Origin of the sequence: Halomonas sp. PA16-9, assembly GCF_009728585.1 — a bacterium.
In the GTDB taxonomy this organism is placed as follows: domain Bacteria; phylum Pseudomonadota; class Gammaproteobacteria; order Pseudomonadales; family Halomonadaceae; genus Vreelandella; species Vreelandella titanicae.
This window is the reverse complement of sequence record NZ_CP040452.1, coordinates 1,439,349-1,554,052: the sequence shown is the minus strand read 5'-3', so window position 1 is coordinate 1,554,052 and position 114,704 is coordinate 1,439,349. Positions and strand designations below refer to the sequence as shown.

Sequence of the window (114,704 nt, the reverse complement as noted above, 5' to 3'; positions counted from 1 at the left end):
CAGCATGTCTATGCCATCAACCTCGGCGATCGCCTCGACGTTATCTGCCCCTTCAGTATGCTCGATTTGGGTGATCAACAGCAGGTCATCGTTGGCTTGACTGGCGTAATCACTGAAAGCGCCGTAGCCTGAGGCGCGTACGATAGGAGCCGCATAGCCACGCTGTCCATGAGGAGGGTAGCGGCAGGCATCGACGATAGCTTGAGCCTGTGCAGCGCTATTGACCATCGGCACCATGATCGAGCGTACCCCCATATCCAGGATCTTCTTCAGGTAGGTGGGGTCGTTGGCGGGAATGCGTAAAACCGCTTCACCACCTGCTGCTTCGATGGCGCGAACTAGATGCGCGGTATGCTCGAGGCTGGAGACACCGTGCTCGTTGTCGATCAGAATGGTTTTCCAACCGGCCCAAACGGCAATTTCGGCTAGTTCGGGGCTGGCGCTTTCCAACCACAGGGCGCTAATGGCTCGACCCTGCTTAAGGGCAAGTTTGGTACGGTTGCGATGGCTCATGGATAGGTTTCCGTTTCCGCAGAGGGGCTAGGATGGCGACGACGCTGAACACTCTCATAGATACCGCGAGTCAGCAGCAACGCCCAGAGCAGCAGGGTGAGTGTGCCTAGCGCCGCCGCCCAGGGGCGATCGAAGAAGGCCAGCAAGTCGCCTTGGGCCTTCATCATCGATGTCATGAAGTTTTCCTCGACGATCGTGCCGAGAACGATACCCAGTATGGCGGGTGCCAGCGGAAAGCCATTGGCCTCCATGGCGTAACCCAGGACACCCAGCGCCAATACTGTCCAGATGGCAATGACCGAATTGGTAATGGCGTAAGCTCCCACAACGAGAACAGTAGTACACAGGGCATGAGCACCCGACGCGGGATACGTACCACCTGACTGGAAGCCATGATCACCAACAGGCCAGCAGGGATCATCGCGAGATTGCTTAGTGCGAAGGCGCCGTAAAGGGTATGTACCAGTTCTGGTGACTCGGTAAATATCTGCGGCCCAGGTGACATCCCGTTGAGTAGCAGGATGCCGATGGCAATAGCCGTGACGCTATCGCCGGGGATACCGAACACCAATGCTGGCGTCCAGGCGCCACCGATAGCGGCATTGTTGGCGGAGCCACCATCGGTTACGCCCTCAATGTACCCCGTACCGTAGCGTTCGGGATGGCGCGAGAAGCGCCGTGAAATCGCATAACAGATCCAAGCGGCGATATCTGCCCCGGCGCCGGGCAGCGCGCCGATCAGGGTGCCAAGTACGCTGGAGCGGGCGATGTTGCGCTTGAAGCGGCGCAGTACGAGCGCTGCCTCACGCAGCGCTTTGGAAAATGACTCTTGTACTGCATTGGCAGGTTGGTCGCGATGTCCTATCTGTGCACTGCGCAGAATCTCGCTGAGCGCAAACAGGCCGATGATGGCGGGAATAAAGCTAATGCCATCGAACAGTTCGTAATTGCCGAAGGTGAAGCGTGGATGGCCGACGGCGACATCGATGCCGATAGTGGCGATAAATAGGCCGAGGAAGAGGCTGGAAAAGCTCTTGGCGACGCTACCGTTACTAGTTAGTACCGCGCAACTCAGTCCTAGGCAGGCCAGCCAGAAGGTTTCGAAGCTGGAAAACTGCACTGCGACACGGGCCAACTGAGGGGCAATGAGCGCTAGAAGGGCGACACCCACCAGGCCTCCAATGCAGGCGGCGAACAATGACACCATCAGCGTCGAGCGGGAGCGTCCTGCGCGTGACAGGCGGTAAGCGTCCTCGACGTAGGCCGCGGAGGCGGGCGTGCCGGGGATACGCATCAAGGTGCCGGGTACGTCGCCAGCGAAAATCGCTGTGGTAGTTGTGGCGACAATGGCGCTGATGGCGATCAACGGATCCATGAAGTAGGTAAAGGGCACCAGAAGGGCCACCGCCATGGTAGCGGTTAGGCCCGGCATGGCGCCGATGAAAGTGCCATAGAGCGTACAGGCGGCGATGACCGCTAGGGAGGCTGGACTGAATAGGGAGGTGAGGGTCGAGGCGCTCATAGCGTCACCATGCCATTGGTGTCAGCAGGCCCCAGGGGAGCGGGACGCGCAGCAGTGAATAGAACAGCAGATGCACGCCGATCACCAGGGGGAGTGCTAGCAGCACTGCGCCCCCAGCACGCATCCCGAAGATCAGAGCTGTGGCGGAGACTGCCATGAAGGAAGCAATATGAAAGCCCAGGAGATCGAGCAATAGGCCATAGCCGAGTATCACGATCAGCAGGGCCATGGGGCGTGCTGCCATCCTCCAGCCTGTTTGCTGAGGTGGCATCGTCGAAGTGCTCGGCGCCTTCCGCCGCCCCCGCGACCCAAAGCCGATTAGCGCTCCGCAAACTATCAGGCCAATCGCCGCGATAGAGGGAAACAGGCCGGGGCCGTACTCCAGCCCGGCCAGGGACGGGAAGGTTGAGGCGCGCCAGAACACCAGTGCGCCGAAGAGAACCAGTAGGCTCCCCGACAAGCGATCATTGCAGTACATGAACACCTCCTGCTTATCAATCGACCTCGCTTATTTGGCGAGGCCGATCGCTTCGACCACTTCGCCCAATTGACGATCAGCCTCAGCGAGGAGTTGAGCGGTCTCGTGACGATTTTCGAACACTACCTGAGTACCACTGCTACGCTTGAACTCGGCCCAGGCTTCACTGTTGATAGCTGTCTCGATTGCTTGCTCGTAGGTGCAGGCGATCTCGTCCGGTAGACCGTCAGGGCCGCTGACCGTCACAAAGGCACTCAGTGTCCATCCACTCTCCAGTGTGTCAGCTGTCAAAGGGACCTCAGGCATCTGTTCCATCGGAGTATCGCTCATGTAGCCCAGCGCCTTTAGTTCCCCTGTTCGATCAGGTTGCGGGCCTCAGCGAGTGAAGGTGTCGCAACATCAATGCCCCCTGCCATCAGTTCCTTGAGTGCAGGCCCAGCACCTTGGCTGGGGATCCAGCGAATGGCGTCGGGAGCCAGCCCTTCGGCCTTGAGCATACCGGCTAGGGCGAGATGCCAGATGCCGCCCTGGGCGGTTCCCGAAGCGGTCAATTCTCCGGGGTTCTGGCGTGCCTCGTCGAGCAGGGCATCAAGTGTTTCGTAGGGCGAATTATTTTGTACCACTACCCCAGGTGAGCTGCGGTTAATCAATGCGATGGGCGTGATGTCCTGGTAAGTCAGCGGCGTTAGGCCGAGCCAGTGCATGGTGTCGATCTCGACAGTGGCGGCACCAATGGTATAGCCGTCAGGTTTGCCTCGCGCGAGTGAGGTGTGGCCTACAACGCCGTTTCCACCGGTACGGTTGACGACGTTGAAGGGCACGCCCATTTCTTCTTCGAGCAGGCTGGCCAACCGACGTGCATTGGCGTCGGTGCCGCCACCGGTACCCCAGGGAACGATGAAGGTAACGGCTCGTTCGGGCTGCCAGTGACAGGTTTCAGGGTTATCGGCTGAGGCGGAAGTGGCTGCCAACGAGGCCCATAGGGCCAGTGAGATAGTCATTATTGTTGTCGAATTTGTGCTCATCATGCTGCGTGCTCCTGGCAGTGGCGAGGGATCTTGGCGGCGTTTTTGATAGTTGTTGGGATGCCTTCGTTGTCATTTTTTACACAGTTCAATCGATTGAATAAATACAACTTTGGTCGTTATGAAATTGGAATTACGTGCTTATGAGGCTTGCGATATCACTAAAAAATTCGCTATGAGAGTATGTTACTCATAATTCCAAAAAGAGGCTGGCGCACTAGATCGCGTTCCGTCGCCTATAAATCATGGGAGTTGAGATTTTTATATGGCAAGTCGTCCGACACTTAAAACGATCGCCGATCAGGTAGGCGTTACCGTTTCCGCAGTATCATTAGCCCTGCGTAATGATCTGCGAATTTCCCAAGCGACGCGGGAGCGTATCCAACAGGCTGCGAAGGAGCTGGGTTACGTCTATAACCGGCATGCGGCGGGGTTGCGAGAGGCGATAGCGGCACTGTAGCGGTATGCCTTAATGATCTGAGCAACCCCTTTTTCACCGAATTCCTTGGGCATATGGAAGCGCGCTTCCGCGAGGCGGATCGCATGATGCTGTTCTGCCATGCCCATGAAACACCATCGATCCAGGCGCGCTTCATTCGTCAGATGGCCGAGCATGGTGCCGCGGGGCTGATTTTAGTGCCTGTCGCCGGTACCACCCGAGAAGATCTTGATGGGCCGCAGGTAAGGCATCTACAGGATTTTCCGCTGGTGCTGATTTCCCGGGATGTCGCTGATACAAGTTTCGATCGAGTCATCAACGACGATGTGCTAGGCATCCGTCTTTTATTCGAACACTTATATGAAGCAGGGCATAGGCGCTTTGCTTGGTTGGGTGGTGGCGGTGATACGTCCACTGCCCGTGATCGAGAATGCTCCTTCCGACAGCAGATGGATGCTGCCGGTTTGCCTGTCACCAGTGATTCGGTTCACCACGGGCCAACGACACTGGAATTCGGTGACGCCATGCTAAAGCGGCTGCTTGCGATGCCGGAACCACCGACCGCAATTATGTGTTTTTCGGACATTATCGCCTTTGGTGTGCTGGCGGCGTGCTACCGGCATGGGGTGCGCCCAGGTGTGGATATTTCTGTCACCGGTTTCGATGATATGGCTGCGGCCGCCTACTCGGCACCAGCATTGACCAGTGTGCGGGTGCGCACTGACCTAATTGGCCAGTGTGCCAGTGAGTTGCTGCTTTCTCGTATGGCGGGGGAGCAATTTCCGCCGGTTCGGAAGGTAATACCGCCCGAGCTGGTGGTGCGGGCGAGTACCGGGCCGGCAGCATGAGCTTTGCACTCACCTGACCTCCGCTACGGCGAAGATAGCGGTGATGGTAACCGAACGTCCTTAAATGGACGCCTATCGATCCGATCCTGAGCTACCCAACCTACCCAACCTACCTACACCCATGATTGCCCACGTTATCAGCGTTAGGGCGTCACTTTGGATCAGCCTCATGAGTTGAAAAGGCTTGAGTTACTTTGCAGCAAAGAGCCTAAACGGCTAGTTAAGCGTCAACCGTCTATGAATTGACTCAGGTAGCGAGCTAACATTCAGATTGCCCGCTACCTAAGCATCTCCACAATTTTAGCAGTGACTTATTTTAGCCTTTGAATCCGTCGATGGTTTTCCAAAGTCATTACCAACGCTTCAGCCGCTTCCTTGCCTTTGGCACGGAAATGGTCATAGAAAAAATCATGATGTGTGCTGTGTTCATGGAAATGATGCGGCGTCAGCACGACAGAAAGTATGGGAATTTCTGTGTCCAGTTGCACCTGCATCATGCCTTCAACCACTGCCTGAGCAACGAAGTCGTGGCGATAGATGCCTCCATCAATAACAAAGCCCGCACCCACAATGGCGCTGTAACGACCTGTTTTGGCTAGCAACTTAGCTTGAAGAGGCACTTCATAAGCCCCCGCAACTTGGAATATTTCTATTTGATCAGCGGAAAAGCCATGCTCGCTGGCAAGTTGAGCAATAAATGCTTCTCTGGCTTGGGCAACAATATCGTGATGCCAAGACGCTTCGATAAAGGCAACGCGAGGGAATGAAGAAAGTTGGGTCTGATTCATGGTCATCCTATGGGGATTGTTTACCAGAACCAGGGCATGAGGCATCCAATAGCACAGCACCCGCATGCGTTGGAACGCTACGGGTAATTCACTAGAAACCTTCTCTTTTATCCGGACTATTACCGTCGGCTTCGGAATCTCACCGAATCTGCTGTCCTCAACCGTTAGGTGACACCTCTGGTTGAGCGCTCGTGGGCTTATCCGTATCAATAAAGATATGGCATCACCACCGGTGGGGACTTACACCCCGCCCTGAGAAAGTTCGCCATTACTGGCGGAAGACATTATACGCTGGCTGGCCGACAGATACAGATAGCATGACCAAAAAATTAAGATGATGGATGACGTCTTGAAAGGTGAGCTTAGCAACCAAAAGCATACCTCTTCGCCATCATTGAAGCCCAAACCACTGGTTAAGTGCTAGACTACTGGATGTCATTAGCAGGTTAATTATTGCGTCAATAGGGACAGATTTTAAGATTTAGGGAGTCGATGTGAAGGGCGTCGTGTTGAATGCAGGGAGCGCAAAAGCGCTGGCAATATCACTAACCGTTGGCGCCGTTGGCGGTACGCTGTTTCAACTGTCCGGTCTGCCCCTTGCATGGATGCTTGGCCCTCTTATTGCCAACCTCGTGGTCTCTTCACAAGGCGTGAAGGTCGAAGTGCCTGAGCCACTGCGTAACGTATTTCTAGCCGTCATGGGGTTGGTGTTGGGTAGCCAGGTGACGCCGCAGCTGGCTCATCGCGTACTGGATTGGCCGGTTTCTGCTGCTCTCTTGCTGCTGGGAGTAGCCGCCTCCACCGCCGTAGCCGCTGCCTGGTACCGGCGCTGTGGTTTCGACCCCGTCAGTGCCTGGTTTGGTGCCTCGCCCGGCGCGATGACGGCGATGATTCTGTTGGGCGAAAAGTGCGGTGGCGACCCCCAGCGTATTGCAGTCGCGCAGTCGCTGCGCATCATTTTAGTGATTCTTTTTTTGCCGCCGCTATTTTGGGCCTATGAGGGCGGAGGCGAGGGCATCGGCCCTGTTCATAGCAGTTTTGAACACGGCTGGATGCTACTGATGATCCCGCTGCTGTTGCCGCTAGGACGCTGGCTGCGAATTCCCAGCCCTGCACTGCTGGCACCACTGCTAGCCGCTGCTCTATTATCCGGTGTTGATATTGCCAGTTTCGCTCTCCCAGAGTGGGGGATGAACCTGATGCTGTGGGTGCTGGGCAGTGCCATTGGCTCGCGCTTTAAGGGCATGACGCGAAAGCTTTTTGGCCGCTATTTATGGCAGTCTGGTGTGGCGACGCTGTTAGCGTTGCTGGTACTTGCACTATTTGCCGAGCTGATTCATCAACTGCTAGGGGTAGGGCGCGATGTGGCGCTGCTGGCGCTGGCACCGGGGGGCATTGGCGAAATGGCTATTTTGGCCGTCGCGCTCAATATCGACCCGGTGTTTGTTGCCTTTCACCACCTGCTGCGCATGGTAACGCTGATGATCATCGCGCCTTTTTGGGCGCGTTGGCTGCTGCGCCACGCCACTTCTTAAATCTTAAACAATCAAACTGTTACATAAATAAGTTAACGTCTGTCACATCAATCTCAGACACACCAACGCCAGTCACGTAAGGAAGCCTCATGCTATCGCGTGTTTTACAGCCGCTATTTCGTTACTTCGAAACGCGGGTAAACCCTTATCCGGAAGGCGAGGTTAAAACGCCGCCTAAGGGCTTAATGCCGTTTATTGTGCACTTTTCCCGTCCGATGCTGCCGCTGTTGCTGCTAATGACGCTGTTCACGGCGCTGGTCTCGGCGGCTGAAGTGGTTTTCTTTAGCTACATGGGGCAACTGGTCGATTGGCTGGGCAACGTTGAACGTGCAGGCTTTTGGGCTGAAAACGGCCTGTGGCTTGCTGGTCTGGGGCTATTGCTGCTGATCGGTTTGCCGCTATTGGTGCTGATGCAGTCATTGGTCACCCATCAGAGTATTTTCGGTAACTACCCGATGATCGGCCGCTGGCTATCCCACCGCCATATGCTTAGCCGAGCCTGGCATTTTATCAGGACGAATTTGCCGGGCGGGTGTCGCAAAAGGTGATGCAAACGGCGCTGGCGATCCGCGAGACCGTCACCAAGGTGATGGATCTATTGGTCTACGCCATCGTCTATTTCACTGGTGCGGCCTACCTGCTGGGCCGGGCGGATCTTTTGCTGCTGATCCCACTGGGCCTGTGGCTGGTGGGCTACCTGTCGATCATGCGCTACTTCGTACCGCGCCTGCGAGATGTCTCTATGGCGCAGGCAGACGCCCGTGCCCAAATGACCGGGCGCGTGGTGGACAGCTACAGCAATATCCAAACCATCAAGCTGTTTGCCGACACCGAGCGCGAGCAGCGCTACGCCAAAGATGCTATGGAAGGCTTTATGGTCACCGTTCACCGCCAGATGCGCTTGGTGACGATCATGAGCGTGGGTTTGACGCTGCTCAACACGGCGCTGTTGGTGGGCACTGCGGCCATGGCGATCAGCGCCTGGTACACGGAGGCGATTTCCCTGGGCGTTTTGGCGATTGCCATCGCGCTGGTCATGCGTATCCGTTTTATGTCTGACTGGATATTGTGGGAAGTCGCCGGGTTGTTTGAAAATATCGGCACGGTTCAAGATGGCATGAACACCATCGCTCAGAAGCCCACGATCAACGATGCGCCCAATGCTAAAGCGCTTCAGGTTCCCCATGGCGAAATTGTGTTTGATGCGCTGCGCTTTCAATACGCCCAGGCGAAAGGGGAGAGTAAAAACGTCTTTGATGGACTCAGCCTGACCATCAAGCCCGGCGAGAAAATCGGCCTGATCGGCCGTTCCGGGGCGGGTAAATCCACCCTGGCCAATCTGCTGCTGCGTTTTTATGACTTGCAAGGTGGGCAGATATTGATCGATGGGCAAAACATTGCCGAGGTGACTCAAACCTCTTTGCGCCACCAGATTGGCATGGTCACCCAAGACACCTCGCTGCTGCACCGCTCGCTGCGTGACAACATCCGTTACGGCAGTCCCCACGCCAGTGACGAAGATGTTTGGAACGCGGTGTGCCGCGCCCATGCAGATACCTTTATCAATGATCTGGTCGACCCGAAAGGGCGTCGCGGCCTGGATGCCCATGTGGGCGAGCGCGGAGTGAAGCTTTCCGGTGGGCAGCGCCAGCGGATCGCGATCGCCCGGGTGCTGCTCAAAAATGCCCCGATTCTGGTTCTGGACGAGGCCACCTCGGCGCTGGACTCGGAAGTGGAGGCCGCCATTCAAGAGCAGCTGGATACGCTGATGGAAGGCAAAACGGTGATTGCCATCGCGCATCGGCTGTCGACCATTGCCATGCTCGATCGGTTAATTGTGGTGGATGAAGGGCGCATGGTGGAAAGTGGCACGCACCAGGAGCTGCTTGCACGCAACGGCATTTATGCCAGCCTTTGGCAGCGCCAGTCAGGTGGCTTCCTGGGCCTTGATATCGACGGCAACGGCCCCAACCAACAGTAGATACATACATCAATGTACATATTCGAACTGTACATACTGAGGTAACGATGAAAGCGATCAAGCTGAATCAGCCCGGCGGTTTGGACAAGCTGGACGTTGTCGACATGGAAGCGCCTGGGGAGCCGGGCCCTGGTGAAATCCGAGTACGTCTACACGCCAGCTCTCTGAATTTTCACGACTACGCCGTGGTCGCTGGGATGATTCCCACCGACGATGGGCGTATTCCCATGTCAGACGGCGCAGGCGTTGTCGAAGCCGTGGGCGATGGTGTCAGTGAGTTCGCGGTGGGCGACCACGTGGTATCGACCTTCTTTCCCCACTGGTTGGAAGGCCCGGCGCGTGTCGGTGATTTTCGCACCACGCCAGGTGATGGCGTGGATGGCTACGCTCGTGAGCAGGTTGTACGCCCGGCTGAGTGGTTTACCCATCAGCCCAAGGGCTATAGCCATGCGGAATCCGCTACCTTAACCACCGCTGGCTTGACCGCTTGGCGGGCGCTGGTCGTCGATGGTGGCATTAAAGCGGGGGATAGCGTGCTGGTGATGGGCACGGGCGGGGTATCCATTTTTGCCCTGCAGTTTGCCCGATTGATGGGCGCGCGGGTAATTGCTACCTCATCATCTAACGAAAAGCTGGCGCGGCTGCGTGAGATGGGCGCCGAGCACACCATCAACTATAAAGAGACGCCTGATTGGGGTAAGCGCGTGAAAGAGCTGACCAACGGCGAAGGCGTTGATCATATCGTCGAAGTGGGCGGGCCAGGTACGCTGCCGCAATCCTTTGATGCGATCAAAATCGGTGGGCATATCGCTTTGATTGGTATCCTCACTGGGCGTGAGGGTGAAATACCGACGGCTAAATTAATGGCCAAGCAGGCGAGTTTGAAAGGCTTGATTGTGGGCAGTCGTCGCCACCAGATCGAGATGATTCGTGCGCTGGAAACATTCGATATGCACCCGATCATTGACCGCGAATTCCCGCTTGCCGAGATCGCCGACGCTTTCCGCCACCAGGAATCTGGCCAGCACTTCGGCAAGATCTGCCTGACGTTTTAAAACAGTTGGCTTACTTTCGAGGAAGTGAGTCATAGATAAATAGTTTGCACGCCTTGCGCACTTGCCGGGCGTGCAAGTGCAGACTAATCTGGCAAGCGGCTGTAGACCACGCCTTTTACTTCAAGCTCCAATATCTCATCGTAGGGCACCATCACGCCTTCAACGTCACCCGGTGTGCGATGGCTGTTCTTAATCTCGGTTTCAGGTATCACCTTTACGCCCATTAGCCCAACGTGCTGGATTCTGGCGCTAAAGCGATTGCCCTCATGCTCAATCAGTAGCCGCTCACCGGCAATACACTTCTCGAGCTTGGCGTGGAGTTCTGTTTCGCTAACGTGGACAACACTCATTGCTTTCTCCTTTAGCTTTTGCCATTGCTCTCGCAATAAAATAATAATCCGTTATGTGCGCTAACGACTGTCTATAAAGACTTTATTTTAGACCATAAGTTCGTCTATGAGGTTAGAAGCTGCGCGCACCGTGCTAAAGTGAACGCTTATTGCTAACCATAGGGACAAGGTCATGGGGGAGCATTCATCATCAGCCGACACGCCGCTGTGGGCGGTCGTCGAGCTCGATCAGTTTCGTACCCCTGAGCAGACCCAGGCAAGCCAATGGCGACGTTCGTTGCGTTCGATCTCGTCGTGGCTGGGGGGCAAAAACGATGCTGAGCAGCAGGTAAAAGACGAAAGCGAGCTACGTGCGCTACCCGGGGTTAGGCTAGCACATTTAGTGCCGTCTATTGATTGGGCTCCCGCGGCGAGAGCGTTGGGGCAACAGCTAGAAGGCCAGGATGCGCCTGTAACGTTCTTTATTACCACGCCCTACAGTGGTCATGCTTCGGTGGTAACTCATTGGGCTGAAAAGCATCATGTTGCCTGCTTAGCGCCGCCCACGCTTAGCGAAATAGCCGAGGTAGCACTCAGTGGATAGAGCAGTGTGTCAATCAACGAGAATGGGCCATTCCCGCTCTGGAACGTTATTTTTTACGCCACACTCAGGGTATTCAGGGCGTTCGAGAGTTTCTTGAGCGTGCTTTAAGTGGCCGTTTGGGTAAAGGTGTGATTGGTTGCGACAGCTGGACTTACGCTTTCCTTCATCGGGTGATCGGTATCGATGGGGCACCGGTGTTTACCCTTCAATCGATGGAGGGCGAGCAACTGGCACGCTATTTTGCACAAATTGCGGCCCATTCGGGGCAGCCGCCGCCTGTTTACAGCACGCGAACCGGTAAGCAGGTATTGTTCGACTCAGCATCTGAGCAAAAGAGTAAAGCGCCTAATAAAGAACTGCAGCGCTTAGCGGCTCACTGCCGCGGTCATATAGGTCTTGCATGGCACTATTGGCGCGAGCGGTTACGTGAGCCAAAAGCAGACAATGAAGAGGCCCTCTGGCTGGTCGATGCCCTAGCAGAGGCGGAGCTTGCCGTTGATACCGGCGATATCGCCACGCTGGTGATGCATGCGTTATTGGTTCATGGCGGTCTGGATGACGACTCTTTGGGGGAAGTGCTGCCGTTCTCTCACCATGAAGCACTCAATGCCCGTTTAGCCCTGCAGCGCAAAGGCATTGTTTCAAGCTGCGAAGGACGTTGGCAGATCGCACCGTTAAGCTACGCGAGCGTTCGCCAGTTACTAGAGTCGCGTAATTATCTGGTCGATCCTCTGTAAGTAGCACCGGTATCAGCGACAGGCCCGCGGAGGGCAACCCATGGAAGAGCAACAGAAGTATGCGCGGCTTTTTAACGATATCGATAGCCAAGCGCTGATTACGTTGGGCGTAGTGCTGCTATCAACCATTGTGCTGATTATTTTCAGCCAACGGGGGCTGAACTGGATCGGCAACCGAATGCATGGTCAAGTTCGCTTTCGTATTTTTGCTCTGGTGCCGATGACGCGCTTACTGATATTGATTACTGCACTCGCCATCATCGTACCGATTATTATTGAGCCGTCGCTGCGCAATATGGTGACCCTGTTGGGTGCACTGGGCTTAGCCATTGGCTTTGCCATGAAAGATTACGTGAGCAGCTTGATAGCAGGCGTTGTTTCAGCGATAGAGCTGCCTTATCGGCCAGGCGACTGGGTTCAAATTGAAGATACCTACGGCGAGGTCAAACACGTTGGCTTACGCACCGTAGATATCCAAACCCCTGACGATGATTTGGTCTATGTACCGCATTTAAAGCTGTGGGATCACGCCGTCTATAATGCCAACAACGGCGGTACCAGCCTGCAGTGCGTGGCGAGCTTTTATCTTCACCCTGAGCACGAGGCAGGTTGGGTACGGAAAGCGCTGCGTGATGTAGCGCTGACCAGTGCCTACCTGAAATTCGACCAGCCGATCATTGTGGTGGCTGAGGAGAAACCCTGGGGCACCCACTACCGCATACGCGCCTATCCGGTGGATCCCCGTCAGCAGTTTCTGTTTATTACCGACCTCACCGTACGCGGCAAAAAAGTGCTGAGTGCCGCGGGTGTGCAGTCAGCGATGTTGCCACCGGATGCGGCCTTGGATACCCGCAACGCGGTGGGGGCAGCTTACTCAAGAGGTAATGATTAGCTATTACTTTCTGCAGGTAATTCACCGCTGTGATAGACGTTTTGTACATCGTCCAGCTCATTAAGCATGGCGAGAAACTTTTCAAACATTGCCACGTCATCACCTTCAACCGGAGTGGTGGTTTGCGGTAGAAACTGGATCTCGTCAGCCTCAAAGTCAATCTCACCGAACGCGTCCAGTAGCGCCTGCTTGGCTTTGGCATAGTCGGTGTGCGGGGCGAAAACAGTGATGCGATCGCCCTCTTGCTCAATGTCGGTGACATCCACATCGGCTTCCATCAGCGCTTCAAGCACGGCTTCTTCATCGCTTCCGGCGAAGGAGAAGATAGCGCAGTGGTCAAACATATGGCTGACGCTACCGGGAGTGCCGATTTTGCTCTTGGTTTTGGTGAAGCAGCCGCGCACATCGCCAAAGGTGCGGTTGGGGTTGTCGGTAAGGCAGTCGACAATCACCATCACATTGCCAGGGCCGAAGCCTTCGTAGCGTGCGGGCGAGAAATCCTCGCCACCGGCACCGCTGGCTTTGTCGAGCGCTTTATCAATAACGTGAGAGGGCACCTGATCTTTTTTGGCCCGCTCCATTAAGCCGCGCAGCGCCAGATTGCCATTAGGGTCGGTGCCGCCCGCTTTAGCGCAAACGTAAATCTCGCGTCCATATTTGCTGTAGACCTTGGTCTTTGCATCGGCCGTTTTGGCCATGGATTCCTTACGGTTCTGAAAAGCCCTACCCATGTTGCCGTCCTATGTTTTCTAGACCTATGTTTGCTATATGCCCCGCGCAATGAGCGGCGGGGCGGATGTTTTCAAATGAGCGAAAAAAACGCATAGAGCAAAAAGATTAAATTTTACCCAACAGCGTACCATGCTAACAGCGTTATTTAAGAGGCTTACCGAAGTGTTGCTTGGCTTGGCGTATACTGGTCATCATTGCTCATATTTTGATTTTGACCCCTCAAGGAGGAAAAGACATGCCGTTAACACTCTGGCTATCGCTCGCCGCGATTTGTGCCATGGGCGCTATGTCGCCGGGGCCGAGCTTGGCACTGGTACTGCGCCATACGTTAGGCGGCGGGCGTTTTACTGGGGTGACTGCCGCAATCTTCCATGCCTTTGGGTAGGCTTTTATGCGCTACTGACCGTTTGGGGGCTAGGCGCGATAATCGCCGGTTTTCCGCTGCTGTTCCAGCTGATTACTTGGTTCGGCGCGGCTTATTTGGCGTGGCTAGGGGTTAAAGCGTTGCGTGCCGGGAAAGCCGGTGCCTTAGAGCCTAATGCGATTGTCACTAGCCGAGGGCAAGCAGCTAAAGAAGGCGTGCTGGTGGCATTAGGCAACCCGAAGCTGATTCTGTTTTTTGTTGCGCTACTGAGCCAGTTTGTGACCCCGGAAATGAGTGGGGTAGCTAAAGCTATCATTGTGTTAACGGCGATGATTATTGATGGCGGTTGGTACGTGTTGGTGGCGGTGGTGCTTTCCCACTCGCAGATTTTGCCCTGGCTACAGCGGCGTGCCCATTGGATTAACCGCATCACGGGCATACTGTTAATCGCGCTGGCGCTACGAGTGGTCGCCGGACCGCTGGTGTAAAAAGCATAGCCGTGGCATGGTGATACCCATGCCGTTTGGGGTTTTGTGGGGCTGATTGATGCAAATATACGACCAAGACTGCTATACCCACCAAGGGCTGCCGTTCAATTTACGTGCGCTACGCGGCCAAGTGCTGCTGGTGGTTAACGTTGCCAGCCAGTGTGGCTTTACCCCGCAGCTAAGCGAACTCGAAACCCTTTTTCAGCGCTACCGGGATCGTGGCTTCACTGTGCTCGGTTTCCCGTGTAATCAGTTTGGCCGCCAGTCGCCGGAAAGTGCTCAAGCGTTTTGCCAGTTTGGCGAGCAGCAGTTTGGAGTCAGTTTTCCGCTACTGGAAAAGGTCAATGTCAATGGGAGTGAGGCTCATCCACTGTTTGTGCTGCTCAAGCGCGAGGCGCCAGGAGTCCTAGGCACACAGCTGATCAAATGGAATTTTACCAAGTTCCTGGTGGGCCGTGATGGCAAGGTGATAGCCCGATTTGGGCCGCGCTATCACGGGCGCCCGCTACGCTTGGCATTAGAAGAAGCCTTGGATCAAACATACCCATAGCCCCACAGGGCACTATCCCTCTATACCTGCTCGCCCCGCGCGACTGCTACACGATTCATGAGTGCGTTCCAGCGGTGACGCACCATCATGGTCGTTAAGCCTGAAAACAGCGCCCAGCTTTTGCGGCGCCAGCCCTTCAAGCGCATATTGTGATTGACCAACTGCTTCATCAGCTTATAGTCGTCAAATTGTCGCCACTCGCTGGCGATTGAAAGCTGATGGCGAGACATCACCGGTGCCATTTCCAGGCGAAACATCCATTCGAGCTCGTTAAGCGTCATATCATAACGCTCTATGACTTCGACCATACGCGCGTAATCGCGTTCGCTGGGTTCACGATCCAGCCACAGCGGGGCTAGCGCTAGCCATAGATCGCCGCGTTCATCTACTAGCTGCTGTGCATTCATGATCGCCTCGTGGGAAGTCGTTGCTGATATAAGTACTTTGGCAGCTATCGTGACGCGAATGCGCCCCGAGCTCAAGGGCGGGCAGGAGCTCAAGGATGGAGAGTCGCTCATGGGAGGACGATAGCTCAGGAGCGGACAGAGCGCACGGAGGCAGCTAGAATAGCCTCTATGAGTCATGACACTGCTATGCCACAAACTATGCCAAAAGCTATGGCAAAACGGTGTCGCTAGTTATGATGTTGCCAGTTACGATATTAAAAGCTAAATCAATCCGATAAAGAGGTTCTCTGTGATTATTAAACCCAAAGTACGCGGCTTTATTTGTACCACTACTCATCCCATCGGCTGCGAGCAGAACGTTCGCGAACAGATTGAAGCGACCCGTGCTCGCGGTTTGGATAAGCAGGCTGGCCCAAAAAAAGTACTCGTCATTGGGGCTTCAAGTGGCTATGGGTTGGCAGCCCGTATTACCGCAGCTTTTGGCTACGGCGCCGATACCCTGGGCGTTTTCTTTGAAAAGCCTGCCACCGATAAGAAACCCGGCACCGCAGGCTGGTACAACAGTGCCGCCTTCGATAAGTTTGCCAAGCAGGAAGGGCTGTACAGCAAATCGATTAACGGCGATGCGTTCTCCCATGAAGCGCGGGAAAAAGCCATTGAACTGATCAAGCAGGACATGGGCGAGATCGATCTGGTGGTGTACTCGCTGGCATCACCCGTTCGCAAGCTGCCTGATAGCGGCGAACTTAAGCGCTCGAGCCTAAAGCCAATTGGCGAAACCTACCGCGCCACTGCTATCGATACCAATAAAGACGCGATTATCGAAGCAGAAGTAGAGCCAGCCACCCAGCAGGAAATCGACGACACCATTACGGTAATGGGGGGCGAAGATTGGGAACTGTGGATGGAAGCGCTTGACCAAGCTGGTGTGCTGGCAAAAGGTGCGCGTAGCGTGGCGTTTAGCTATATCGGTACTGAAATCACTTGGCCGATCTACTGGCACGGTGCGCTGGGTAAAGCCAAGGAAGACCTTGACCGCGCTGCAGCGGCTATCGACGCCAAGCTGAAAGAGAGCGGTGGCGGTGCCAATGTGGCGGTACTCAAGTCGGTGGTCACCCAGGCGAGCGCGGCCATTCCGGTAATGCCGCTTTATATCGCCATGGTCTACCGCATCATGAAAGAGCAGGGTCTGCACGAAGGCACGATCGATCAATTGAACCGTCTATTCGGCGAGCAGCTCTACTCAGCCCAAGGCAAGCGCGGTGAAATGGTCACTGATGAGGTAGGGCGCCTGCGTTTGGATGACTGGGAACTGCGCGATGACGTTCAGCAAGCGTGTCAGGATCTTTGGCCTGAAGTGACGACTGAAAACTTATTCGAGATTACCGACTATGCTGGTTATAAGCACGAATTCTTGAAGCTGTTTGGCTTTGAGCGTGACGATGTCGATTACGATGCCGACGTCAATCCAGAGGTTACGTTTGATGTCGTGAATCTGTAAGCCATTCACAGAGGCGGTAGCGCCGCCCAATTCGACCGGAACGCTGGAGGTGTTTATGGACACTAGGGAAAGCAAAACCCCGGAAGAAGAGAAGCAGCATATTATCAATGAGCGGATACCTGAGGATTATGAAACCTCAAAACCTCATCTACAGCCTGAAGCCAAGAAGCGGCCAGGCGGGCTGTATAAGCTACTCCCGATAGTGGTGATCATTGTCGGCGTGATTGTGGTTAGTATCGTCGTGTTAGGCATTATTAACCGCGGTAATTAGTACTTAACCATTCTCTCTTTTTTGCCGGGCCTTGCGCCCGGCAATTTGCATTCATGCGTCACGTTTTTGTTGCAGTGGTCATAACGCTGCCATCCTCTACGCAATTGGGTAAGATGATCGTTTATCTATGTCGATGGCGGTCTTTCATGCATCTTTTCATGCAACTCAATCAGTTATCATGCAGCCCAACCCGTTAGCCTCACAGGCAGCGCTACCGCGTCGGCGGGTGGCCTTTTTGCTGCTGCCAGGTTTTTCGTTATTGACCCACGCCAGCGCACTGGAACCGCTACAAATGGCTAACCAGCTGAGTGGGCAGATGCTTTACCACACCGTCACATTAAGTCTCAATGACGAGCCCGTGCGCAGTGGTGCTCAGCTTTCGCTCATTGCTCAGCACGCACTAAGTACCGCATTAGGCCCGCTTGACCTGCTGTTGATATGCGCACCAACACCGCTGCCCTATACGCTTCCTGCAAAGTTGAATGAGTGGCTCCGTGGGCACCAGGGGCGTGGTGTGGCACTGGGTGGGTTGGCAGGGGGCACTGAAGTGTTGGCACGCTGTGGGTTGCTTGAAGGCTATCGTGCGACGCTGCCCTGGCAGCGTTTTGAGGCCTTTGCTCAAGCCTATCCGCAAGTGACGCTTTCTCAACAGCTGTTTGAAATTGATCGCGACAGGCTGACCTGCGCGGGGGGAACCGCGGCCATGGATTTGATGCTCACGCTGATTGGCCAGCATCACGGTGCGCGCTTGGCGGAGCAGGTGTCTGAGCAGTTTGTCTGCGACCGCATCCGCTTGGCAGATGAGCGCCAGCATGTGCCGCTGCGTAGCCGCCTGGGGCATGCGCCGCAAAGTCTGGTGGAGGCTGTCACGCTTATGGAAGCCAATATTGAGGAGCCGCTCTCGACCCTGGAACTGGCCGAACATCTGGGTATCTCTCGGCGTCAGTTGGAGCGGCTATTTAAGAAGTATCTGCAGGCGGTCCCTAGTCGCTACTACCTGGATTTACGCTTACAAGAGGCGCGCAAACAGCTTCGCGATAGTGACCGGCCGGTAGGCGATATTGCGTTTGCCACGGGATTTTCCTCAGGCGCGCACTTTTCTACGCCTACCGTCACCATTTCGGCATGACGCCGAGAGAAGAGCGCCTGGGTTAGAAAGATTCAGGTTAATGTATCCACAATGCCACCTTCCACACGCAGTGCCGCCCCGCTGGTTGCACTGGCTTGGGGAGAAGCGGCGTAGACGCTCATACTCGCGACTTCTTCGGGTGTTGCTAAGCGCTGGATAATTGAAGAGGGGCGGTTCTCTTTAACAAAGCGTTCTTCCATCTCTTGCTGAGAGATGCCCTCTTTTTCCGCCATTTCCCCCATCATCTTGATCACGCCTTCTGAACGGGTCGGCCCAGGTAGAATGGCATTCACGGTGACCTGGGTGCCGCTGAGCACTTTGGCCAGCCCGCGAGAGACGGAGAGCAGCGCCGATTTGGTCATGCCGTAATGCACCATTTCACTAGGGATGTTGATCCCCGACTCGCTGGAGATAAACTGTATGCGGCCCCAGTCGCGCTCGCGCATGCCCTGGGCGTAGTGACGGGAAAGCCTCACCGCGCTCATGATATTAATATCGAAAAATTGCTGCCACGTAGCGTCATCTACATCGAAAAAGTCCTGCGGGGCGAAAATGCCTACGTTATTGATCAGGATATCCGCGCTGGGCTGCTGTTTAATAAGCGTTTGGCAACCTTCAGCGGTGCCGAGATCAGCCGCCACGCCTTCTACCTTGGCATTGGGAGTGTCTTTTTTAAGTGCGCTGATGGCACCATCAACACGTGCTTGGGTACGCCCTGTTATAACCACGTCAGCGCCTGCCTTGGCGAGCCCTTGAGCAATTGCAAAACCGATGCCCGCTGTAGAACCCGTGATAATGGCGTGTTTGCCGCTTAGATCAATCTGCATATGCTGGTCTCCTCTCATCCTGAGTGTCGGTGCTCATCACTATGCAACGCAGCTCAGCGAATAACCGCATAGCTTGCTAATAAGTATGGGCTCTTTTAGAGTTCTTCAAGGCGGTTCAGTGATACGCCGAGACGCCGCTATTCATAATTTGCCGTCCCATTGCTGAAAGCGCTTGGACTCTTTACCACCTTATACTGTTGTTACTACTTTCCTCCACTGGAGCTAGCGACCCATGAGCCATACCCCAAGCCGTCAAGATTACGACCACTACATGACGCCCAACTACTCACCACAGCAGGTCATTCCCGTGCGTGGTGAAGGTAGCCGCTTGTGGGATCAACAGGGCCGTGAATATATCGACTTTGCCGGGGGGATCGCGGTTAACTCCCTTGGTCATTGCCATCCAGTACTGGTCAATGCGCTCAAAGAGCAGGGCGAGAAGCTGTGGCACCTTTCCAACGTATATACCAACGAGCCAGCGCTGAACTTGGCCAAGACGCTGGTCGAGCGCACCTTCGCCGATAAGGTGTTCTTATGCTCCTCCGGCGGTGAAGCCAACGAAGCTGCGCTTAAGCTGGCACGCCGCTGGGCGGTGGATAATCACGGTGAGCAGAAAGATAAAATCATCTCGTTCTACCAATCTTTTCATGGCCGCACCTTCTTTACCGTCAGCGTGGGTGGCCAGCCCAAATACTCCCAGGGCTTTGGGCCGGTGCCGGGCGGAATTCTGCACGCTAATTACAATGACCTGGATAGCGTTCGCGAGCTGGTGGGCGACGACACCTGCGCGATTATGGTGGAACCCATGCAGGGCGAGGGCGGTATCGTGCCCGGCACGCAGGAATTCCTCCAAGGGCTGCGCGATCTCTGCGACGAGCACAATGCGCTGCTGATTTTTGATGAGGTGCAAACCGGCGTTGGTCGTAGCGGCGAACTCTACGCTTATAAGAACTACGGCATTACGCCGGATATTCTTACCAGTGCCAAATCCTTGGGCGGCGGTTTCCCCATTGGCGCCATGCTGGCTATCGACTCGGTGGCTAAATCGCTGGTTGTTGGCACTCATGGTTCTACTTACGGCGGCAATGCGCTGGCATCTGCCGTTGCCTTGGCGGCGGTGGAGCTTATCGATACACCAGAGGTGCTCGAAGGAGTTAAGCATCGCCACGATCTGTTCCGCGAGCATTTAGAAACTATCAACCGCAAGCATGGCGTGTTTAAAGAGATTCGCGGTATGGGCTTATTAATAGGTGCCCAGATGTCGGATGCCTATGAAGGGCGTGCCAAAGATATACTGCCGCTGGCGATTGAAGAGGGCTTGATGGCGCTGATCGCCGGGCCGAACGTACTGCGCATGGCGCCTTCTCTGGTCATTCCTGAAGCGGATATCGCCGAGGGCATGGCCCGCTTAGAGCGCGCGATTGAGCGATTAGTTGCGGCAGCATGAGTGAACAACAGGCTGCGTCAATCGTGTTAACTGAAGGGGAGGCATCGAGGATGCTGGTAGTTCGACCCGTTAAAGCGTCTGATCTCACGGCGCTTGAGCAATTAGCCGAGCATGCAGTACCTAAGCTTACTAACTTGCCTGCTAACCGTGAGCGGCTTCAGGAGCGCATTGCGCGCTCTCAAGACGCCTTTAATGGTGACGTCGAGTTTCCAGAAAACGAGCACTATACGTTTGTTCTCGCCGATGACACACGCGAGGAAGTGCTCGGTACCGCCACCATACGTGCCCAGGCGGGTGCCAATGAGGCCTACTACACCTACCGCCAGGAAACGCTGATTCACGCCTCCCAGCAGTTGAACGTACGTCGTGAAGTGCAGACGCTAGCGCTCTCCCATGAAGTTTCTGACGCTACCCTGCTGTGCGCCTTTTCGCTTAACCCGCGTTATAAAGGCACCAGCGCGGAGAGCCTGCTGCGCCGGGCGCGGTTGATGTTTATCGCCCAATACCCAGAGCGGTTTTCGCGTATTCTGGCGGTGGCGTTTCCCGGCTACTTGGATACGCGCAGTGAATCGCCGTTCTGGGAAAGCGTGGGGCGGCACTTTTTCGCCCGCAGTTTCCAGGATATTAACCACATTGCCGGGGTGCGCTCGAAAAGCTTTATCGCCGAAGTAATGCCCCAGTTCCCGCTCTATTTGCCGCTGCTAACACCCCAGGCGCGGCGGCGATAGGTCGTGAGCACCCTGCTCATGAAGAGGCGTTGGAGGAGATGCTGGCGGAGGGCTTCGTGCGTTCGCGCCATGTGGATATTTTCGACGCCGGGCCGATTGTCAAAGCCGAGCGCGAGCGGTTGGAAACCTTCCGCAGTGCTGCCTGGCACCCGGTGCGCATTCGCCCTGAACACGCTTTGCCGGATGCTGAACCCGCGCTGGTTGCCAATCAAAAGCTGGGCGAGTTTCGCTGCATCGTCGCCCGCTACGCGCTGTCACCCACGGGCCAGTTGATGCTCTCAGCGGAGCATGCTGAGCGGCTGGGTGTCACGGAAGGGCGAGCGGTGCTTGCTGCGCCGCTGACGCTACCCACCGTGGTAGACGCGCTCGATGAAGGAGAAATGTAATGCGCATTCGACCCATTGCCCGTGATGATCTGGATGGGCTTCAGGCGCTTGCGCAGCAGGCGGGCGTTGGCTTTACCTCGCTGCCGGATAATCGCGAGTTTCTAGCCGGTAAGATTGAAGCGGCTGCCAGTGCCTTTGAAGAGCGCACTCCGGTGGATGATCGGCTTTATTTCTTTGTGCTAGAGGATGAAGTAAGCGGCGAGTTGGCGGGCTGCTGTGCCATTGAGGGCCAAGTCGGGCGCGAAGTGCCGTTCTACAATTACCGGCTGGGCACTTTGGCCCACTCCTCGGTTCAGCTGGATCTGCACCGCACCATCGATACGCTGTTTTTAAGCTCCGACCATACCGGTGACGCCGAAGTGTGCTCGCTGTTTCTACGACCAGAATACCGCGGCGAAGCCAACAAACATTTGCGCAATGGCGCGCTGCTCTCCAAAGCACGCTGGCTATTTATTGCCCAGTTTCGTGACCGTTTCCCCGACAAAGTATTAGCCGAAATGCGCGGTGTGTTCGATGAAAACAACACCAGTCCTTTCTGGGAGAGCCTGGGCAAACACTTCTTCCCTATGGATTTCAGCGAGGCTGACCGCCTAACCGGCCTGGGGCAGAAGAGCTTTATTGGCGAGCTGATGCCCAAGTTCCCCATTTACACCACCTTTATGGCCGAAGAGGCGCGGGCTTGTATTGGTCAGGTGCATCGCCACACCCGACCGGCGCTGGAGATGCTTAAGAAAGAGGGGCTGCGCTGGGAAGGCTATATCGATATTTTCGACGGTGGCCCGACGGTGGAAGCTTACATTGACGATGTGCGCGCCATCCGTAACTCACGGCTCTGCCAAGTGGAAGTATCCAATAGCGCAGCAGAAGAGAGTGTCAGCCGCTGGCTGGCCGCCACCACCCAGATGCTGCACTTTACCGCCAGTTGGGTAGGCCGCGCGCCTGCTGATGACAACACCATCGTGCTTAGCGAACAAGAAGCGAAGCGCTTAGGCGTTGCCACCGGCGATACCCTACGGCTACTCGAGACCTAGGCGACGTTTACAGGAGAGTTTTATGCACGCCCAACAGCAGCAACTGATCAATGGCGCCTGGGTCGCAGGCGACGCCGAGCCGTTGAGCAAGCACGATCCCGTTTCCGGACAGCCGTTATGGCAAGCAGCGACGGCCAGTACTAAGCAGGTCGCAGCCGCTGTAGAGGCCGCCCGCGGTGCCTTCCCCGGCTGGGCGCGCACACCTTTTGCCGAGCGCCAGGCGCTTGTCGAGCGATTTGCCGAGGTGCTAAAAACACGTGGTGAAGACCTGGCCGTGGCGATTGCCTCTGAAACCGGTAAGCCGCTCTGGGAGGCGCGCACCGAAGCGGGAGCCATGGTGGGCAAGGTGGCGCTGTCGGTTAAGGCGTATAACGAGCGCACCGGTGAACGGGAAAAAGCGGTGGGTAGTGCAAGCGCTGTGCTGCGCCATCGTCCTCATGGTGTGATGGCGGTGTTTGGCCCTTACAATTTCCCTGGCCACCTGCCCAACGGCCATATGGTGCCTGCGCTATTGGCGGGTAACTGTGTGGTCTTCAAGCCCAGCGACCAAACCCCGCTTACTGCGGATTTGACCCTACAGTGCTGGCTAGAGGCCGGGCTTCCGGCAGGCGTCATTAACCTGGTGCAGGGCGGTGTGCCGGTAGGCCAGGCACTGGCAGGTAACCCAGATATTGATGGCCTGCTGTTTACCGGTAGCGCCAAAGTGGGCGGTATGCTGCACCAGCAGTTTGCCGGACAACTGGATAAAATTCTGGCGCTGGAACTAGGCGGCAATAACCCCCTGGTAGTGAAGGATGTCGACGACGAGCGTGCCGCGGTATTGACCATTCTGCAGTCGGCGTACCTCTCCGGCGGCCAGCGCTGCACCTGCGCGCGGCGCTTAATGGTGCCGGAGGGTGCAGTAGGCGATCGATTGATCGATGCGCTTTCTGAGGCGATCGCCAAGTTACACGTGGCGGGCCAGTTCGAAGAAAATCCTGCGCCGTTCTATGGCGGTTTGGTCAGCGTAGCGGCGGCGGACGGCCTGCTCAAGGCTCAAGATGAGCTGGAGGCCATGGGGGGCATAGTGATCAATCGCATGCAGCGCCTGAAAGAGAACACCAGCCTGTTAAGTCCCGCGCTGATTGATGTGACCGGTCTTGATGTGCCAGACGAGGAGCACTTCGGCCCGCTGCTGAAAATCCACCGCTATCGCGATTGGGATGAAGCGCTACAGCTTGCCAATAACACCCGCTACGGGCTCTCCGCCGGTTTAATTGGCGGTGATCGAGCCGATTGGGATGACTTCCTGCTGCGTATTCGTGCTGGAATCGTCAACTGGAACCGCCAAACCACCGGTGCATCCGGCGATGCACCTTTTGGTGGTGTGGGTGACAGCGGCAACCACCGTCCCAGCGCGTTTTACGCGGCGGATTACTGCGCCTACCCAGTCGCCTCCATGGAAGCTGACAGCCTGGAGATTCCCGAGACCCTGCCGCCGGGAGTGAGCCTGTGAGTGCCGCCGATCTCAGCAGCGTTAGGGAAGTCAATTTTGACGGCCTAGTCGGCCCAACCCATAACTACTCTGGGTTGGCCGTGGGCAATGTCGCGTCCATGAGTCACGGCGGCTTAGTCTCCAATCCCAAGGAGGGCGCGCTGCAGGGGCTGCTTAAGATGAAGTCGCTGATGGACGCGGGCTATGCCCAGGGCGTTCTGCCACCCCAACAGCGCCCCGATATTGGCGCACTGCGCGATTTAGGTTTTAGCGGTAGTAATGGTGAGGTGCTGGCTCGTGCTTCTAAAGAAGCGCCGCAACTGCTTCGGGCGGTGTGCTCGGCGTCCAGTATGTGGACGGCTAACGCGGGCACTATTACTCCCAGCATTGATGCACCCGATAGTCGGGTACACTTCACACCAGCGAATCTACAGTCCAGCTTTCACCGCTACCTGGAGCCGCAAACCACGGGACGTGTGCTGAAAGCGATCTTTCGTGACGAACAGCACTTCTGCCACCACCCGGTGCTGCCCGCTACTCCAGCCTTTTCCGATGAGGGTGCGGCCAATCACACCCGTCTATGCGGTGAGCACGGCGAACCCGGTGTTCACCTATTTGTCTATGGCCGTCAGGCGTTTGATGACGTGCGTAGCGGTGAGCGCGAACCCAAGCGTTACCCTGCCCGACAGACCTTGGAGGCCAGCCAAGCGGTGGCGCGCCAACACGGGCTAACGGACGCACAAACGGTGTTTGCCCAGCAACACCCGGACGCCATCGACGCGGGCGTATTCCACAACGACGTCATTGCAGTGGGCAATGGCCCCGTGCTGCTCTACCACGAAATGGCCTTTCTGGATGAAGAAGGCACGCTCGATGAGCTGCGCACCAAAATGGCCAGCCCGCTGATTCCCGTGCGCGTGCCCTTGGAAGCGGTAAGCATGGAGGATGCGGTAGCCTCGTATCTATTTAATTCGCAGCTGCTCTCCAACCCGGATGGCACCATGACGCTGGTAGTGCCCGGCGAATGCCAGGAGCGCGAGGCGGTATGGCGCACCATTCAGGATTATCTGCTGGCGGGCAATAATCCGATCAGTGAAGTGGTCGTTAAAGACGTCAAACAAAGCATGCGCAACGGTGGTGGCCCCGCTTGCCTGCGCCTGCGCGTGGTGCTAACGGAGGCCGAACGTGCAGCGCTCTCTGGCCGCGTGCTGCTCACCAATGCACTGTACACTGACCTGACCGCGTGGGTGGAGCGCCACTATCGCGTTCGCCTCGCCCCGGACGATTTGGCCGATCCACAGCTGGCGGAAGAGTCGCTTGTTGCACTGGATGAACTGACGCAGTTACTGCAGATTGGTTCGGTCTACCCGTTTCAGTTGGGGTAGGGGATTGATTAAACAGAGTAAAGAGAGAATCAAAAGAGCCATCAGACTTGGTGGCTTACCTCTATTGGTTTTATAAGGCGGAGGCTGTGACAACTGATGAAGGCGTCCTTCGGTAGGTACACGTCCTCATTAAGTCTGCAATAAGCAGTAAAAAGCGTTAGCTAGCAACACAAGTGCCCGCCCGTAGTTTAAGAATATCTAGTGCATCCTCTAGACGGCCGATACCACTGATGCCTCCGCTTTCAGCGAAATTGCACGCGGCGTCCATTTTTGGCCCCATAGAACCAGCCGGCAGGTCCAGCTTGCGAGCTTCATCCAGCGTTAATTTATGGATAGGTGCAGCGGTGTCCTTACCGAAGTCACGGTAGATGGCGTCCACGTCAGTGAGAAGGAGCAAGGCATCTGCGCCCAGCTGGCTGGCCAGAAGTGCGCTGGCGGCGTCTTTATCGATCACGGCTTCGATGCCGATCATGCTGCCGTTCTCTCGGCGAAGAATGGGGATGCCACCGCCTCCGGCGCAGATCACCACAACGCCCTGTTCCAGCAGCAGCTGGAGCACCCTCATGTCGGGTATCTCCAAGGGCTTGGGCGAAGGCACTACCCGCCGCCACTTGTCACCATCCTGAGCGATGTGCCAACCGGCGGCTTCGGCTTTGGTCTCGGCTTCTTCCCTTTCGTAAACTGGCCCGACAAACTTGGTGGGATTGCTGAAGGCGGGGTCATTCTTGTCGACCAGAACCTGGGTAAGTAGGGTGGCCACAGGTCTGTTATGGTCCAGGGCGTTTTCCAGTTCCTGCTCGATGATGTAGCCGATCATACCTTCTGTTTCAGCGCCCAGTACATCCAGCGGATAAGCTTCGTCCGGCTTATAGGCAGCGCCCTGAAGCGCCAGTAAGCCTACCTGGGGGCCATTGCCGTGAGTGACTACCAGCTGGTGGCCGGCGCGGATGATTTCGGCCAATGATTCGGCGGCAATTTTCACGTTGGCGCGCTGGGCCTCGGCGGTCAGGGGCTCCCCTCGCCGCAACAGGGCATTGCCTCCCAGAGCTGCTACTACAAGCATGTCATGCTCCTCGAATCAGTTTCCAAGAGTGGCGACGAGCACCGCCTTAATGGTGTGCATTCGGTTCTCCGCCTGATCAAATACGATAGAGGCGGGACTTTCAAAGACATCGTCGGTGACTTCCATGGCATCGATGCCGAACTCGGCCTGTATTTCCTTGCCTATGGTGGTCTCGGTGTTATGGAAGGCCGGCAGACAATGCATGAACCTTACGCGGGGGTTGCCGGTTTTCTCCATCAGGGCAGCATTGACCTGGTAGGGCTGCAACAGTTTGATTCGCTCTGCCCACTTTTCCTTCGGCTCACCCATGGACACCCACACATCGGTGTAGACAAAATCCACGCCTGCCACCGCAGCATCGATGTCTTCCGTGATCATGATTCGTGCGCCGGTCTCACTGGCAATGGTCTGTGCTTCATTCTGAATAGCCTCGCTGGGCCAACAGGCCTTGGGCGCACACAAGCGCACATCCATTCCCATCATGGCGCCGCCGATCAGCAGGCTGTCGCCCATGTTATTCGCAGCGTCCCCGATAAATACAAAGGCAACATCCCGCAGCGGCTTTTCCACATTTTCCTGCATGGTCAGGAAGTCTGCGAGGATCTGTGTAGGGTGGAATTCATTGGTCAGCCCATTGTAAACCGGCACGCCGGCATATTGTGCCAGCTCCTCAACCACCGTCTGGCCGAACCCCCGGTATTCGATGGCATCGTAAACGCGGCCGAGCACACGGGCGGTATCCTTGACGGATTCCTTGTGGCCGATATGGGTGCCCGTCGGGCCCAGATAGGTTACTCGGGCGCACTGATCAAACGCTGCAACCTCAAAGCCTACCCGGGTTCGGGTGGAGTTCTTTTCAAAGATTAGCGCTATGTCCTTGCCCTGCAACTGCGGTACTTCGGTGCCAGCGTACTTGGCTGTTTTCAGGTCGGTGGAAAGCTTGAGCAAAAACTGATCTCTCGGGCGTAAAGTCCCTCAGGGTCAGGAAGTGCCGGTTCTTGAGATTGAAAGCCATGGTTCTGCTCCTTCCTTGTCAGACTGTATCTCGTATTGTCGGGCAGCTCATGCAACGCCCGCCGCCCCGGCCCCGGCCCAACTCCGCTCCGGGTATGGCCAGTACCTCTATGCCGGCTGCCTCCAGCGCAGCATTGGTATCGTCGTTGCGGTCATAACCGATGACGACCCCCGGACTCAGTGCTAGCACGTTATTGCCATCGTTCCATTGTTCTCGCTCCCGTTCGGCAGGGGTATCGCCACCCGTGGCGACCACTTCCAGGGACGGGTAACCAAGTACATCGGCAACAACATCAAACAGCGGGCGGCTGTCCTGGAAGAACGACAGGTGCTTGCTGCCTTCCCCCGGACGCAGGTCGTAGCAAACCATTTCATCTGCGACTTCCTTGAAAGTGGTCACTACATTGCCGCCACAGAAGGTAAACACGGTATCCAGGTGCATGGCAGAACGGGTCTTGGGAATCTGGCAGGCAATTATCCGTTCTGCAGTGCCGTTAGCAAAAAGCGTCTTGGCCAGCTGGCCAATGGCTTGCGGGGAGGATCGTTCCCCCATCCCCACCAGCACGACACCATTACCCACCGGCATGATGTCCCCTCCTTCCAGGGTCGCCAGCGCATGATCTTCAAGCGGGTCGCCCCAATGCACGTTCACCTTGCCGGCAAACTTCGGATGGAAACGGTAGATCGCGCTCATTAGCAGCGTCTCTGGTTTGCGCGCAGCCCAGTACATAGGGTTCAGGGTGACACCGTCATAAATCCAGGCGCTGTTATCCCGGGTGAACAGTAAGTTGGGCAGTGGCGGCAGCACAAAGCCGTGAGGCCCCAGATGGTTACCGAACAGCCCTGAAGGGTCGAAAGGCAGGTCTCCTACTTCCAAACCACCAATGAGAAATTTCGCCAGCGTATTACCCGGCAGTTCGTTCATCCATGCGCGAAGGTCGGATACCATGCCTACCCCGATATGATTCCAGGTAATACGGTGGTCTAGAACCCAGGTACGTGCTTCGGGAATATCAAGCGTTGTCGCCAGCAGGTCGTTAACGTCCAGAACCTCCACACCCCGTTCACGCATTACCTCGGCGAATACGTCATGGTCTTTCTGTGCCTGCTTGACCCAGAAGACATCGTCGAACAATAACGCATCGCAGTTGGAGGGAGTCAGTCTTCTATGGGCTAGCCCAGGGCGGCAGACGATAACTTGCCGTAAAGTCCCAGTTTCCGAGTGAACGCCCAAAGTGTGTTCTGACATGTCGCATACTCCTTTGCCCTGGTTATAGAAATGCACCAATGCTAATAACTGCACTGATAAAAACAGTCAAAATAAGAAGGAGAGGCCAGATAAATACTAGCCAACGGTCATAAGAGATACGGCCTATCGCTAGGCCACCGACCACTACGGCAAAGGTCGGGTTTATCAGATTAACCAGGCCGTTGGCTGATTGGTAAGCAGTTACCACCAAGTCACGTCCCACGTCAGCAAAGTCGCCCAAGGGCGCTAAAATAGGCATGGATAGTACGGCAAGTCCGGATGAGGAGGGTACGAAGAAACTCATTCCTACCTCGATCCAGAACATCAAATTGATAAAGGTTAGTTCAGGCAATCCACCTAATGTACTTTCGGCGCTATGCAAGATGGTATCGGCAATCATGCCTTGTTCCATGATCACCACGATGCCGCGTGCCAGACCAACGACCAGGGCTACGCCGAGCAGATCGCGGGCGCCGTCGACAAAACTACTGGTCAGCTTTTTCTCGCCCAGCCGAGCGATGATGCCGATCACAATGGCGGAACCAAAGAAAAGTGCGCCCATCCTAGCCATCCACCAGCCTTGGGACGAGACGCCCCAAATCATCGCAATGAAGGTCAGAGCAAAAATAACAAGGGTAATTTTCTGAGTGCCTGAAAGATCAAAATTTTCCAGCTCGTCGTGTCCCTGTAGAAAGAGTTTGCGGTGTGCATTCTGTTGTCTGGCCACAACGGAGCGAGCAGGATCCAACTTAATGCGTTTGGCGTAGCGCATCACGTAGACTGAACAAATCACCAGCCCGCCAATCAGCAGCACCAGCCGAAGTACAATTCCATCTGTAAAAGGAATATCCGCTGCGTTAGAGGCAATGACAGTAGCGAAGGGGTTGATGGTGGAGCCCAGCACACCAATACCAGCGCCGATCAGAATCACGGCGACTCCTGTGATCGCATCATAGCCAGCAGCGATGATGATGGGGATTAGAATGGCATAGAAGGCCAGAGTCTCTTCTGCCATGCCGTAGGTGGTGCCTCCAAGGGCAAACAGCGTCATCAGGATGGGGATCATCCAGATCTCTCGGCCTTCCAGCCGATGCATCACGTTACGTATCCCCGTGTCGATTGCGCCGGTAGCATTGATAACGCCTAAGAAGCCACCCAAAAACAGCACAAATAAGGCAACGTCGATGGCATTGGCGGCATAGCTGTCGGGATCATAGAAACCCGCCGTGGGGGCCAGCATGATGTCCACAAAACCTTGAGGGTTTGAATCAACCGTTACATAGGTGCCAGGTACTGCAATTTCGCGTCCGACCTCTTCGTTCATCGTACGTTCGTATTGCCCGGCAGGAATGATCCAGGTCAGCGCCGCTACAAGAATAATTAGCAGGAAGAGAATTGAGTAGGCTGTAGGGAACCGTGTCGCTAGATCCTCTTCAGGCTTTGATGGAGTGAGCTTTTCATCTGACATGCGTTGTCTCCGACCTATGGTTAAGGAGCAATCAACTATATTCAGTGTAGTCCCATTACAATGGCTTGAATTGATTTAGATCAATCACGCAAAAGTGCATGCAGATACAGCTAATAAATGGCGAAAAATTTAATTGGTCGAGCCGTGCTTGCTGCTGTAACTGGTAATGCAGATTTTGAGCTTTGGTATGTTCTGAAGACGAGCTGGTAAGTTTTTCGTAGCTTTAACTATTATTATCTTTTACGTTTTTACTTCCTGGCTAGGCGATTCACGGGATTGAACGATACGACAATCGCGCTTTCACGCAGCGGGAAAGTGCTGTACGCGACTGACCGAGCGCTAAGGGGTCTTCGTCATCGATGCCCCCGCTTGCTGGACAGTCAGAATGGTAGGTTGGATCTCGGCCAAGACGGCATCAGGATGACCTCAGTGAGTTTCACTGAATTCATCGAAAAAGTGATTCCCGGCGTGCGCTGTGAGCCAGTGATGGAGCAGAAGCTGATCGGCTAATTCTCATTCTGCCCAATGCCTCTCCAGCGGCGCCTGCCAAGAGGTTGATCCAGCCGCAACGGAGCATCGGTTTCGAAGATATCATCGGCGAAAGTCACATCATGCTGGAAACTTGTGTGACCGCACGAAAGATGGCGCAGAGTGGTGCCCCCCATCCTGATCGAGGGCGAGACGCGGGTAGGCAAGGAGCTGTTCGCGCGTGCTATCCACAACGAATTGCCACGCTCGGGTTCGTTCGTCCCGATTAACTGTGGCGCGATGTCCCGTGAATTGATGGCCAGTGAGCTGTTCGGTTATGAAAAGGGGGCTTTTACCGGTGCGGATCGCTCGTCTGCCGGCAAGATCGAGGTGGCAGATTGTGGCACTCTATGCCTTGACGAAATCGGCGAATTGCCGCCCGGTATGCAGCCGTATCTGTTACGGGTACTGGACGACGGTATCGTCTACCGTATCGGCAGCCATCAGGAAAAGCGGGTAGCCATCGGTCTGGTATCGATGACCAACCGCAACCTGGCCAATGAAGTGGAAAAGGGCACCTTTCGTCAGGATCTGTTTTATCGCATTGCTACGCTGCGCTTGAGGGTTCCGCCTCTGCGCGAGCGGGGAGACGACGTGCTGTTGATCGCCGAGCAGCTGTGCAGAACGCTTGCCATGCAACGGGGAACAACCCCCGTTTCACTGTCGAGCGAGGCCCAGGACTGCTTGAGTCATTACCATTGGCCCGGAAACGTGCGCGAGCTGCGCAATGTTCTGGAAATGTCGATGCTAATGGCTTCGGGGAAATGCATTGAATGGCACGACTTACCCGAGGAGGTTCGTATGAACCAAGAGGCCCCTTCAGCGACGAATAGGCTATATACGTCGACTTCTGATCTCAGGACAACGGAAGAGCTTCTCATCAAAGAAACAATAGCGCGCCAAGGAGGTAACTTGACCCAAGCGGCAAAGCAACTCGGCATTGCCCGATCCACGCTCTACAGCCGGTTGGCTAAAGAGGCGAAACGGTAGCGGTAGTAGCCCTGATTTGACGAAGCCACATTACCAGATTCGTTTGATAATAGACGCTCTTTATCTTCCCGGTGTGAACTCGTTCTAACCGCCAGCTTGCTTTGTTTTATGCGCCCAGAAGAGAGCAATGCAACAATATATGTTGACTTTTAGTGAATGAAGAAGGCATTGCAATGGTGCGTCATTGGCGGCAAACGCGATAAGTCCAAAGCATTAAACGCTACCGCTGCGATCTCTTGGATGTTCGACAATCACAATACCATCGAGATTATGCCGATATGCCCTTAATCGACATCCGCACTGCACTCGTAACCGATTTGACAGACATTCAGTCCTGCGCTCGTTTGGCCTATTCAAAGTACATCAGTCGCATTGGTCGTGAACCTGCGCCCATGCATGCAGACTACGCAAGCCTAGTCGGCTACGGCTACATAGATGTTGCTATCCTTGATTCACATTTTGTGGGCTATGTTGTGTTCTACCCCGAAGGCGATCATTTTCACCTCGAAAACGTTGCCATACTACCCGAGTATGGTGGCCTCGGCATTGGGAAGCGATTGATCGATCACGTGGAATGTTCAGCCGAGGAAAAGGGATACGAAGCCGTGGAACTTTATACGAATGAAGCCATGATAGAAAATCTCGCCATGTACCCCAAACTAGGATACGTCAGGGGCGAGTGTCGGCATGAAGCGGGGTTTAATCGAGTGTATTTCCGAAAGCAGCTAAAGTTAAATGGCTGACAAGAAGAGCTTTCCTAGTTGGGTCGATTCAGTTAAAACGTCACTCTTGAGTTCATCACCGTATTGGAGATTGGAGATTGGAGATTGGAGATTGGTGATTTGAGAAAAGTATTAATGAGCGCCTGTCTCTTGGGTAAAAAGGTTCGCTATGATGGTGGCGCCCTTTCCGTGGATGATCAGATCGTTGAGCAGTGGCGTTCTGAAGGCCGAATCGTTTCTGTTTGCCCCGAAGTTGAGGCGGGGATGAGTATTCCCAGGCCGCCCGCGGAGATTTTCCAAGGCAGTGGTAAGGGCGTTTTAAACGGTGAGGTCGATGTTATCGAAAACGATGGAGGCAAGGTGACCAATGAATTTTTAGCAGGTGCCTCTATCGCTTTGAACCTGTGCCGTAAATTCGATATCGATATCGCAGTGCTTGCTGAGTTCAGTCCTTCATGCGGAAGCACCGCTATTTATGACGGCAGTTTCTCTGGTAAAAAAAGTACCGGGTATGGGAGTAACAGCCGCACTGCTTCGGGAACATGGTGTGCACGTGTTTAGTCAGTATGAAATAGCCCAAGCTAACACTGCACTTCTTGCTACAAGTTCGTGAAAGCAGCATTAGGATATCGAGATATGACGCCTATTATTCGGTCTACTAACGACAAGGCGTTCGCGGAAAAATTAATTCGCCAAAATATGTCTGCTTACTACGAACAGTTGGATATGCGCTGGAATACAGCCCTGTTTGATAAACAATGGGATGAGTTAGACAGTTACGAATTAGTTATTAACGCTAGCCCAGTAGGGTTGTTATGCATAAATCACGATGAAGCCGCTTACTATATTCGAGAGCTACAAATTGATCAGAAGTGGCAGCGCCAAGGCTTAGGTACAGCGGCAATCCGCCACACGAAGGAAATCGCCCAACAGTCGGGCATCCGCTTACTTCGGCTGCGTGTGTTTTGTATCAACCCAGCAATAGCGCTATACGAGCGTATGGGGTTTCGCGTGCGTAAAACAGAGGGTGGGACTCACTATATGGAGCGGAGCATACTCTAACCCGTTAAATTAATGGGGCTTTACTGTTAAGTACTACAAGAGATTGCGCCGGTGCTGCTGCTGGAACCTACCGACGCTCGCTTTACTTTTTTAGGTTGGATGACGGGGTAGTTTGCCGATTTTTGTATTAATAACCTACCGTAAAGGCTTTCTGAATATGCTGGGGCGTCTCTGCTTCATCAAGCATCGCTACCGCGAAATCCTCCATTGAAATGCGAGATTCTCCGTTATTGTCCACGACGAGGGTATCGGTGCCAAGACGATATCGTCCCGTACGCTCTCCAGGCATGAGCATGGCGGCAGGGGAGAAGTAAGTCCACGCTGTGCTGGTTTCACCCAAGCAGAGTTCATACTGAGCTTGGCATGCCTTGGCAATTTCTAGCGCAGAGGCAGGAAGGAAATCGGGGGCTGTTAAGACCGTATCACCGGCGCGCCCGGGGATTAGCAATCGTGCGGCTCCGCCTACCAAGAGCACTCGCTGACCCGGAAGGGCACTCGCCATTAGAGAACGGGTTAGCGCCACCAGCGTCGCTTCTTTTCCATCGGGTGGGCGAACGGCGCTGATCAGCACGTCTTGTCCTTGAATAACATGAGCTAGCTGGTGTGAGTCCGCTATATCCGCGACACAGCGGCTGGCTTCAGCGGGCAGTTTGTTAAGCTGACTCTCTGTTCTCACCACGCCGGTTACGTTATGACCACGTGCTAATGCTTCATTCATAATGCGTTTGCCAACGTCGCCAGCGGCACCAAATATTGCAATTTTCATGATATATCTCTCTTGGGTTCATTAGTTAAGTTGTTTGGCTTTGCCAATGTTGAGCAGGGTAATTCCGGCTCCAATTAATAGGGTGCCAAGCAGTAAGCCTTCGGGAGCGGTTTCTCCTTGTAGCAATATGGCGACCGGAACGCCCACCACGGCGCCGACGGAACCCAATAGGCTCAGAAACACCGGGCCGCCGCTTTTCTGTAGCAGGAAGAGCAGTAAGAACTGGCCTGCGAAGACCATCGCCTGGAGTGCCATCAGCAAGAACGGCAGGGGACGTTCTGTCGGAACGTTCAGTGAGAAGCCAGGCAGAAACCCCACGCTGAGGAGAATGATGGCCGCTGCGATAAGCATCCCCGGCGCCAACGCATCGCTGGATACGCCTTCTGGCCAGCGTAAGGTTCGGTAGATGTTGCCGATAGCCAGCAGAACGGGACCAATTAAAGCGAGGAGAATCCAGAGGTAATTGGCATCCGGCGCCGAAAGCTTATGGAAGGCCAGGGTGACGGCCCCCGCGAGGGCTGATATAACCCCCGCCGCACGCAACACCTGAAACCGCTCCATTTTTAACGCTAATGCGCCGATGTAGGTGAGTAGCGGTGGCAGAGTGATGATTAATGCCACGAACCCCGCACCCACATGGGGGATAGCTGAGAAAAAAAGCAGGTTGGCACCCGCTACGCCCAGCAGACCTGAAATAGCGTAATACTCAACGGTGCGAACGTTAACCGGCGGCAGATTGCCGCGGAAGGCCGCGAGAACCAATAGAATAAGCGCCGCTCCTGAAATTGACCAAAACAGAAAAGCGAGTGCCGGTAGCTGAATGTCACCGGCAAGTTTTGCCAAATTAGTCGATAGACCCAGCAAGGCGCCGCCGGATAACAGATACACCAGTGGGGCAAGCCAAGCTCTTTTGCGTGAGTGTGTGCGGGTAGTGCTTAATGATGTCATTCGCGTAGTTCTCATTGGTACCGTTTCGAAGTGTCTTGATATCAAGATATGTGTGATTAATCTTGACGTCAAGATAATTAAGCGCAAAATACACTCATGGATCATGTAGACAACATTCTCAAACAGTGGCGGCAGGAGCGGCCTGACCTCGATGTAGCGCCGATGGCTACCATCGGGCGGGTCAAACGGCTGAATCACACCTTAATGCGCGCAATGGAGAAGACCTGGGCGAAATACGGTCTGACTGACGCGAGCTTTGACGTTCTGGCAACTCTTCGCCGTGAGGGGGCGCCCTACGCGCTATCACCGGGGATTTGATGGCATCCACCATGGTGACTTCAGGCACCATGACTCACCGCATCAATCAACTGGAAAAGGCGGGTTTGATCAAGCGGGTCAAAACCCCGACGATGGTCGTGGTTTTCTCATCTCTCTTTCCCAGCGTGGATTCGAGTTAATCGATGAAGCCGTTGCTGCTCATGTGGAAACCCAGGCGCAGCTGGTGAGCGGCCTAACTGAAGAGCAACGAGCGCAACTCGATGAGCTGCTTAAACAGTTCTTGGCGGGATTGGAGCAGGAGTGATGTGTGTCGTAGCGGCAACTTAGCCACTATTGAAAAGAGTCACGCCTAGACTTTGTTCCATCTCGCTTAAACACTTGAATACGTTGGCATGGCTGATACACAGCGCTCGGCTGGCGCCGGATAGCGACCCGCCTCTGCAATCGCTAGCTCGTCCCACCTTATTTGCTGTTCATTCATGCAAACTGAGTTGTCATTTTCCGCGAATGTTTGAGCGTATTTGAACAGGTTAGTCTGTCGTTGAACCAATCAATAGGGGAAGCGCAGAATGAATGTGTTGATCGTCTTGGCTCATCCTGAACGCAAGTCGTTTAATGGCGGCCTAGTGGATGAGGCGGTAGAACAGCTGGTGGGCGAGGGACATACAGTGGAAGTGGATGATCTCTATGCTGAGCAGTTTGATCCGGTGGAGCGCCCTGAGCAATATCCGCATAGCACCGTGGCGTCGGACTACTTCTATCCCCTCAATGAGCAGCGGGCTCACTACGAGAAAAACACATTACCGCAGGATATCCAGCGGGAGTTGGCGCGGTTGGAGTGGGCTGACTTGGTGATCTTCCAGTTTCCCTTATGGTGGCACGCCCAGCCTGCCATTTTGAAAGGCTGGTTTGATCGGGTGTTGGTGTATGGCGGGCGCTATACAAGCCGCATGCGTTACGACAGAGGCTACTATCGCGGTAGGAAGGCGATGCTATCAGTCACCACGGGCTCACCGGAGAAAGCATTTCAGCCTTTTGGCCGAGCTGGCAATATGGTGCACTGGCTGTGGCCCATACACGCATCGTTGTACTACGTTGGCTTTGACGTGCTGGCGCCTCAGGTGAGCTACGGCATTCAGGGCGGCGGTATTCGTTACCAAGAGGAAGCTGACATCATTGGTCACCTAGAGGTCTGCAAAGCGGCTTGGGTAGATCGTCTGAGAAACTTGGACAGCGAACTGCCCATCCCCTTTACCGGATGGGATGACTGGGACGAAGATGGCGTTTTACGCCAAACAAACCCGCTGAGATGGCGGCTAGGCTGAGCTCGTGTAGACTCTTACTGTCTATAAAACAGATCAGCAAAAGGCCCAATCAGCGCCATGACCACCTCGAACCACCGTTTTTCCGATGCTGAGCGCCGTGGGCTCTACCGCGCCATACACGAGCGGCGCGATGTGCGCTCGCAATTTCTGCCCGACAGAATACCTCCTGATGTACTGGCCCGCCTTTTGGAGGCCGCGCATCATGCGCCTTCAGTGGGATTTATGCAGCCCTGGGATTTCATCGTGATTGAAAGTCGCAGCGTCAGAGAAGCAGTGCTGGCGATGTTCGAGCAGGAGAATCAGAAGGCCGCCGAACGCTTTGAAGGCGAGCGTCAAGCGCATTATCGCAGCCTTAAGCTGCAAGGTATTATGGAGAGCCCGCTTAATCTCTGTATTACCTGTGACCGAAGCCGGGGCGGGCCTCACGTGCTGGGGCGCAATAGTATGGTGGATACCGATCTTTTCAGCACTTGTCTCGCTGTACAGAATCTCTGGTTGGCTGCGCGGGTAGAAGGTATTGGCGTTGGTTGGGTGAGCATTCTCGACCAAGAGCAGCTGAGCAAGGCGCTGAATCTGCCTGACCACGTTTACCCCTTGGCGTATCTCTGCCTTGGCTATGTTAGCGAGTTTTTAGACCAACCAGAGCTTGAAGCCAAAGGCTGGCGCTCTCGCTTGCCATTAAGTGAACTAGTACATGGCGATCAGTGGGGGCAGCCGCTTGCCAGTGGTTTGTGAGGAAGTTTTTATAAGGGGGGCCAGCTCGCTGTGCCCAAGTCATCTACTCTTTGCTTGCGGCGCTGGTTCTTGTCTTCGTACATGCGCTGGTCTGCCAGAGCAAATACCTGTATGGCAGGCACTTCGCTGGAGCTGGCGAATCCCAAGCTCAAATGAAGCGTCAGTTCTTCACGTTCACCGCTAGCGGTGTCGATAATGCAACGCTGTTCAGGCAAATTGTCTCTGATCAAGTTGGCCATACGCTTGGCTGCCGTCAAGTCGGCAGAAGGAAATAGAATGACGAATTCATCGCCACCGCAGCGTGCAAGTATGTCGCTGTCCCTGCAGTGAAGTTGCAGGTACTTGGCAACGCTGGAAATCAGTTGATCGCCTGCAACATGACCATAATGGTCGTTCACTTCCTTAAGCTTGTCGACGTCCATCATCAATACAGCAAAATCCAGGCTCGGCGTCTGCGCCTTGCCTTGAATGCTCATTTGCAGCGCGGCTTCCAAGAAACCGCGGTTATAAAGGCCGGTGAGTCCGTCACGCTCAGCCGTTTTCTTCAATTCCAAATGTAGCAATTTATTTTCGGTAGCGGCCGCTAGTTGGTCGGCAAAGAGGGAAAGTATTTGCTCCAAGCCGTCTTCTCGGCTGGGAGCTTTCATGATCAGCCAGCCTTCGTACAAGCTTAGACGGCCTTCCATGGACATGACATATAGGTTCTCGCCTTCGTCTGTTTGTGGCCGTGTGTCCGGCTGTACTCTTTGCCTACGAACGCTGGCCAATAGATGCTTTAGACGCTGTTCATCCTTTGGGCTTAGTCCCGCAACAGCCGCGTAGCGTGTCACTTCACAACGTTGTCGTTCTTGTACAAAAACAGCAAAACCGTAGTCGGGGAAATGGGAGTGTAGGTGGTTTAATGAGTCATCTAGCAGGGTATGGATATTGGTCGCACGATTTGCCACCGTCCCGAGATCAAGCAGCGCGTGAAAGACTCGGTTCTGAAACTGAATCTCGCCAATGCTGCGGCCGATCTGACGATTCTGACTGTACGTTATGCGGCCTATGGTTAGAAAATAGATGACTGCCCCCGTCCATTGGTAGATGTCTAAATTGTTGCTCACATAGGGGCGAAACTTGAATCCCGTTAAGGCGCTTCCAATCAAGGCTGCGGTTGTGAAAAGTACGGCTGAAATAAGCATCTTCCGTACTCCGCCGACCACTAAATTGTTCATCAAACAGGCAAGCCCAATGGTGATGGTGGCTAAAACGTAAAAATCCAGCACGCTGCACCAAAAACCAAATAGCAGGCTGTCATAGAGGAGATTTCTGAACTCGGCACGCTTGGAGTTCTGGGCGCTTACAGCAAGCGCATAGGCAACACCGGGCCATAGCAGCAGCAAAATCCCGGGCAGAATAAGTGTCCAGCCGCTACCTTCTACCACGGCAATCCATACGGTGAGTCCGAAGGTATGGCAAAAGGCAAAAATTCGCGGGGCAATTGTCGCCAATGCAAGACGGTGTGTACGCCTTGATGAATGTTGCATTTGTGAGTCTGTATTCAAAGTTATTTGATTAACAGACTAGCACTTAAGAGGCTAAGAAGCCTTATCCTTAAAATCAGGCGAATAGCGCCTTCATTATCTCCCAGGTTTTAGACTGTTTCAGGGCGTATCTGTTGAATATGGTGAAGCGCTCTCACAACTTGCTAGTAAATGGTTGGCGTGTTCGCGAAGCGCCTCTTTGAGGCCGTCTGGTTTGAGGATGGTAAATTGAAATGGGAGCTGTGCCAGCCAATAGGCAAACCACTCGAAACTATCCGTGCGTGTATGGAGCAGTAGTCCACCTTCAACCTGTTCGAACTGACCTGTACAGAAAAATTGGTTCTCAAAGCCAGCGGACGCGGCATGATCAATGTGTAGCACCAGTGATACTTCATGAGTGGGGCCCCAGGACATGAGGCTTTCGCTCAAAAAATCGGCTGCATCAAAGCGGGTGGGGCGTATGAAGGTACCTGAGAGTAGGTGCACGCCGCTGATGCGATCTAACCGAAATGAGCGCATGGCTCCCCGCAGATGGCAAAAACCGACGGCATACCACCTACCTTGTTGGAAAACTAGCCCGTAAGGGTCGATCTGACGCTTAACTGGATCATGCTGCGGGGAGTGGTAGGTAAGCCCCACGGTTCGCATGGTCTCTGTGGCTTTAGTCAGCGTCTCAAGGGCGCGGTCATCACGGCTGGGTTCGCGCCGGGGTAAGATCACCTGAGTGGTCTCACTGATACCGCGAACACGGCTTTTTAAATTAGCTGGCATCACTCGCTCGAGCTTCGCTTGTACGCTGGCAATGGCGGGCGCTGCGTTTGTTAGTCCCAGCTGGCTAGCGGCCAATAAGCCTAACGAAACCGCGAATGTCTCTTCGTCGGTAAACATCATGGGGGGCAGCTTGAAGCCAGCCACCAATCGGTAGCCACCGTAGCGCCCTTGCTCGGTCACTATCGGCACGCCTATATCTTCTAGCGTTGTAATGTATCGCCGTATAGTGCGTCGATCCACGCCCAGGAGTTCGGCCAACTCTGCTCCGCCCATCTGGCCATTAGCCTGCAGCAACTCAAGCACCGTAAGTATGCGTGTTGTGGGGCCTGCCATTACCGTCTTCCTCTTGAAGCCGTTTTAAAATCTTGCAGAAAAATGCATTGTTGCTTTTATTTAGGACGGATTCTCACCTATTAACAAACTAATCTGATCTGGCAGTACCTTATGTCACTGAAAAATTGACTGAAAAAGGAGCCTAATATGTCAGAGCTAACGTTTTACACTCACCCTATGTCTCGCGGGCGTGTTGTGCGCTGGATGCTGGAAGAGGTAGGCATAGCCTACTCGGTAAAGGCGATGGAGTATGGCTTAGAGATGAAAGCCGAGGACTACTTGGCCATCAACCCCATGGGCAAGGTGCCTGCCATCAAACATGGCAACACTGTGGTGACGGAAGTAGCTGCTATCTGCGCGTACCTGGCAGATCAGTTTCCAGATAAAAAACTGTCACCGCCCCCGCAATCTCCCGACCGGGGTGTTTATTATCGCTGGCTGTTTTTTATGGCAGGCCCGTTCGAAATGGCCACCAGCGCCATGACTTATGATTGGAAAATCGACAGCAGCAACGCACAGGCCGTCGGCTGTGGCCAAGTGGAAGACAGTATCAATACGCTTGAAAAAGCACTCAGTGAAAACGCTTATATCTGCGGCGATCAGTTTACTGCCGCAGATATATTGGTTAGTAGTTATCTCTGGTGGGAAACGATGCAGAAGAACATCCCGCCCAACGAGGTGTTCAAGCAGTACATTGAGCGTATGGAAAGCAGGCCAGCAGCCAAGCGGGCCAATGAGCTGGACGATGAACTGGCTAAGCAAATGAAGCCTTTGTCCGTTTAATGGCTTAAGTGCATTGCCGCTTTTGTATTAAGTTGGCAATTGCTTTCAAGGTAGATGAACTCTATCTGGTTGCAGTTTTTCGACAGATAATAGTGGTAAAGCCTCTGGCTGGCGGCGTGTGCGGAAGGTATCGGCGCTGGCCAGCCTACCCATATATCGCTACTGTATTCGCTTGTGCTAAATAAGATAAGGCGCCATTTATGCGAAGCGATATCACCCTCCAGCGGTTAAGAGCTGAAGACCCTAATGCTGAAGTCGTCGCAGGTTGGACATTCTCCGCCTGGGGCCATTTGCATCCTGGGCTCACACTAGAACAAGCCATTGAGCGCACTAAAGCCAAATGTGGCCAGGCTGGCGTGCCTTCCATTTTTGTGGCGATACAAAACGAAACCCCTGTTGGTACCGCCAGCCTCATTGCCGATGACATGAGCATACGCCGCGAACTTACCCCCTGGCTTGCCTCCGTATTTGTCGTACCCGAATGGCGGGGGCAGGGCATTGCCTCTGCCTTGGTACGCCGAGTGGAAGCCGAAGCAACTGCGGGTGGTTTTGGTCGCTTCTATCTCTATACCCCTGATCAGCAGGCGCTCTATAAGCGCTTGGGTTGGCAAGAGGTAGAAAGCCTTGAGTACCGAGGTGAAAACGTAACAGTGATGTCACGGCAGATGGAGCTTTAAGGGGCGCTTATGATCAGTGGCCGTGCGTTACGCTACTTTGATACTGTGGCCCGGTGCCGTTCGCTGCGGCAAGCCGCCGCCCAACTGCATATTGCCCCCACGGCGATTAGTCGCCAGATCGATTTACTGGAACATCAACTTGGCGCACCGCTTATCGAACGCGGTCCCAATGGCATTAGCCTAACGGCGGCGGGGGAGCTATTGGCCGCCCAGGCACAGCGTACTCTCCGTGACCTAGAGCGGGTGCAGGAACATATTGCCGATTTGAAGGGCTTGCGAACTGGGCGGGTCAGTTTGCAGGTGGCGGAAGGCGTTGTCGCTGGCTTGCTAGCGCCTACGTTAGCCAAGATGGGGCAGCGCTATCCCCATTTGAGTTTTGATATCGGGATCGTCAGCGCTAGCCAAATGGTGGAGGCGCTGCGCCGAGGTGATGCCGATATTGGCTTGTCCTTCTTTATGCCCCGCCATGATGACATTGTGCCCTTTGCTAGCGCCGAGTTGCACCACCATGCAGTGATGGCTCCAGGCCATCCATTGGCCGCGGCTTCTGAGGTGAGTCTTCACACCTTGGCAGAGCACCGGTTGATCTTACCTGATGAATCCTATGGTGCTCGCCAAGCGCTGGAGCGTGCAGCACACCGGGCAGGCGTTACCCTAATACCTACCTTTAAGACCGCCTCGCTGGAAACTCAAAAAGCACTTGCCCTTAACGGCGCAGGCGTTCTGGTATTGCCACCGATGGCGGTAGCTCGGGAGTGCCAATTAGGTCAACTCATTAGCATCCCCTTGGCTCCTTCAGAGCTTGAGGCCGCGCGAATTGATCTCTGCGTTTATCGCCATCGCCAGCGCAGCTTTGCCACTGAAGCTTGCCTTTCGCTGCTGGCAAGTGCCCTACAGACACTGCCAGTCTAATCATCCGGAAAGATTTTAAAAGCGAAGAGTGCACACAAAAAGTGGACACGCTGAGGTCAAGATTGAAATAGCAGAAGACACGGTGTGGGTTCATGCTGAGCTTGTTAATAACGTCAGCCTGATAACAACAGCAAAAGGTAATGTGATGCCTGCACTACACCAACTCACCGCCACTCAATTAATTGATGGCTACCGAGCTTATAGGTTCTCGCCAACTGAAGTAGCCAGCGCCCTGGTTGAGCATATCGACGCCTGGGAGCCGCACATCAATGCGCTGTATGCCTATCAGCCTGATGCGTTCATTAAAGCAGCCGAAGCCTCCACCCAGCGCTGGGCTAGGGGGCAACCTAGCGGCGCGCTAGATGGCGTGCCAATAACCCTTAAAGAGTTGATTGCCACCAAAGGGATGCCAGTGCCGGGGGGAACCGGGCTTGGCGAGCAGCCTGTTGCCACCGAAGACGCTCCCCCCGCTGCTCGATTAGCGGAAGATAACGCTCTGCTGCTGGCGAAAACTACCTGCCCCGACTTTGGCATGCTCTCATCCGGGCTCTCGTCGTTTCATGGTTTGACCCGCAATCCATGGGATTTAGCTTGTAATACCGGCGGTTCAAGCGCGGGCGCGGGCGCTGCCGCCGCTGCTGGGCTTGGGCCACTGCATGTGGGCACCGATATTGGTGGCTCGATACGCCTTCCTGCGGCGTGGTGTGGTGTCGTCGGCTTTAAGCCCACTTTGGGCCGGGTACCGATAGACCCTTATTATGTAGGCCGCTGTGCCGGGCCAATGACCCGAAGCGTAGCGGATGCCGCGCTGATGATGACGGCGCTTGCCCGCACAGATCGACGCGATGCGATGCGTCTGCCGCCGGAAACGATTGACTGGATGGATCTGGAACTCGACGTTAAAGGTTTGCGAGTGGGTGTGATGATGGAGGCGGGCTGCGGGTTACCTTTGGATGATGAGATTCGCCACCACGTGGAACAGGCTGCAAAGCAGTTGGAAGCCGCTGGGGCAACGCTGGTGCCGATGGCGCCAGTGCTGACCCGCGAAATGTTAGAGGGACTGGATCACTTCTGGCAGGCCCGTCAGTGGGGCGAGCTGTTAAAGCTTTCGGCTAACGAGCGTGAGCAAGTGTTGCCTGCCATTTTAGCCTGGGCCGATGGTGGTGCACACTTAAGTGGCGTAGAAGCAGTGCACGGTTTTCAGCAAACCATGGCGATGCGACGCGCCACCGAAGCCGTATTTGATGAGGTCGATGCGGTGATTTCACCCACCACACCCAATATCGCCTTCCCAGCTGAGTGGCCATCGCCTACCAATGATCCGCGTCGGCCCTTTGAGCACATTGCTTACACCGTGCCGTGGAATATGGGCGAGCAGCCTGCGATCTCGCTTAATGCTGGGTTTAGCCGTTCCGCTAGTTCCGTCAATATGCCGATAGGTGTGCAGTTGGTTGGCCCGCGCTTTGGAGATCACTTTGTGCTGAAACTGGCAAGGCTGCTAGAAACGCGTTTGGCGTTGCCCACGCGCTGGCCGATGCTGCCAGTGATTAACTCTGCAGTTAAATAAGAGGAACACTCATGGAACGTTTATTAGTACTGCCTACCTCCCGGGCGGGCTGGGGGCTGTTAATTGCGTTTGTGGTGCTGGTGCTGGCGGGAACGTGGCCGGTGATTGGTTGGGTAAACAGAGCCACCTTAGTGATGGGCTTGCCTCTGTTAGTAGTGTGGAGCTACCTGGTGATTTTTGCCTGCGTAGTGGTGATGCTGATCGGCAATCGTATTGTGGAGCGAGACGACCATGAATAGCCCTTGGCCACTATTGATTACCTTGACCTATGTCGCTATTGCCATGGTGATTGGCCTACGCGCCAGAGCAGGGCGTTCCATGAATAGCTTGGAGGAGTGGGGCGTAGCGGGCCGCAGCATGGGGCCGGTGACGCTCTACCTGCTGATTGCCGCCGGTAGTGTGAGTGCTTACACCTTTATGGGAGCGCCCGGGTGGGCTTATTCCAGAGGGGTGGCGGTGTTTTATGTGGCGATTTACCTTTCGTATCTAGCGCTGGTTGCTTGGTATTTCGGCCCTAAAGTGTGGCAGTTCGGCGAGCAGTTTGGTCACGTGACCCAGGCAAGTGCCATATCCGACCGCTACCAGAGCCCCGCGCTAGGCGCACTGGCGGCGCTTGTTATGGCGATCGGCTCTATTGCTTATGCGGTGCTGCAGACCATAGGTTCGGCTTATATTCTGTTTGTGATGAGCGGCGGTTTGATTCCGATTTGGTTGGGGGTCGTGCTGGTACTGGCCTGCATTGCCGTTTACCTCTATGCCAGCCAGTGGTCAGCGGGCGATTGGTCGCACCAATGCCTTTCAAGGCGTGTTGATGCTGATTGTGGCTTGGGCCGTTGGCCTCTGGGCCGTTCATAGCGCCACCGGCGGGTTGAGCTTTGCGGGCGTGTTCGAGCGTATCCAAGCCGAGCATAGCGAGTTTCTCACTCTGCCCGGCGCAGGCGGCGATATGAGCTTTAGTTTCTGGACAACCTCGATCATCGTTTCCATGTTCTCGTTTATGCCGCCGGTGTGGACGCAGTGGATGAGCGCCTCCTCGGCACGAACTATTCGCCGCAGCGCGACGTGGCTACCCACGTATTACGTGGTTATTCTGCCTATGGTCGTTGTCGGCTTTATTGGCATTTTTTCGCTACCTGAATTGGCCCGGGCCGATACCGTGGTACTTGAGTACGCCATGCAGCACTTGCCGGTAGTATTGGTTGGATTACTTGGCGCGGGTACTTTGGCAGCCTCAATGTCTTCCAGCGAGCCGTTTATTCATTCGGTATCGTTGTCACTCAGCAAGGATGTACTACAGCCGGTGCTAAAACTCTCGGATGGCGTTACCGGAAAACTTGCACGGCTGCTGATCCTGCCCATTATGTTCTTCGTGGTCGCGCCGCTCGCAATTGCCGAGCCCGGCAGTTTGGTAATGATTCTGTTAGTGGGGCTCGGGTTTGCCTCCCAGGTGCTGCCTGCCTTTATCGGCATGTTCTTCTGGCCGCGGGCTTCTCGCTTGGGCGTAATGGCGGGGATCGTGGTGGGCTTTCTGATTACCGTGGCGTTTACTACCTTTTGGCCACACCCAATGGGTATTCACGCGGGCTTCTGGGGGCTGATGCTCAATCTGCCGGTATTTGTCGCCGTCTCTTTGATGACGCCTGCTACCCACGCTGAGGTGGTGGAGCGCTTCTTTCGTATTGCCGCTCCACGAGGTTTTACCCAACGGGGACGTCGAGCTGCGGTGTGAGTGCTGACTTAATCTATTCATGGTTATCGACTACCTTTGTACTAAAGTGTTTTTTGCATAACAAAGGTAATTCGATGAGTCATGCATTGACTGGACATAACCGCCCTCAGCAGGTGATTGAGGCCACCCACCAGGCGAATAACGCCTTACCAACGGCCATCCGCCAAGCCAAGTACGCCAAAATGGCTGCGTCGCCCTACCGCTTTTATCGCGGCAGTAATCATTTGTACTGGAATGATGTATGGCACGATTGGCGTTTTTCCCTGTTTGGTGGCTGGCCGGAGACCCAAACCTGGTTGCAGGGCGACGCCCACGTCTATAACTTTGGCGCTTATGGTCACCACGATGACCAAGTGCGCTACGGCATGGATGACTTCGATGATGCGCTGATTGGCGACTACCAATATGACCTGTGGCGGCTGGCTATCAGCGTCGTATTAGATGCTCGTGAAAATGCTGAGCTGGATCCAAAAGCGATTGATAAAGCGCTTAAAAAGTTAATAGAGGGCTATTACCAAACGCTGGTCGATCACGTTGATAGTCAGCCCGTGCAGGCCGTGACCCTTGATAGTGCAAAGGGACTGCTTAAGCCCTTTATGAGTAAAGTCGCCGATAAGCAGAGCCGTGCGCGGATGCTCGAAAAGTGGACGACCCTAGATGGGCAGAAAGGCCGCCAGTTCGCCGAACGGCCTGGCAAGCTCGCTAACCTGCCTGCGGATGTGGCCAGCCAACTACGCCGCTTAATTGAGCAGGAGTATCAGCAAACGCTACAACACGCTATTAAAGAGAGTGATCCCCACCATTTTCGCGTCAAAGATACGGCACGGCGTTTGGATGCAGGCACCGGTTCGTTGGGTGTCGAACGCTATTACGTCTTGATTGAAGGCGGTGTCGAGCACGAGCACGATGACATCATCCTGGATGTTAAAGAGCAGGTACCTCCAGAAGCATTTCGATTAATGGATAAAAAACAGCAGCAGGCGTGGCGTAAGCTGTTTCCTAACGAAGCCATCCGTCATGCAGCTGCCTTCCACGCCATTGCTGAGCACCCAGATGCCTATCTCGGCTGGCTAACCATGAACGGAAAGGTGTTTTCGGTGCGTGAGCGCTCGCCGTTCAAGAAAGACTTTCCGACCCATAAGCTTTCTGGCGGTAAGTCATATCGAAAACTGGCAAAGCAGTGGGGAGAAATTCTCGCCCGTGAACACCTGCGCGGTGCCCAGGCGCTTAACCAGGGTGACTCAACACGCTTTGCCAAAGCCGTTTGCCAACGATTAAAAGGGCGTGAAGACCTGTTTATTGAGGTGGTTACAACACTGGCGGTGGCTTACGCCGACTGCACAGAGCAGGATTACGCTGTGTTTATTGATCACTTCCTGGCGTCGGGGGCTGCTTAATTAACCAATACCATGAGTGGTTATTGCGGCTGTTGCCTACCGAGCATAAATCCCTGCTCTTCAAGTGTCTCTTCCCATACTACACAGCGGTTACGGCCGCTGTGCTTGGCTTGATAAAGCGCTTCATCGGCAAGGCGCAGCAATTTCTTAGGGTCTTGAGTGTGATCAGGATATGTTGCGACACCGCAGGAAAGCGTGATTTTCCGCAGAGAAGAGCCTTGATGAATAAATGCCTGATGAGCAATGGATGTTAACAGCGCCTTTGCGCGCGTCTCGGCAGCGATTCGGGAGGTAGCAGGTAGCAAGGCAACAAATTCTTCGCCCCCAAAGCGACAGATCACATCCAAATCTCTTAAGTGGTGCCGCAATAACAGGGCGATTTCGACCAGCACGGCATCTCCTGCGTCATGACCAAAATCATCGTTAATCTGTTTGAAGTGATCCACATCCAGCATTAGCACGGAGAGTTGACTGTCATGCTGCTTAGCTCGCTGGCAATGGTGCTCGAATGCCGTGTCGAAATGGCGACGGTTGTGCAAGCCTGTTAATGGGTCTTTGCGTGAGAGCCCTTCCAGTTCTTGAACTAACCGGTCGAGGTCGGCGGTTCGCGCCGCCACCTGCTGCTCTAGAGTCTCATTGGCCATGGCAAGTTGTTGCTGTGTATGCCGATAGTGCCACAGAAAAATAGCCGCGTTCGCTAAAGAAAAAGCCAGTGTGCCGTAGCTCAAGGGCACACTGCGCCAGCCCACAAAGCCGTGGGCGACCACCATATCGGCGAGTAGCAGCGGGGCAAAAAAGTAAAACTCACTACCAGAAGCCGTTGTTCAAGGGTGAGCTTTTGAAAGCGCATGAGCGCAAGTGCCAGCATTATGGGGAGCGTTAAGGCCAGCATGACATCAAAGATGGGGAAGGTTAATGAAAGGCTCAACACGCCCAATTGAACCAAACCAATCGCCAGCACCAGATACACCAAGTGAATAACCCAAAGGAGAGTTATCCAGCGCTTAGCTGTGCCCTCCAACCAATAGCTGAGTAACAACCCCAGTGCCACCGGCAGGGTGTAGTAACTGGCTGCTCGGAGTGTGTCCCAGGTCAATGGCTCATCGGCAATGAGTTGACGGGCTGGGGTCTCCGCAAGCAGCATTAGCCCTGAAGCATAAGCAAACAACGCAATAGACCCAAAACCACGGCGTTCGGGACCTATTAACGCGAAAATGGTGGCCAGGATAGCGAGCACCAATACCAAAGCACTCACACCGAGATCCTGAGCAGATTCATGGATAATTTGCTTTAAAACCTCAATGCGTTCCATTACCTGGACTTGGCCCCATAAGCCAATACTGGTGTAGTAAGAGTAAAAGCGAAAGGTAAGCGTCTGACCGGCGGCATTTTCTGGTAGGTCTATCATGTGCCAGGGCCAGCCCGCAAAATCGCCTTTTCCCTGTTCGTCAAATTCACCATATTGATAGATCAGTTCATCGTCTAGATAAACTTGCCCAATCAAATTGATACTGGTGATAAAAAGTACTGGATCGTTCCAATCACCGGCGGGCACTGTCGTACGTAACCAGAGGTGTTCGTGCCCGTTGCGGCCAGGTGGGTTCGAAGGGGAGTCAATCGACTGCCACTCTGTTGAGTCGCTTTGCAGCCATTGAGGATGGCTATCGGCATCGTAAGGAGAGTCGCCCCAGCGATACTCCCAATTATGGAGCGGTTTGGGAGAGGTATCAGCTAGTAGGTAGCTTGAATATGCCAACAGTAACGCAAGCGTTAAGAGCAGTAGAGTGCTTCGGCGAATGGCGAACCCACTAGGCGGCATGGTGAACGTCCTAATCTCTTGGTCGCGATCTTGCTATTAATAAGTGCTACATAGGGGCCATCATTAACGACGCTACGTGCACAATAAAAGTGAGGCTGAGCATTAAGCGTAGAGTTTAACGAATATGAACCTTACGCAGGTGATGTTTTCTTCAACGGTTGCTAGCGGTTAGCTTCTTGTACTTAACCCAAAAGCCTGGCTACTCGGGCCAGGCTTTGCAAAGCATATAAATACTCAAGTACGCTTTTAGTTACCGCTAGCGGCTCCGCCTACCAGCCCACTGCGAAAATCACTGTCACTGTGATTACGGCTTTTAAGGTGGTTTGTGACAGTATCTTCTGGTGAGCCGGCCATTTCGCGGAACATGCCCATTGAGCCAAGCAGAGCAGAGGACTCGTAGGGTACGAATACTCGCTCACCATTCTTCGCCATATTGGGTAGTACCTTGATATAGCTCTGGCCCAGCAGATAGCCCACTACGGTGCGCTTATTCTCTTCACTATCGCCAATGGCACTAAGCACCAGTTTAATTGACTCCTGCTCACCCTGGGCACGTAGAATGGCCGACTCTTTGTCACCTTGAGCGTTGAGGATCGAGGATTCACGTTGCCCCTGGGCCATTGCAATTGCCGCTGATTTCTCCCCCTCGGCCTCGGTGACGGTGGCACGGCGCTTACGTTCGGCGGCCATTTGCAGGCGCATTGCGGTTTCCACCTCTTCCGGCATTGCGATGTCCTGCACTTCGACGCGGGAGATTTTGACCCCCCATTTAGACGCAGGCTCTTCCATCGCGGCCTGAATCTCATTATTCACTTCCGCACGGGATTCAAACAGTTTATCCAGTTCCATTTTACCGACCACTGAACGTAGCGTGGTTTTGGCCAGTACTTCGACGGCCTGGCTCATATTCTCTACCTCATAGACGGCCCGCTTGGGGTCGATGATTTGGTAGTAGAGCGCGCCGTTGATACGCACGGTGACGTTATCGGTGGTGACGACCGGTTGACCGGGGAAATCCATCACCGTTTCGCGGCGGTCAATGCGGGTTTCGTCGGTGGTGATAGCGGTATAGTCCTCACCCATTTTGCGATAGCGCAGCATGGTGATCGCGCGGGGTTGTTCGATAAATGGAATGATAATGTTAATGCCGCTTTCTAAAACGCGGTGAAAAGAACCTAGGCGCTCAACCACCATTACTTCCGATTGGCGAATAATAATTAGGCCTTTAGAGATGATCAGTACTGCGATCACGACAATAATGAGGCTTATTAATAAGCCGGGGCTTATAGGTAGATCCATGGTTAAGGCTCCTTGCGTTGGGAATTGTCATCTTGAAAGGCTGTGTCTTCAGGCTGATGTAATGCGACTAGCGCAGTGGTGCCTTCAAATCGTTTAAATATGACCAGCGTACCGCTGGGTAGCTCGGTTTCACCGCTTTCAAGTACGCGCAGGCGGTAGAAATCGCCGTTGACTTTAATGCCCGTGGCATCATCAAAATCCCGGCGTAGAGTAGTGTAGCGATTACCTTTTTCCACACCTGTGCCTGTTGTGCCATAAGCAACGCCGCGGGGGGAGAAGCGCGGGCGAATGACCATAATGCATATTGGCAGCAGTACCCCGGTAAAAATAGCCATGCCAAGCAGTTGCCAAGGAAGCGTTAATCCTAGCGCTGTAACGGCCGCTGTTAGCGCAGCGGCAATACCCAGCGCTAGCAGCACCATCGCGCCAGAAGTCAGCTCTGCCAAACTTAATAGTAAGGCGAGTACCAACCAGCTATAAGCCGGGCTCCAGTCCATAGCAGTGTTACTCCGTCGTGAATGCAAGTGTTAATGACAATTCGGTCAGCGTAACCTAATTATGTGAACTTATCTTGCTTAGGTCGCAAGCGTGTTCTTGGGTGCGAGCATATCCTCTGAAGGGTGCTATCCTGCCTGCCTTTAAAGATAGCGAGCATAAAAAAGGAGAAGGGCGTGTTGTCGGGCGTGGTCTATTGGCTGGATATGGCGGGTGTCATCGTGTTTGCGCTTTCGGGCGTGATTTTGGCGTGCCGGTCGCGCATGGATCCTATAGGTATGCTGGTGCTGGCAGCGGTGACCGGCATTGGTGGAGGCACGCTGCGTGATTTAGTGCTCGGTGTAAGGCCGGTGTTCTGGGTGACGGATCCAACCTACCTGTGGGTGATTTTAGCCACCGTGGGTGTGTCGTTGATGGGCTTTCACTATATACACCGGCTGTCGCGGGGCTTTTTACCGATCGCTGATGCGTTTGGCTTGGCACTGTTTACTGTGATTGGGACTCATAAAGCACTGCTGCTGGGCACGTCTGGAACGGTAGCTGTCTTGAGGGCATGATGACCGGCGTAGCAGGCGGCATGATACGTGATGTATTGGCCCAGCGAGTGCCCATGGTGCTTCGCGAAGAAATTTATGCGACGGCAGCGATGGCTGGGGGAATCATTTACGTGGCGCTGCATGCCCTGGAGGCGCCGCTAACCATGGCGATTGGCGCCTCACTAAGCGTCACCCTCGGGCTGCGTTTGGCGGCGATCCATTGGCACTTGGCGCTGCCGGTGTTTGCCTGGGTCACGGTGCCACCGAAAACCCATGATGAGGCGGCAGCACCGCTCTCTACACCGCAAAAGGCTAAAGAGCGGGTGAGGATGATTCGCCGTGAGCGCAAAAAACGCTAAGCCCTAATCATTAGAGGCTAATTATTAGGGCTTAGGGAACGGTTCATCTCACGCCAGCGGTCAAACCAGCGGCGGGGTTGAATAACGTGCAAGGTTGGTTCGCTGTCCTCAAGTTCAACCCCTAATCCAATCACGCCAAGGTGGGCATAGAGCGCGCCGTTTGCGCTGCGGTCTGCCAGAGCGACATCGGAAAGCAGCAGCAGCGGGCCACCAGCGAGCGTCAAGTCGCTAAGGCTGATCTGCTTGCCGCTGATCTCTAGCTGCGCCGTGCCCTCGATATCGTGCACATTTAGCAGTCGCCCTAACCAGTCGCTATCCCTTGCGCGTGCGAGAAATAGCCGGGCGAGTAAACCGGTATCGCGCATCTCAAGGCGGAGCTGGCTGACGAGACGAATAGGGTCTTCCCACGCCAATTGCGCATCCAACATGGAAAGCGTTACCCACCAACCGGCATCGGCAGAGCCATTTTCACTTTGTCGGCTAACGTTCTCCAAGCGTAAGAATGAGTCATCTGCGTTAAAACGACGCGTTTCCAGGTCGCCGTCGGTTAGGTGTAAGTCGAGATGAACGTCGCCGCGAAGCTGCTGATCCAACAGCACTAACTCTGCGCCGAAGGCGCGCAGAGTTAGTTCGCCCTGTGCATTTAATCCTTCCAACAGCCACTCGCTTTCCAGGCTGGCTTGCCCATCCAGCAACCTAACACCGCGCCTTCGGGCAGGTAGCGGTTGTAACGGGTGAAGTCGGGCACCTCGGTAATCGGCAGCGCGATGCGCGTGGTGAAGTGCTCGGGCTGTGGAGATTCAAGCACATCGCTAAAGCGCTCGGTTTGCGTGGTGAGAGCAAAGTGGCGTCCTTCCAGGTGCGGGCTATCATCTCCTTGGCGACTCAAGGCAAAGCGGGGGATGCCAAGCGAGAGCTGGGCCCGCTCGGTGCTATCCAACTGGGCGGTGAGCTCGCCCCGTCCGGTGGCGAGATAATCTAAAAACGTGACTTCTAACTGGTCGGCGTTGACCCGCAGCCGAGTGGGTGCCAGCAAGCGGTTATCGCGAAAGGCGCCCTGAGAAAAGAGTTGTCCTTCACCCGCGATGGCTAAACCGTGGGCGTCAGGCAAAAACGCATTTAAAAAGCCTAGCCGTTGCACGCTTCCCTCGAGTGAAAATTGCCCGCTTGGTACGTCACCTCTGCGTTGAAAGCGACCATCATTTAGCACCAATATGCTCTCTAAGCGTTCGCTCGGTTGGTCGATATCGGCCACTTGCCAGCTCAACCGGGTGCCGCTGATGTTCAGCGTTGAGCCATCCATTGCTGCCTGCTGAATAGGCAGGAAAAGCTGCATATCACTGGTTAACGTGCCGACTTGTTCGCCATGTTGCCAGCGTGTGGTAAGCCCGTTTCCGGCTAAATGTACCTCTCCGCTGAGCTGTTTTGACGCCATGGTGAGCTGGCCGTGGCTGGCGGCTTTCCCGCTAAGCAACTGCAGTGGCGCGGGGTCAGGTAAAATGGCGCCTAAGTAGGTTTGTAAAACGCTGATATTAGGCAGTTGCGCGGATTGCCAGCTCAATGTCACGGATGCTTCTTCGCGGGCCTTTTCTGGATCAGTTGGGCTCGATGCCGAGACGTTGATAGCGGCATCGTCAAGCAGCAGACGCTCCTGGTGGTGCAGCGTGGCGTTGGCAAAGTAAAGCGTTGCTTCGATAATTTCTTGTGGCGTTAGCTGGGCATCTAATGAGCCGCCACCTCGGGCAATGAAGCCACGCGTATCTGCCATCAACTCAGTTGCTTGAATACTTAGTTGGGCATCAAAAAGGCGCGATTGGCGAATGCTGGCAGAGGCCTCAATTTGCCCATGGCCGGAAAGACTGATGCCTTCCAGTTCAGAGTTTTCACGTTCAGAATCCTGTCCTTCAGAACTCTCTCCTTCAGAACCCCGTTCTCCTATACCGGGCGAAAGATATCGATCCAGCATATCCAGGCGGGTGATATCGCCTTGCAAGGCGAGTGTCGCTGAGGTGGGAAGGTCGAGTTGATCCAGTCGCTGATTAGGAATTTGGGTCGCAAGGCGTAGCTCGGTATGCTCTGCGTAAGGGTGCGTGTCGGCTAGCTCAACATCGGCCAGCTGCGTTGAAAAATGCAGTTGATCGTTCTCAACCGACAAGCGCACTTGGCCCTCGCCCGTAGCCGTGTGACGAGGCGGAGGGGTATCCGCCAGTATCCAGCGCGGCGAGTCAGTCGGCGCATGTAAACGTTGCTCATCAATCGCTAAGCGTAGCAGGGGCGCGTTCAGTATAAGCTTGCTGCCGGGCTGTAATTCTCCTGCGGTGAGCTCCAGTGCTCCAGTTAGCGCCCCGCGCCCTTCAATGGTTAGCCAGGGCAGGGTGCCTAGGTAGGGCATAAAGACATTCCAGGCATCCGCCTGGGCATCCAACTGAAGCTGCGCTGAGAGCGCTGCTAGTAGGTTGGGGTTCAGCTCGCCGCTGGTAGCGTCGACAGGAGTTATCGAATTGAGCGTTGCATCAGCGTTAAGGTTAATATCACGCACTAAGGTCTCTTGATCACTCAAGCGAACTAAACGACCATTGGTAATGGCGAGGGAAACGTTAGGAATCGCTAGGGTGTCGCGACTTAGCGTGGTCTCCGTTACCTGCAGCTGGCCGTCAGCTTCAAGCGCGATGTCACCAACGGTCAGGCGGCGAATACCCTCGGCATCGAGTGTGTCGATATGCAGTTCGCCGCGTAATAGAGCCATTAGCGAGAGCGAAAGGGTGGCGCGTTCGGCTTCAATTGAGATGGGCAGTGCTTCATCTTCACGAGCGAGATAGAGTCCCTCTACTTCCCAGCGGCCTGGGTGGCGGCTAACGCCTTGCTCCCAGCGGATGTCGATGCCCTCGAATTGTGAAATGCGCTCGGGCAGCCACTGGCTGTTAAGCAGCCAATAGCTGCCCGCCACCCAGGTAAAGAGGATAAACAGTAGGCCAACCAACGCCCTTCGCAGCAGGCGAGGTAGGCGATTTTTACGAGTGTTCGCGTCTGACATAGTGGCTTCCCTAGCAGATAACTCCTGTTGGGGCGTGTTTTATGGCATTATGCGCGGCGTTGGGCAGTGACGGGTTTTCGATTTCAACGCTAGGCAGGCAACAAACGCCATGTTCAAGGATTTTTACGCGCAGCGCGGAGAGTATGTAGTGATCTCCGCAGAGCAGGCCAGTCGCTTCGCCAAAGGCGTGGCGGGTGACTACAACCCCATTCATAACCCGGATGCACGCCGTTTTTGTGTGCCCGGTGATCTACTGTTTGTACTGATACTCACAAAGTTTGGGTTGTCGCGGCAAATGGAATTTCGCTTCACCAACATGGTGGGCGCTGATACGCCGCTTAAGTTTAGCGAAGCAGACAACGGTGCACTTCACGTCTGTGATGAGAGCGGAAAATGTTACTTACAGGTGGTGCGTAGTGGTGACATTACCCACGATCCTGCGGTGGTGGAAGCCTTTGCGCGTTGCTATGTCGCGTTTTCAGGCAAAAACTTTCCGCACTATCTCAAACCGCTGATGGAAGAGCACGGGGTCATGTTTAACCCCAAACGTCCACTGGTGATCTACGATAGCATGGGGTTTTCACTCGAGCGCTTGGATGGTTTTGCACCGGGCTTGACGCTGAACCACTCTTCGCTGGAGGTGCACGGTAAACGCGCCGATGCACTGCTGGAGTTCTCTATTGAGTCCGCCGGGGAGGCCGTAGGGGTGGGTTCCAAAAAGCTCGTAGTGAGCGGCCTTTGTGACTATGACGCCGATGAAATGGCCGCTATTGTAGAAGAGTTCTATCGTCTCAAGGCCGCTTACGAGACGGCCTCGACTTGAACACTGGTACTTAGCCTCTTGCGAGGCTAAGTATGGATAAGACGCTTATTGGTCAGGCTTGTCCTGCACCGTCAAGCCAACCGTGGTAATACGGCCACCGAGTGTCGCCAGTACCGCCAGCATGATGCCATCGAGCTGAAGTGAGTCGCCTATCTCCGGTTGGCTGGAGAGTGTATTGCGCAGCAGTGCGTCGAGAGTCGTCTGGCCATCCTCTCCTTCGATCAACACGCCATACGAGTGGCGTAAATCGTCTATCCTTGTACTGCCCTTGAGCTTTAGCTCCTGATCGGGCAGCTCTTCACTGACCACGCCCACCGCATCTGAAAAGACACAGTCGATAAACGGCCTCGTCTCGGGACGCAGCACCACGAACAGGTGATCGCCAGCCATTAGCTCTGTCGAGCCTCGGGGGAATTACGTCCTTACCCCGGGTAATCATCGCGACGACCGTCGTATCGGGTAGTGCCATTTGTGAAAGCCGCCGACCCGCTGCGCGTGGATGGTCGCTCAGGGTGTACTCCACAATATCGGCATCTACCTCTTCCAGCGCGGTAATCTCAAGGCTGGCCGCCGGTACCGCTGGCGGTTTTTCAGTCAATCCCAGCTTGCGGGCCACCACTGGCAGAGTGGTGCCCTGGATGGTTGCCGAGATCAGCACCACGAAAAACACCACATTGAAGATTAATTCTGCACCCTCCAGCCCAAACATCAGCGGAAAAATAGCCAGGATAATAGGGACGGAACCACGTAGGCCTACCCAGGCCACTAAACTGGCTTCACGGGCATTGAAGCCGAACAGTTTCATGACCGGCAACACGGCGATTGGCCGGGCAACCAAAATCAGTACCGCAGCAATCACCAGCCCTTCCAGCCATACATCCAGCAGAGACACCGGGTTTATCAGCAGCCCCAATACCACGAACATCACGATCTGGCTTAGCCAGGCGAGCCCATCATGAAACAGGAATGTGCTGCGCTGAAAGGCGATACGGTGGTTGCCAATGAACACCCCGGTCAGGAAAATGGCCAGGAATCCGCTCCCCCCTGCGTTGGCTGAGATACCAAAGGAAAGGAAGCCACACGCGGCCACCATTACCGGGTAAAGGCCCGAGGCCACCAGATGGATGCGGTTAATGATCTTGACTGATGCCCATCCTACGCCAAGCCCTACCAGGCCCCCTACGCCCATCTGCATGACGAAAAGCTCAAGCAGCCCCATGCCTGGTTTCATGCCATTGACCAGCACTTCCAGCAACCCGACGGTAAGGAAAATAGCCATCGGGTCGTTTGAGGCGCTTTCGATCTCTAGCGTGGATTTCAGTTTTTTATTGATATGTATGCCGGCGTTTCTTAACAGCGAAAATACCGCTGCGGCATCTGTGGAGCCCACGATAGCCCCTAGCAGCAGGCCTTCCAGCAGCGGTAAGTCGAGAATGTAGGCGGCTGCCACGCCGGTGATTAGAGCCGTGATCAACACCCCGAAAGTGGCGAGCAGGGAGGCGGGTTTCCAGACTTTTCGAATCGATGAGGTAGGCGTTTGAAGCCCGCCGTCAAAGAGGATCATTGCCAGCGCCAGCGTGCCTAGGGCATGTGCCCCCGCTGGGTTGTCGAAGGCGATCCCTCCAATACCACTCTCACCGGCCAGCATGCCAATGACCAAGAACAGAACCAGGACAGGTAAGCCAAGGCGGGCAGATAATTTGCTCGATACAATGCCCACCAATATCAAAATCGCAGCAAGTAAAATGAGCTTGTCAACGGGAAACATAAACGGAGAACCCTTCTAAAAGGTACTGATAGTTTGAATGGCAGCGTGTCTCTAAAGCGGTGCCACTAATGAATAACTGAACAACTACGTAGTTAGCTCTTTGCGAGGATAGGCGGTGCCCGACCGGGGGGAAGAAGGAGGGCACAGCCGCTGGTGTCGTTTGAAACGACACGGCCAAGAATTGCCTGGTGGGAGATAGCTGAATGCAGCGAGGCGAAAAAGCTAACGGGAGGGGGATCGTCGGCTGACCATTCGATGGCCTTCAAAAGCTCTTTATCTACCTGCCGCTTGGTGGCATCGTTTCTTATTCGTAGCTTGGTGGGGAGTGGCGCGAAAGCGTAGTGACTCGAAAGACTTTTCAGGCTTTCATCGGTCTGTTGCAGCTCGGTGAAATGTGGCTTGTAAAACTGTTCGACGGCACCCGATAGCAAGACCAGAAAACAGCCCAGAAGCAGGATCTGGGATGCCCAGAGAGGCGCATGCCCGACGTTTTTTCCATCCCCACCCCCTTGCTGCATCGAGTCTTCCTTGAACAAGCCAACTATGTAGCTGTTATACCTTAGGTGGAGTTGGTTTGCATCAGCCCACCAGTGGCATGACATCCACTTCGACTTCCAGGCGGTGTTCGCCGCCCCCGTTCATGACGCCTTTTAGCGGGGCTACGTCGGCGTAATCTCGCCCCCAGGCCAGTACAGGGTGCTGTTCACTGGCCACGGTGCCATTGGTGGGGTCTAGGGCCAGCCACCCCCATTCGGGAATCCAGGTCGCCAACCATGCATGGGAAGCATCTGCGCCGATCAGGCGTGGCTGCCCGGGCGGGGGCTGGGTTTCCAAATAGCCACTGACATAGCGCGCAGCAAGACCTACCGAACGCAATGCACCAATCGCGAGATGAGCAAAATCCTGGCAGACACCCCGCCGGTTGGCGAGTACTTCGCTTAGCGGCGTTGCAAGTGTGGTAAAGCTGGGGTCGTACTCGAAGGTTTGATGAATCAGTTCATTGAGCGCGAGAGTCGCCTCGACTATTGGCCTGCCTGGGGTAAAGCAGCTGTGGGCAAAGGTGGCCAGCTCATCATTACGGCGAATAAACGGTGAGTCGAGGCGGTAAAGTTGAATGTCAAAACTGTTGTTCTGGCTAAGCTGCTGAGCGACTTGTTCCCACGTCGTTGAGGTGGTGGGTAGCTGCTAAGTGGGTGTGTACTCAACTGCGTTACCACCGTGACATCCAAGGTTTGATGAACTTCCTCCATGGCGAAATAGAGCACTCGATTGCCGAATACATCGCGGCGCTCCATCTGTACCTGCGGCGTGGGGCTGATCTGCAGTTCCGAGGCACCACAGTGCTGATGCGGCGTTTTACGTGGTAGCACCCGAGCTTCACTATGGCACAGCGTCACGGGGGCGCTGTAGTGGTAGCGGGTGGTATGGCGCAGCGTGTAGTTCATGCATCAGGCTCCATGCTGACTAACTGGCGTGGCCGCTCCACGTGGCTGAAATGACTCTGACTGATGGCTTCAGAAAGCGCGCTTAAGGGGGCAATTAAAGCATCCAGCAGTTGCTCTAAGGCATCCTGTGCCTCCGGTGTATCGGCTAGATGACTTAAGCGATCAATGTCGGCCAGGTGCAGTGCCGCATTGGCCTGAATTAATAGCCGCCGTTCGGCGTTACGGTAGGGCGATGAGCTGCCCGGCAGGCGATCCATCTGTCGTTCAATGCGCTTGAGCATATAGCCCACCGAGCGAGGATTGGTTTCATCGAACAGCAGTAGATCGAGAATCGCCGCAGGGTGAAGCTCACTGCGGTAGCGGCGGCGATAGGCGGTAAAGTTATCGGTGGTGGCGAGCACGACTTCCCACAACGCCAGCCCCGGCGAGTGCGGCGCATTGAGGGTGAGCTTGAGCAGCGAGAGCAGTCCCAGCACGCGATCCAGGAAGCGGCCGATATCCATAAACCGCCAGCCGTAGTGATGGGGCATGGTTTCGTTACACAGCCCGAAGAAGGCGGCTAGCTGAGCAGACAGCCCTTCGCAAGCGCGCCGCGCCGCGCTTGCCCCCAAGCTGGGGTTGAAGGTAGCCATGCGCTGACGCAGTTGATGCACCACCCGCCAGGAGTCATCGCCTAAGTGGTCACGCACGCTGCGTGCGTTGCGCATTAGTTGGGCAAACAGTGGCTGTAAGGCCTGGGGATCCACGTCATCAAACTGCGCCAGTAACGCGGCGCGCTTTAGATCAAAACCAATCAAAGGTGCCTGTAGTCGCTGTTGGTCCTCTTCGTTTAGCGTGGTGATATCCAGTGCCAGCAGAAGTTCATCGAGCAGCTGATCGGCGATCTCATCCTGGTCGTACTCCATTAGCCTCATTAGCGCTTCACGCAGCAGTCGCGCGCGGGTGTCTAAGCGCTCGCCGTAGCGGCCTAACCAAAACAGGCTTTCGGCTACTCGGCTGGGTAGGTCGGTGCCGTCACGGGTGGCCACCACCGGGCCGCGGGCCTGGCGGAGCTGGCTGACATGGGGCTGAGGAGAGGCTGCCGTAACCCAGACATCTTTAACGATGGTGCTGCTTAGTGATGGCAAGCCAGGTTCGCCAACCCAAGCTAAACCACCGGGCATTACTTGGTACTCGCCAGCCGCACTATTTTTAGCAGCAGTGCTGCTTTTGGCAGTGGCATTGGGGGTGCGTGTTACAAAGCAGCGTAGGTTGAGCGTGGTGGGCTCCAGGCGCTGTAGGTGGCTATCAAAAACCGGCGCGGTGGCTGGCTGCGTCGTGGCATTGACGTTGGGCAGCAGCAGGGTCTCACCCAGAAGATGCTCGCACAGCATCGGTAAGTAGTCCGCTAACACCGGGGCTTCCAAAATGCCTACCCCCAAGGCGTTAGATAGCGCCACGCCGCCTGAGCGCATGGCCTGGAGTAGCCCGGGTACGCCCAGCTGCGAATCGCCGCGCAGTTCCAGCGGGTCGCAGTAAGCGTCGTCGCAGTGGCGCAGTATCACATCGACTGGCTGTAGACCGCCCAGGGTGCGCAGCCATACTTGGGTATCGCGTACGACTAAATCCTGGCCTTCTACCAGTGCAATATTGAGGTAATTGGCTAAATAGGCGTGCTCAAAATAGCGTGGGCTCCCCGGCCCCGGCGTTAATAAGATAAGCGTGGGGTTATCGCGATGCTGATAGGCCATGGCGATCAGCGTGCGGTGGTGTAGGTCAAGAAACCCCGCTAGCCGCTTTAAGGGCGCATTGCGATACATACCCGGCAGGGCGCGGGCCATCAGTATACGGTTTTCGAGCGCAAGCCCAGTACCGGATGGCGCCTGTAGGCGGTCTGCCATCACCCGCCACTGGCCCTGAGTATCCTGAATCACATCCACACCGTGGAAAATAATCGGCGCGCGGTCATTGGGTAGCGACTGGTGGCAGGGCAGTAATAAATGCGCTGAGGCAAGCAGCTCTTGGGTGGGGAGTAGCCCCGCTTCAAAGAGCGTTTTGGGCCCATAGATATCGTCGTAGAGAGCGCTAAGCAGACGGCTGCGCTGGATTAGCCCTGCTTCTAATGCTTGCCACTGTGGTTCATCAATCACCCAAGGTAGTGGGTCGAGCCGCCACGAACGCCCCTGGGTTTCATCATGCATATTGAAAATTACGCCGTTTTCAGCCAGTAGGCGCTGAATCTCGTCATGCTGCTGGTGACGACCCGTCGGGCCCAGGCCCTCCAATGAGCCGAGTAAGCTCTGCCAGCCAGGGCGTAACTGCCCCTGGCCATCGAGCATGGCGTCGAACGTGCCGGGCTGTCCCTTGCCTAGCTGGTGTAAGTAATCCTCAACGAGCCCGTTAGCCACGGGCGCGAGAAGTGAGGGAGAGACAGGGGCCGTCATTATCCTTGTAATCCTAAGCAGTAGGAGGCGGATTATCCTGCACTAGTCGCTAAGAGAAAAGCATTAGCTAGGCGTCCAGCGCAGGTCGAGGGTCTGCGGCAGTTCCAGGCTGGGGGTTTCCAGCTTGGGAACCTGATGGCCATGACTATGGCCGCTGTCACTAAAACGCCCCAGTCTTCGCGCTTCGGCTTCAAACGCATTGACCGGGAAGGTATCGAAATTACGCCCTGTGGGGTGCACTACGTAGTAAGTACAGCCCGCGACTGAGCGCTGGTTCCAGGTGTCGATCACATCAAACACCAGCGGCGCGTGAATGGGGATCTGCGGATGCAGCGCCGAGGGCGGCTGCCAAGCGCGGTAACGCACCCCGGCCACCGCTTCGCCGTTTCTGCCGGTAGCTGAAAGGGGCACCCGGCGGCCGTTGCAGGTCACCACATAGCGGTCACCGCTCATGCCACTCACCTTGACTTCCAGGCGCTCCACTGAGGAATCCACGTAGCGGGCAGTGCCGCCAGCTGAGGCCTCTTCGCCCAATACATGCCAGGGTTCGATGGCTTGGCGCAGCTCAATATCCAGCATGGGGGTGTGCAAGCGTCCGTGCAGCGGGAAGCGAAACTCCAGGAAGGGGGCGAACCACTCTAGATCAAAATCGAAGCCGTGGTGGCGCAAGTCACCCAGCACGTCGTCAAGGTCGCTCCAGAGGTAGTGGGGAAGCATCCAGCGATCCTGCAAGGCGCTGCCCCAGCGCACCGGTTTGGCTCGGTAGGGCGTTTTCCAGCAGCGGGCTACCAGTGCGCGGATCAGCAGCATCTGCATCAGCCCCATGCGGGCATGGGGTGGCATCTCAAAGCCGCGTAGTTCCAGTAAGCCGAGGCGACCGCTGTCGCTATCCGGCGAGTAGAGCTTGTCGATACAGAATTCGGCGCGGTGAGTATTGCCGGTTAAGTCGGTGAGCAGGTGGCGCAATAAGCGATCGACCAGCCAGGGCTGCACCACTTCGCCTTCGGGCATTTGCTGTAGGGCGATCTCCAGCTCATAGAGGGCTTCATGGCGAGCTTCATCCACCCGCGGCGCCTGGCTGGTGGGGCCAATAAACAGACCCGAAAACAGGTAAGAGAGACTCGGGTGGTGCTGCCAGTAGGTGACTAAACTGGCGAGCAGATCCGGACGACGCAAAAACGGTGAATCGTCAGGCGTCAACCCGCCCAGGGTGACATGGTTGCCACCGCCGGTACCGGTGTGGCGGCCATCGAGCATAAACTTTTCAGTGCCCAGGCGGGTTTCACGGGCTTCCGCATACAGCCGTTCGGTTTGTGCAACCAGGGTTTGCCAACTGGCCGCAGGCATAATATTCACTTCGATCACGCCTGGGTCGGGGGTGATCATAAAATTTTCCAGACGCGGATCCCGAGGGGGCGAGTAGCCTTCTATCATGACCGGGCAAGCGAGTTCCTTGGCGCACTCCTCAACGGTGCTAAGTAGGTCAAGGTAGTGCTCTAAGCCGGTCAGCGGGGGCAGGAAAATATGTAGGCGACCATCCCGTGGCTCCACACATAGGCTGGTGTGAATAACGTTACTTTCCCTATCGCTGTTTGCCCGGGCTGCTGTTGAACGGATTCGCCCTCGGGGTGTGATGGGCTAGGGTGGCTTGAGCGCCCCAAGCGTTCGGCATCACTGATATGCAGCTGTTCGGCGTTACGGCGGGCAACTTCACCGTGAATATCACCCAGCTCAGGCCGAGGAGCGAACAGCGATTCAGGCTGCGGCTGCTCCTCTGGGGCAGTCCAGGGCAGCGCTGAAAGCGGTAAACGTAGGCCCATGGGCGAATCGCCGGTACCAGAAATAAGTGGTCGCGCTTGAGTGGCCAGCGGCCACTCTCCCAGCGGTAAGCTTGACTGATCGAGTGGCGCAGCGGCAGGGCGTAGCCAACGACTTCGTCTAACCCCTGCTCCAATAAACGAGCTAAACGGTGGCGTTCGGCGTCATCTTTGAGATTGGCTTCGCGTGGGTCGACATTGACCGGCAGCGATTGCTCTTTCCAGAGGTAGTAGTAGGCATCTTCATACGCCGGAATCCAGTAGCGCTCAGCCACGCCCAGGCGTTCGCTAAGTGCTTTGGTAAAGCGTTGGGCAGTGGTGTCATCCACGGCTACCTTGGGGGCGCCTTCCATACAAGCTAGCCATTTTGGATCTCGCCATAGCGGCACGCCATCTTTCCGCCAATAGCAGGCCAGCGCCCAGCGCGGTAACGGTTCACCGGGGTACCATTTGCCCTGCTGTTGCTGAATAGCGCTGCCGGGCGCATAGGCGGCTTGCAGCCGGGTTAGCAGTGCCTCGGCGCGTTCGCGCTTATGCTCACCTAACGCTTCGGTATTCCACTGAGGGGCTCTCCATATCATCGACGGATACAAACGTTGGTTCGCCCCCCATAGTAAGGCGTACGTCCTGCTGCAAGAGTTCAGCGTCCACTTGGTCGCCCAACGCGCAGATACGCCGCCACTGTTCATCGCTATAGGGCTTGGTGACCCTTGGGTCTTCATGGATGCGCTCGACCTCCATGGTCACATCAAAGGTGACTTCGCACTTATCCGAGAACCCGTGATGGCCGCAGCGCTACCCGTCGTCGGAGTGGCGGCGAGGGGAATGTGTCCTTCGCCAGCGAACAGGCCTGAGGTGGGGTCAAGGCCTACCCAGCCAGCGCCTGGCAGGAAGACTTCGGTCCAGGCGTGCAGGTCGGTGAAGTCCACCTCGCTGCCGCTAGGGCCGTCCAGCGCTTTAACATCTGACTTGAGCTGAATGAGATAGCCGGACACAAAACGAGCGGCGAGGCCCAGATGGCGGAAAATTTGCACCAGCAGCCAGGCACTGTCGCGGCAGGAGCCGCTGGCGAGTGTCAGCGTCTCTTCGCAGCTCTGGACACCGGGCTCCAGGCGCACTAGGTAACCGATGTCATTCTGCAGACGTTGATTAAGCGCGACCAGAAAATCGACGGTGGTAGTCGGTTCACGGGGAACGGCTTTGAGCCACTCCATCAGCCGTGGCCCTGATTCGGTTATTTCAAGATAGGGGCTTAGTTCTTGGCGCAGCGCTTCTGGGTAAGCAAAGGGAATCGTTTGCGCAATGTCGTCCAAGAAGAAATCGAACGGGTTAATCACCGTCATCGGGACGATTAGCTCGACGGCAATGGTTAACTCTTGGCGCGGTTCAGGGAACACCACGCGAGCATTGAAGTTGCCGAACGGATCCTGTTGCCAGTTTAAAAAGTGGTCATCGCCGGAGAGTTTGAGCGAGTACGCTTCGATATGAGTACGGCAGTGGGGCGCTGGGCGCAGTCGAATAACATGGGGCGAAAGACGCACCGGGCGGTCAAAGTGGTAAGTCGTACGATGATACAAGGCAACGCGAATGGTCATGAGCCACCCTCAAAAGAACCGTTATTAACCGGCTGGTCGGTTGGGTTAAGGAATAACCGAACGTTTCGCAAGTATCGTTCCACTTTTACTTTTTTGCAGCCGCTATCTTAACTAAGACGTTTAACTAAAGTGGAAAGCGCTTTGTGCACCAATTTGACGCCACTTTTATGCACCAATGCGGCGCATAAAAGCGCTTTAATTTTCTCGTGCTCTCTGTCAAGCGGCGTTTAAGTAAGTGAACGTTGAAATATCGCAAAAGATGGTACGCATTTTGCTCTCATTTGTTTGATTGTTTTGCACGCGGCAGGCCTACACTGAGCATTGAGGAAGTTGCCGCTTCCACCCCCGCGCCAGGAGAGCGCCCATGAGCCAAGTGAATTGGAATAACTATGCGTGTCGTGATTACTACGATGAGCTGATGGCCGCTCCCGGTCAGCCACGCGAGTCAGCGGGTGAATTGTGCAACATGTTGGCAAGGTTTAGCGCCGAGGAGTTAGCGGAGCGAAAAACCGCGGCGGAGATCGCTATTCGTACCATGGGGATTACCTTCACCGTCTACTCTGAAGGCGCGATGATTGACCGTGCCTGGCCCTTTGATATTGTGCCGCGAATCATTCCCGCCAGTGAGTGGCGTAAAACCGAGGCAGGCCTTAAGCAGCGCGTGCAGGCGCTGAATCTATTTATCGATGACCTTTACCATGATCAAAAAGTCATTAAGGACAAAGTATTGCCCGCCGAGGTGCTGGCACAATCGGTTAATTTCCGCCCCCAGTGTGTTGGCATTAACCCCCCTCACGGCGTATGGGCTCATGTATGTGGCTCTGACCTGGTGCGCGATGGCGACGGGACGCTCTACGTGCTGGAGGATAACTTACGCATTCCTTCCGGTGTCTCCTACATGCTGGAAAACCGCAATGTCACCAAGCGGGTACTGCCGGAGTTGTTCGCCTCAGGCAAGATTTTGCCCGTTGATGACTATGTGGCTCAGCTTTACGACATGCTGGCGGCGATGTCGCCAAGGCCAGGTGATGACCCCCAGGTAGTGGTACTGACCCCCGGGATCTACAACTCTGCCTATTTTGAGCACGCCTATCTTGCCCAGCAAATGGGCGTCGAGCTGGTGCAGGGAAGTGATCTACTCGTTGATGACGATGATGTGGTGTACATGCGCACCGTGGAAGGGCTACGCCGGTCGATGTTATTTACCGCCGTGTAGACGATGAGTTTCTCGACCCGGAAGCATTTAACCCGGAATCCATGCTGGGGGTGGCGGGCCTAATGCGCGCCTGGCGGGCGGGGAAAGTAGCACTTGCCAATGCTCCGGGGGCCGGCGTGGCGGACGATAAGGTCGTTTACGCCTTTGTTCCCGCGTTGATTCGCTACTACCTCGATCAAGAGCCGCTGATCCCCAACGTGCCCAGCTACCTGTGTATGTTCGAGGACGATCGCCGCTATGTACTCGACCACCTGGATGAATTGGTAGTGAAACCGGCCAATGAGTCGGGGGGCTACGGCATGCTCATTGGCCCACGCTCAACCAAAGAGACCCGCGAAGAGTTTGCCCGCTTGATTAAGGCGAACCCGCGCAACTATATGGCTCAACCGACCCTGGCACTGTCGACCACGCCTACGCTGGCGAATGGATTACCGCAGCCGCGCCATGTGGATTTGCGCCCCTTCATTCTTTCGGGGCCAGAAATCCACGTCACCACCGGTGGACTAACCCGCGTGGCATTGATAGAGGGTTCGTTGGTGGTGAACTCTTCTCAAGGTGGCGGCAGTAAAGACACCTGGATTGTAGAAACCGACGATAAGGCGGCAGCGGCCGCGGTGAAAGGAGCCTAACGCCATGCTGTCACGCGTTGCAGAGAACCTCTACTGGATGGCGCGCTATATTGAACGTGCGGAAGACACTGCCCGTTTGCTGAGTGTCAATAGCCACCTTATGCTCGATTTGCCGGGGCGCCTGCCGTTAGGTTGGGCACCGCTTATCGAAATGACCGGCAGTCTGGAAGCCTTTACCGCACGCCATAAAGACTTTGATGAACGCAATGTGGTGCACTTTTTATGCGCTGATACTGACAATGATATTTCGATTATCTCTGCGCTTGCCAGTGCCCGTGAGAACCTCAGAACCACTCGGGATGTGGTGCCCCGGGAGATTTGGGAAGAGGTTAACCAGCTCTATCTGAGCGTGGCCGATCATGCCGAAAACGGTGTTAGTCCACGCCGTCGCGATAGCTTTCTCAAAAGCGTCATCCGTAGCTGCCAGGCGTTGACGGGCCTGATTGAAGGCACGTTAAGCCATGGCCCTGCGCGTACCTTTATTGAGTTGGGGCGTCAGTTAGAGCGGGCCGATATGACTACTCGCATCGTGGATGTGCGCTCTGCCAGCCTGCTGCCGCAAAACCCTGAAGAGCTGCTGCCGTTTGAAAACCTGCAGTGGATGAGCGTACTCAAATCGCTCACCGCCTACCAAATGTACCGTCAGCAGGTACGCTTACGCGTTCGGGGCCCGGATGTGCTGCGCTTTTTGCTGCAAGATCCTAATCTGCCACGCTCCATTGCCTGCAGCTTGGAGACGCTGGGCCATGAGCTGACGCTACTGCCAAGACAGGATCGACCGGCAGCGACCGTTTCACTGGTGCGCGCCGATGTGGTGGATGCCGATATTCAAGCGCTGGCCCACTCACCCAGCAAGCTGCACCTGTTTATCGACGAACTGCAGATCGGCTTTGCCGCTATCCACGATACGCTTAGCGCAACCTACTTTGTGAATGACGACAGCGTGCCCCGCGTCACCCAAACCCAGAGTCAGAGCCAGAGTCAAAGCCACGCAGGGGATAACGATAACGACTAACCAGTGGGGGAGCCGCGCTCTAGCGGCCTGCACGGTTCGATGCAGGTACGCCAGCTTCTCGCGCACCGCTGGGGCAAGCACTCCTGGGGCCAAATCGAGCAGGCCCATATCCCGGTTGAGCTCATTCACTGCCATCCCTACCTGATGAAAGGCAATCAGCATGCTCTCCAGACTGCCGTCGTACTCAACGGGGGTAATGCCCATGTGCAGTGCGGTATTCAGCACGGCGACCATATCCAAGTAGTAGGCAAATGTTTCAGCAAAATCTTCCCAGGGGTGCATGGTGGCGTAAGCAGAGATGAAGCGATTAGGCCAGTCGCTGGGCGCCCCCTGCTGGTAGTAGCGCTCTAACGCTTCGGCATAGGTTGGCCGGTGGTGATTGCCAAATACCGCACGGCAATTCTCTTCATCGCGATCCTTAACCAATACATCCCAATAGTAGTGGCCGATTTCATGGCGGAAATGACCAATTAATGTGCGATGGGATTCGTTCATGTCGACCCGCAAGCGCTCGCGTTCAACGTCGTCGGCTTCTTTGATGTTGATGGTGATATGCCTGCTGCATGGCCGGTATACACCTTCTCTGTCTTGGCGGTGGAACGCCATAAGCCCTGGTCGGGGAGGGCATCAGCCATAAATGAGAAGCTTAACGGCACAGCAATGTCGTCGTCTTTGGTACCGTGGGGAAGTTTAAGTAGATCCAGAGTATGAAAAAGGCGCCGTTTAGCAGCCTCTAGTGCCGCCCAACGCTCACGGTGGCCTGCAATATTGAGGTCGGGTATTACTTCGTTGTAACGACAGCAGTCGCAGAGCGTGTCCGCTTGGCCGTGCTCCATCACCACCAGCCGATTACATACGTTTTCAACAGCGTAGTTGTGGCACTTCATTAGCGCTGTATCGCAACCCGGGTGGGTACAGCGATAGCCGCCGTTATCCAAGGGCTCAATGGCCACGATATTGCTACAAGCAGGGCACCAGCCTACTTCTGACTGACAGGCAAGGCAGTGGGTGTTTTCGTAGAACAGCGTATTGCCACAGCGGCAGTGAAAGGTCTGCATAGATAATTCCCTGTGTTTAAACACGAGCTTTCGCCGTGGGCGATCCGCAAGCCTGCGGCACACTGATTAGCCGAAGCATAGCCAGCGCGGTGCCACAATGAAAAGGCTAATTGACGTTCTGGCGTAGATTTTGTTTACTCATGAGATACTTGGTTGACGTTAACGTCAACTTGCTGCTATACCCTGTGTACTTGTCTTACCGCGATGCGTTTTAAAAACAGCTTTTTTTAATACTCGCAACCATAACAACCACAACCATAAATAGGAGCAACGCTATGTCCGTTCGCGAAATTCCCATGTATATCGATGGCCAGCCGTCCAGTCACAGAGCCAGGAGTGGCGCGACGTGGTCAACCCTGCGACGCAAGAAGTAGTGGCTCGAGTGCCGTTCTGTACCGCTGACGAAGTAGAACGCGCTATCAGTAGTGCCAAAGAAGCGTTCAAGGAGTGGCGTAAAGTGCCGCTGGGGAAGCGCATGCGCATTATGCTCAAGCTGCAAGCGCTGATTCGCGACAATACCGCTGAACTCGCGGCACTGATTACTGAAGAGCACGGTAAAACCCTGCCCGATGCGGAAGGCGAAGTGGGTCGTGGTCTGGAAGTGGTAGAGCACGCTTGTTCGATTACTTCGTTGCAGTTGGTGAATTAGCCGAAACGCTGCCAAGAGGTAGACGTTTACACCATGCACCAACCGCTGGGGTGGGGCTGGGATTACCGCCTTTAACTTCCCGATTATGTTGCCCTGCTTTATGTTCCCGCTGGCGATTGCCACCGGAAATACCTTTGTGCTTAAGCCCTCCGAACAGGATCCCAGCTCCACCATGCGCTTAGTGGAGCTAGCCCATGAAGCGGGTATCCCTGCGGGCGTGCTCAACGTAGTGCACGGTGGCCCGGACGTGGCCAATCAATTGCCGATCATCAGGATATCAAAGCGCTCTCGTTCATCGGCTCTACCCATGTGGGGTCGCTGCTGTATAACCGTGCAGCAGCGGCGGGCAAGCGCATGCAGGCGATGATGGGCGCCAAGAATCACTGTGTGGTTATGCCTGATGCTAACCGTAGTCAAGCGATCAACAACCTGCTGGGCTCAGCTTTTGGCGCTGCGGGCCAACGCTGCATGGCGAACTCGGTAGTGGTGCTTGTCGGCGAGGCACGCGAGTGGCTAAGCGATATAGTAGATGCGGCGCGAGCAATGAAAGTAGGCCCAGGCACTCAGCTTGATGCGGACTTGGGCCCGCTGGTGTCACCTGCTGCCCGTGATCGTGTACTACGTTTAATCGATGCAGGGGAGAAAGAGGGCGCCAAACTGATGGTTGATGGTCGCAAGGTTCAGGTAGAGGGTTACCCCAACGGTAACTTCGTGGGGCCGACCCTGTTTGCCGATGTAACCGCCGATATGACCATTTATCGCGAAGAGATTTTTGGCCCCGTGCTGTGTGTGGTCAGTGTTGAAACCCTGGATGAGGCGATTGCCTTTATCAATGCCAATCCCAACGGCAACGGTACCTCCATCTTTACTAACTCAGGCTGGGTAGCGCGCCGGTTTGAAACCGATATCGATGTTGGACAAATTGGTATTAACGTGCCAATCCCCGTACCGGTCGCTTACTTTAGTTTCACCGGGTCAAGGGCTTCAAAGCTGGGCGATTTAGGGCCCAATGGTAAGCAGGCGATTGCATTCTGGACACAAACAAAAACCGTAACGGCACGTTGGTTTGAACCCGAGAATGTTTCCAGCGGTATTAATAGCACGATTTCGCTGGGTTAAAAAAGTGGCGCTAACTGGCTCCGCTTAAGCGGGGCCAGTTGCTAACGAGGTCGGTTAACCGCTTGGCAGATCAAGCCAGGTGGCTGGCTTAAAAGTTGTCAAACAGCGGGAGGCTCTCTTCAAGCAGCTGTTCAATGGGGCCGAGCTGGCTTTCATGCAATACTAACAGCGACTCCTTACCCATAAAGTGTTCAGCGGGGGGGACGAGCAGAGCAAACTCACCCTCTTCAAGGTGAAAACTCATGTATTTCGCGCATTCCCAGCGGAGTTACACACTGCGTGCAGCGGTAGGTGTCATCTTCGCCATAAATCAGCCGATGGTACATTTTAAACAGCGTATATAGTGCCAAACCACCCTCAAAGGCTGGCCAGCGCGCAGGGGTCTCGCGAATATCGTTGGTAAGGTCTTGCCCTTCGGCTTCGGCGTCTGCAATTGCATTGGCAAGCGGGGCGGCAAGAATGGCGCTGTTGTCGGCAGGTAACGGTGTGTTGTGCTTAGAAGCGTGTTCAAAATCTTGTACAGCGCGCTTAAAGTCAGGAACGCCATCAAGAGTATAGTCGACATGCTGGAGGTCTTCGGGCTCACAGCCGCCATTTTCCCAGCCATGAATGACGCGAAGTGTCATTTGACCCCGTGTCATTGGGCGGGCAAGCAGCATATGTAGCATTATACGAATGTGCAGCTGACGCTCATCGGTATCATTTTCAAATGCTCGGTAAGGGTCAGTAAACAGCTCGTTTAGACGACCGGGGTATGTTCCTTGGCTTCGTTATGGCTCATGACAGTGTCCCTTTGAACGAACTGTTTATTAAGAGTAGCGCATGTTTTTTTGTCACAGAACGAATCTTCAGTATGGCGAGTAGGGCGGCTGAATAAAAGCCTCTTAATTCAGCTTTTTGTTACACAACCGCTAAGCCGTTTTTATGAGATGGCTAAACTTAACAAGAAAGAGGTGAGCATGTCTTCATCATTAAGTCGTTTTAACGTGCCTGAAACATTGGATGACCTGCCTGACGATATTCGCAATACCATTTTGACCGTTCAGGGTAAAGCGGGTTTTGTGCCCAATGTCTTTCTGATGTTGGCCCATCGCCCTGCTGAATTTCGTGCTTTTTTTGCCTATCACGATGCGTTGATGGAGCGCGAATCAGATACCCTCACCAAAGCCGAAAAAGAGATGATTGTAGTGGCTACCAGCGCACGTAATCGCTGCCTATATTGTGTGGTTGCTCACGGGGCACTGGTGCGCATTTACAGTAAAGACCCGCTACTCGCTGACCAAGTGGCGATCAACCATCGGGTGGCGCCGATTAGCGAGCGCCACCGGGTGATGCTCGATTTCGCCATGCACTGTGCCATCGATGTGGGTGAAATGACTGATGAATGGCTTGCCCGCCTGCTGGAAGTAGGCTTTAGCCAAGAGGATTGCTGGGATATAGGCGCGATCGCGGCGTTTTTTGGCTTGTCGAATCGGTTGGTTACCCTGGCAGGTACGCCACCCAATGAGGAGTTCTACCTGATGGGGCGAGTGCCTCGCTAAGAGGCGACCAGCGCACCTTAACTTTACTAAGCTATGATTTTGATTGAGAATAGTTCTTGAGACAGCGCTTCGAAAAGTACCCAAAAACGTACTTAGAAAAAGCGCTTAGCAAAACACCTACATTCACTGTCGCCAGGGGAGCCCTGCATAAAAGGGCTGAGATGCGGCTACGCAGACCCTGGAACCTGATCCGGTTCGTACCGGCGGAGGAAGTGCGACATGCTTTACCTAACGTTAGCCGTGCTTGGTGCGGCGCTGTGCTGCTTTGCTTACTTAGGCCTCCGGGCTCGCTGGGTGAATGGCCCACTTGATGACTATGTCACCGCCCGTAACTCGCAAACGGCATCTACCCTGGGGCTCTCCTTCCTTGCCTCCGGCATGGGCGCATGGATTCTCTTTGCTCCTCCTGAAATCGGCGCCTTTGTTGGCCCGCTGGCCCTGGCAGGCTATGCATTAGGCTCTGCGCTGCCGTTTATCGTCTTGGGGCTGTATGGGCCGAAGATTCGCCGGGCGCTGCCCGAGGGACGCAGCATCGCCGAGTTTGCCGAAGCGTGCTATGGCCCTGGTGTAAGGCGCTGGGTAACGCTGGTATCAATCGCCTATATGGCGTGCTTTTTAGCTGCCGAGCTAACCGCTATTGGCGCCATTACCGCGCTGCTTTCCGATGTGCCCCCCGCACTGGTGATTATTGGCGTGGCGCTTACCACGCTCATCTATACTGCGGCAGGTGGTCTACGGGCCAGCCTTGCCACTGACCGTTGGCAGGCGTGGTTGTTACTGGTACTGCTGTGTGTGGTCGGTGGCATGGCCCTATGGCGGCTTCCCACTATTCCCAACGAGGCTGCGCTTCCTGCCATTCCCATCACCAGTGCGCTCAGCGTAGCGTTAACGCTAGTGATCGCGGTTACCGCGGCCAATCTCTTCCATCAAGGCTATTGGCAGCGCGTGTGGGCCGCTCAAGACGATCAAAGCCTGGGGCGCGGGGCATGGTTAGGTGGCGCAATGACGGTAGTCGTCGTCATGGTGATTGGTGGTCTGGGTGTATTGGCCGCGATGAGTGGTGTGCCATTAGGCGAGCCGCCGATGCCATTTTTTGCCCTGTTAAGTGATGCTCCTGTTTGGCTGACGCTACCCGCCTTGGTATTAGCGGTGACCTTGGTGGCCTCCAGCGTTGATACGCTGCAAAATGGTATTGCCTCGTTGGTGGTCGCGCGCAGCGAGCAGCAGGGCGTATCACTGGTGGCTGCCCGCTGGGTGACAGTGGTAGTAATGGTACCGGTGGTATTAATTGCCTTGCAGGGGTTGTCAGTACTGCGTCTGTTTTTGATTGCCGACCTGCTGTGTGCTGCCATTGTGGTACCTGTGCTGTTGGGCCTGTGGCAACGAATGACGCCACTGGCCGCCATTGTAGGTGGCATCGCGGGGCTGCTGGGTGCCATTCTCCCAGGGTGGTTAAGCCAAGGAAGCTTGGTCGCCGGGATGGTGGCCGCCAGTTTTCCGGGCAGTGTCCCTACCTTGGGGCCATTCGTCGGGGCGTTAATCGCCTCAACGCTGGTGAGTGTGCTATTAGCCTACTTAACGCTAGCTATTCGCAAGGACGTCCATGATTCGAACTCTTCTGACCACCCCTGAAGGTGAGACCCACGAGGGGGATGAACACCTGTTGGCTGTCTGGCAGACGACGCCTGGCAGTCATATCTGGATCGATATGCAGGGCGAGTCCCAACAAAGCGAGCGGGCGATTTTAGAGGCGTTTGAGTTTCACCCCATGGCGATTCAAGATGCCCACAAAGAGCGCCATCCGCCAAAAATTGAAGAGTTTGATAATCACACCTTGATTATTTATCGTGGCATCTCCTCCTTTGATGCCGAACTAAACTATCTGCCTCAACAGGTCTGTTTCTTTGTGGGGGAGCGATTTCTGGTCACCCTCCATCCCGGCCAAGCGCTCTCCATAGAACGGCTATTCAACGAGCACGGTAAAGCCCTGCTGGCCCATTCGCCGGAACATGTCGCGCTGCGGGTAATGTATATTTCTGCGGGCTTTTATATCGATAGCCTGCTTGAGTTCGAAACGGCGTTAAGCGATCTGGAAGACGAACTGCTGGAAAATGGTAATGATGTGCTAATGCGCAAGATCATCACTTACCGTTCCCGGCTGGTTAAAATGCGCCGCATCTTTAGCTACCACCAGGGGATTACCCAAGAACTCACCGCTTATGACTATGAGCATTTACCGCGGGAAGAGAGCGAAACCCTGCACGCCATCAACGATGTAGCGGATCGCTTCGAACGCCTCTACACATTGACCCAAATGTACTACGACATTTGCGGTGACCTAATCGATGGCTATATCTCTATTTCCTCCCACCAGCTAAATATCACCATGCGGGTGCTCACGGTGATTACCGCGATTTTTGTGCCGCTCACGTTTATTGCCGGGATTTACGGTATGAACTTCGAAAATATGCCCGAGCTGCGTTATCAGTATGGCTACTTTTTTGTCTGGGGAGCCATGTTGGGTATTGCGGGTGTCATGATTTGGCTATTTAAGCGCAAGCATTGGTTTTAAGGACAGGTTTTAAGGACGGGGTTTAGTCTCCCCATAGAACGACTCCAGGAAACAAAAAGTTGACCCATGCATAGGTGGTCGGTGGCTGAGTGTGGCATCCTCTCCAGCGACCAAGACTATAAGGCATAAAGCCGTCGACTAGCGTTTTCACTGGGAGTTGTTCCATGACGATTATGATTATCGGGCTGCTGATTTTTTTAGGCAGCCACTCTGTACGTATCTTTGCTGAAAACTGGCGTCAGCAGCAGATTGCGAAACATGGCGAAACCACTTGGAAAGTAGCCTATTCAGCGGTATCCATCGTTGGCCTGGCCATTGCTATATACGGTTTTGGCCAGATGCGCCTCGATCCCATCTATATCTGGTACCCGCCAATGGGAATGCGCCATGCGGTGGCGCTGCTGATGGTGCCCGCCTTTATTATGCTGGTGGCGGCATACATTCCGCATAACGCGATTAAGGCCAAACTTGGCCATCCGATGATGCTGGCGGTAAAAATCTGGGCGTTTGCTCACCTGCTGGCCAACGGTCGCTTGGGTGATATTATCTTTTTTGCTGCCTTTCTTATCTGGGCTATCCTGGCGTTCAAAACCGCCAAAAAGCGTGGTCGTCTTACGCCACCAGCGCCCGTTAGCACTAATAAAATGGCCACCATTGCTACCATACTCGTCGGCTTGGTAGCGTATGTGGTGTTTGCCTTTTACTTGCACACAGTGCTGATTGGCGTCCCTGTTTTTAGCTAATCTGTTTTTAGCAGTTTGACGTTAGCCCAACCTAGGAGTCACTCCATGGCCGAGACGACACACACGGTGCCCACCACAATGGCTGCTATGCTCTTGGTTGGACATGGCGGTATAGAAAAGCTGGAATACCATCAGGGTGTCGCCACGCCGCAGCCCAAGGCGGGCGAAGTGCTGGTGCAGGTGACCGCCACGGCGAAGAACAACACGGATCGCAAGGCGCGTGAAGGGCTGTACCCTACCAAGGACAAAGGCGATGTTACCTCCTTTGCCATGGGTGGTACGCCAACCTTAACTTTCCCGCGTATTCAAGGCGCTGACGTCGCAGGCCGCATAGTGGCGGTGGGAGAGGGCGTTGACGCCGGGCGCATTGGTCAGCGAGGTTTGCTGGATTTTAATATTTACGCCGATGAACGCCGTGATATTAATCTAACCCCGGATTACTATGGCCATGGAGCCGACGGCGGCTTTGCTGAGTATATCGCTGTGCCTGCTGATCAGTTTTATCACGTGCCCAACCCCGAGCTTCACGACGCTGAATTGGCCTCAATGGGCATGTGCTCTTATCAAACGGCTTACCACATGATGACTGCCGCCAAGGTGAGTGCTGGCGAGCGTGTGCTGGTCAGTGGCGCTAGTGGTGGTGTGGGCACCGCGCTCATTCAGCTCTGCCGTATTGTGGGAGCGGTTCCGTATGCCGTTAGCCAGTTAGATAAAGCCGAGGCGCTCAAAGCACTAGGCGCAGAAGCGGTCATTGATCGTGGCGACCTGCCGACGTTTGTTGACCGAGTGCTGGAAACCACAGGCGGTAAGCCAATCGATGCGGTGATGGACTTGGTCGGCGGTGAGATGACCAACCTGTTTATCGACACCATGATTGTCGATATGCAGGGGCGTAAGAGCTACCCCCGTCTCTCTATTGCCGGTGCCAGCGGTGGGAACCTTAGCGAAATGATGTGGACCCGCGTGTATCTTTATCAAGTACAGATATTTGGCGTTTCCCATGGCACCCGAGAAGAGGCCGAACAGCTGGTGGCGTGGATTCGCAGCGGGGAATTAAAACCGGTACTTCACGCCGCTTTTAAGCTTTCTGACCTGCATGCCGCCGAGCGCTATTTTGTTAACCGGGGCAGCAATTATCTGGGCAAAATTGTGCTTGTTCCCGATGCTCAGTGGGCATCTCACGGTGCGCCGTTCGCCCTTGAAAATCCTTCTTCTGCCGTTTAGGAGCGCCGCTAGTGCATAACCTTCATACCATCCAGCTAATGGACACTCATGCCGGTGGTGACGTTAGCCGTATCGTCACAGGGGGGATTGATATTCTGCCTGGCGCCACCGTCCGCGAGCAGATGGAGTACCTGCGTGATGACGCCGACGGTTTGCGTCGCCTGCTGCTCGAAGAGCCCTACGGCATTCCGGAAATGTCGGTCGACTTGTTGGTGCCGGCCACTCACCCTGAGGCGGTGGCGGGTTACATCATTATGGAAGTGATGGGGTACCCTATTTACTCTGGCTCCAACACGCTGTGTACCGCCACGGCCGTGCTGGAGAGCGGCATTGTGCCCAAGCAGGAAGGCATACAGCGCTTTAAGCTTGAAGCGCCGGCGGGGCTAGTGCAAATCGAAGCGAAGGTGCATAACGGTGTGGTGGAGTCGGTTACTTGTGGCGGCCTTCCCAGCTATATCGATACCTATCGCGATACGATTCAAGTGCCGGGGATTGGCGAAGTCACCTATTCGATCGCCTATAGCGGTGGCTTTTACGCCTTGGTCGATGCAACCGAGCTGGGCTTTAAGTTGGTGCGTGATGAGGAGCGCGCACTTTCAGAGTGTGCCTACAAAATTGTTGAGGCAATAAAAGCGCAGCGGGGCTTTTCTCACTACACTCTGGGCGATGTGGGGCCTCTGCCATTTTTGCACTTTATGGGGCCTGAAGAGCAGATAGGGGAGGGGTATACACGTTCACGGTCAACGACCTACGTTCATCCAGGCGTTATTTGCCGCAGCACAACGGGCACCGGCACCTCGGCACGTCTAGCGCTAATGAACTACGAAGGGCGTTTGAATGTAGGTGATAAGCTAGAGACGGTGTCACTGCGTGAGACGGGGTTTATCGGCACCTTCATTGGCACCCATCAGGAAGGGGCTTACCAGGTAGTGGAAAATACCATTACTGGCCGCAGCTATGTATTGGCCCACTCGGATATTGTGATTAACTGTGATGACCCGATGGTCGCGTGTGGCGAGCTACACCATATCTTGCGCGACCGTCACTCGCCGGAAGCCCTGCCTTTAGAAACATAGCCCCTAGAAACATAGTCCCTAGAAACATAGCCTTCGGCTATTAAGCGTTCCCATACCGGGGTCTTTTCGGCCTCGGTCATGCTGCCCCAAACCGCAATTTCATCCAGCGTGCGACCACACCCTTCGCACACCGATGTTGTTGGTTCAATCTGACAGATTTGTATGCAGGGCGAAAGGGGGCGCTGAGCAGGAGGTGCGGCGTCTTTAGTCATTAAGAGGCCGACACCTTACCGCGCAGCGATTTAATTTTGCCCTTACGGGTTTTGTGATCGACGCGGCGGCGCTGTGAACCTTTGGTGGGCTTAGTGGCACGGCGTGCTTTTTGCTGCTTGGTGGCACTCTGTATCAGCTCTTTTAAGCGTGCCAACGCATCCTCTTTATTCAGCTCAAGCTTACGATGGCTCTGGGCTTTAATAATCACCACGCCCTCTTTGCTGATGCGCTGATCGGACAGCGCCATTAAGCGCTCTTTGTACAGCGGTGGCAGTGTTGAGCTAAGAATATCGAAGCGCAGATGTACCGCTGAAGCGACTTTATTGACGTTCTGGCCGCCCGCGCCTTGGGCGCGAATCTGGCTAATATCAATCTCCCAATCAGCCAGGGTAACGTTGCTAGAAATGGTGAGCATTAATGGCCCCTGTGTTACTCGTTAACCCATAAGGCTAGCACAATTGGCACACCTGAGACGAAGGAGGGCTTTCAGCACTTGTGGTAGGGAGCTTCAGCTCGCGAATGTGTGGGCTACCAGCCTGATGAGACTATGGGGCGCTTGCAGCCCTGATGTTTAGCCCACGTTTTAGCGCGCCCTATTAGTCAGCTAGATTGTTGACTGTCTGACCATTGATGTAGGCCAGCAGGTTACTAAACGCATCGCCAAAGTAGAGTTCGTAGCTATCCTTTTCCACATAGCCAAGGTGAGGCGTGGCGATAAGATTGGGCAGCTCAAGTAACGGATCCCCCAACAGGGGTTCCGTATCAAAAACGTCGACTGCGGCTTGACCAGGTCGCCCGGCTTTTAGTGCTCGTTCCAGCGTCCCAGGTGCCACTAGCTGAGAACGGCTGGTATTCACCAACAGAGATGTGGGCTTCATCTGGTCTAGGGTTTCAGCGTTGACGATACCGCGAGTATCGTCGTTTAAACGAAGGTGTAGGCTGAGCACATCCGCACGCTGGAACAAATCAGCCTGATTTTTGGCTACCTCTAGTCCAGCATCTGAAGCGCGCTGGCGGGTGCCTTCTCTTCCCCACACCAAAACGTTCATTTCAAATGCCTGGCCATAGCGCGCTACTAAGCTGCCGATTTTGCCATAGCCAAAAATGCCTAGGGTGCGGCCTTTAAGGCCCGTGCCTAAGGTACGCTGCCAACGGCCCGCTTTCAGGTTCTCGACCTCTGCAGGTATATGGCGCATCGCGGCAAGCACCAAGCCCCAGGTTAATTCTGCCGCCGCATAGGGCGAGCCAGTGCCCGTCATAACAGTGATGCCATGACGGCTGCAAGCCTCCATATCCACGTGCGCTGCACCACCACCCGTTTGGCTAATGACTTTCAGGTTGGGCAAGCGTTCAAGCAGGGCGGCCGTGATAGGCGTGCGTTCACGGATGAGTACCAACGCCTCGGCATCCTGAAAGCGTGCGCTCAATGCATCCAGGTCAGTAGGCGTATCGTGATAAACCTTTACCTCTTGACCTTCTAGCTGCTTGAAAGCGTCTAAACTGCGCACACAGTCCTGATAATCATCAGCAATGACAATCTTCATTGAATCGGTTCCTTGCCGGGCAGCATATGTTTGTAAAACGCGTCTATGCTGGCAATGCTGTTGTAAAGTGATAGCTGTTATAGGTTGATAATACGCTTAAACCCATTACTCAGGAGTCAAAAATGAGCGACTACCTATTGGATGATTCCCCACTAAGCCCAGGGGTTATTTATCGGTTGCTGTCGGGCACTGTTTGCCCCCGGCCTATTGCCTGGGTGTCTACCCAGAATAAGCAAGGAAATGCCAATTTGGCGCCATTTTCCTTTTTTAACGTGGTCAGCGTGAATCCACCGGTGCTGGCGTTTTCTCCACTGCTGAATGGTAGCGGTGAACTTAAAGATACCGTGCGCAATTTAAAAGAAGTACCTGAATGTGTCGTACATGTGGGTAGTGAAGGGTTGATAGAAGCGCTCAATACCACTAGCGCCAGCTTGCCGCCAGGAGAGGATGAGTTTGCGCTGGCCGACCTTGAAAAAGCTGAGATGCCTGGGGTCAGCGTGCCACGCATTGCCAACGCTCCCGTGGCGTTTGGTTGCAAACTATTCGATATGATTAGCTTTGGTGACCAGCCGCTAGCAGGTACTTTGGTGCTGGCTCAGGTTGTCTCCATCCATATTGACGATTCGCTGTGGGATGGTCGCCATGTAGATATGGATCGACTCAAACCTGTTGGTCGGCTTGCAGGCAGTGATTACATCCGTATCAGTGACCGTTTCGCCATCGAAAGACCTGCTTAAAAGCATAATTTTGCGCTAATGGCGGGTGTGACATCAACTGTTACAATCTAAGTAATATTTGTTACTTAGCAACCAACGATAATTAATCTTTAGTCGTATATCCTCCCGCCGATAGAGATAAGAACTGGTTGGTGATTTCGAACGCGTGCGGTGTTAACCATTGCACGTATTCGATATTGCCATTTATGTAGTGGGGAAGTGATCTAGCCAGCAAGGAGCAGATCAATGCAACGATTGGGAATCGGGTTGTTAATAAAAGCCTTGTCACAAAAGGTCTTATTAAGAAAATACTTATTGAATATAGCATTAGCAGTGGGAATGTTTGTTCCACTTCTTGCGCAGGCAGAGCTGAGTTTCGGTATTGTTGCTCCTTCCAGCGGTGGGGCCGCACCGCTAGGATTGGGTATGCAAAAAGGTATCGAGACCTACTTTGCCGAAGTCAACGAGGCAGGCGGGGTTAATGGTGAAACCCTGGCGTTAATTGCCCGGGATGATCAGTACAAACCGCTGCAGGCCGCCAGTAATACCCGACAGTTGATTCAAGAGGATGAAGTGCTCGCGGCGATCGGAAATGTCGGCACTCCGACGGCCACCGTTACTATTCCCATCTTTAACGAATATGAAACGCTTCTGTATGGCGCTTTTACAGGCGCGGGTGTGCTGCGCAAAACGCCGCCTGACCGCTACGTGATTAACTACCGGGCAAGCTATGTACAAGAAACCGCCGCCATGGTGGGCGGGCTGTTGGAGGCAGGTGTTTTGCCCGAGGAGATCGCCTTCTTTACGCAGAACGATAGCTTTGGCGATGCAGGATACAATGGTGCCACCCAGGCATTAACTGCCCATGGCGTCGACAATATCGCGGCACTGGCTCATGGCCGCTTTACTCGCGGTACACGTAATATTCACCAGGGCTTAGCGACCATTCTGGAAGCGCCGGTGACACCACGCGCCGTTATCATCGTCGGTACTTACGGCCCCGCAGCGGACTTCATTCGTGAAGCGAAAAAGGACCTACCTGATACGCTATTTCTGAACGTTTCTTTTGTGGGCAGCCAAGCACTTATGGATGAACTTGGCGATCTAGCGGAAGGCGTCATTATTACCCAAGTCGTCCCTCCGCTAAATGCTGACCTGCCCGCCGTTGAGGCCTACCGCAAAGCGCTGGAAACCCATGCCCGTGGTAGTGAGCCTGACTTTATTTCCCTGGAAGGTTATTTGGCGGCAAAACTCTTTGTTGAGGGCGTAAGAGCGGCCGGTGCTAACCCTGACCGTGAGGCGATTGTGGATGGTCTGCTTGGGTTGGGCTCGGTTGATATTGGTTTGGAAGAGCCGTTGAGCTTGGGGCCAAATGACCATCAAGCCAGTGATGCGGTATGGCCAACCATTATTAAAAACGGCCGTTTCGAGTCGGTGGAATGGGCAAGCCTGTTGCCCTAAAGCTTACGTTACCTGTCTGTCCCCTGACACAAGTGAAAACAGATAATGAAAAAAACCTTAAGTATTCGAGCGATGTTGATCAGCCTGTTCTTAGCCGCAGTGCTAGGCGCTGTGGTGCTGGCGGCAACCGGTTGGACGACCAACCAACGGCTAATCGACTCACAGCGTTATATTACCAATGAAGTATTGCCGCTTCAGGATGCCAGCATGGGCATGGTGCTTACCATGGGGGCATTTGGTCAACGCCATGCGGATTTGCTTGCCGCAGAAAGCGTGACTGATCTAGATGAGACCACCTCTCAAGCGGCACTGGATGAGCGTTTTAATGATGCACGGCAAGGCCTCCATGGGGTTGATCAAGCGCAAGGGTTGAGTGAGCTGGATAGCCACTATCAAGCATTGCTGGAAGGAGATACGGCGCTGGAAGCCGTTCGCCGCGAAGAGCTGAGCCTACAAACCCAGATGGCTGAGCGCATCAGTGCAATGCAAGCGCTTATTTCTCAAGTAATACTAAGTGCCGAAGATATTGCCGGGCGGACGGCGCTAGCACAGGTTCGCAGTGACCGTGAACAGCGCGAGTTAGTGGAAGCCTGGCGCGAAGATGGCATGACCACGTTACCGACCCAATTGCTCGACAATATGTTTACCGCGCAAGCGGACATCGGACGCCTGAGCGGCAATGCGCGCATGGCATTAGCGCAGCTGTCAGATCTTGGCCGCCAGATGATGCAAACGACTAGCGTCGATGCGCTGGTCAATTTGCGTCACAATGAAATTGCCCAGCAGGTGGGTCTAGCTCGCCAATCACTGGCGGCGATCGCCGACGCGCCTAGCACCGAAGTAGACCAGCGCGCGCAAATCAGTGATCTAGACGATGTCATCGTAGAGCTGGATGGGTTGATGGTATCCGATGACAACGCTGTCTATGAGCTGCGTTTACAGCAGTTAGAGTTAAACGCCCAGGTGCAAGCGGCGCTCACTAATGTTGCCCAAGCCATGGCGCAGATGCGCACGGCGCTGAGCGACGTGGAGGCATTTACCGTGGCTCAGGCGGACAGCGCCGCGACCCAGGCCGAAGCATTAGCCAACGCCGGGCGTTCACTGCTGATTATGGTTACTCTGGCGGTCATCGCGCTGCTTGCCATCTTTGGCTGGCGTACCATGGTGCGTGTATTGGGCCCGCTAGTGGCGATGCGCCAGCAAATGGAAAACATCAGCGGAGCCGCAGGGGAAAACGCTGACCTTTCTAAGCGACTAGAGCTTAAGCGCAATGATGAAGTGGGCCAAACTGCCCAAGCGTTTAACAACATGATGAATACTTTTGAAGGCATGGTGGCACAAATTCGTGAAAGTGCCGAAGCCATCGCAGCCAGCAGCCGACAAATTGCCGCCGGTAATGAAAACCTCTCCCAGCGTACTGACCAGCAGGCAGCATCGTTGGCGGAAACGGCTTCAAGCCTCGAGCAGATCACGGCCACGGTGAAACAGACCGCTGATTACGCTGACCAAGCCAAAGACGCTAGCGGTAATGTTGATCAGCGCGCCCGTGCCGCTGGTGAGGTATCAACGCGCACCACGGCGGCAATGGGTGATATCCGCGAGGCGAGCGAAAAGATTACCTCGATCATCAAAGCCATTGACGATATCGCTTTTCAAACCAACTTGCTGGCGCTCAACGCTTCTGTTGAAGCGGCGCGAGCGGGTGAGCAGGGCCGTGGGTTTGCCGTAGTGGCCCAAGAAGTGCGCAAATTAGCGGGACGTAGCGCCGATGAAGCGGCCCAAATTCGTCATTTGGTAGACGACAGTGTCGCCAAGGTAAGCGAGGGTGAGCAACTGGTAAACGCCTCAAGCAAACACCTGCAGGAAATCATTGATAGCCTGGGAGAGGTGACGCGCTATGTTACCGAGATTGCTGGGGCGACCCATGAGCAATCTGCTGGTATTGATCAGATCAACCAGGCAATTTCGCAGCTGGATCAGGTGACACACCAGAACGCCCGCTTGGTGCAAGAAGCGACGACTGCAGCCATACGCTGGATGATCGTGCCGGTGATATGCATTCACTGGTAGGGCGCTTTCGGGTCGGCGACGCGGCAGGGCAAACGGCATCTAGCGCTTCCGCAGCAGGAGAAAGTGACTCAGTAGTAAGTAATTACTACCTATTGTCGGAAAGCGCTTGCTAGTCTCATCTAACACGCCCTGCGTGTGCTCAAACACTCGATCAATAACCATAAGATAACCAAGAGGAGCACTGAGATGAGCAGCAAGCGCATTTTAATGATCACCGGCGATTTCACTGAAGATTATGAAACCATGGTGCCATTTCAGGCACTTATGGCAGTCGGCCATCGTGTCGATGCAGTTTGCCCTGGGAAAGCCTCGGGCGATACTGTGGCGACGGCGATTCATGACTTCGAAGGCGATCAAACTTATTCCGAAAAGCCCGGCCACCGTTTTGCCCTGAATGCCGATTTTGCCAGCATTAACCCCGCCGATTACGATGCCTTGGTGGTGCCTGGTGGACGTGCGCCTGAATATCTTCGTTTGAACAAAGAGTGCTAACCATGGTTCAGCACTTTTTTGAGACCAATAAACCCGTGGCGGCGATTTGCCACGGCGCTCAGTTATTAGCCGCTGCAAAAGTACTGGAAGGGAAGCAGTGCTCCGCTTACCCGGCCTGCCAGCCGGAAGTAGAGCTTGCGGGTGGCCACTTTGCCAACCTGGAAGTGACCGATGCGGTAACCGATGGCAACCTGGTCACCGCCCCCGCATGGCCTGCCCACCCCGCTTGGCTTGCGCAGTTTATGGCGCTACTGAATAAGTGAGCTTGGCCCACTAACCTAACGAAATTTGCCCAGCACCCGCTGGGCGCTCTTGTTTGCTGTGCCAATAATTGCCGCTATGCTCTAATCAGAGGATTCCTGATAATGCGTGTGGTTACGAACACCCCGAGAGACAGCGCCTATGTGTAAACTCTTTATTCAAGCCGACCCCGAGCTGTGGCGCAGTGCGACACACTCGCTGCGTATCGATGGCATGGTTACCAGCGTGCGAATGGAAAATTACTTCTGGCACATTCTCGAAGAGATTGCCCAGCGTGATGGAATGAACACGGCCCAAATGATTACTCGGCTTTATCATGAATCTATCGACGCCGGGCACGATTTGGGTAACTTTACCTCGTTTTTACGCGTTTGCGCTCTGCGTTATCAGGCGCTTCAATTGACGGGTGATATTCCTACCCAGCATCAAGTGCCTATCGCCACCCTGGATGCTGAGCAAATTTTAGCTCGCGAGGGCGGCAATAGGCGTGATCCATTGCATTGACGGGAGTGAGTAAGGCGTTATTGAAGTGGTCACTCAAGTCGCGCTTCCAACGCCGTTAAAAATTTTTCAATACGCGCTGCGTTGGTGCCCACGTCGCTGGCACCCAGACGTGATGCCGAGCGCATATCCACCTGTACTCCGTTCTCAAGCTCGGTTAGGCGAATGACCACATCATCCTCAAAGCCAAACCAGCGCGTGGTCGCGGTGGCTTCTATGTGGTTGTCGGTAATTCGTGCGATCCGCCAGCCAGCCTCTTCGGCCTCAGCTTGTGCGGCAGCGAGTACCATTTGTGGGGCCTCGTCCAAGACCAGCGGCTTGATATAAGGGTAGGCTGCTTGCTGCTGCTGAGCGGTGGCGTCGCCCGGGTAGTCAACCGCGTTAGGCGCCGCTTCTCGTGCGTCAGCTAACGCTTCAAAGACAGGAGGGTTCTGCGTATCGGTGGTGATGTCGTGAATCGCGGGCACTTGTTGAGCGCGTTGCCAATGCTGCCAGGGTACGTAAAGCAGTGCAGCAGCGGCGACGATAACCAGCGTGGCTATTAAGGCGGGCCTAGAGCGATGAACCAGCAGGCTAAACAGTAGCGTGACAATACTGACCGCGACTGCTCCTCCAGCGGCATAAACGCCGTTACGGAGTAAGTTGAACGCCTCGCCTAGGCTGATAAATTCGCCCCGATAAGCAGGCCCGGAGCCCGCCATCATTAGGGTCGCCACCGCTAGCAGCAAAATGGCTAAGCCAGCTAGCACGCCTGGCCAACGGCCTCCACGAGGGCGTACCGTTGTTAGTCGCGTTACCATGTTCTCTCCTTATCACAGCGTATTTCGCTATTCTTAGCACAACTATTTCTTAGCACAAACACTGGGTCAATGGGCAATGTGAACATGTTAAGCCCTGACGATAGGATATATATGACCGATAACGTAGCCGCTCTTCGCCAGCTATTGCTCAGCGCACCGCGTGACGCCCTGCCAATGACATATCAGCAGGTGGCTAGCGCGCTAGCGCTCACACCGCCGCGGACTATCGCTCAAGTCACTCAGGCGTTAGAGCAGTTAATGCGCGAAGATGCCGCACAGCAGAAGCCTTTCATCGCAGCACTGGTGGTCAGCCGGCGAGGCGGTGGTTTACCTGCGGCTGGCTTTTTTGAACTAGCCGTCACCTTAGGCCGCTTTCCTGCGGATACCGCACAGCACGAGGCCGCTTATCGCGCTGAGTTTCAGGGTGCCCTTGACGAGCGTGAGAACGCAGATAAAAACGCTCAGCCTTAAGTTTCGCCACGCTGGCTAGGCGTTTTTCGCAGTGGGTCAAGCAACGGGCCAAGCCCATTATGATCAATTTCGTGCATCAGATGCAGCAGTTGGCCAATTTCCCCGGAGGGAACCCCCTCCCGAGCGAACCAGTTTAAATAAGGGCCGGGAAGGTCAGCGATAAGCCGACCCTCATACTTGCCAAAGGGCATGGTACGCGTCACTAGCTTTTCCAGATCCTCTGGTTTCATGCATTTACTCCTTTGATATGTAACGAAACGTTTTAGGCGCCATTATCAGGCCGCTGGGCGATTTCGCCAATCAGTTGGGCCAGCGCCCGGGCGGGTTCGCTCAAATGGCCGCTACTGGGGTGAATTAGCCCGACATCACGGTGAAAGGTGCGTTCACCTAAATCAATCGCACGCACTTCCGCTGGCCAGCGTTGCTGCGCAATCGCTTGGGGCACCAGAGCAACGCCTACCCCTTTGGCGACCAGTTTAACGATGGCCTCCAGTTCATCCACTTCGCATACTTCACGTACATTGCAGTGATTGTCGCGTAGAAAGCGTTCGACCTGCCGTCCCCCAAAGGAAGCACGGTCGTAGCGGACAAACGGCTGGCGGGCGATCAGCTCCTGCCAGTGATCGCCCTCAATATGGCGCGGCACGATTAAACGAAATGGCTCGTGGGCAAGGGGCGTCCAGCGTAAATCGCTGTGCAGTGAAAAGGGCGGGCGAATAATCACCGCCATATCCAGCTCCCCAGCGTCGACTTGATTCACCAGCTCCATGGAGAGCCCAGGCACCACGCGGGTGCGGCATTCGCTATAGGCGTGATGAAAGCGCGCCAGCGCATCGGGCAGTAGCGAACGCTGTATGGACGCGATGGCCCCAATGTTGACCCGTTGAGTGGTGGCTTGGCCTGCAGTCGTCGCACCCAGCGTGCTGTAGAGGGTGAGCAGTGCATGAGCTTGCTTTAACGTTTCCTGCCCACGCTGCGTCAAGATGGCGGCACGCCCTTTACGCTCAAACAGTGGGATACCCAACTCTTCCTCGAGGCGTTTCATTTGTGCGCTTACCGCCGCTTGAGTCAGGCCAATTTTATTGCCCGCTGCGGCAAAGGTGCCTTCCTGTGCTACCGCAATCAGCGTTTTTAGCTCACGGATCATTGATCAATCCTTTTTGTGAATCAGCTAAATAGTTATTGATTTTATTTTCCCATGAGCGGCCCTAGGATTAATACAGCGGGGCTGCATAAAGTGCCCGCTAACCCTCATAAAACCCAATAATGTGGAGAATGACCATGAGCCTTTCACCCTTCCATCTGGCGATTCCCGTTTACGATGTGGCGCTGGCGCGGGCGTTTTATAATGATGTGTTTGGCCTGGAAGAGGGGCGTTCCAGCGAGCAGTGGGTCGACTTTAATTTCTTTGGCCACCAACTGGTCATTCATGAGCAGCCCAAAACGCCGGGGCAAGAGAGCGCCCACACTAATCCGGTAGATGGGCACAACGTCCCGGTGCCGCACTTTGGCGTAATATTAGCGTGGGACGAGTGGGAAGCCCTGGCCGAGCGCTTGAAATCGCGCGATACGCAGTTTGTGATCGAGCCGTATATTCGCTTTAAAGGCGAAGTAGGTGAGCAGGCCACCATGTTTCTGCTCGACCCCTGCGGAAATGCCCTGGAGTTCAAGGCGTTTAAAGATATGAGTCAGGTGTTTGCTAAATAAGCCCTGCATTAAATCTCGTTTTAAGCGCGTAACGCTTGCTCCTGGCGGCGATGCTGAAGCGGGGGCTCGCCAAAGTAGCGCTTATAGTCACGGCTAAACTGAGGCACGCTGCGGTAACCCACCGCCGCAGCGGCCTGATTAACGTTGTGATTATCCTGCAGCAGCAACTGCTGCGCTTTGATTAGGCGCAACCGCTTTAAGTACTGAGCCGGTGATGAGCGGGTAATTTGCTTAAAGTGCTGGTGAAAAGTCGAGGGGCTCATATGGGCCTGTGCTGCCAACTGCTCCACGCTAAAGTCGTCGGCAAAATGGGTGTGGAGCTTAGAGAGCACCTGCACAATGCGTGAATAGTTACCATGCCCCAGTACGAGCGCCCGTAAAGCAGGCCCCTGTTCTCCCTTCAGCGCTTCAAACACCACGTCACGAATGCGGGCGTTGCCCATGGCGCTGCACTCTACCGCTACGTTTAGCGTGCGCGCCAAGCGCAATACGGCGTCCTGCATGCCCTCTGTCATGGCCACCGAGGCCATTGGCAGCGGTGCCTGGGCGTGATGACCGGTATCGCCCATAGCTGTCACCATCTCGCTTAATAGTGCCGGATCCAGGCGCACCGATATACCCAGCAAAGGGGCTTCCGGCGAGCCGTAGGTTTCGCACTCAAAGGGCAGTGGTAGCGTTTGCACTAAGTAGTGGCCGGGGTCGTAATAGATTTCGCGATCACCCAGATAACCCATTTTACGCCCCTGGGCAATGATGGTCAGGCTCGGCTCATAGAGCAGTGGCGTACGTACCTGATGGCGGCTTAAACAGAGTAACGACACGCCGGGTAGCTGCGTGTTATTGATTCCGTCGCTTTTAACCAGTGGCGCGATAACGGCAGCCAGCGCATTGCCAGCCTGAGCGGTGGAGGTCATGAGGGTTTCTCTCGGGTTTCTGGTGGTTTTTGTATAATCATAACGATTTATGGCTATTTTTTGTTATTTTATTACGTGGTGTCGGAGTATTTGGCAAAAATGACGTAGCTTCGTTCATCGCTATCATCACTGATTAGGCGAATACTACCGGCATACCTCGCATGCGGGGAAATGTCTGCTGATTTATATGGCAGTCTTTTGCTGATAAGGAGTTTCACCGATGAGCCAAGCATTATCCTACGCCGCATTCGCTGCCGATAAGCCCTTAGCACCGTTTACTTTTGATCGTCGCCAGCCGCGCCCCGATGACGTCGCCATCGAAATTCTCTACTGTGGTGTCTGCCACAGCGATCTGCATTTTGCTCGCAATGACTGGGGCATGAGCCAGTATCCCGTCGTACCTGGCCATGAGATTGTCGGACGCGTGACCTCTGTGGGCGATAAAGTATCGCGTTTTAAAGCCGGTGACCTGGTGGGTGTCGGTTGCATGGTCGATTCATGCCGTACCTGTGCTGCCTGTAAAGATGGCGTAGAGCAGTACTGCCTGGAAGGCTTCACCATGACCTACGGCAGCGAAGATCGTCAGGATGGCACCCTAACCCAGGGTGGCTACTCCGATTCCATCGTGGTGAGCGAGCACTTTGTGCTACAGATGCCTGATGGTATTGATCTGGCCTCAGCGGCGCCGATTCTATGCGCCGGTGTAACGACTTACTCACCGCTCAAGCATCACGGCGTGGGCAAAGGCCATAAAGTCGGTGTGATCGGTATGGGTGGCTTAGGCCACATGGGCGTTAAATTGGCCAAAGCGTTGGGCGCTGAAGTCACGGTGTTCACCCGTTCCGACGCCAAGGTTGAAGAAGCGAAGCGTAACGGTGCAGACCACGTGGTGGTTTCCAGCGACCAGGCACAAATGGATGCCGTGGCTGAAACCTTTGATTTCATGCTCGACACTGTACCTGTCCAACACGATCTAAACCCCTACCTAACGTCGTTGAAGTATGACGGTACCCATATCATTGTCGGCTTGTTAGAGCCTATTGAGCCTGCTATTGAAGCGTTCAATTTGGTCTTTAAGCGTCGTGTGGTTGCCGGTTCACTAATTGGTGGCATTGCGGAGACTGAAGAGCTGCTCAAGCTGTGCGCCGATCAGGGCATTACCTGTGATATCGAGATGCTCGATATCAATAACATTAACGAAGGTTTTGAGCGCATGGAAAAAGGCGATGTGCGCTATCGTTTCGTGATTGATATGGCCACGCTAAAAAACAGTGCAGCCTAAATAACGGATTGTCTAGCTGCCTATCTATCCACTCTCAGGTAGGTAGCTAGCTGGAGCAAAACAAAACGGCCCGAGTCCTGCAGAGGACTCGGGCCGTTTTTCTAGCTAGCCACTTTAGCGCCTGAGGCGTTTCAACTTCGTGGTTGGCGTGTGACTCTTGCTGCCACCACGCCGGGCAAGAGCATCAAACCTGCTAACAGCCAAGCTGGCCAGCTACCCAAGCGGGTGAAAGGCGTTAGACCCTCCATGGCGTAAAACTCACCGGTGAGCGTGGTTGTCTCAAACTGCGGCGCGCGTTCAACAATGCGCCCACTGGAATCGATAATAGCGGTAATGCCATTGCTGGTGGCGCGGATCACATAGCGTCCATTCTCTAGCGCGCGTAGGCGTGCCATCTGCAGATGCTGGTGGGGGCCAATTGAGGCGCCAAACCAGGTGTCGTTAGACACCGTCATGATGACACCGCTGTCTTGGGCTCGGCGGGCGACTAGCTGTGGGTAGATGATCTCATAGCAAATAGCGTTACCAATATGAATCCCGGTGGCCTGCATCGGTGTTTGCTCATGCTCACCTTTGGTAAAGGTCGACATGGGCAGGTCAAAAAAATCAATCGCCCCGCGGAGTACACTCTCCAGCGGCAGGTACTCACCAAAAGGCACCAGGTGTTCTTTCTGGTAGCTGCCCTCTACGTCGCCGACGCCAATCACGCTATTGAAGTAACGCTCCTGCTCGTCGCGCTGAACGATGCCGGTGAGCAGAGCGACGTCGGGCGGTAGGTTCGCTTGCACCCGCTCCAGCACCGGGCGAGCCTGGGTCTCCATCATTGGCAGCGCGGTTTCTGGCCAGATGATCAGGTCAACCTCATCGGCGACTTCGCGGGTGAGGTTGCTATAGGTATTCGCCGCCGTGCGCTGCCCTTCGGGCGTCCACTTCAGCAACTGCGGCAGGTTGCCCTGTAGCAGTGCCACGCGCGTGGGCTCGTCCACAGGCGTGGTCCACTGATGGGGGAGTGCCAAGGGAATTAGCCAAATAGACGCCAGTGGCGCAAGTGTCCACCACTGACGGCGCAGCAGTAGTTCAGCGCCAAGCGCACCGCTAAGTGCGACCAGCAGCGAGAGCAGGTAGACGCCGCCAACGGGTGCCCAGGCAGCCAGCGGCGAGTCGACGTAGCCAGAGCCCAGCAACAGCCAGGGAAAGCCGGTAAACAAGTAGGTGCGTAGCACCTCGCCCAGTACCCAGGCGCCAGCAAAGCTGATAAACGCAAGCCGGGCGGAGGTGAAGCGCCGGTAGAGCCAGAAAGTGCCGGCAAAAAACAGCGCCAGAATCGTCACAAACAGCGCTGTTAGGAAAACAGCTAGCGGTACACCGGTGTAGCCATAGTCGTGGATAGAGACATACACCCAAGAGGTGCCGCTGGCGAACAGTGCCACGCCATATAACCAGCCCTTCAGGGCCGCTTGGGAGGGGGTTAAAGTGTGCAGGCCCACATAGAGTAAGCCAATTGCCACCGGGCCAAGCCACCAAAGCTCAAAAGGGGAAGCCGTTAGGGTGGTGAAACCGCCCGCCACCAGGGCGGCAAGCAGCTGTAACAAAAACGCGGGGGGTAAACCCATAGCGATAACCTATCTACGGTAAAGTGCGAGGGAGTGGAGAGAAAACAGCGCGACAACAAGCGCCTAGGCTGGCTTGTTCTCCTGGTCATCATCCTCTTCGTCATCGCGGCGGGTGTCGCGATAGGCTTCGAGTAGACGGATGCGTCGGGTGTCGGCATTGAGAATCACAAACCGCCAGCCGCCCAGAATTGTGTGTTCACCGCGCCGCGGTAGATGGCCAAACTGCTGCATTACCAGGCCGCCAACGGTATCGAACTCATCGTCAGAGAACTCGGTGTCAAAGCGTTCGTTGAAATCTTCGATGGGGGTCAGTGCGCGAATGGCGTAGCGGCCATTCTCTATTTCGCGGATATCGTCCTCTTCATCGGTATCGTGCTCATCTTCGATGTCGCCAACGATCTGCTCAAGAATATCTTCGATGGTGATAATGCCCGCGGTGCCGCCGTATTCATCCACCACCACTGCCATGTGATTGTGGGTATCCCGAAACTCTTTGAGTAGGCTGTTTAGCCGTTTTGATTCAGGGATAAACATCGCGGGGCGCAAAATGTCATCTAACTTGAACGCATCACGCTGGGCCTGTGTCTGGGAGAGCAGGGGGAGTAAATCTTTTACCAGCAGAATGCCTTTTACATCGTCCAGATTTTCGCCAATCACCGGGTAGCGGGAGTGGCCGGTTTCCTGAATCAGTGGTAGGTAGCCGTCGCTGGTTTGATCCAGAGCGATGGCTGAGACCTGGGAGCGAGGTATTAGCACTTCACGAACCTGCTGATCGCTGATATCAAGCGCCCCTTCGATGATCATAATGGCGTCTTGATCCAGCTTTAATTTCCCTGCGGTATGGCGTAAAAACGTCATCAGCTCATCGCGTGAGCTGGGTTCGTCATTGTCTCCGGAAAGGGCGCCAAAGAGTTTCTCGAGCCAGGATTTTTGATTGGGGTTGCTCGATCGGTCTTCGCTCATGCGTCAATTCTCTCGTTTGCGGGCAGACAGTTGCTATCTCGTTGACGACATCGTTATATAAACCATGTCGTCAGGTAGCTGTTTTATCACTGAAACGGGGGATAGTACCAGATTAGTTGTTACGTGATTTAACGCACTCACCGCTAAATAATAAAGAGGTAAGGGGCTAAGCGTGTTCCCTATTGAGCGGGGGGGCTGTCAGCATACGGATCAGGAATGCTTAGCTCGGCTAACAGCTCGCGCTCAAACTGCTCCATTTCCTCGGCCTCGTGATCATCAATATGATCGTAGCCCATTAAATGCAAGATGCCATGCACGACCATATGGGCGTAGTGGTGCTCGATCGACTTGTTTTGCTCGTTGGCTTCTTTGGCCACCACGGCATGGCAAATCACCAGGTCGCCGAGTAACGGTAAATCCACACCCGGCGGGCTCTCAAAAGGGAATGACAGCACGTTGGTGGTTTTGTCTTTGCCGCGGTAATCACGGTTGAGCGTTTGGCTTTCAAGCTCATCCACAAAGCGAATAGTCACTTCAAGACGCTGATCGTCAGGGTGGTGGGCAAACACACAGCCCACCCACTGGGTGAGCTGTGGCAGGCTGGGTAGCAGTGGTTCGTCAATCGCCGCCTGACGATCAACGATGACTTCAATGGCCTCGCTCATCGCGAACTATCCCATGCGTCTTCGCGTGCCTGCATACGTGCGTCACGCTCTTGCTGGCGTGCCTCGCGGCGAGCACGCTCTTCCACTTCCTGCTGGGATTCGAACATATCGTAGGCTTCGATAATGCGCTGTACCAGCGGGTGGCGTACCACATCCTTGGCGGCAAAGTGGGTGACGCCGATGCCTTGAGTGTCTTTCAACACGTCGAGCACCTGAATCAGCCCTGAACGCTGGCCTTTGGGGAGATCGACCTGGGTCACGTCGCCGGTAATCACGGCGGTGGAGCCAAAGCCAATCCGGGTCAGGAACATTTTCATCTGCTCCGGGGTGGTGTTCTGGCTCTCATCCAGAATGATGTAGGAGTTATTGAGTGTGCGGCCACGCATATAGGCCAGCGGGGCAATCTCAATCACCTGACGCTCAATCAGTTTTGCCACCTGCTCGAAGCCAATCATTTCATACAGGGCATCGTAAAGGGGCCGCAGGTAGGGATCGATTTTCTGGGCCAGGTCGCCGGGCAAGAAGCCAAGTTTTTCACCCGCTTCCACCGCCGGGCGCACGAGCAGGATGCGGCGTACTTCCTGTTGGTTGAGTGCCTCAACCGCGGCGGCAACAGCGAGGTAGGTTTTACCGGTACCCGCAGGGCCAATGCCGAAATTGATGTCGTGTTCACGGATACTTGATACGTAGCGCTGCTGGTTGAGCCCGCGCGGTTTGATCATGGTGCGTGGGGTGCGCATGATCACTTCATCGCTGCTGCCGACGCCGTCAGCTTCCTCTTCCAGCGCTTCAAGCCCGGACTCTTGCAGGAACAGGTGCACAGTGTCGGCCTCAAGTTCGCTCGCCGCTGTTTCGCGATAGAGGTGTTCCAACACGTTCGCCGCTGCTTTGATGCGGTTGGCTGGGCCCGCCAGTTGGAACACATTGCCCCGGTTGCGCAGCGTCACATCTAGGCGGCTTTCAATCAGCTTCAAATGCTCGTCCTGCTGGCCGCAAAGGCTAGCAAGGCGCTGCGGATCATTGGGTTCAAGGCTTAAGGTGATGATGCGATTGGCCTGAGGTGTTGGCTGGCTCAAGAGTGGGGAACCCCTCGTTAGTGTGTGTATCGTTCAGCTTACTGCCCCACCAGAAGCGGGGCAATGATCTATGCTAACTGAAAGGTACTTTATACAGTACGGTGCCGAGAGCAGGTTTCCGCGAGGGCGCTGTGAACCCTTCCTTGGGCGCTACTTTTGCCATCTGACCGCCATGGATGGCGGAAATGCCGGAATTGTTGGGAACCCTTTCCGGCCCTGGCAAAAGACCCTCGCTACAACCTGTTCTCGCACTCGTTATCGGGCATTTATAAATGCGTTAAACAATCAATAGCGCTCAGGTGAGGCAAGCTCACCGCGTAGCGAATTGGGAAATGCCTCGGTGATCTCTACATCGACAAAGTAGCCGATTAGTTCGGTGGGGTTGGCAGCGCGGAAGTTAACCACTCGGTTATTCTCGGTACGCCCTGAGAGCTGGCCGGGGTCGCGGGGCGAAAAGCCGTTAACCAGTACACGCTGTGTGCTGCCGACCATGCGGCGGCTAATTTGCGCGGTTTGCTGAATGATCCGCTCCTGCAGAATCGCCAGACGCTGCTTTTTGACACTCTCCGGTGTTTCATCCGGCAGGCCAGAAGCAGGTGTGCCGGGGCGTGCGGAGTAAACGAAGCTGAACGAATGATCGAAGCCGATTTGATGAATTAAATTCATCGTCGCTTCAAAATCTTCTTCTGTTTCGCCGGGGAAGCCGATGATGAAGTCAGAAGAGAAGCTGATGTCCGGGCGGTTGGCGCGGATGCGCTCCATCTTTTCAATGTATTCGGCCGCCGTATGCCCGCGCTTCATGGCAGTAAGAATACGGTCTGAACCCGACTGTACCGGCAGGTGAAGGTGGCTCACCAGCTCAGGGATATCGGCAAAGGCGTCAACTAGGCTGTCGGTAAACTCCACCGGGTGTGAGGTGGTAAAGCGGATGCGGTCAATGCCCTCAACCGCCGCAACGCAGGCAATCAGTTCGGCCAGGTCGATTTCATCGCCAAGCTGGTTTTCACCGCGGTAGGCATTGACGTTCTGGCCCAACAGGTTGATCTCGCGCACGCCCTGGTCGGAAAGGTGAATGACTTCATCCATTACCGCCTCAAAGGGGCGCGAGACTTCTTCACCGCGGGTGTAGGGCACCACGCAGAAGGTGCAGTACTTTGAGCAACCTTCCATGATCGACACAAACGCCGTTGCGCCATCAGAAGAGGGCTTGGGCAGGTGGTCGAATTTTTCGATCTCTGGAAAGGTGACATCTACCGCCGCAATCTGATTATTGCCACGGGCATCCAGCATTGAGGGTACGCGGTGCAGGGTTTGCGGCCCGAACACCATGTCCACGTGAGGCGCGCGCTTGCGAATGGCTTCGCCTTCCTGGCTTGCCACGCAGCCGCCCACGCCAATCACCAGGTTGGGATTGGCGTCTTTAAGTTTTTTCCAGCGTCCCAGCTGATGAAAAACTTTTTCCTGCGCTTTTTCGCGAATCGAGCAGGTGTTTAACAGAATGACATCGGCTTCACGCTCATTATCAGTGAGTTCGAGCTGGTGAGATTCGCCGAGTAGATCCGCCATGCGGGAGGAGTCGTACTCGTTCATTTGGCAGCCGTGCGTTTTGATGAAGAGCTTCTTCGCCATCGGTACCTGTCATCTATGAGTCGTCGGGGGACGAGGATGAATGGAGTGTCGTCGTGCGGTCGGCAATGATGGTGCCCGAACCGCTATCGTTAGTTGGCGCATTATACGGATACAAGAAACCAGCGGCTAGCGTTCATCCATAATCGATACTTGACCCTCACGATTCTATGGGTATACTACGCACCGTGTTTGAGCAGTTCCTCGATAGCTCAGTTGGTAGAGCAAATGACTGTTAATCATTGGGTCGCAGGTTCGAGTCCTGCTCGAGGAGCCAATCAATTGCTGGAAGTTATTAGCAATTTTGGTTTCGCTTTAAACACGATAGCGTTTGAAAAGACAGCGCTTATGAAAAAATAGCTTAAGATGTTCCTCGATAGCTCAGTTGGTAGAGCAAATGACTGTTAATCATTGGGTCGCAGGTTCGAGTCCTGCTCGAGGAGCCAAGTTATCACATCAGTACTTCACAGGTACTGCGCATTAGCTAGCTGTTTAAGATATGCCGATACGGGGATATCTTCATATAACAGGTAGTGCACTGTTCCTCGATAGCTCAGTTGGTAGAGCAAATGACTGTTAATCATTGGGTCGCAGGTTCGAGTCCTGCTCGAGGAGCCATTTAATCCCCCTGTTAGTCTAAGTCTCACTGTTTCTTTAATACCCGCTGCTTAATGGCATCTGGGTGTTTTTCTGTGCCTGAATGCCGCGCATTCGCGTGGTGCTTACTGCTAACGGTTCTTGTGGCGTAAACTACACATAGTCAATCAGTCTGGGAAGTTTATGGTGGGCAAAGTGAATACACCGCAAGCCTTGCAGGTGTTTAAATGTTTAAGCGATGAGACGCGTTTGATGCTGGTGCTGCTGGTGGCTCAAGAGCAGGAGCTTTGCGTGTGCGAAATGACTTATGCGCTGCAGGAGTCCCAGCCTAAAGTATCGCGTCATTTGGCTCAGCTGCGTCAGTGTGGATTGCTGAGTGATCAGCGTGAGGGGCAGTGGGTCTATTACCGGCTTGCCCCCCAGTTGCCTGCCTGGGCTCATGAGGTGATTCGCGCGGGTGGCCAGGGCAGTGCCGCCCAGTTAGCTGCGCTGACTCGGCGCTTAACCAAAATGGGTGACCGGCCAGCCCGCCTGGCGGCGCTCTGTTGAAACCAGGGTTAAAGCCAAAACGTTAAAACCAAAACGCCGCCCCTTGCGAAGGGCGGCGTTTTTTTAACTAGCTTATTTTAACTCGGCGTACTTAGCGCTTTGCGGCTAACCGCTGAGTGTCTTGCAGGCGGGCGTAGTCGAGCAGGATTTCAGCCGATTCGAGCACATAGGCGCGATCAACAGCCAGTGCGTCATCTTCGTCGCTTTCCCCTTCACTGTCTTGGGTTGCCTCTGCGTCCTCAATTCCTTCTGTGACGCTTTCGGTGGCATCCGTACGAGCATCCATCCACTCATCCAGTTCTTCAAGGCCCAGTGCTCGGCGGCGTTGGTTTTCCAGCGAAAGCTGCTCGGCTTCCTGGGCTTCCATTTCACGCTTACGCTGCTCGCGATTTAGGCTCACGCTGGTATGCTGCTCGCGTAACTGGCGGGCCAGCGTGGACTGACGCTCTAAATAGCGGAAGTTGGCATTGTCCTGGGCGCGTGCGTCGTGCTGGGCTATCAGTTTATCCAGCATGGTTTCAGGTTCGCCATAGCGGCGATACTGGACGTTCTGAACGGTGTCCCAGGCCAGGGCATTATCCAGGCTGCTCTCACCAATCCGCTCGGGGTCAATCAGGCTGGGGAAGTCGATGTCCGGCTCAACGCCGCGGTTCTGGGTGCTGTCGCCAGAAATGCGGTAGAACTTGGCGCGAGTCAGTTTGATCTGACCATGGCTCAGCTCGTTGAGCGTCTGCACGGTGCCTTTGCCAAACGTCGGCGTGCCCAATACTAAACCGCGACCATAATCCTGAATCGCACCGGCAAAAATCTCAGAGGCAGAGGCGGAGAGGCGATTCACCAGCACCCCTAGCGGGCCGTCATAAAGTGTCCCTGCTTCGCTGTCGCCATACAGTTGAATGCGCCCCTGGGCATCGCGCACTTGTACGGTGGGGCCGCGGTCGATAAACAGGCCAATAAGCGAGTTGGCTTCCTGGAGCGCACCGCCGCCGTTGTTGCGTAGGTCAAGCACGATACCTTCCACGCCCTCTTCTTTAAGGCGTTCGACTTCTTTGGCAACATCGCGAGTAGTGCTGCGATACTCCTCTTCACCCGCTTGCCAGGCGTCAAAATCGACGTAGAACGTCGGGATGTTAATCACCCCTAAGCGGTGAGGTTCTCCATCACGCTCGACTTCAATCACTTCGCCATGGGCGGCTTGGTCTTCAAGGCTAACGGTGTCACGGGTAATCTCAACGGTTTGCGAGCGGGTCATATCCACCGCTTGGGCAGGTACCACGTCCAAGCGAACAACGGAGCCTTTGGGGCCGCGAATCAGATCCACCACGTTGTCCAGGCGCATGCCGACCACATTGACCATCTCACCCTCTTCCTGGCCTACGGCGATGATACGATCCGCTGGCTCAAGTACGCCGGCGCGCTCCGCTGGGCCGCCGGGCACAAGGCTGGAAACTTTGACATATTCACCATCGGACTGAAGTAGGGCGCCAATGCCCTCAAGGGAGAGGCTCATCTGAATATCGAAGGATTCGCCCTGGCGAGGGGAGAGGTAGCCAGTATGTGGGTCGATACTGCTAGTAACGGCTGCCATCAGTACGCCAAATACATCTTCAGACTCGGTTTGCTCCAGCCGCGTTAGTTGGCCTTCATAGCGCTGGCGCAGGTTGTCTTCAATCTGTTCGCTATCCTGATCGGTCAGGGCGAGCGTTAAGGCGTCGTTTTTAAGCCGCTTGCGCCATAGCTCGTCAAGCTCGCTTTGCCGGGATGCCCAGGGCGCCTCTTCACGATCAATTTCTAAACGCTCGTTGCTTTCAAAATCGAAATCAAGGCCTTCGTCCAGCTTTGCCAACAAAGACTCAAGGCGCGACCGTTGCCGATCACTAAAGGTGTTATAGAGATCAAACGCATCATCCAACTCACCATTGAAAAGAGCGTCTGCCATGCCCGTCTCTAAGTGACGATAGGGCTCGATATCACTGCGCAGCAGGTAGGCGCGCTGGCCGTCCAGAATATCCAAATAGCGTTGGAAAGCATCCTGCGACCACGCTTCATCAAATGTAATATCAGCATAATGGCCGTAGCGGAGCGAGTCCGCAATTTCCACTGCCGCCTGGCGTTGTTCGTCGGTCGGCTCAAGTTGCGCCAAGGCGGCTGGGCTGGTAACAACCAGCATGACAGCCAGGGCGACCGAACGCGAAAGCGTTGCAAACAAGCTCATCAGTCAAGCTCTCCCGGATTTGTGTACACTCATTCTTCCCTAGACTCGCATATGACCCATGAGTTGCGTAGGTCGAAGGGGTATTGTAGCAGGTCGCCTGCGCGATGAGACTCAATCATTACTGTTATGAGGATTTCCATGTCCGAGACTTTCAACGCTGATCGTTTAACGCGGTTATGCGATTTTCTGCGCCAATCACCGACCCCGTGGCACGCTGCAGGCAATATGGCTGAGCGATTGGAGCAAGCTGGTTTTCAGCGGCTGGAAGAGAAGGCCAATTGGCAGCTAACCCCGGGCAAGCGCTACTATGTCACCCGTAATGATTCGGCGATTATTGCTTTTCAGTTGCCTGAGTCTGAAGTGACGGCGTTGCGTATGATCGGTGCCCACACCGATAGCCCTGGGCTGCATCTAAAGCCTAACGCCACGCAGTGCTCTGCAGGCTGGCTACAGTTGGGAGTGCAGGTGTATGGCGGTGTTTTGTTGGCGCCGTGGTTTGACCGTGACCTGGGGCTGGCAGGGCGTGTGCATGTGCGCCATGCCGATGGTCGCTTGGAAAGCGTATTGCTTAATGTCGATCAGGCAATTGCCATGGTGCCGAGCCTGGCGATTCACCTGGATCGTGATGTCAACGCAGGACGGCCGATTAACCCGCAGACGCAAATGGCGCCAGTATTGATGCAGAGCGATACGGCTACGCTAGGCGAGCTAGTGGCGCAGTGGTTAGAAGAGCAGCACGGCCTGCGTGCAGTGGAAGTAGTGGACTTTGAATTAGGCTTTTACGATGTTCAGCCACCGTCCCTGGTCGGTGTTAAGCAAGAACTGGTGGCCAGCGCCCGGTTGGATAACTTGCTCTCCTGCTTCATCGGTTTAGAGGCACTCTTGGCTTGCGATGGCAGTCAAGGCGCTTTGTTGGTGGCCAACGATCACGAGGAAGTCGGCAGTGCCAGTGCCTGTGGTGCCCAAGGCCCATTCTTGGCGGATGTGCTAAAGCGCATTAATGGCCAGGTGGGCAAGGGAGACGACGAGTCGCTGATTCAACTGATTCAGTCGTCGCTGATGATTTCTTGCGATAATGCCCACGCACTGCATCCTAACTTTCGCGACAAGCACGATGAGCGCCATGGTCCAGCGATTAATGGTGGCCCGGTCATCAAGGTGAACTCCAGCCAGCGTTACGCCACCAATAGTGTCACTGGTGCGCTGTTTCGCGATGTCTGTCGTGAGGCTGACGTACCCGTGCAGTCGTTTGTTACCCGGGCGGATATGGGCTGTGGCAGTACGATTGGCCCGATTACCGCCACCGAGCTGGGTGTGCCCACTATTGATGTGGGGGTGCCTCAATGGGCGATGCATTCGATTCGGGAAACCGCGGGTACTAAAGATGTCGAGTATCTAACCCGCGCCCTAACGCTATTTCTAAACCGTCCTGCGTTAAGCTAGTCCAAGCAAATAGCTGAATTTTGCTTAGCAATAACAGCTTTGCAACACAAAAAAGCCCGCTAAATAAAATTAGCGGGCTTTTAATATGCTTGGTGGCTACGCCCTGATTTGAACAGGGGACCCCATCATTATGAGTGATGTGCTCTAACCAGCTGAGCTACGTAGCCTTTCAACGGGGGCGAATGATACTGATAACCCCGCCTTCAGTCAATGTTTTATTGCTGGTCGTATGGGTGTTGCCGCTTACACATTAAAGCGGAAGTGCACCACATCGCCATCTTTGACAATGTACTCTTTGCCTTCCAGGCGCCATTTCCCGGCGTCTTTGGCTGCCTGCTCACCGCCTAGCGATACGAAGTCCTCATAGGCAACCACTTCAGCACGGATAAAGCCTTTTTGGAAGTCGGTGTGAATCACGCCAGCGGCTTCGGGGGCTGTGGCACCTTCTTTCACTGTCCAGGCGCGCACTTCTTTAACACCGGCAGTGAAGTAGGTTTGCAGACCCAGCAGTGAGTAGCCCGCGCGAATGACACGATCAAGGCCTGGTTCATCCATGCCCATCTCACTTAAGAACATCGAGCGCTCTTCATCATCCAGCTCGGCAATTTCGGCTTCCAGCTGATTGCAAACAGGCACCACAAGCGCGCCTTCTTCAGCGGCGATTTCGTTAACAATATCCAGGTAAGGATTGTTCTCAAAACCATCTTCATTGACGTTAGCGATGTACATAGTTGGCTTCAGAGTCAAAAAGCCGAAGCTCTTCACCTGGCGCTGCTCTTCCTCGCTTAAGCCAAAGCTGCGTAGCGGTAAGCCTTCCGCAACGTGGGGCTGAATACGATCAAGAATCGTCTTAGTGGCAATGGCCTCTTTATCACCGCCTTTCACCGAACGAACCAGACGCTGGCTGGCTTTTTCGACAGTATCCAGGTCGGCCAGCGCCAGCTCTAAATTGATCGTTTCGATATCGGCGCGCGGGTCGACCTGGTTGGCTACGTGGATAACGTTGTCGTTATCGAAGCAGCGCACCACATGGGCAATCGCCTGGGTTTCACGAATGTTAGCCAGAAACTTGTTGCCTAAGCCCTCACCTTTGGAGGCCCCGGCGACCAAGCCAGCAATGTCGACGAACTCCATGGTGGTCGGCAGTACTTTTTGCGGCTTGACGATCTCGGCGAGCTTATCAAGGCGCGGATCCGGCATCGGCACGATACCCACGTTCGGCTCAATGGTACAGAAGGGGAAGTTTTCTGCATCGATGCCTGATTTGGTCAGTGCATTGAATAGTGTGGACTTGCCGACGTTAGGCAGGCCGACGATGCCGCAATTGAAACCCATAAAATGTTCCTGAGAATAAGGTGGTAGGGCGTAAAAGTAATCGCCATTCTACGAGATGCGCTAGCCATCAGCTACCGGCGTAACTTAACAGCTTTTGGCGGCGTCTATGCTGGCTTGAGGCTGTGCAGCTGGTTCATGGCTTTGGCCCAGTCTCCCGCGAGTGCTAGCGGTAGGGTGGTGACACACTCGTCCATGGCGCGAACAATGGCCTCGTGTTCGGCCTTGCCGGGACGCCCCAGTACATAATTAGTGACTTGGCGCGCCTCGCCGGGGTGACCAATGCCAATTCGTACCCGGTGAAACTGCTTCTGGCCGCCTAGTGCGCTAATAATATCGCGCAGGCCATTGTGGCCTCCATGCCCGCCACCGGTTTTGTAGCGTGCTTGGCCGGGGGGGAGGTCGAGCTCGTCGTGGGCGACCAGTAGGTTTTCAGGGGCAAGTTTGAAAAACTGGCACAAGGCTGCCACCGCGGCGCCACTGCGATTCATAAAGGTGGCAGGGTTGAGCAGGTGCAGTTCATGGTCGCCTAGGCGTACCTTGGCGTAGTGGCCGAAAAATTTCTTTTCCGGTCGTAGCTCTGCATGGGCGCTCTGCGCAATAGCCTCTACCAGCCAGAAACCGGCGTTATGGCGCGTGGCTTCATATTCCGCTCCGGGGTTGCCTAATCCAATAATGGCTGTTACCTGGCTCATCTTCCCACCTCGCACAAAATATTCAGAAGACCAAAACTATCCAGAAGACTAAAACAATCCAGAAAACATGGTTGACGCCGCGCCAGCGACGGCCCTAAAAAAAATCAAGCGCCGAGGCGCTTGATTCTAACATCGTGTCAGCATCACAAGGGCCATGCAGGCATGGCCCCCATAAGATGCTTAACGGGATACTTACTCGGCGCTGCTGTCTTCTTCGCCTTCGCTTTCACCATCTTCATCTTCTGCATCAGCACGCACTTTTACTTTCGTGATGCTGAGTACTGCATTGTCGTGCTCTTCACCGTGGGACAGGTCAACTGAGGTGACGCCGGCCGGTAGGGTAAGGTCAGACAGGTGCAGTGTCGTGCCAAGCTCAACGGCAGCGATGTCGACTTCGATAAAGTCAGGCAGGTCTTTCGGCAAGCAGCTGATCGCCACTTCGTTGGCCAGTACGTGCAGTTCGCCGCCTTGGTCTTTGATACCGACACACTTCTCTTCGCCCGTCACGTGCAGTGGCACGTTGATGGTGATTTCGTGAGTCGCATCAACGCGCAGGAAGTCGGCGTGGGTCAGCAGCGGCTTGAAAGGGTGACGCTGCAGGTCACGAACAACGACTTGCTCTTCTTTACCTTCGATCATCAGTTTGATGACGGAAGAGAAGAAAGACTCATCTTCAATCGCTTTGTAGAAAGCGGTTTTTTCAACAGCGATGGACTGCGCACCTTTTTCGCCACCGTATACAACGGCCGGCACTTGCTGGTTCGCACGACGCAGGCGGCGGCTCGCACCTTTCCCCAGGTCGTTACGAACGCTGGCTTTCAGGATAAAATCAGACATGGAATTGCCTCTTAGTTTAAGTAAGGAAGACGCCGCCGACCGCGACCAGACGACGACGTTTCCGTGGCCCCAAAAGGGGGCTGTATCGTCAGCGGATTAGTGGAACATCGCGCTGACAGATTCTTCGTTGCTGACCCGGCGAATCGCTTCTGCGATCAGTCCAGCAACGCTCAACTGGCGAATTTTTCCGCTACGACGGGCAACGTCAGATAGCGGGATGGTGTCGGTCACCACCACTTCATCCAGTACGGAGTTGGTAATATTATCGACCGCATGGCCGGACAGGATCGGGTGTGTCGCATAGGCCACCACGCGCTTGGCGCCGTGATCTTTTAACGCTTCACCGGCTTTACACAGCGTGCCTGCGGTGTCGATCATGTCGTCGACTACGACACAGGTGCGGCCCTCAATCTCGCCGATGATATGCATCACCTGGGCCTGGTTGGCCTGAGGGCGACGCTTATCGATAATGGCGAGATCGGCATTCAGCTGTTTGGCGATGGCACGGGCGCGAACAACGCCGCCCACGTCAGGGGAAACAACGACGAGGTCGCTGTAATTCTGACGCTCGATATCATCCAGCAGAATGGGAGAGCCGTAGACGTTGTCGACAGGAACATCAAAGAAGCCCTGGATCTGATCAGCATGTAGATCCATGGTCATCACGCGGTCAACGCCTGCTTTAACCATCATGTCCGCCACTACTTTGGCGGAAATCGGTACCCGTGCGGAGCGCACGCGGCGATCCTGGCGAGCATAACCAAAGTAGGGAAGTACTGCCGTGATGCGAGTTGCCGAGGCGCGACGCAGTGCGTCGACCATCAGGATCAACTCCATCAGATTGTCGTTTGTCGGTGCACAGGTGGATTGTAGAATGAAGACATCCTTACCGCGCACGTTCTCATTGATCTCGACTGCGATTTCGCCGTCGCTGAATTGACCCACCGTAGCGTTACCCATACGGCTGTCTAAGCTCTCGGCAATTTTTTGAGCGAGTGCGGGATTGGCGTTCCCGGCGAAAACCATCAATTTTGACACGCGCAGCCACCTTTGCAGTGTTGGGGATCAGGGGAAAAAACGCAGGCCATTGTTGGGTTGGCTGGGGTACCAGGATTCGAACCTGGGAATGCCGATACCAAAAACCGGTGCCTTACCACTTGGCGATACCCCAGCAATAACCTAACGCACTGACCGGGCGCTTTTAGCTGCCCAGAGCGGAACTATAAATAGCCCAGAGCATCATGTAGGGGAGAGGTGTTGAGTCCGCGTGCTACCCATGCCGGCCAATGTTGTCCCGCTAATTGCGCGATTGCTTGTGCCGATTGCTGTGTATCGAAAGCAGCAAATAGACAAGCCCCCGTGCCGGTCAACCGACTAGGTGCGTGCTGTGCAAGCCAGTTCAGGGCTTCCGCAATTGGCGGATAGCGTTCCTTTACCACGGCCTCACAGTCATTGCGCCACTCCGGCGCCCCCCTGCAGTGCGCGCGCCATAGTAATGGGGCGGCTGTCACGTGTCAATTGCGGGTCTTGGAAGACGCCTGACGTAGACACACTAATACCCGGGTGAATAATCACAAACCAAGGGGTATCAAGCGTCACCGGGGTAAGCCGTTCGCCAACGCCTTCGCCCCAGGCGCTATGGCCATGTACGAATACCGGCACATCGGCCCCCAGCTGAAGCCCCAGGCGAGCTAGTTCGACTAATGGTAGATTGAGCTGCCAGAGGTGGTTGAGCCCCACTAATGCGGTGGCTGCGTTGGAACTGCCACCCCCTAAACCGCCTCCCATCGGCAACTGCTTATCGATCGTAAGCGTAGCGCCTAGTGCAGTGCCGCTATGCTGTTGCAATAACCGTGCGGCGCGTACGATCAAATTGTCATCGTGGCTAACGCCGCTAACCTCACTGGTTAACTGAATTTCCCCGTCATCGCGGGGGGCCAACGTAAGGTGGTCGCACAGGTCGATAAACTGAAATAGCGTTTGCAGTGCGTGGTAGCCGTCTTCACGACGGCCCACTATATGCAGCATGCGGTTAAGCTTGGCCGGCGCGGGAAGCGTTAATGGCGCGTTCATTGAAACGGTTACCTTTACTCTTCGCTAGCTTGCCACTGGTTGACGACCAGCGTAATACGCACATCATCGTAGTGCATGACCATGCGCCGTGGCAGCCATAAATCGTCGACTTTCTCCCAGTCGCGGTAGTCGATTTCCCAGCCGTCTTGGGTAAGATGGCTAGGAAAGCCCAGTTCGTCGGTTTCTAGCTGATAACTGCCGGTATTGTCATTATCAGGATCACCGGGCAGGCCGCGCACCCAGTTGGGCATAGCGGTGACGGGGAGTGACCAGCCCAACTGCTCTTCCATAAGCGCTTCTGGGGTTTCTGCCTCAAAGCGGCCGTCGCTATTGGAGAGGGAGAAACGTCCCTCGCGCCCCTCAAGCACGTTGCGTCCGCCGCCAAAGGGCCCGCTGATCAGCATACGGAAATAGTAGGGGGTTTGATTCCAGTCCAGGTTGGCGCTGACGTTCTCTTCTGGGGTGCGCAATCCTGCCTTGCCGACCAGCGTCCAGGTATCGAATGCTTCTACATCGGCCTGCTGGCGTTCCCACTGACCTGCCTGGCGGCCACTTTCATCTATGGGAGCCTGGGAGGCACAGCCGGCGAGCAAGAGAAGCGCGAAGCCGGCAAGCCAGAGGCGCGAAGTGTGACGTGTCAATGGCCAGCGGGGCGAGGGGGACGTCAGTGTCAACATAAACAGGCTCCATGTCAGGTGGTTATAGCGCAAGGGTAACATGATGGGGGCGCTTAAAATGGGGTTCGCAGGGTTAGGGTGCCTCTGGCGGCGTTAGTTCAGGACTTATTTAAGGACTGAGCTCAGGGCTTAGCTCAGGATAACGCTCGAGTAGCCCGTCGATCAGTGGGTGTTGGTTCGTCCGCTGCATGATTTGCTGGATCAACTGGCGCGCTTCTTCATCACGCCCCAGTGCATTTAGCACTTCGGCCAGATGCGCAGCGACCTCCTGGTCAGGTAGCTGCATATAGGCGCTTTCAAGCCAGGGCAGCGCTTCTTCAGGTTCGCCAAGGCGGAAGTAGACCCAGCCCATGCTATCGAGCACGGCAGGGTTGTCCGGATCAGCCTCGTAGGCACGCTCAATCAGCTCAAACGCCTCTTGCAAGCGCCCTGGCAAGTTAAGGTCGGCCAGTGTGTAGCCCAGCGCATTGAGCGCTTCGGCATTGTCTGGGTCGGTGCGCAGTATCTGACGCAAATCCTGCTCCATGCCCGCGATGTCGCCTGCTTCCCAACGCCGCATGGCACGCATATAAAGCAGCGATGCGTCATCAGGTGTACGGCTAATTTCGCGGTCTAATAGCGCATCAGCGTCCGCAGGTTGATTTATTTCGTCCAGCAACTGGACTTCGAGCATCACCAATTCAGTAAAGTAATTATCAAAGCGCATCCGTTCAATGCGTAGGAAGGCGCGAGCATCCAGCAGACGATCTTCCTCAATCAGCATTTGCGCGGCCGCCGCGCGAGCGGGCAAAAATTCACTGCCCTCGCTGACTTGGCGATAATAGAGCAGCGCATTATCGATATCGCCTTGCTCTTGGGTGATGGCGCCAAGTAGGTAATAGGCTAAATCTGGCACGTTAGGTTGGCCAATCAGCGGCTGCAGCAAGCGTTGCGCGGGTTCGGGGTGCCCCTCTTCCAGATAAAGCTGGGCTAGCGATAAGCGCAGATCTTCATTGCCTGCATGGCTCTCTAGCAGAGCGTTGGTTTGCACTTCAGCCGCGCTAATATTGTTAAGGCGGATTTCTGCTTGAGCCAGTAGCAGGATAAACCGCACATCGTCAGGGGCGAGTTCAAGGCCCTGTTGGGCAGCGCGTTGAGCGGCCGGGTAATCCTCAACCTCCAGTGCCAAGCGAGCTTTCACCAACCATAACGCAGCAGATTCGGGGTCGAGCAACTCGACTTGATCAAGCCGCCGCTGGGCAAGCGTTGTATCACCCAGGGCAGCCTCAATCAGTGCCGTGCCCAACAGTACATCGCTGTGATGGGGCAGTTGGTCAGTGTTTGGGCGGGCTAAATGCTCACGCAGCTGCTGGGCGATCAACGTTAATGGTGCCTCTTCAGCCACCGCGATCTCTGCAAAGGCGGTGATATCGCCATGGCCGCCAGCTTCAGCAATCGCAATGCGCTGTTCAAGGCTGTCGAGCCAATCACCACGCTGCAGTGAAAAGGCCGCCAGCAGACGATTGGGTGCTTCTGCCTGGGGGGCAAGCTCTCGCCAGCGAAGTGCCGAGGCTTCGACTAATGAAGCTTCATCGCCAAAGCGGGCCGCGAAGGTGGCGCGTTCAGCAAGCGCTGGCTCGCGATAGCGCTTAGCCGCTTCCAGGTAGCCCTGGCTCGCGTAGCGATAGTCGCCACGCTGGCCAGCAAGCTCAGCGCCCAGCAGCGTACTGAGCCCCGCGGCATCCAGCCCGCGGGTTATTGGCGGCGCATTGCGCATTGGGTCATCGGCCCAGGTGCCGAGGTGGCTATCCTGAGGGCTGGGCGTAGATTGGCAGGCGCTCAGCAGCAGAGCAGCAGAAGCGGCCAAAGGTAATCGCATCGAATGCCGGAACATAGCGCTCACTAGTGAGAAGCCCGAACAGGTAGAGCCCTTTAAACCAGGGCCCAATAAAGAAAAGCGAGGTCGCATGCGTCTCTCGATTAAGTGGCCAGATGCCCAGCATAGCGGCTTGCCTGCCTGCGGCAAAGTGGTGTGGGCCAGATGATAGCCTGCTGTGATAGAATGTTCCTCCTTGAAAAAGTGGTCAGCAAACTTTATGCCTACTTATTAAAGACCATTGTAGGCAGCTTACAGATATTTGTAGGCAGCGCCGAACCACGCTAAAGACTTGTTTTAGCAAGCCCTAATTGACGGTGCAGCCGCTTATCATCACGACGGCTGCCAAAAAGTCCGACACACTAGCGAAGACGCATAACGCATGACGCTTCTTGCCCTGGGAATAAATCATCGTACCGCCAGCGTGGCCGTGCGTGAGCAGGTGGCTTTTACGCCAACGCAGCTTGAAACCGCATTGGCTGAATTGCGTAACCTGCCACAAATCAGTGAAGCGGCGGTGCTCTCTACCTGCAACCGCACGGAGCTTTACTGTGTCACGGATGCGGCTGGCGAGCAGGCAGTACTCAATTGGCTCGGACGCTTTCATAACTTACGCGTCGATGAGCTGATGCGCTGTGCCTACCACTATCTAGACAACGATGCAGCGCGCCATTTAATGCGCGTAGCGGTTGGCCTGGATTCCATGGTGGGCGGCGAGCCGCAGATTCTGGGGCAGTTGAAGGATGCCTATCAGCAGGCGCGCCAATCCAAGGGCTTGGGTGGCGAGCTTGAACGCTTATTCCAGCACACCTTCGCGGTGGCCAAGCAGGTGCGCACCGAAACCGGCATCGGTAAAAACCCCGTTTCAGTGGCTTACGCTGCCGTCAGCATGGCCAGCCGCATTTTCGATGACTTTAGCCGTTCTCGGGCGCTGCTCATCGGCGCTGGTGAAACTATTGAATTAGTTGCGCGCCATCTAAATGAGGCGGGTGTTCGAGAGCTTACGGTTGCTAACCGCACCCGAGAACGCGCTGAGTTGGTCGCCGGCCCTCTGGGAGGAACGGCGATCACCCTGCAAGAGATTCCTGACGCTCTCGAGAACGCCGATATTGTGATCTCTTCCACCGCGTCCCCGCTGCCTATACTTGGTAAAGGCATGGTTGAGCGCGCGCTCAAAAAACGTCGCCATCGGCCGGTATTTATGGTCGATATCGCGGTGCCTCGGGATATTGAGCCTGAAGTGGGCGAATTAGCGGATGTGTTTCTTTACACCGTGGATGACTTGGAAGAGGTCATCCAGGAAAATCGCCGTCACCGCCAGGTTGCCGCTGACCAAGCCGAGTCGCTGATCGAACACGGGGTGGGTAGTTGGCAGCATGAGCAGCGTATTCGTAATGGTGGTGAACTGATCCGCGACTACCGCCAGCATGGTGAAGCGCTGCGCGATCTTTCCCGCGACCAAGCGTTGGAGCGGCTGGCACGAGGTGAAGATCCGGCTAAAGTCATTGAGCGCTTGGCGCATCAATTGACTAACCGTTTGCTCCACCAGCCCACCCAGGCCATACGCGATGCTGCGTCTGAAGAGCACCACGATTTGCTCAACGCCGCTCCGCGCCTGCTGTTGCCCACTAAGCCTGCTTTTGAGACTACACCAGCGCCCCCGGTTAACCGCCAGAAGGATGATACGCCCGCATGAAAGAGACTCTGCGCCAACGCTTAGACAGCTTTACCGAACGCTTTGAAGAGCTGGCGATGCTGCTGTCGGATCCCGACGTGATCAATAACCAGCAACGCTTTCGCGATTATTCGCGTGAGTATGCTGAGTTAGAGGAGCTGGTGGCGGCCTGGCAGCGCTATCGTGATATTGAAACCAATATGCACGAAGCCGAGCAGCTTAGCCGCGATAGCGACGCGGACATGCGCGAGTTGGCGGAGATGGAGCTAAGCGAAGGGCGGGAGCGGTTAGCCGAGCTGGATATCGAGCTGAAGCGCCTGCTGGTGCCTAAAGACCCTGATGATGGCCGTGGGGTGTTTCTGGAAGTGCGTGCTGGTACCGGCGGCGACGAAGCGGCAATTTTTGCCGGTGACCTGTTTCGCATGTACTCCCGCTACGCTGAAAAACGTGGTTGGCGGGTCGAGGTGGTGAGCGCCAGTCATGGCGAGCAGGGCGGCTACAAAGAGATCATTTCCCGCGTCAAAGGCGATGGTGTTTACGCCCAGCTGAAATTTGAATCCGGCGCCCACCGCGTACAGCGCGTCCCTGCGACCGAGTCCCAGGGCCGCATTCACACCTCTGCTTGCACCGTCGCAGTGATGCCTGAAGTCGATGACGTGGGCGATATCGATATCAATCCTTCGGATCTGCGCGTGGATACCTACCGCTCCAGCGGCGCCGGTGGTCAGCACGTTAACACCACGGACTCTGCGATCCGCATTACTCACCTGCCTACCGGCGTGGTGGTGGAGTGTCAGGAAGAGCGCAGTCAGCATAAAAACCGTGCCAAAGCGATGTCGCTACTGGCCGCGAAGTTGAAGCGTAACGCCGTCGATAGCCAGCGTCAGACGCAAGCAGATGCACGCCGTTCTCTAGTGGGTTCGGGGGATCGCAGTGAGCGTATCCGCACCTATAATTTCCCTCAGGGGCGGATTACCGACCATCGCATTAATTTGACGCTTTATAAACTCAATGAAGTGGTCAGCGGCGAGCAGTTGGATGACGTGATTAGCCCGCTGATTCACGAGTATCAAGCGGAACAGCTCTCAGCCCTTCAGGATGTCTAATGACCCTTGATGCGCTGTTGAAACAGGCTGCCCAACGTTTGCAGGCGGCGGGTTCCAGCTCGCCGCGTATCGACGCTGAAGTGCTGTTATGCCACGTGCTCGGGCGTGATCGCACTTGGCTCTACACCTGGGGCGATAAAATATGCTCCTTATGGGAGCAGGCCCGTTTCGATGCGCTCATCGCTGCACGTTCCCAGGGCACTCCGGTTGCCTACCTTACCGGGGAACGCGAATTTTGGGGGCTGCGCTTAGCCACCTCACCTGATACGTTGATACCCAGGCCTGATACTGAAACCCTGGTTGAGCTTGCCCTAAAGCGGGCGACGCTCCCCTCAGGCCGGCTGCTCGATCTTGGCACGGGAACGGGTGCCATTGCCCTGGCATTTGCCAGCGAACAACCTCACTGGCAGGTAGTGGGGGTGGATCTGCGCTTTGAGGCGGTCGCGTTGGCAACCCGTAACGCGCGCTCGTTAGGCATATCCAATGCTAGGTTTTTACAGAGTGATTGGTTTGCTGCTTTGGAAACGTGTGCGGATGCAGATAAGCAGTTCGATATTATCGTCAGTAATCCCCCGTATATTGCCGCCGATGATCCTCATCTAGCCGAAGGCGATGTGCGTTTTGAGCCACGCTCAGCGCTGGTTGCTAACGCCTGCGGCATGGCGGATTTGCTGCATTTGGTAAACTCCGCGCAGCGCTATCTAGCGGCTTCTGGTTGGTTGCTGCTAGAGCACGGCTATAAACAGGCCGAAATGGTGCGTGAGGCGCTTGAGCGCGCTGGCTATAAAAACGTTGAAAGTGCTCGTGACCTGGGGGGGCATGAACGGGTTACCTGGGGCACCTTTAATAACTGCCTGATTCATCAGTATTGGATCCTGCCATGAAACCAAAAAATAGAACGCTGGACCGTATCGACCTTAAAATCCTGCGCTGCTTGCAGGAAAATGCGCGTATTTCTTACGTCGATTTAGCTTCGGAAGTGGGTTTATCCACAACCCTTGCCTTGAACGCGTTAAGCGTTTGGAGAAAGCGGGTATTATTCGTGGTTACCAAGCCATTCTTGATCCGCGGGCTTTGAAGGCCAATTTATTAGTTTTTGTCGAGATCAGCTTAGAAACGCAGTCGCCAGCGGTCTTTGATGAGTTTCGCCGTGCTGTGGAGAAGTTACCGCAGATTCAGGAGTGCCACCTTGTCTCGGGGCAGTTCGACTACATCTTGAAGTGCCGCATTCCCGAAATGGCCGCTTATCGCCAGCTATTGGGCGATGTGGTGTTAACGCTACCGGGCGTGAAAGAGTCGAAAAGCTACGTGGTGATGGAAGAGGTCAAAGAGAGCTTCAATTTACACATTCCTGCCTTTGAGGAATTTGAGGATAAGTAAGCCGATGATGGATGACCAGGCGCTGCTGCGCTATAGCCGTCAGATCATGCTGCCCGAGGTGGATTTCGAGGGCCAAGAGCGCCTGCAATCTGCCCATGTAGTGATTATTGGGGCCGGCGGTTTGGGCTCTCCGGCAGCGCTCTATTTAGCTGCTGCTGGGGTCGGGCGCATCACCATTGCCGATGCCGATCATGTCGAGCTTTCCAATCTTCAACGGCAAATTGCCCATCAGCAGTCCAGTATTGGTTTAAATAAAGCGCACTCTGCCCAGGCCAGCATGTGCGCACTCAATCCCCACTGCCAAGTGGTTGCGTTAGACCAACATGTTGAAGGCGAATCGCTTGAGCGGTTAGTCGCTTCGGCGGATGTGGTGCTCGACTGTACCGACCGTTTCTCAAGCCGCTATGCGGTGAATGCGGCGTCCCAAAAAGCAGGTGTGCCGCTGGTATCGGGTGCGGCAATTCGCTTTTCAGGTCAGTTGGCAGTCTTTGACCCACGCAATGCCGAGTGTCCCTGCTACGCCTGCCTCTATCCGCCGACGAAAGTGGCGATGAAGCGCTAAGCTGCTCAGAAAGTGGCGTCATGGCGCCACTGGTGGGCTTGATCGGCTGCTTTCAGGCGGTTGAAGCCTTTAAGCTGCTTAGTGGCGCAGGTTCTGCCCACCAAGGCCTCTCTACCTTTGATGGTTTAAGCGGCCAATGGCGGCACTTCCTAGTGCCTCGCGATCCCGCTTGCCCAGTGTGCGCTCAGCGCCTCTGATGTGCTGAAAGCGGCTTAATCGTTAGCTTTTGCTTCTGTGGTGTCATGCTCTGCGGCGTTCGCACTCGTGGTTGAATGCTTTTCAACGGTTGCTTTTGGCGAGGTTTTAGTCATGCTGCGATAGCGTCGCTAAAGGCACTTTTCAGCACATCGTTGTCGGGGTTCATATCGATACTGCCGTGGAAAACGCTGCCATCTTCAAGTACCAGGCAGGGGGCAACAATAGTGCCTGAAACCTGGGCTCCCTTATGAATGGTTGCGCGGTGGTGTGCCACCAGGTTTCCGGTTACCTCGCCTGATATATGCAGTGTGTGAGCAAATACATCGCCGTTGATATAGCCATTGGCACCTAGCGTCACGGTGTGTTGTTTACATGTGATAATGCCGCTTACGCGTCCCTCTACCGTCAAATCCTCATCGCTATTAATGTCTCCCTCCACTTGCGTATGACCCCCAATAACGGAGAGGCTTGGTCGTGCACTGCTGGTTGGCGTGCCTAGTGTTGCTGATGAGCGTGTATCAGGTGGCGTTAGCGCCGCAGCCTTATTCTCAGGGGGGCATTCTTGGCTTTGTTAAACATAGGGTGGCTCCTAGTGAATGACGCCAGAGCGCCTTTGGGGTGCGTGGTATTGAGCATTGAATACCTTAATCGGCTTGTTACTGTCTCAAAGCCTGGAGTTAAGCCAAGTGAGTGGGCTTATTCACGCCGCCGCAATATAAAAGAGCGAGTATAACGTTAGCTGGGGCAACCACATCTAAAGCGGCAGGAAGCGGTATGGGCATTCAAGTATGGTTTATTGTGCTGGGCGTTGGCGTAATGACGCTGATCGTATGGGATGGCAAGCGCCGTAAGCTAAAACAGCGCGCTTTAAGCGCCGCAGGGAGACCACACAAAGCGCCTGCAGTGGATTCCGCTTCCATCTCAGAACACCCCTTTGAAGCAATGTCGCCACCTGAAGAAGCCTCCGCTGTGACGTCTCCCGCCATCCAGTGCATGCCAGGTGGCAGCCGAATTGGGTCAGCCACTCATATTTTAGGCAAAGTGATCGCCGATGAGCCTGTGCTCATTAAGGGCCGTTTGGAGGGGACTCTTATTGCGCCTAATCATCCTGTCTCTGTGACTGCCTCTGGCCACGTCGCATCGTATCTTGAAGGCAACAGTGTCGATATTGACGGAAAAATGGTCGGTACGCTTAAAGCCAACACTAAAGCCACACTGCTGTCTCGGGCGCGTATTCAGGGGATAGTCGAGGCGCCTAGCCTAGAGTGCATGGCGGGAGCTTGGCTCCAGGTGGATGTGGCTAAGAAGGTCAACCTACACAAAATTGCCATGGTGTCTTAACCGCTAGCTGCTACATCTGTCACGCTATTTATTATACCAACGTCTAGATTCGCTCTGCAGTGCTTCAGTTGGTTTTAACCTGGCCGATACCTAATTAAATGACTTATAAACGAAAAAGGGATCAACGGGATGAAGCACCTCTCTATTAAATGGAGCCTGACTGCTGCGTTAGCCCTGCTGGTGCTTATGATTGGGTTGATCAGTGGTCTTTTTTTGCTAATCACAATAG

Annotated in this window: 91 protein-coding genes, 5 tRNA genes, 24 pseudogenes and 2 riboswitches (2 of these 122 cut by a window edge); of the genes and pseudogenes, 64 read left to right on the top strand and 56 right to left on the bottom strand. The window is 55.0% G+C overall.

Going from position 1 to position 114,704, the window contains the following annotated elements; all coding sequences use genetic code 11:
- From FDY98_RS23600 to FDY98_RS23585, 4 genes and pseudogenes are all read right to left on the bottom strand, one after another.
- Positions 1-513 carry the 5' portion of an HpcH/HpaI aldolase family protein gene (locus tag FDY98_RS23600; RefSeq protein WP_027959990.1) on the bottom strand. It extends 276 nt beyond the left edge of the window, so only the first 513 of its 789 coding nucleotides appear in the window; its start codon is at positions 511-513; its stop codon lies beyond the left edge, outside the window.
- Positions 510-2,035 (bottom strand): annotated as a pseudogene (locus tag FDY98_RS23595) (tripartite tricarboxylate transporter permease). Before FDY98_RS23595 ends, FDY98_RS23600 begins: the two are co-directional and overlap by 4 nt.
- Before the next feature lie 4 nt (positions 2,036-2,039).
- Positions 2,040-2,513: a tripartite tricarboxylate transporter TctB family protein gene (locus tag FDY98_RS23590; RefSeq protein WP_035538229.1), complete on the bottom strand. Its 474-nt coding sequence runs from the start codon at positions 2,511-2,513 to the stop codon at positions 2,040-2,042.
- A gap of 30 nt (positions 2,514-2,543) precedes the next feature.
- Positions 2,544-3,340 (bottom strand): annotated as a pseudogene (locus tag FDY98_RS23585) (tripartite tricarboxylate transporter substrate binding protein).
- Between the two features lie 463 nt (positions 3,341-3,803).
- Between FDY98_RS23585 and FDY98_RS28970 the strand changes: the two are divergent.
- Both FDY98_RS28970 and FDY98_RS23580 read left to right on the top strand, forming a co-directional pair.
- Positions 3,804-3,998, top strand: a complete 195-nt coding sequence (locus FDY98_RS28970; protein ID WP_340146972.1) for a LacI family DNA-binding transcriptional regulator — start codon at positions 3,804-3,806, stop codon at positions 3,996-3,998.
- A gap of 53 nt (positions 3,999-4,051) precedes the next feature.
- Positions 4,052-4,825 carry a substrate-binding domain-containing protein gene (locus FDY98_RS23580; RefSeq protein ID WP_340146971.1) on the top strand — a complete coding sequence of 258 codons (774 nt, stop codon included), beginning with the start codon at positions 4,052-4,054 and terminating at the stop codon, positions 4,823-4,825.
- A gap of 311 nt (positions 4,826-5,136) precedes the next feature.
- On the opposite strand, the gene FDY98_RS23575 is transcribed toward FDY98_RS23580, so the two are convergent.
- A complete protein-coding gene (locus FDY98_RS23575; RefSeq protein ID WP_027959995.1) occupies positions 5,137-5,613 on the bottom strand; it encodes a 6,7-dimethyl-8-ribityllumazine synthase in 477 nt (158 codons plus the stop codon).
- 95 nt (positions 5,614-5,708) lie between these two features.
- A riboswitch (FMN riboswitch) is annotated at positions 5,709-5,877 on the bottom strand.
- A 230-nt stretch (positions 5,878-6,107) separates the two neighbouring features.
- Between FDY98_RS23575 and FDY98_RS23570 the strand changes: the two genes are divergently transcribed.
- From FDY98_RS23570 to FDY98_RS23560, 3 genes and pseudogenes are all read left to right on the top strand, one after another.
- Positions 6,108-7,148, top strand: a complete 1,041-nt coding sequence (locus FDY98_RS23570; RefSeq protein WP_027959996.1) for an AbrB family transcriptional regulator — start codon at positions 6,108-6,110, stop codon at positions 7,146-7,148.
- A gap of 89 nt (positions 7,149-7,237) precedes the next feature.
- Positions 7,238-9,129 (top strand): annotated as a pseudogene (locus FDY98_RS23565) (ABC transporter ATP-binding protein).
- Between the two features lie 47 nt (positions 9,130-9,176).
- Complete coding sequence (locus tag FDY98_RS23560; protein ID WP_009288175.1) at positions 9,177-10,184, top strand: zinc-dependent alcohol dehydrogenase family protein; 1,008 nt, start codon at positions 9,177-9,179, stop codon at positions 10,182-10,184.
- Positions 10,185-10,267: 83 nt separating this feature from the next.
- Here FDY98_RS23560 and FDY98_RS23555 read toward each other — a convergent pair whose 3' ends face one another.
- Positions 10,268-10,534, bottom strand: a complete 267-nt coding sequence (locus FDY98_RS23555) for a hypothetical protein (protein WP_027959997.1) — start codon at positions 10,532-10,534, stop codon at positions 10,268-10,270.
- 172 nt (positions 10,535-10,706) lie between these two features.
- On the opposite strand from FDY98_RS23555, the gene FDY98_RS28965 reads away from it, so the two are divergent.
- From FDY98_RS28965 to FDY98_RS23545, 3 genes are all read left to right on the top strand, one after another.
- Positions 10,707-11,117: a hypothetical protein gene (locus tag FDY98_RS28965; RefSeq protein WP_340146970.1), complete on the top strand. Its 411-nt coding sequence runs from the start codon at positions 10,707-10,709 to the stop codon at positions 11,115-11,117.
- Between the two features lie 116 nt (positions 11,118-11,233).
- Positions 11,234-11,854: a hypothetical protein gene (locus FDY98_RS28960; RefSeq protein ID WP_340146969.1), complete on the top strand. Its 621-nt coding sequence runs from the start codon at positions 11,234-11,236 to the stop codon at positions 11,852-11,854.
- A 40-nt stretch (positions 11,855-11,894) separates the two neighbouring features.
- The gene (locus tag FDY98_RS23545) at positions 11,895-12,746 is read left to right on the top strand and encodes a mechanosensitive ion channel family protein (protein WP_027959999.1); all 852 of its coding nucleotides are present in this window, start codon (positions 11,895-11,897) and stop codon (positions 12,744-12,746) included.
- Here the strand turns inward: FDY98_RS23545 and FDY98_RS23540 are convergent.
- Positions 12,743-13,477 (bottom strand): YebC/PmpR family DNA-binding transcriptional regulator, encoded by a 735-nt coding sequence (locus FDY98_RS23540; protein ID WP_027960000.1) that lies wholly within the window; start codon positions 13,475-13,477, stop codon positions 12,743-12,745. The genes FDY98_RS23545 and FDY98_RS23540 overlap by 4 nt on opposite strands.
- A gap of 236 nt (positions 13,478-13,713) precedes the next feature.
- Here FDY98_RS23540 and FDY98_RS23535 point away from each other — a divergent pair.
- Both FDY98_RS23535 and FDY98_RS23530 read left to right on the top strand, forming a co-directional pair.
- Positions 13,714-14,330, top strand: a pseudogene (locus FDY98_RS23535) (LysE family translocator).
- Between the two features lie 58 nt (positions 14,331-14,388).
- On the top strand, positions 14,389-14,880 hold the full coding sequence (locus FDY98_RS23530) for a glutathione peroxidase (protein ID WP_027960002.1): 492 nt from the start codon (positions 14,389-14,391) through the stop codon (positions 14,878-14,880).
- A 20-nt stretch (positions 14,881-14,900) separates the two neighbouring features.
- Here FDY98_RS23530 and FDY98_RS23525 read toward each other — a convergent pair whose 3' ends face one another.
- Complete coding sequence (locus FDY98_RS23525; protein ID WP_027960003.1) at positions 14,901-15,287, bottom strand: DUF7079 family protein; 387 nt, start codon at positions 15,285-15,287, stop codon at positions 14,901-14,903.
- 289 nt (positions 15,288-15,576) lie between these two features.
- Here FDY98_RS23525 and fabV point away from each other — a divergent pair, with 289 nt between their 5' ends.
- From fabV to FDY98_RS23510, 3 genes and pseudogenes are all read left to right on the top strand, one after another.
- A complete protein-coding gene (gene fabV, locus FDY98_RS23520; RefSeq protein ID WP_027960004.1) occupies positions 15,577-16,788 on the top strand; it encodes an enoyl-ACP reductase FabV in 1,212 nt (403 codons plus the stop codon).
- Between the two features lie 55 nt (positions 16,789-16,843).
- Complete coding sequence (locus FDY98_RS23515; protein ID WP_022522490.1) at positions 16,844-17,059, top strand: hypothetical protein; 216 nt, start codon at positions 16,844-16,846, stop codon at positions 17,057-17,059.
- Positions 17,060-17,237: 178 nt separating this feature from the next.
- Positions 17,238-18,214 (top strand): annotated as a pseudogene (locus tag FDY98_RS23510) (GlxA family transcriptional regulator).
- Between the two features lie 6 nt (positions 18,215-18,220).
- Here FDY98_RS23510 and FDY98_RS23505 read toward each other — a convergent pair.
- The gene (locus FDY98_RS23505; protein ID WP_027960006.1) at positions 18,221-19,015 is read right to left on the bottom strand and encodes an SDR family NAD(P)-dependent oxidoreductase; all 795 of its coding nucleotides are present in this window, start codon (positions 19,013-19,015) and stop codon (positions 18,221-18,223) included.
- A gap of 232 nt (positions 19,016-19,247) precedes the next feature.
- Here FDY98_RS23505 and FDY98_RS23500 point away from each other — a divergent pair, with 232 nt between their 5' ends.
- The 5 genes and pseudogenes from FDY98_RS23500 to astB all read left to right on the top strand — a co-directional run bounded on the left by FDY98_RS23500 (position 19,248) and on the right by astB (position 25,466).
- Positions 19,248-20,462 carry an aspartate aminotransferase family protein gene (locus FDY98_RS23500; protein WP_027960007.1) on the top strand — a complete coding sequence of 405 codons (1,215 nt, stop codon included), beginning with the start codon at positions 19,248-19,250 and terminating at the stop codon, positions 20,460-20,462.
- 50 nt (positions 20,463-20,512) lie between these two features.
- Positions 20,513-21,576 (top strand): annotated as a pseudogene (locus FDY98_RS23495) (arginine N-succinyltransferase).
- Positions 21,576-22,607: an arginine N-succinyltransferase gene (gene astA / locus FDY98_RS23490; protein ID WP_027960009.1), complete on the top strand. Its 1,032-nt coding sequence runs from the start codon at positions 21,576-21,578 to the stop codon at positions 22,605-22,607. The pseudogene FDY98_RS23495 and the gene astA overlap by 1 nt, the downstream one beginning before the upstream one ends.
- Before the next feature lie 22 nt (positions 22,608-22,629).
- Positions 22,630-24,102: a succinylglutamate-semialdehyde dehydrogenase gene (gene astD, locus FDY98_RS23485; RefSeq protein ID WP_027960010.1), complete on the top strand. Its 1,473-nt coding sequence runs from the start codon at positions 22,630-22,632 to the stop codon at positions 24,100-24,102.
- Positions 24,099-25,466, top strand: coding sequence for an N-succinylarginine dihydrolase (astB, locus tag FDY98_RS23480; protein WP_027960011.1), 1,368 nt, complete (start codon positions 24,099-24,101; stop codon positions 25,464-25,466). The genes astD and astB overlap by 4 nt, the downstream gene beginning before the upstream one ends.
- A 157-nt stretch (positions 25,467-25,623) precedes the next feature.
- Here astB and arcC read toward each other — a convergent pair whose 3' ends face one another.
- The 4 genes and pseudogenes from arcC to FDY98_RS23460 all read right to left on the bottom strand — a co-directional run bounded on the left by arcC (position 25,624) and on the right by FDY98_RS23460 (position 30,260).
- A complete protein-coding gene (arcC, locus tag FDY98_RS23475; protein WP_009288186.1) occupies positions 25,624-26,529 on the bottom strand; it encodes a carbamate kinase in 906 nt (301 codons plus the stop codon).
- 15 nt (positions 26,530-26,544) lie between these two features.
- Positions 26,545-27,544: pseudogene (gene argF / locus FDY98_RS23470) on the bottom strand (ornithine carbamoyltransferase).
- A gap of 18 nt (positions 27,545-27,562) precedes the next feature.
- Positions 27,563-28,792 carry an arginine deiminase gene (locus FDY98_RS23465; protein WP_027960012.1) on the bottom strand — a complete coding sequence of 410 codons (1,230 nt, stop codon included), beginning with the start codon at positions 28,790-28,792 and terminating at the stop codon, positions 27,563-27,565.
- 22 nt (positions 28,793-28,814) lie between these two features.
- A complete protein-coding gene (locus FDY98_RS23460; RefSeq protein ID WP_009288189.1) occupies positions 28,815-30,260 on the bottom strand; it encodes a YfcC family protein in 1,446 nt (481 codons plus the stop codon).
- 276 nt (positions 30,261-30,536) lie between these two features.
- On the opposite strand from FDY98_RS23460, the gene FDY98_RS26360 reads away from it, so the two are divergent.
- From FDY98_RS26360 to FDY98_RS23440, 5 genes and pseudogenes are all read left to right on the top strand, one after another.
- Entirely contained in the window at positions 30,537-30,770 is a 234-nt protein-coding gene (locus FDY98_RS26360; RefSeq protein WP_152618902.1) for a hypothetical protein, read from the top strand.
- A 144-nt stretch (positions 30,771-30,914) separates the two neighbouring features.
- The gene (locus FDY98_RS23455; protein ID WP_196518295.1) at positions 30,915-31,778 is read left to right on the top strand and encodes a sigma 54-interacting transcriptional regulator; all 864 of its coding nucleotides are present in this window, start codon (positions 30,915-30,917) and stop codon (positions 31,776-31,778) included.
- Between the two features lie 278 nt (positions 31,779-32,056).
- Positions 32,057-32,521: a GNAT family N-acetyltransferase gene (locus tag FDY98_RS23450; RefSeq protein ID WP_027960013.1), complete on the top strand. Its 465-nt coding sequence runs from the start codon at positions 32,057-32,059 to the stop codon at positions 32,519-32,521.
- A gap of 114 nt (positions 32,522-32,635) precedes the next feature.
- Positions 32,636-33,113: pseudogene (locus FDY98_RS23445) on the top strand (DUF523 domain-containing protein).
- A gap of 23 nt (positions 33,114-33,136) precedes the next feature.
- A complete protein-coding gene (locus FDY98_RS23440) occupies positions 33,137-33,562 on the top strand; it encodes a GNAT family N-acetyltransferase (RefSeq protein WP_027960015.1) in 426 nt (141 codons plus the stop codon).
- A gap of 127 nt (positions 33,563-33,689) precedes the next feature.
- On the opposite strand, the gene FDY98_RS23435 is transcribed toward FDY98_RS23440, so the two are convergent.
- Positions 33,690-34,328, bottom strand: a complete 639-nt coding sequence (locus tag FDY98_RS23435) for an NAD(P)-dependent oxidoreductase (RefSeq protein WP_027960016.1) — start codon at positions 34,326-34,328, stop codon at positions 33,690-33,692.
- Between the two features lie 21 nt (positions 34,329-34,349).
- Positions 34,350-35,276, bottom strand: coding sequence for a DMT family transporter (locus FDY98_RS23430; RefSeq protein ID WP_027960017.1), 927 nt, complete (start codon positions 35,274-35,276; stop codon positions 34,350-34,352).
- A 96-nt stretch (positions 35,277-35,372) separates the two neighbouring features.
- On the opposite strand from FDY98_RS23430, the pseudogene FDY98_RS29850 reads away from it, so the two are divergent.
- Positions 35,373-35,859 (top strand): annotated as a pseudogene (locus FDY98_RS29850) (MarR family winged helix-turn-helix transcriptional regulator).
- A gap of 19 nt (positions 35,860-35,878) precedes the next feature.
- Here FDY98_RS29850 and FDY98_RS23420 read toward each other — a convergent pair.
- Positions 35,879-36,016: a helix-turn-helix domain-containing protein gene (locus tag FDY98_RS23420; protein WP_340146966.1), complete on the bottom strand. Its 138-nt coding sequence runs from the start codon at positions 36,014-36,016 to the stop codon at positions 35,879-35,881.
- A gap of 108 nt (positions 36,017-36,124) precedes the next feature.
- Here FDY98_RS23420 and FDY98_RS23415 point away from each other — a divergent pair, with 108 nt between their 5' ends.
- Positions 36,125-36,880, top strand: a complete 756-nt coding sequence (locus tag FDY98_RS23415) for an NAD(P)H-dependent oxidoreductase (protein ID WP_027960019.1) — start codon at positions 36,125-36,127, stop codon at positions 36,878-36,880.
- A gap of 57 nt (positions 36,881-36,937) precedes the next feature.
- Positions 36,938-37,615 (top strand): 5,6-dimethylbenzimidazole synthase, encoded by a 678-nt coding sequence (bluB, locus tag FDY98_RS23410; RefSeq protein WP_009288193.1) that lies wholly within the window; start codon positions 36,938-36,940, stop codon positions 37,613-37,615.
- 8 nt (positions 37,616-37,623) lie between these two features.
- Here bluB and FDY98_RS23405 read toward each other — a convergent pair whose 3' ends face one another.
- Together FDY98_RS23405 and FDY98_RS23400 are read right to left on the bottom strand one after the other, a co-directional pair.
- Complete coding sequence (locus FDY98_RS23405) at positions 37,624-39,144, bottom strand: sensor domain-containing diguanylate cyclase (RefSeq protein WP_035538237.1); 1,521 nt, start codon at positions 39,142-39,144, stop codon at positions 37,624-37,626.
- A gap of 117 nt (positions 39,145-39,261) precedes the next feature.
- Positions 39,262-40,245 (bottom strand): helix-turn-helix transcriptional regulator, encoded by a 984-nt coding sequence (locus tag FDY98_RS23400; RefSeq protein ID WP_027960020.1) that lies wholly within the window; start codon positions 40,243-40,245, stop codon positions 39,262-39,264.
- Between the two features lie 147 nt (positions 40,246-40,392).
- Between FDY98_RS23400 and FDY98_RS23395 the strand changes: the two genes are divergently transcribed.
- From FDY98_RS23395 to FDY98_RS23365, 7 genes and pseudogenes are all read left to right on the top strand, one after another.
- Positions 40,393-41,028 (top strand): glutathione S-transferase family protein, encoded by a 636-nt coding sequence (locus FDY98_RS23395; protein WP_027960021.1) that lies wholly within the window; start codon positions 40,393-40,395, stop codon positions 41,026-41,028.
- Positions 41,029-41,228: 200 nt separating this feature from the next.
- A complete protein-coding gene (locus tag FDY98_RS23390; protein ID WP_027960022.1) occupies positions 41,229-41,705 on the top strand; it encodes a GNAT family N-acetyltransferase in 477 nt (158 codons plus the stop codon).
- Positions 41,706-41,714: 9 nt separating this feature from the next.
- The gene (locus FDY98_RS23385; RefSeq protein WP_027960023.1) at positions 41,715-42,617 is read left to right on the top strand and encodes a LysR family transcriptional regulator; all 903 of its coding nucleotides are present in this window, start codon (positions 41,715-41,717) and stop codon (positions 42,615-42,617) included.
- Positions 42,618-42,762: 145 nt separating this feature from the next.
- The gene (locus tag FDY98_RS23380) at positions 42,763-44,184 is read left to right on the top strand and encodes an amidase (RefSeq protein WP_035538241.1); all 1,422 of its coding nucleotides are present in this window, start codon (positions 42,763-42,765) and stop codon (positions 44,182-44,184) included.
- Between the two features lie 11 nt (positions 44,185-44,195).
- Positions 44,196-44,423 carry a hypothetical protein gene (locus FDY98_RS23375; protein ID WP_027960159.1) on the top strand — a complete coding sequence of 76 codons (228 nt, stop codon included), beginning with the start codon at positions 44,196-44,198 and terminating at the stop codon, positions 44,421-44,423.
- Positions 44,416-45,913: pseudogene (locus tag FDY98_RS23370) on the top strand (sodium:solute symporter family protein). The gene FDY98_RS23375 and the pseudogene FDY98_RS23370 overlap by 8 nt, the downstream one beginning before the upstream one ends.
- 74 nt (positions 45,914-45,987) lie before the next feature.
- Positions 45,988-47,310, top strand: a complete 1,323-nt coding sequence (locus FDY98_RS23365; RefSeq protein WP_027960026.1) for a DUF2252 domain-containing protein — start codon at positions 45,988-45,990, stop codon at positions 47,308-47,310.
- A gap of 20 nt (positions 47,311-47,330) precedes the next feature.
- Here FDY98_RS23365 and FDY98_RS28945 read toward each other — a convergent pair whose 3' ends face one another.
- The 4 genes from FDY98_RS28945 to FDY98_RS23350 all read right to left on the bottom strand — a co-directional run bounded on the left by FDY98_RS28945 (position 47,331) and on the right by FDY98_RS23350 (position 50,925).
- The gene (locus tag FDY98_RS28945) at positions 47,331-48,038 is read right to left on the bottom strand and encodes a GGDEF domain-containing protein (RefSeq protein ID WP_340146965.1); all 708 of its coding nucleotides are present in this window, start codon (positions 48,036-48,038) and stop codon (positions 47,331-47,333) included.
- Positions 48,035-49,129 (bottom strand): hypothetical protein, encoded by a 1,095-nt coding sequence (locus FDY98_RS28940; protein WP_340146964.1) that lies wholly within the window; start codon positions 49,127-49,129, stop codon positions 48,035-48,037. Before FDY98_RS28940 ends, FDY98_RS28945 begins: the two co-directional genes overlap by 4 nt.
- 246 nt (positions 49,130-49,375) lie before the next feature.
- Positions 49,376-50,428, bottom strand: a complete 1,053-nt coding sequence (locus FDY98_RS23355; RefSeq protein ID WP_027960028.1) for an SPFH domain-containing protein — start codon at positions 50,426-50,428, stop codon at positions 49,376-49,378.
- 2 nt (positions 50,429-50,430) lie between these two features.
- Complete coding sequence (locus FDY98_RS23350; RefSeq protein ID WP_027960029.1) at positions 50,431-50,925, bottom strand: NfeD family protein; 495 nt, start codon at positions 50,923-50,925, stop codon at positions 50,431-50,433.
- A gap of 177 nt (positions 50,926-51,102) precedes the next feature.
- Between FDY98_RS23350 and FDY98_RS23345 the strand changes: the two are divergent.
- Positions 51,103-51,818, top strand: a pseudogene (locus FDY98_RS23345) (trimeric intracellular cation channel family protein).
- 17 nt (positions 51,819-51,835) lie between these two features.
- On the opposite strand, the pseudogene FDY98_RS23340 reads toward FDY98_RS23345, so the two are convergent.
- Positions 51,836-54,852 (bottom strand): annotated as a pseudogene (locus FDY98_RS23340) (hypothetical protein).
- Between the two features lie 109 nt (positions 54,853-54,961).
- On the opposite strand from FDY98_RS23340, the gene FDY98_RS23335 reads away from it, so the two are divergent.
- Positions 54,962-55,675, top strand: coding sequence for a DUF3581 family protein (locus FDY98_RS23335; protein WP_009288206.1), 714 nt, complete (start codon positions 54,962-54,964; stop codon positions 55,673-55,675).
- Between the two features lie 45 nt (positions 55,676-55,720).
- Here the strand turns inward: FDY98_RS23335 and FDY98_RS23330 are convergent.
- The 8 genes and pseudogenes from FDY98_RS23330 to FDY98_RS29830 all read right to left on the bottom strand — a co-directional run bounded on the left by FDY98_RS23330 (position 55,721) and on the right by FDY98_RS29830 (position 64,723).
- A pseudogene (locus FDY98_RS23330) lies at positions 55,721-57,443 on the bottom strand (potassium/proton antiporter).
- Positions 57,444-57,535: 92 nt separating this feature from the next.
- The gene (locus FDY98_RS23325) at positions 57,536-57,961 is read right to left on the bottom strand and encodes a hypothetical protein (RefSeq protein ID WP_027960031.1); all 426 of its coding nucleotides are present in this window, start codon (positions 57,959-57,961) and stop codon (positions 57,536-57,538) included.
- Positions 57,962-58,022: 61 nt separating this feature from the next.
- Positions 58,023-58,888: pseudogene (locus FDY98_RS23320) on the bottom strand (transglutaminase family protein).
- A complete protein-coding gene (locus tag FDY98_RS23315) occupies positions 58,885-61,311 on the bottom strand; it encodes a circularly permuted type 2 ATP-grasp protein (RefSeq protein WP_027960032.1) in 2,427 nt (808 codons plus the stop codon). Before FDY98_RS23315 ends, FDY98_RS23320 begins: the two are co-directional and overlap by 4 nt.
- A 63-nt stretch (positions 61,312-61,374) precedes the next feature.
- Entirely contained in the window at positions 61,375-62,862 is a 1,488-nt protein-coding gene (locus tag FDY98_RS29845; RefSeq protein ID WP_442907987.1) for a transglutaminase family protein, read from the bottom strand.
- Positions 62,817-63,709: pseudogene (locus FDY98_RS29840) on the bottom strand (transglutaminase family protein). Before FDY98_RS29840 ends, FDY98_RS29845 begins: the two are co-directional and overlap by 46 nt.
- Positions 63,666-63,869, bottom strand: coding sequence for a transglutaminase family protein (locus FDY98_RS29835; RefSeq protein WP_442907986.1), 204 nt, complete (start codon positions 63,867-63,869; stop codon positions 63,666-63,668). The pseudogene FDY98_RS29840 and the gene FDY98_RS29835 overlap by 44 nt, the downstream one beginning before the upstream one ends.
- A gap of 2 nt (positions 63,870-63,871) precedes the next feature.
- Positions 63,872-64,723 carry a transglutaminase family protein gene (locus FDY98_RS29830; protein ID WP_442907984.1) on the bottom strand — a complete coding sequence of 284 codons (852 nt, stop codon included), beginning with the start codon at positions 64,721-64,723 and terminating at the stop codon, positions 63,872-63,874.
- Positions 64,724-65,087: 364 nt separating this feature from the next.
- Between FDY98_RS29830 and FDY98_RS23305 the strand changes: the two are divergent.
- Together FDY98_RS23305 and FDY98_RS23300 are read left to right on the top strand one after the other, a co-directional pair.
- A pseudogene (locus FDY98_RS23305) lies at positions 65,088-66,568 on the top strand (circularly permuted type 2 ATP-grasp protein).
- A gap of 4 nt (positions 66,569-66,572) precedes the next feature.
- Positions 66,573-67,583, top strand: a complete 1,011-nt coding sequence (locus FDY98_RS23300; protein WP_022522535.1) for an alpha-E domain-containing protein — start codon at positions 66,573-66,575, stop codon at positions 67,581-67,583.
- A 96-nt stretch (positions 67,584-67,679) separates the two neighbouring features.
- Here the strand turns inward: FDY98_RS23300 and FDY98_RS23295 are convergent.
- Positions 67,680-68,641 (bottom strand): annotated as a pseudogene (locus FDY98_RS23295) (zinc-binding metallopeptidase family protein); the annotation flags it as partial.
- Between the two features lie 275 nt (positions 68,642-68,916).
- Between FDY98_RS23295 and FDY98_RS23290 the strand changes: the two are divergent.
- A pseudogene (locus FDY98_RS23290) lies at positions 68,917-70,409 on the top strand (CoA-acylating methylmalonate-semialdehyde dehydrogenase).
- Between the two features lie 88 nt (positions 70,410-70,497).
- Here FDY98_RS23290 and FDY98_RS23285 read toward each other — a convergent pair.
- Positions 70,498-71,190, bottom strand: a pseudogene (locus tag FDY98_RS23285) (hypothetical protein).
- Between the two features lie 178 nt (positions 71,191-71,368).
- On the opposite strand from FDY98_RS23285, the gene FDY98_RS23280 reads away from it, so the two are divergent.
- The 6 genes from FDY98_RS23280 (at position 71,369) to FDY98_RS23255 (ending at position 77,565) form a co-directional block, all read left to right on the top strand.
- Positions 71,369-71,950 carry a peroxidase-related enzyme gene (locus tag FDY98_RS23280; RefSeq protein ID WP_027960035.1) on the top strand — a complete coding sequence of 194 codons (582 nt, stop codon included), beginning with the start codon at positions 71,369-71,371 and terminating at the stop codon, positions 71,948-71,950.
- A 124-nt stretch (positions 71,951-72,074) separates the two neighbouring features.
- Positions 72,075-72,180, top strand: a riboswitch (TPP riboswitch).
- Positions 72,170-73,582: a sodium:solute symporter family transporter gene (locus FDY98_RS23275; RefSeq protein WP_027960036.1), complete on the top strand. Its 1,413-nt coding sequence runs from the start codon at positions 72,170-72,172 to the stop codon at positions 73,580-73,582. (Overlaps the previous riboswitch by 11 nt.)
- Positions 73,554-74,522 carry a magnesium/cobalt transporter CorA gene (gene corA / locus FDY98_RS23270; protein ID WP_027960037.1) on the top strand — a complete coding sequence of 323 codons (969 nt, stop codon included), beginning with the start codon at positions 73,554-73,556 and terminating at the stop codon, positions 74,520-74,522. Before FDY98_RS23275 ends, corA begins: the two co-directional genes overlap by 29 nt.
- Before the next feature lie 164 nt (positions 74,523-74,686).
- Positions 74,687-75,265 (top strand): NnrU family protein, encoded by a 579-nt coding sequence (locus FDY98_RS23265; protein WP_027960038.1) that lies wholly within the window; start codon positions 74,687-74,689, stop codon positions 75,263-75,265.
- A gap of 45 nt (positions 75,266-75,310) precedes the next feature.
- A complete protein-coding gene (locus FDY98_RS23260) occupies positions 75,311-76,489 on the top strand; it encodes a zinc-binding dehydrogenase (RefSeq protein WP_027960039.1) in 1,179 nt (392 codons plus the stop codon).
- A 38-nt stretch (positions 76,490-76,527) separates the two neighbouring features.
- On the top strand, positions 76,528-77,565 hold the full coding sequence (locus tag FDY98_RS23255; protein ID WP_035538252.1) for a proline racemase family protein: 1,038 nt from the start codon (positions 76,528-76,530) through the stop codon (positions 77,563-77,565).
- On the opposite strand, the gene FDY98_RS23250 is transcribed toward FDY98_RS23255, so the two are convergent.
- The 3 genes from FDY98_RS23250 to FDY98_RS23240 all read right to left on the bottom strand — a co-directional run bounded on the left by FDY98_RS23250 (position 77,532) and on the right by FDY98_RS23240 (position 79,322).
- On the bottom strand, positions 77,532-77,777 hold the full coding sequence (locus tag FDY98_RS23250) for a DUF1289 domain-containing protein (protein ID WP_081742596.1): 246 nt from the start codon (positions 77,775-77,777) through the stop codon (positions 77,532-77,534). The genes FDY98_RS23255 and FDY98_RS23250 overlap by 34 nt on opposite strands.
- Complete coding sequence (gene arfB, locus FDY98_RS23245; RefSeq protein WP_027960041.1) at positions 77,777-78,193, bottom strand: alternative ribosome rescue aminoacyl-tRNA hydrolase ArfB; 417 nt, start codon at positions 78,191-78,193, stop codon at positions 77,777-77,779. The genes FDY98_RS23250 and arfB overlap by 1 nt, the downstream gene beginning before the upstream one ends.
- A 181-nt stretch (positions 78,194-78,374) precedes the next feature.
- On the bottom strand, positions 78,375-79,322 hold the full coding sequence (locus tag FDY98_RS23240; protein ID WP_027960042.1) for a D-2-hydroxyacid dehydrogenase family protein: 948 nt from the start codon (positions 79,320-79,322) through the stop codon (positions 78,375-78,377).
- 122 nt (positions 79,323-79,444) lie between these two features.
- Here FDY98_RS23240 and FDY98_RS23235 point away from each other — a divergent pair, with 122 nt between their 5' ends.
- The 5 genes and pseudogenes from FDY98_RS23235 (at position 79,445) to FDY98_RS23215 (ending at position 84,826) form a co-directional block, all read left to right on the top strand.
- Entirely contained in the window at positions 79,445-80,059 is a 615-nt protein-coding gene (locus FDY98_RS23235) for a flavin reductase family protein (protein WP_009288223.1), read from the top strand.
- Between the two features lie 318 nt (positions 80,060-80,377).
- Complete coding sequence (locus tag FDY98_RS23230) at positions 80,378-81,499, top strand: ABC transporter substrate-binding protein (protein WP_230803113.1); 1,122 nt, start codon at positions 80,378-80,380, stop codon at positions 81,497-81,499.
- Positions 81,500-81,544: 45 nt separating this feature from the next.
- A complete protein-coding gene (locus FDY98_RS23225) occupies positions 81,545-83,569 on the top strand; it encodes a methyl-accepting chemotaxis protein (RefSeq protein ID WP_340146961.1) in 2,025 nt (674 codons plus the stop codon).
- A gap of 186 nt (positions 83,570-83,755) precedes the next feature.
- Positions 83,756-84,324 (top strand): annotated as a pseudogene (locus FDY98_RS23220) (DJ-1/PfpI family protein).
- Positions 84,325-84,463: 139 nt separating this feature from the next.
- On the top strand, positions 84,464-84,826 hold the full coding sequence (locus FDY98_RS23215; protein WP_027960044.1) for a ribbon-helix-helix domain-containing protein: 363 nt from the start codon (positions 84,464-84,466) through the stop codon (positions 84,824-84,826).
- Positions 84,827-84,855: 29 nt separating this feature from the next.
- On the opposite strand, the gene FDY98_RS23210 is transcribed toward FDY98_RS23215, so the two are convergent.
- On the bottom strand, positions 84,856-85,623 hold the full coding sequence (locus tag FDY98_RS23210; protein WP_009288227.1) for a DUF1499 domain-containing protein: 768 nt from the start codon (positions 85,621-85,623) through the stop codon (positions 84,856-84,858).
- 111 nt (positions 85,624-85,734) lie between these two features.
- On the opposite strand from FDY98_RS23210, the gene FDY98_RS23205 reads away from it, so the two are divergent.
- On the top strand, positions 85,735-86,094 hold the full coding sequence (locus FDY98_RS23205) for a hypothetical protein (RefSeq protein ID WP_035538246.1): 360 nt from the start codon (positions 85,735-85,737) through the stop codon (positions 86,092-86,094).
- Here the strand turns inward: FDY98_RS23205 and FDY98_RS23200 are convergent.
- Both FDY98_RS23200 and FDY98_RS23195 read right to left on the bottom strand, forming a co-directional pair.
- On the bottom strand, positions 86,091-86,324 hold the full coding sequence (locus FDY98_RS23200) for a DUF3820 family protein (RefSeq protein ID WP_027960046.1): 234 nt from the start codon (positions 86,322-86,324) through the stop codon (positions 86,091-86,093). The two genes, FDY98_RS23205 and FDY98_RS23200, sit on opposite strands and share 4 nt — an antisense overlap.
- A 32-nt stretch (positions 86,325-86,356) precedes the next feature.
- Positions 86,357-87,241 (bottom strand): LysR family transcriptional regulator, encoded by an 885-nt coding sequence (locus tag FDY98_RS23195; RefSeq protein WP_027960047.1) that lies wholly within the window; start codon positions 87,239-87,241, stop codon positions 86,357-86,359.
- A gap of 134 nt (positions 87,242-87,375) precedes the next feature.
- Here FDY98_RS23195 and FDY98_RS23190 point away from each other — a divergent pair, with 134 nt between their 5' ends.
- Positions 87,376-87,801, top strand: a complete 426-nt coding sequence (locus FDY98_RS23190) for a VOC family protein (protein WP_022522552.1) — start codon at positions 87,376-87,378, stop codon at positions 87,799-87,801.
- Positions 87,802-87,821: 20 nt separating this feature from the next.
- Here FDY98_RS23190 and FDY98_RS23185 read toward each other — a convergent pair whose 3' ends face one another.
- A complete protein-coding gene (locus tag FDY98_RS23185) occupies positions 87,822-88,715 on the bottom strand; it encodes an AraC family transcriptional regulator (RefSeq protein ID WP_027960048.1) in 894 nt (297 codons plus the stop codon).
- 220 nt (positions 88,716-88,935) lie between these two features.
- On the opposite strand from FDY98_RS23185, the gene FDY98_RS23180 reads away from it, so the two are divergent.
- Positions 88,936-89,997: an NAD(P)-dependent alcohol dehydrogenase gene (locus tag FDY98_RS23180; RefSeq protein ID WP_009288229.1), complete on the top strand. Its 1,062-nt coding sequence runs from the start codon at positions 88,936-88,938 to the stop codon at positions 89,995-89,997.
- A 131-nt stretch (positions 89,998-90,128) separates the two neighbouring features.
- On the opposite strand, the gene lnt is transcribed toward FDY98_RS23180, so the two are convergent.
- From lnt to miaB, 5 genes are all read right to left on the bottom strand, one after another.
- Positions 90,129-91,610, bottom strand: a complete 1,482-nt coding sequence (gene lnt / locus FDY98_RS23175) for an apolipoprotein N-acyltransferase (protein WP_027960049.1) — start codon at positions 91,608-91,610, stop codon at positions 90,129-90,131.
- 63 nt (positions 91,611-91,673) lie between these two features.
- Entirely contained in the window at positions 91,674-92,573 is a 900-nt protein-coding gene (locus FDY98_RS23170; RefSeq protein ID WP_009288231.1) for an HlyC/CorC family transporter, read from the bottom strand.
- A 179-nt stretch (positions 92,574-92,752) separates the two neighbouring features.
- Positions 92,753-93,238, bottom strand: coding sequence for an rRNA maturation RNase YbeY (gene ybeY, locus FDY98_RS23165; RefSeq protein WP_009288232.1), 486 nt, complete (start codon positions 93,236-93,238; stop codon positions 92,753-92,755).
- Positions 93,235-94,314, bottom strand: a complete 1,080-nt coding sequence (locus tag FDY98_RS23160; protein WP_009288233.1) for a PhoH family protein — start codon at positions 94,312-94,314, stop codon at positions 93,235-93,237. Before FDY98_RS23160 ends, ybeY begins: the two co-directional genes overlap by 4 nt.
- Before the next feature lie 285 nt (positions 94,315-94,599).
- Positions 94,600-95,943 (bottom strand): tRNA (N6-isopentenyl adenosine(37)-C2)-methylthiotransferase MiaB, encoded by a 1,344-nt coding sequence (gene miaB, locus FDY98_RS23155; RefSeq protein ID WP_009288234.1) that lies wholly within the window; start codon positions 95,941-95,943, stop codon positions 94,600-94,602.
- A gap of 198 nt (positions 95,944-96,141) precedes the next feature.
- Here miaB and FDY98_RS23150 point away from each other — a divergent pair.
- The 4 genes from FDY98_RS23150 to FDY98_RS23135 all read left to right on the top strand — a co-directional run bounded on the left by FDY98_RS23150 (position 96,142) and on the right by FDY98_RS23135 (position 97,086).
- Positions 96,142-96,217, top strand: a tRNA-Asn gene (locus tag FDY98_RS23150).
- A gap of 93 nt (positions 96,218-96,310) precedes the next feature.
- A tRNA-Asn gene (locus FDY98_RS23145) sits at positions 96,311-96,386 on the top strand.
- A 96-nt stretch (positions 96,387-96,482) separates the two neighbouring features.
- Positions 96,483-96,558: transfer RNA gene (locus tag FDY98_RS23140), tRNA-Asn, on the top strand.
- A 162-nt stretch (positions 96,559-96,720) separates the two neighbouring features.
- Entirely contained in the window at positions 96,721-97,086 is a 366-nt protein-coding gene (locus FDY98_RS23135) for a metalloregulator ArsR/SmtB family transcription factor (RefSeq protein WP_022522558.1), read from the top strand.
- 91 nt (positions 97,087-97,177) lie between these two features.
- Here the strand turns inward: FDY98_RS23135 and FDY98_RS23130 are convergent, their stop codons facing one another.
- Positions 97,178-99,301: a carboxy terminal-processing peptidase gene (locus tag FDY98_RS23130; protein WP_027960050.1), complete on the bottom strand. Its 2,124-nt coding sequence runs from the start codon at positions 99,299-99,301 to the stop codon at positions 97,178-97,180.
- A gap of 138 nt (positions 99,302-99,439) precedes the next feature.
- Here FDY98_RS23130 and FDY98_RS23125 point away from each other — a divergent pair, with 138 nt between their 5' ends.
- Positions 99,440-100,744, top strand: coding sequence for a M18 family aminopeptidase (locus FDY98_RS23125; protein WP_027960051.1), 1,305 nt, complete (start codon positions 99,440-99,442; stop codon positions 100,742-100,744).
- 90 nt (positions 100,745-100,834) lie between these two features.
- Here the strand turns inward: FDY98_RS23125 and FDY98_RS23120 are convergent.
- The 9 genes and pseudogenes from FDY98_RS23120 to FDY98_RS23080 all read right to left on the bottom strand — a co-directional run bounded on the left by FDY98_RS23120 (position 100,835) and on the right by FDY98_RS23080 (position 108,306).
- Positions 100,835-100,911 (bottom strand) — tRNA-Met (locus FDY98_RS23120).
- Positions 100,912-100,987: 76 nt separating this feature from the next.
- Positions 100,988-102,079: a redox-regulated ATPase YchF gene (gene ychF, locus FDY98_RS23115; protein WP_027960052.1), complete on the bottom strand. Its 1,092-nt coding sequence runs from the start codon at positions 102,077-102,079 to the stop codon at positions 100,988-100,990.
- 104 nt (positions 102,080-102,183) lie between these two features.
- Positions 102,184-102,771, bottom strand: a complete 588-nt coding sequence (pth, locus tag FDY98_RS23110) for an aminoacyl-tRNA hydrolase (protein ID WP_022522562.1) — start codon at positions 102,769-102,771, stop codon at positions 102,184-102,186.
- A gap of 192 nt (positions 102,772-102,963) precedes the next feature.
- Positions 102,964-103,608: a 50S ribosomal protein L25/general stress protein Ctc gene (locus FDY98_RS23105; protein WP_009287568.1), complete on the bottom strand. Its 645-nt coding sequence runs from the start codon at positions 103,606-103,608 to the stop codon at positions 102,964-102,966.
- A gap of 96 nt (positions 103,609-103,704) precedes the next feature.
- Entirely contained in the window at positions 103,705-104,646 is a 942-nt protein-coding gene (locus FDY98_RS23100; protein WP_196518294.1) for a ribose-phosphate diphosphokinase, read from the bottom strand.
- Between the two features lie 58 nt (positions 104,647-104,704).
- Positions 104,705-104,779, bottom strand: a tRNA-Gln gene (locus FDY98_RS23095).
- Positions 104,780-104,828: 49 nt separating this feature from the next.
- Positions 104,829-105,681 (bottom strand): annotated as a pseudogene (gene ispE / locus FDY98_RS23090) (4-(cytidine 5'-diphospho)-2-C-methyl-D-erythritol kinase).
- A 14-nt stretch (positions 105,682-105,695) separates the two neighbouring features.
- Complete coding sequence (gene lolB, locus FDY98_RS23085; RefSeq protein WP_027960053.1) at positions 105,696-106,358, bottom strand: lipoprotein insertase outer membrane protein LolB; 663 nt, start codon at positions 106,356-106,358, stop codon at positions 105,696-105,698.
- Between the two features lie 109 nt (positions 106,359-106,467).
- Entirely contained in the window at positions 106,468-108,306 is a 1,839-nt protein-coding gene (locus tag FDY98_RS23080; protein ID WP_081742647.1) for a tetratricopeptide repeat protein, read from the bottom strand.
- A 289-nt stretch (positions 108,307-108,595) separates the two neighbouring features.
- On the opposite strand from FDY98_RS23080, the gene hemA reads away from it, so the two are divergent.
- The 5 genes and pseudogenes from hemA (at position 108,596) to FDY98_RS23055 (ending at position 113,133) form a co-directional block, all read left to right on the top strand.
- Positions 108,596-109,909 carry a glutamyl-tRNA reductase gene (gene hemA, locus FDY98_RS23075; RefSeq protein ID WP_155706235.1) on the top strand — a complete coding sequence of 438 codons (1,314 nt, stop codon included), beginning with the start codon at positions 108,596-108,598 and terminating at the stop codon, positions 109,907-109,909.
- Complete coding sequence (gene prfA / locus FDY98_RS23070; RefSeq protein ID WP_009287574.1) at positions 109,906-110,994, top strand: peptide chain release factor 1; 1,089 nt, start codon at positions 109,906-109,908, stop codon at positions 110,992-110,994. The genes hemA and prfA overlap by 4 nt, the downstream gene beginning before the upstream one ends.
- Positions 110,994-111,878, top strand: a complete 885-nt coding sequence (prmC, locus tag FDY98_RS23065) for a peptide chain release factor N(5)-glutamine methyltransferase (protein ID WP_155706232.1) — start codon at positions 110,994-110,996, stop codon at positions 111,876-111,878. Before prfA ends, prmC begins: the two co-directional genes overlap by 1 nt.
- Positions 111,875-112,374, top strand: a pseudogene (locus FDY98_RS23060) (Lrp/AsnC ligand binding domain-containing protein). Before prmC ends, FDY98_RS23060 begins: the two are co-directional and overlap by 4 nt.
- A 4-nt stretch (positions 112,375-112,378) precedes the next feature.
- Positions 112,379-113,133: pseudogene (locus FDY98_RS23055) on the top strand (HesA/MoeB/ThiF family protein).
- 110 nt (positions 113,134-113,243) lie between these two features.
- Here the strand turns inward: FDY98_RS23055 and FDY98_RS28930 are convergent.
- Positions 113,244-113,573 carry a bactofilin family protein gene (locus FDY98_RS28930; RefSeq protein ID WP_340146960.1) on the bottom strand — a complete coding sequence of 110 codons (330 nt, stop codon included), beginning with the start codon at positions 113,571-113,573 and terminating at the stop codon, positions 113,244-113,246.
- A 335-nt stretch (positions 113,574-113,908) separates the two neighbouring features.
- On the opposite strand from FDY98_RS28930, the gene FDY98_RS23045 reads away from it, so the two are divergent.
- A complete protein-coding gene (locus tag FDY98_RS23045; RefSeq protein WP_152419273.1) occupies positions 113,909-114,475 on the top strand; it encodes a bactofilin family protein in 567 nt (188 codons plus the stop codon).
- Between the two features lie 129 nt (positions 114,476-114,604).
- A pseudogene (locus FDY98_RS23040) lies at positions 114,605-114,704 on the top strand (methyl-accepting chemotaxis protein) (it continues 1,575 nt past the right edge of the window).

What these genes read in the sequence shown, in the direction of transcription:
- FDY98_RS23590 (WP_035538229.1), bottom strand. Translation starts at nt 2,513, where the DNA reads ATGTACTGCAATGATCGCTTGTCGGGGAGCCTACTGGTTCTCTTCGGC.
- FDY98_RS28970 (WP_340146972.1), top strand. Translation starts at nt 3,804, where the DNA reads ATGGCAAGTCGTCCGACACTTAAAACGATCGCCGATCAGGTAGGCGTT.
- FDY98_RS23580 (WP_340146971.1), top strand. Translation starts at nt 4,052, where the DNA reads ATGGAAGCGCGCTTCCGCGAGGCGGATCGCATGATGCTGTTCTGCCAT.
- FDY98_RS23575 (WP_027959995.1), bottom strand. Translation starts at nt 5,613, where the DNA reads ATGAATCAGACCCAACTTTCTTCATTCCCTCGCGTTGCCTTTATCGAA.
- FDY98_RS23560 (WP_009288175.1), top strand. Translation starts at nt 9,177, where the DNA reads ATGAAAGCGATCAAGCTGAATCAGCCCGGCGGTTTGGACAAGCTGGAC.
- FDY98_RS23555 (WP_027959997.1), bottom strand. Translation starts at nt 10,534, where the DNA reads ATGAGTGTTGTCCACGTTAGCGAAACAGAACTCCACGCCAAGCTCGAG.
- FDY98_RS28965 (WP_340146970.1), top strand. Translation starts at nt 10,707, where the DNA reads ATGGGGGAGCATTCATCATCAGCCGACACGCCGCTGTGGGCGGTCGTC.
- FDY98_RS23545 (WP_027959999.1), top strand. Translation starts at nt 11,895, where the DNA reads ATGGAAGAGCAACAGAAGTATGCGCGGCTTTTTAACGATATCGATAGC.
- FDY98_RS23540 (WP_027960000.1), bottom strand. Translation starts at nt 13,477, where the DNA reads ATGGGTAGGGCTTTTCAGAACCGTAAGGAATCCATGGCCAAAACGGCC.
- FDY98_RS23530 (WP_027960002.1), top strand. Translation starts at nt 14,389, where the DNA reads ATGCAAATATACGACCAAGACTGCTATACCCACCAAGGGCTGCCGTTC.
- FDY98_RS23525 (WP_027960003.1), bottom strand. Translation starts at nt 15,287, where the DNA reads ATGAATGCACAGCAGCTAGTAGATGAACGCGGCGATCTATGGCTAGCG.
- FDY98_RS23515 (WP_022522490.1), top strand. Translation starts at nt 16,844, where the DNA reads ATGGACACTAGGGAAAGCAAAACCCCGGAAGAAGAGAAGCAGCATATT.
- FDY98_RS23505 (WP_027960006.1), bottom strand. Translation starts at nt 19,015, where the DNA reads ATGCAGATTGATCTAAGCGGCAAACACGCCATTATCACGGGTTCTACA.
- FDY98_RS23500 (WP_027960007.1), top strand. Translation starts at nt 19,248, where the DNA reads ATGAGCCATACCCCAAGCCGTCAAGATTACGACCACTACATGACGCCC.
- astA (WP_027960009.1), top strand. Translation starts at nt 21,576, where the DNA reads ATGCGCATTCGACCCATTGCCCGTGATGATCTGGATGGGCTTCAGGCG.
- astD (WP_027960010.1), top strand. Translation starts at nt 22,630, where the DNA reads ATGCACGCCCAACAGCAGCAACTGATCAATGGCGCCTGGGTCGCAGGC.
- arcC (WP_009288186.1), bottom strand. Translation starts at nt 26,529, where the DNA reads ATGCTTGTAGTAGCAGCTCTGGGAGGCAATGCCCTGTTGCGGCGAGGG.
- FDY98_RS23465 (WP_027960012.1), bottom strand. Translation starts at nt 28,792, where the DNA reads ATGTCAGAACACACTTTGGGCGTTCACTCGGAAACTGGGACTTTACGG.
- FDY98_RS23460 (WP_009288189.1), bottom strand. Translation starts at nt 30,260, where the DNA reads ATGTCAGATGAAAAGCTCACTCCATCAAAGCCTGAAGAGGATCTAGCG.
- FDY98_RS23450 (WP_027960013.1), top strand. Translation starts at nt 32,057, where the DNA reads ATGCCCTTAATCGACATCCGCACTGCACTCGTAACCGATTTGACAGAC.
- FDY98_RS23440 (WP_027960015.1), top strand. Translation starts at nt 33,137, where the DNA reads ATGACGCCTATTATTCGGTCTACTAACGACAAGGCGTTCGCGGAAAAA.
- FDY98_RS23435 (WP_027960016.1), bottom strand. Translation starts at nt 34,328, where the DNA reads ATGAAAATTGCAATATTTGGTGCCGCTGGCGACGTTGGCAAACGCATT.
- FDY98_RS23430 (WP_027960017.1), bottom strand. Translation starts at nt 35,276, where the DNA reads ATGACATCATTAAGCACTACCCGCACACACTCACGCAAAAGAGCTTGG.
- FDY98_RS23415 (WP_027960019.1), top strand. Translation starts at nt 36,125, where the DNA reads ATGAATGTGTTGATCGTCTTGGCTCATCCTGAACGCAAGTCGTTTAAT.
- bluB (WP_009288193.1), top strand. Translation starts at nt 36,938, where the DNA reads ATGACCACCTCGAACCACCGTTTTTCCGATGCTGAGCGCCGTGGGCTC.
- FDY98_RS23405 (WP_035538237.1), bottom strand. Translation starts at nt 39,144, where the DNA reads ATGCAACATTCATCAAGGCGTACACACCGTCTTGCATTGGCGACAATT.
- FDY98_RS23400 (WP_027960020.1), bottom strand. Translation starts at nt 40,245, where the DNA reads ATGGCAGGCCCCACAACACGCATACTTACGGTGCTTGAGTTGCTGCAG.
- FDY98_RS23395 (WP_027960021.1), top strand. Translation starts at nt 40,393, where the DNA reads ATGTCAGAGCTAACGTTTTACACTCACCCTATGTCTCGCGGGCGTGTT.
- FDY98_RS23390 (WP_027960022.1), top strand. Translation starts at nt 41,229, where the DNA reads ATGCGAAGCGATATCACCCTCCAGCGGTTAAGAGCTGAAGACCCTAAT.
- FDY98_RS23385 (WP_027960023.1), top strand. Translation starts at nt 41,715, where the DNA reads ATGATCAGTGGCCGTGCGTTACGCTACTTTGATACTGTGGCCCGGTGC.
- FDY98_RS23380 (WP_035538241.1), top strand. Translation starts at nt 42,763, where the DNA reads ATGCCTGCACTACACCAACTCACCGCCACTCAATTAATTGATGGCTAC.
- FDY98_RS23375 (WP_027960159.1), top strand. Translation starts at nt 44,196, where the DNA reads ATGGAACGTTTATTAGTACTGCCTACCTCCCGGGCGGGCTGGGGGCTG.
- FDY98_RS23365 (WP_027960026.1), top strand. Translation starts at nt 45,988, where the DNA reads ATGAGTCATGCATTGACTGGACATAACCGCCCTCAGCAGGTGATTGAG.
- FDY98_RS28940 (WP_340146964.1), bottom strand. Translation starts at nt 49,129, where the DNA reads ATGCCGCCTAGTGGGTTCGCCATTCGCCGAAGCACTCTACTGCTCTTA.
- FDY98_RS23355 (WP_027960028.1), bottom strand. Translation starts at nt 50,428, where the DNA reads ATGGATCTACCTATAAGCCCCGGCTTATTAATAAGCCTCATTATTGTC.
- FDY98_RS23350 (WP_027960029.1), bottom strand. Translation starts at nt 50,925, where the DNA reads ATGGACTGGAGCCCGGCTTATAGCTGGTTGGTACTCGCCTTACTATTA.
- FDY98_RS23335 (WP_009288206.1), top strand. Translation starts at nt 54,962, where the DNA reads ATGTTCAAGGATTTTTACGCGCAGCGCGGAGAGTATGTAGTGATCTCC.
- FDY98_RS23325 (WP_027960031.1), bottom strand. Translation starts at nt 57,961, where the DNA reads ATGCAGCAAGGGGGTGGGGATGGAAAAAACGTCGGGCATGCGCCTCTC.
- FDY98_RS23315 (WP_027960032.1), bottom strand. Translation starts at nt 61,311, where the DNA reads ATGACGGCCCCTGTCTCTCCCTCACTTCTCGCGCCCGTGGCTAACGGG.
- FDY98_RS29835 (WP_442907986.1), bottom strand. Translation starts at nt 63,869, where the DNA reads ATGGAGGTCGAGCGCATCCATGAAGACCCAAGGGTCACCAAGCCCTAT.
- FDY98_RS29830 (WP_442907984.1), bottom strand. Translation starts at nt 64,723, where the DNA reads ATGACCATTCGCGTTGCCTTGTATCATCGTACGACTTACCACTTTGAC.
- FDY98_RS23300 (WP_022522535.1), top strand. Translation starts at nt 66,573, where the DNA reads ATGCTGTCACGCGTTGCAGAGAACCTCTACTGGATGGCGCGCTATATT.
- FDY98_RS23280 (WP_027960035.1), top strand. Translation starts at nt 71,369, where the DNA reads ATGTCTTCATCATTAAGTCGTTTTAACGTGCCTGAAACATTGGATGAC.
- FDY98_RS23275 (WP_027960036.1), top strand. Translation starts at nt 72,170, where the DNA reads ATGCTTTACCTAACGTTAGCCGTGCTTGGTGCGGCGCTGTGCTGCTTT.
- corA (WP_027960037.1), top strand. Translation starts at nt 73,554, where the DNA reads ATGATTCGAACTCTTCTGACCACCCCTGAAGGTGAGACCCACGAGGGG.
- FDY98_RS23265 (WP_027960038.1), top strand. Translation starts at nt 74,687, where the DNA reads ATGACGATTATGATTATCGGGCTGCTGATTTTTTTAGGCAGCCACTCT.
- FDY98_RS23260 (WP_027960039.1), top strand. Translation starts at nt 75,311, where the DNA reads ATGGCCGAGACGACACACACGGTGCCCACCACAATGGCTGCTATGCTC.
- FDY98_RS23255 (WP_035538252.1), top strand. Translation starts at nt 76,528, where the DNA reads ATGGACACTCATGCCGGTGGTGACGTTAGCCGTATCGTCACAGGGGGG.
- FDY98_RS23250 (WP_081742596.1), bottom strand. Translation starts at nt 77,777, where the DNA reads ATGACTAAAGACGCCGCACCTCCTGCTCAGCGCCCCCTTTCGCCCTGC.
- arfB (WP_027960041.1), bottom strand. Translation starts at nt 78,193, where the DNA reads ATGCTCACCATTTCTAGCAACGTTACCCTGGCTGATTGGGAGATTGAT.
- FDY98_RS23240 (WP_027960042.1), bottom strand. Translation starts at nt 79,322, where the DNA reads ATGAAGATTGTCATTGCTGATGATTATCAGGACTGTGTGCGCAGTTTA.
- FDY98_RS23235 (WP_009288223.1), top strand. Translation starts at nt 79,445, where the DNA reads ATGAGCGACTACCTATTGGATGATTCCCCACTAAGCCCAGGGGTTATT.
- FDY98_RS23230 (WP_230803113.1), top strand. Translation starts at nt 80,378, where the DNA reads ATGTTTGTTCCACTTCTTGCGCAGGCAGAGCTGAGTTTCGGTATTGTT.
- FDY98_RS23225 (WP_340146961.1), top strand. Translation starts at nt 81,545, where the DNA reads ATGAAAAAAACCTTAAGTATTCGAGCGATGTTGATCAGCCTGTTCTTA.
- FDY98_RS23215 (WP_027960044.1), top strand. Translation starts at nt 84,464, where the DNA reads ATGTGTAAACTCTTTATTCAAGCCGACCCCGAGCTGTGGCGCAGTGCG.
- FDY98_RS23210 (WP_009288227.1), bottom strand. Translation starts at nt 85,623, where the DNA reads ATGGTAACGCGACTAACAACGGTACGCCCTCGTGGAGGCCGTTGGCCA.
- FDY98_RS23205 (WP_035538246.1), top strand. Translation starts at nt 85,735, where the DNA reads ATGACCGATAACGTAGCCGCTCTTCGCCAGCTATTGCTCAGCGCACCG.
- FDY98_RS23200 (WP_027960046.1), bottom strand. Translation starts at nt 86,324, where the DNA reads ATGAAACCAGAGGATCTGGAAAAGCTAGTGACGCGTACCATGCCCTTT.
- FDY98_RS23195 (WP_027960047.1), bottom strand. Translation starts at nt 87,241, where the DNA reads ATGATCCGTGAGCTAAAAACGCTGATTGCGGTAGCACAGGAAGGCACC.
- FDY98_RS23190 (WP_022522552.1), top strand. Translation starts at nt 87,376, where the DNA reads ATGAGCCTTTCACCCTTCCATCTGGCGATTCCCGTTTACGATGTGGCG.
- FDY98_RS23185 (WP_027960048.1), bottom strand. Translation starts at nt 88,715, where the DNA reads ATGACCTCCACCGCTCAGGCTGGCAATGCGCTGGCTGCCGTTATCGCG.
- FDY98_RS23180 (WP_009288229.1), top strand. Translation starts at nt 88,936, where the DNA reads ATGAGCCAAGCATTATCCTACGCCGCATTCGCTGCCGATAAGCCCTTA.
- lnt (WP_027960049.1), bottom strand. Translation starts at nt 91,610, where the DNA reads ATGGGTTTACCCCCCGCGTTTTTGTTACAGCTGCTTGCCGCCCTGGTG.
- FDY98_RS23170 (WP_009288231.1), bottom strand. Translation starts at nt 92,573, where the DNA reads ATGAGCGAAGACCGATCGAGCAACCCCAATCAAAAATCCTGGCTCGAG.
- ybeY (WP_009288232.1), bottom strand. Translation starts at nt 93,238, where the DNA reads ATGAGCGAGGCCATTGAAGTCATCGTTGATCGTCAGGCGGCGATTGAC.
- miaB (WP_009288234.1), bottom strand. Translation starts at nt 95,943, where the DNA reads ATGGCGAAGAAGCTCTTCATCAAAACGCACGGCTGCCAAATGAACGAG.
- FDY98_RS23135 (WP_022522558.1), top strand. Translation starts at nt 96,721, where the DNA reads ATGGTGGGCAAAGTGAATACACCGCAAGCCTTGCAGGTGTTTAAATGT.
- FDY98_RS23130 (WP_027960050.1), bottom strand. Translation starts at nt 99,301, where the DNA reads ATGAGCTTGTTTGCAACGCTTTCGCGTTCGGTCGCCCTGGCTGTCATG.
- FDY98_RS23125 (WP_027960051.1), top strand. Translation starts at nt 99,440, where the DNA reads ATGTCCGAGACTTTCAACGCTGATCGTTTAACGCGGTTATGCGATTTT.
- ychF (WP_027960052.1), bottom strand. Translation starts at nt 102,079, where the DNA reads ATGGGTTTCAATTGCGGCATCGTCGGCCTGCCTAACGTCGGCAAGTCC.
- pth (WP_022522562.1), bottom strand. Translation starts at nt 102,771, where the DNA reads ATGAGCCAGGTAACAGCCATTATTGGATTAGGCAACCCCGGAGCGGAA.
- FDY98_RS23105 (WP_009287568.1), bottom strand. Translation starts at nt 103,608, where the DNA reads ATGTCTGATTTTATCCTGAAAGCCAGCGTTCGTAACGACCTGGGGAAA.
- lolB (WP_027960053.1), bottom strand. Translation starts at nt 106,358, where the DNA reads ATGTTGACACTGACGTCCCCCTCGCCCCGCTGGCCATTGACACGTCAC.
- FDY98_RS23080 (WP_081742647.1), bottom strand. Translation starts at nt 108,306, where the DNA reads ATGCGACCTCGCTTTTCTTTATTGGGCCCTGGTTTAAAGGGCTCTACC.
- hemA (WP_155706235.1), top strand. Translation starts at nt 108,596, where the DNA reads ATGACGCTTCTTGCCCTGGGAATAAATCATCGTACCGCCAGCGTGGCC.
- prfA (WP_009287574.1), top strand. Translation starts at nt 109,906, where the DNA reads ATGAAAGAGACTCTGCGCCAACGCTTAGACAGCTTTACCGAACGCTTT.
- prmC (WP_155706232.1), top strand. Translation starts at nt 110,994, where the DNA reads ATGACCCTTGATGCGCTGTTGAAACAGGCTGCCCAACGTTTGCAGGCG.
- FDY98_RS23045 (WP_152419273.1), top strand. Translation starts at nt 113,909, where the DNA reads ATGGGCATTCAAGTATGGTTTATTGTGCTGGGCGTTGGCGTAATGACG.